Raw genomic sequence first — 113,247 nt, 5'->3', positions numbered from 1 at the left:
ACGACGAGGAGCACGACCCGGTTGTCGGCGGGAAGCGCCGAGAGGATCGCGATCATGAAGATCAGCGCGGGGAAGGCCATGAGGAACTCCATGACCCGCGAGATCACGGAGTCGATCCAGCCGCCGAAGTAGCCCGCGACCATCCCGAAGACCACGCCGAGGACCGTCGTCAGGACGGTGGCGCTCAGAGCCACCGTGAGCGACACCCGCGCGCCGTAGACGATGCGCGCGAACACGTCGCGCCCGCTTCCCGGCTCGACGCCGAACCAGTGCTCGGCGCTGATCCCGCCCAGGGCGCCGTAGGGCAGCGCGCCCATGTTGGGATCCACGGAGTCCTGGTCGAACTCGTACGGCCCCCAGCCGCTGAGCATCACGATCAGCGGGGCGAAGATCGCCATGAGGATCATCAGGACGATGTATCCCGTGGACAGCATCGCGGGGACGTCGGTGACGAAGGCTCTCAGGAGCCGGCGGCCGGGCGCCGCCGGCGGCTCGGCGCGGGTGTGCGCGGAGTCGCCGGCGGGCGCGGCCTCGAGCTGGGTCGCGGGGACGGTCATCTCAGCCCTTCGAGGGGTCCTTGAGGCCGACGATCGTGAGGTCGGTCATGTTCGTGTTCGGGATGTAGCCGGCGATGTTCTCGCCCGGCAGGAAGATCCCGTTCTCGAGCACGAGGGGCGCGATCGGCGAGAGCTCCATGATCTGCTCGTCGAGGTCGCCCCACGCGGTGTTGGCGGCGTCCTGGTCGTCCATCGCGCGGATCTCGTCGATGCGGGCGTTCACGTCGGCGTCGTCGAGCTGCGCGAGGTTCTGGTTGCCGCGGTCGGTGATCCCGTCGCCGTCGAACAGCGGGGGGATGAACGTGCTGGCGCTCGACGCCCAGTCGGGGCACCAGCCCGTGATCGCCGCGTCGTTCTGCTTCGACGGCGTCGCGATCGTCTCGTAGTAGATCGAGGTGTCGATGACGTTGAGGTCCACCGTGACGCCGATCTTCTCGAGCGACTGCTGGATCGCCTCCGCCTGCGCCTGCGCGGCGGGCTGGTTGCGGATGTCGAGCGTGAACTCGAAGCCCTCGTCGAGGCCCGCCTCCTTCAGGAGCGCGAGCGCCTCGTCGGCGTCGCCCTTCTCGCCGTCGCTCGGGTAGAGGTCGAAGTCCTTGTGGCCCGAGACGGCGTCGGGGATGATCGTCGTCGCGATCTCGGCGAGCTGCGTTCCACCCGAGGCGTTCTGCACCGCCGAGCGGTCGATCGCCCAGTTGACGGCCTGGCGCACCCGCACGTCGTCGAACGGCGCCTTGGTCGTGTTCATCGACATGTAGGTCGTGCAGTACGCGGGGGCCGTGATGGCGCGCGCCTGCAGCTCCGGCGTCTGGATGCGGGGCAGCGTCGCGCTCCCGATCTTGCTCGCGATCGCGCTCGCGTCCGATCCCTGTCCCGCGATCATGCGCTCGTCGATCGTCGCGGGGTCGATCCCGGTCTCGAACTGCCACTCGTCGGGGTAGGCCTTGCGCACGTCGTCGGAGTCGGCGTCCCAGTACTCGTTGCGCACGAGGTGGATCGAGCTGCCCGGCGTGTAGCTGTCGAGCGTGTAGGGGCCCGAGGCGATGACGTCGTTGATGAACTCGTCGCCGCCGCCCGTGCCCTCCGGGAAGGGGACGGCGTTCGGCTGCGCGAGGACGTTGTCGAACTCGGGGAACGGCTCGGCCAGGTGGAAGACGATCGTCTTGTCGTCCGGCGTCTCGATCGTGGGCAGGTCGCCCGTCACGTACGGCCCCTGGTAGTCGTCGGGTGCGTCGATCGTCGACTTGAGGTACGGCGATCCGATCCCGATGTCCGGATCCCACGCGCGCTCGATGCCGAACTTCATCTCGGCGGACGTGATCGGATCCCCGTTGTCGAAGAAGATGTCGTCCTTGAGCGTGTACGTCCAGGTCAGGCCGTCATCCGAGGGCGTCCCGAGCGACTCGGCGAGGTCGGGGACGATCGCGTTCGGGTCGTCGGCGTCGCCGGCAGCCTGCATCGTCAGCCCGCGATACATCAGGCGATAGAAGGCGTTGACGCCGCCGTCCCACCCACGCGCCGGGTCGAGGTAGGAGAAGTCGGCGTTCTGCAGCATGTGCACGGTCCCGCCGGACTGCGGCTCGTCGCCCGCGGATCCGGAACCGGACGAGCCGGTCGATTGCCCTGAACAGCCCGTCACGAGCATCAGGCCCGCCAGCGTGAGCGCGACGGCGCCCGTCTTGAACTTGGTCCTCACAGCGTCAGTCCTTTTCTTTCTCTGCCCCATTGCATTGAGGGGACAGTAGCATCGGGTGATATGAGGCTCATCGTGTTTGAGGGTGTGGCGCCCGCCTGACGAGTCGGCGGCGTGGCGGTCGCGGAGACGAGGTCGAGGCCTTCCGATGATGGAAGTTCCTACGCTCGCCATCCGAAAGACCTCGACGTGTCCCACGGTACCTTCGCCACCCCCGATCTCTCTGCGTTCTGCCTCCTCGACGACCACGGCCTCACCGTCACCGGTCAGGAGATCTCGCCGGATAAAGCGGTGCTGGAGTGCCGTGTCACCGACCGCGACCCGTTCTGTCGCGGCTGCGGTGCTGAGGGCATAGCCCGAGGAACGCAGGCACGCCGTCTCGCGCATGTCCCGCTGGGTTGGCGGCCGACGACGCTCCTGGTCCGCGTCCGCCGCTTCGCCTGTTCCTCGTGCGGGACGATCTGGCGCGAGGACACCACGGCAGCTGCTGAGCCGCGCGGGAAGCTCACCCGCGCCGCTGTTCGGTGGGCGCTCGAGGCGGTCGTCTGCCAGCACCTACCGGTCGCCAGGGTCGCGGAGTCTCTCGACGTGTCCTGGCATGCCGCCAACGACGCGATCCTCGCCGAAGGGCGGCGCGTCCTGATCGACGATCCCGCCCGGTTCGACGGGGTGACCACGATCGGTGTCGACGAGCACGTCTGGCGCCACACGCGCCTCGGCGACAAGTACGTGACCGTGATCATCGACCTCACCCCGGCCCGCGAGAAGACCGGCCCCGCCCGACTGCTCGACATGATCCCGGGCCGGTCGAAACACGCCTTCAAGACCTGGCTCTCCGGACGCCCCGAGGCCTGGCGCGACGGGATCGACATCGTCGCGATGGACGGGGTCCGCCGGCTACAAGACCGCCGCCGGCGAAGAGATCCCCGACGCTGTCGCGGTGATGGACCCATTCCATGTCGTCGCCCTGGTCGGCGACGCCCTCGACAAGACCCGCCAGCGTGTTCAGCAGGAGACTCTCGGGCATCGAGGCCGGAAGGGTGATCCGCTTGACGGTTGCCGGCGCCTGCTCAGGACGGGGCTCGGCCTGTTGACGCAGCATCAGCTCGCGAAGCTCGAGGACGTATTCGATCAGCACCCCGACCACCTCGCCGTCGAGATCGCCTAGGACATCTACCAGCGCGCCGTCGCCGCCTACCGACACAAGGATCCGGCGCGCGGGAAGAAGATCCTCGAGGCCATGATCGCGGGGCTCACCAGCGGCGTTCCGAAGGATCTGCCCGAGCTGATCAGCCTCGGCCGCACGATCACGCGCCGTGCCGCCGACGTCCTCGCGTTCTTCGACCACCCCGGCACGTCCAACGGCCCGTCCGAGGCGATCAACGGTCGCCTTGAGCACCTCCGCGGCAGCGCGCTGGGCTTCCGGAACCTGACCCACTACATCGCCCGGTCGCTACTCGAGACCGGCGGCTTCAGACCCCTGCTACACCCTCAAACACGATGAGCCTGATATGACCGTGCAATGTGCAACTGCACTCTCATTTATACGGATGCCCGGACCGCCGCGGAGGGCGTGAAATCCAATCGTCACGCCGGGCGCGGGGCATTTAATCCGCGGGAAACACAGCCCGCCGGGGCCCCGAGACTCTGACGATCGCGCGGCTCCCGCCGGATCCGGCCGGATCGTCAGAGTCTCGGGCGATCGCCAGAGGCTCGGCGGCGCGGGGTCAGCCGCAGGCGACGTCGGCTGCCCCGTTCCGCCGCCTCAGGCGCGGAACACCACGGTGAAGTCGAAGCTCCGGGCGAGCAGCCGCGCCGATGGCAGCGCTCCGGGCCCGCATGACGCCGACCCGAGGCCCTGCTGGCCGGCGTCGACGTTGACCCACGTTCGGCCGTCGGAGACGAGTTCGAAGGGGTGCGCGGCCGCGGCGAGCGCCTCGCTCGTCCAGGGCCGGACCGTGAGATCGAACGCCGGGGCACCGACGATCTCGAGTCGGCTCCCTCCCCCGCTGAGCGCGGCCCGCGCTGTGTCGATCCGGTTGCCGTTCTCCTGCGGGAACACGTACGGAGTCTGCAGGTCCTCGACGCCTGCGTGCCAACGCCCGAACCGCACGGCCGACCGCGAGTCGGCGTAGGCCTCACCGGGGCCGTAGCCGTCCCACTCGACCTCGCGCATCTCGACGGGAAGGGCGAAGCGCACGCCGAACCGCGGCAGGTCGACGTCCCACGCGCCCGACGGGGTGCCCTCCACGCGCATCGCCACCTCATCGCCGCGTCCTCTCCAGGACAGGCGGATGTCGTAGCCGAGGTCGCTTCCCGGGAACCCCAGGCGACCTTCTACGCGCAGCGCATCCTCGTCGGCGTCCACGCGATCGGTGCGGAACCGCGCGTCGTGGAGTCCGGTGCGCCGCCACGTCGGCTCTCGGGGCACCCACGAGAAGTCACGGTCGTTGTCGATCGGCGCACGCCACACGTCGATGCGGAATCCCTCCACATCGAGCCCGCCCAGCGCGCACAGCTCGCCCTCGGCCGAGAACCGAGCAGGGCCCACGCGATAACCCCCTCCCTGGGGCACCGGACCGCCGGCTGGGATCGCCACCCGGTCGATCGGCACGAGGTGCTGTGCGAACGCGATCTCGTGCCCGGCCTCCGCCCAGGACGTGTCCTCTGCGAGGGACGCCGTCGCGGTCCACACCGTCCCCGGATGCATCGGCAGATCGGGCAGAGCGACCCGGATGCTCTCGCGCGGTGCGACCGGCGACACGTCGACCTCGATCTCGGCAAGGACCTCGCCCTCGCGTTCAGCCCGCACGTGGAAGGCGAGATGCGCCGTCGTGCCATGGTCGTACCGGCTCTCGACGTCGAGGCGACCGGGTGCGATGGCCAGGACCACCGGCGCATACACGGCGCCGAGCTGCACGAGCCCCGGCCCGGCCGTGCCGTCGGAGAATGCGAGCCCGTCGGCGACGAAGTTCGCGTCGTGCAGCGTCTCGCCGAAGTCCCCGCCGTAGCCGAAGTACTCGGTTCCGTCTTCCGTGCGGGTCCTGAGCCCGTGGTCGTAGAGCTCCCAGACGAAGCCGCCCGCCAGGCGCGGATACCGCTCGAAGATCTCCTGGTACTCCGCCAGTCCCCCGGGTCCGTTGCCCATGGCATGCGCGTACTCGCAGAGCACGAACGGCTTCCCCCGCCGCGCGCGATCGAGGTCCGGGTCGGCGTACGGTTCCTCCTCGCCGCGACCGATCAGCTCGAGCTGGGCCTGCGTCGTGTACATGCGGCTGTAGACGTCGACGTGCTCGGTCGACCAGTCGCGCTCGTAGTGCAGCGGCCGCGAGGGGTCCCGCTCGCGGGCCCATTCCGCCATCGCACCGAGGTTGGCCCCCTCGCCGCACTCGTTGCCGAGAGACCACATCACGACCGAGGGACGGTTCTTGTCGCGTTCCACGAGGCGGCGCATCCGGTCGACCAGCGTGTCACGCCACCGAGGGTCCTTCGCCGGGTTCCCGCGCAGCTCGTGGAACCAGTCGATGGGGTAGAACCCGTGCGTCTCGAGGTCGCATTCGTCGATCACCCAGAGGCCCAGCTCGTCGCACAGCTCGAGGAACCGGGCCTGGGGCGGGTAATGGCTCGTGCGAACGGCGTTGACGTTGTGCTTCTTCATCAGGAGGATGTCGTGACGCATCCGCTGCTCTGAGACGACACGGCCCGTGTCGGCGTCGATGTCATGGCGGTTGACGCCGCGCATGAGGGTGCGCCGCCCGTTGACCGTGAACACGCCGCCTGAGATCGCGATGCGTCGGAACCCGATCCGCATGGCGATCCGCTCTCCCGCGCTCACGAGCTCACCGTCGTACAGATGCGGTTCCTCCGCCGACCACGGTCGCACCGCAGCCACGACGATGTCCTCCCCCGCCGCCGCGTCGATCCCGAGCTCAGGCACGATCACCCGCGCGGGCACGTCTGCGGTCACTCTCAACAGCCCCGCGCCGGTCGACGGGTCGTAGTCGGCGTGCACCTCATGGTCGTCGATGGCGTCTCGCGGGCGCCCGAGCAGAGTGACGTCACGGAAGATCCCCGACATCCACCACATGTCCTGGTCCTCGAGGTACGTCGCCGAAGACCACTGATGCACGCGCACGGCGAGCACATTGGCGCGGTCGCGCCTCACCGCGTCGGTCACGTCGAATTCGGCGATGAGGCGGCTGCCGCTCGTCACCCCGAGTTCGACGCCGTTGAGCCACACGGCACCGACCGAGTCGATGCCCTCGAAGCGCAGGTAGAGCCGTTCCACATCCCATTCGGCCGGCACGGAGAATTCGTGACGGTAGTCGCCCGTCGGGTTCTCCGCGGGCACGCGAGGCGGGTCGACGGGGAACGGATACTTGCGGTTCGTGTACGCCGGCGCGCCGAAGCCGTTGAGCTGCCAGTGGCCGGGGACGGGGATCGTGCGCCATTCGTGGGCGTCGTACCCCTGCGCGACGAAGTCGAGGTCGGCGTCCGCCCGGTCATTGAGCCGGAAGCGCCACCGTCCGCCGAGATCGACCTGCGGGGCGTCCGACCGTGCCCACGCACGTGCGGGAAGGGTCCCGCGCCGCGGGAGGAAGTCTTCGATATAGATGGGAGAGGGCATGGTCGTCCTAGGAATTCGTCGATGTGGGCGAGAGAGCGGTGCTGGTGCGCGGGGCGCTATTCCTTGACGGATCCGGTCGCGAGGCCGGAGACCCAGTAGCGCTGCAGGTAGAGGAACGCGATGACGAGCGGGATCACGGAGACCAGAGATCCCGTGATGACCGTCGAGAACTGCGCTGATGCGCCTCCGCCCGCCTCGCTCGCGGCCTGCAGCTGCGCCAAGCCCACGGTGAGAGGGAAGAGCGCCGGGTCGGTCAGCATGATGAGCGGCAGGAAGTAGTTGTTCCAGGTGGCTACGAGCGCGAACAGCAGCACTGTCACGATGCCGGGGGTGAGCATCCGCACGGCGATCTGCCAGAAGATGCGGAACTCGCCCGCTCCATCGATGCGCGCGGCCTCGATGAGGCTGTCAGGTATGGCCTCCTCCGCGTAGACGCGCAGGAGCATCACGCCGAACGGACTCACGAGAGACGGCAGGATGATCGACCACATCGTGTTCGTGAGTCCCCAGTCGGCGAACAGCAGATAGGTGGGGATCGCGAGCGCGGTCGTCGGCACCATGATCGCGCCGAGCACGACCGCGAACCAGAGCTTCTTACCGGGGAAGTCGTACTTCGCGAATGCGTATCCGGCCGCCGTCGACAGCAGCGCCGCGCCGACGCCGCTGACGACGGCGTACACGATGGTATTGAGGCCCCATACCCCGAACACGCCGTCGCGCTGCGTGAAGAGCGTGACGAGGTTGTCCCACAGGTGGGTCTCACCGGCGAACCAGAACCCGAAGCTCGTGAAGAGGCCCGTGTTGTCCTTCGTCGAGGCGATGATGAGCCACACGAGCGGCAGCAGGAAGTACACGCCGCACAGCCACAGGAGCACGGTCAGGACGGTGCTGCGGCCTTCGCCCGGGGGCGTGCCCGCGTCCCGATTGCGCCGCCGGGGGCGCGGACCGCTGACGACCGCGCGGGTCGAGGTGTCTTCGGCGAGCGCGGTCATCGCGCCGCTCCCTTCTTCTCCCGACGGGCCGTGCCGAGCTGCACGGCGTAGGAGACGATCATGATGACGAAGCCGAGCAGGAAGGCGATCGCAGCGGCGTAGTTGACGTCCTGGTTCACGAACGCGAGGTTGTACGCGTAGAGGTTGGGGGAGAACGAGGTGCCGATCGCGTTGGGGGCGATCTCGTAGAGCAGCTTCGGCTCGCTGAACAGCTGGAAGCTGCCGATGATCGAGAAGATCACGGTGAGCATGATGGCCGAGCGGATTGCGGGGATCTTGATGCTCCAGGCGATGCGGAACTGGCCGGCGCCGTCGATCCGCGCTGCCTCATACAGGTCGCCGGGGATTGCCCGCAGCGCGGAGTACATGATGACCATGTTGTAGCCGATATACTGCCACGTGACGATGTTCATGATCGAACCGAGGATCGTGCCGGACGACAGCAGATCGGGGGCGTCGAGGCCCATCCACTCGAACACCTGAGCGATGGGGCCGAAGTTGCGCCCGTAGAGGTAGCCCCACATGAGGGTCGTCACGACGCCGGGCACGGCGTACGGCACGAAGATCGCCAGGCGGGCGAACTTGCCGCCGCGCACGCGACCGGAGTCGAGGGCGAGCGCGAAGGCGAGGGCCAGGATGAGCATCACCGGCACCTGGACGACGAGGAAGAGCGCCATTCGTCCGACGCCCTCGAGGAAGCGCTGGTCCTGCAGGGCCTGCACGTAGTTCTCGAGTCCGACGAAGGCGCTGCCGCCGACGAGCTGTTCGCGGAACAGGCTGAGGTAGCCGGCGTAGAAGAGCGGCACGACGAGCATCGCGACGAACACGATGAGGAAGGGCAGGAGGAAGGCGTACGCAGCGATGTGCTTGCGCCGAGTGTCGCGCGATCGACGGCGTGGAGCGGGCGCCGGGCGCGGCCCGTCCGTCCGAGGACGCGGGGCGGTGAGCGTGGTCATGGAGATCCCTTCGCGGTTGTCAGCGGGCAGGGGCCGGTGCCGAGGAAGGGCCTTCCTCGGCACCGGCCGGCATCACTCGACGGTGAAGCCCTGCTGCTCGGCGTAGTCGGAGAGCTGCTGCTCCCATTCGTCGAGCGCCGCGAAGAGGTCGGTGCGCTCGGTGATCGCCGCGCCGAGCGTCTCCTTGAAGCTCGAGCTGGCGAAGTCGTTGAAGGGCAGCCACTGCCAGTCGGCGGCGACGGTGTCGGAGATGCCGACGAAGACGTCGTTGACCTGCTGGCCGTCGTAGAACTCGAGCTCCTGCTCGCGGAACTCAGGATTCTCCTGTGTGGCGACGAGCGACGGGAAGAGGTACTGCTCCGTCGCGAGCATGTCGGTCGACTCTTCGTCATGGTTGAGGAACTTCACGAACTCGGCGGCCACGATCGCGTCGTCGCTGTCGGCCAGGACGACGTCGGCCGAGCCGCCCTGGTTCCCCGAGGCAGGAGCAGAAGAGTCCCACTGCGGCATCTCGGCGGCGGCCCACAGGCCCGTCGTGTTCGCCGCGGTGCCCTGCAGGAAGACCGGGCCCCATGCCGCGGCGAGCCAGCTCGCATAGTCGCCGCGCGACATCCGCTGATACCAGTTGTCGTCGAGCTGCGGCTCCGTCGCGACGAGATCCTGCTGGATGAGGTCGTTCCAGTACCCGATGACCCGCTGCATCTCTTCGCTGTCGAAGTCGAGCGTGATGGTGTTGTCGCCGTCATAGCCGAACGGCCTCGCGCCGGCCTGCCAGAGCAGGGCGAGGATGGGCGAGAAGCTGTTGCCCGGAAGATCGGTGAGGTAGGCGCCCGTCTTCTCCTTCACGGTGGCAGCGGCCTCAGCGAATTCGTCCCACGTGGCGGGGACCTCGACGCCAGCCTCCTCGAGGAGGTCGGTGCGGTAGAGCAGCCCCGTCGGCCCGAGGTCCTGCGGGAGACCCCAGACCTGGTCGCCCGTGCTGACCTGGCTCCACGCGCTCGCGGCGTAGTCGCCCTCGAGGTCGGCGATGCCGTACGGAGCGAGGTCGAGCACGCTGTCGGTGATCGTGAACGAGGGCAGGAACGAGAACTCGATCTGAGCGACGTCGGGCACGTCGCCCGACTTGATCGCCGCGCGAAGCTTCTGGTACTGCGCCGTCGCACCGCCCTGGTTCTGCAGGTTCACGGTGATGTCCGGGTACTTCGCCTCGAACAGGTCGATCTCGTTCTGGATGTCGGGCACCCACGACCAGAACTCGATGGTCGTGGGCGTCGAGAGCGCCTCGTCGATCTCTTCCTGCGACGGGCCCGCAGCGGCGGTGCCGTCGCTGGTCGTGCCTCCCGCGCAGCTGATGAGCGAGAGGGAGAGTGCGGCGGCACCGAGCACGGCGACTGTGCGGCGCATGTGGTTCATGGGGGTTCCTTCCGCGGTGCGGGGCTCTGCGGTGAGCCTCCGGAGGGGCGAAGCGCACAGGCCTTCTGCCCGAGCCGCCACGCGCCGTCCGCACCTTTACGTCACGACGCGCAAGGATACGATAACACCCAGTAAGCAAATTACGTATGCTTTATTTTTCCTCGACTCCTTCACGGGTCGACGCGCTCTCCTCCGCGCTCTGCAGCAGCAGCTGCCGCATGCGGGCGAACGCCTCCTCGGGCTCGCGTCGCTGCACGGCGGCCGCGACGTCCGAATGCAGGCGCAGAGCCTCCGGGTGAGGGTGGGCCGGGCCGAGGCCGTGCGCGAGCCATCCGGTCAGGATCTCGCCGACCAGTGACTCGAGCTGCTGGAACAGCGCGTTCGACGAGCACGCGAGCAGGAGCGCATGGAACTCGACGTCGAGCTCGAGGAACCGCTCACGATCGCCTTCCTCACTCGCCGCCCACATCCGCCCCGCGATGCCGACCAGCTCGGCGGCCTGCGTGGGCGTCGCGCGCGTCGCCGCGAGCCGCGCAGACTCCGGCTCGACGGCGATGCGCAGCTCGGCGAGGGAGTCGATCTGCTCATCTCGGTCAGGCGACTCCATGCGCCAGCGGATCACGCGGGGGTCGAAGAGGTTCCACTCGTCGGGAGACAGGACGACTACGCCGACGCGACGGCGAGAGATGACGAGGCGCATCGACTCGAGAACGCGGATCGTCTCGCGGCCGACAGAGCGCGAGACGCCGTGAGCCTTCTCGATCTCCTCCAGGGTGAGCACCGACCCCGCCGGGAGGCGGCCCGAGCAGATCTCGACGCCGAGCGCGTCCAGCACCTGCGAATGCAGGCCCGGCAGGGACTGGTGGCGCGGAGATCGAGCCGTGGGAACGGACATGCGGGGAATCTACCGCCCCTCGTACGCGCGGGCGGGGATCTGCGTGACGAGCTTGCCGCCGCTCACGTCGACGAGCGTGCCCGTGATGTAGCGCGAGGCATCGCTCGCGAGGAACAGCAGCAGGTCTGCGACCTCCTCCGGAGCGCCCCAGCGCCGCAACGTGAGCGTGTCGAGCAGGCGATTCTGGGCGTCCTGCGGCATCTCAGCGAACCCGTTCATCGCCGTCGGGATCATGCCGGGCGCGTACGCGTTCACGGTGACGCCGTGCGGGCCGAGCTCACCGGCGAGCACTCGCGTGAACTGCACGACGGCGGCCTTCGACGCCGCGTAGGCCGCGCTGCCGATGCTCGGCACGAGGGCCGCGAACGACGCGGCGTTGATGATGCGTCCGTGCGCGCTCTCGGTCACGTAGGGAATCGCCGCCTGGCACACACGGAAGACGCCCGCGACGTTGACGTCGAAGCAGCGCTGCCAGGCGCCCTCGTCGAGATCCGCGACGCGCCCCTCGACGTTGATGCCCGCGTTGTTGACGACGACGTCGATGCCGCCGAAACGCTCGGCCGCACGGGCGAGCGTCGAGCGCACCGAGGAACCGTCGGTCACATCGACCGAGAATCCCTCCACGTCGTATCCCTTCTCCTTCGCCGATCGAGCGAGGTCGAGAACACCCTCCTCCACGATGTCCAGCGCGGCGACACGTGCTCCTGCCGCCGCGAACGTCTCGGCGATTGTCCGGCCGATGCCGCGTCCGGCGCCGGTGACGACCACGACGCGTCCCGCAATGTCCCACTCCATGTGCTTTCCTCTCCTCAAGAAGGCGGCAGCTCCGCCACCCTGGCCTTAAATATGCATACTATTGCCTTGCCAAATGCGGTATCAGGAGACTTAACCGAGAGGACGCCGATGATGACGACCGAGCGCAGGGTTCTGTGGGTCACGGGAGCGGGCAGCGGGATGGGGCGCGCGAGCGCCGTCGCGGCCGCCGCGAGCGGATGGCGCGTGGCCGTGTCGGGGCGACGAGCGAATGCCGTCGCCGAGACGGCGACGATGATCCGCGACGCGGGCGGAGAGGCGCTCGAACTCGCCGTCGACGTCACGGACGAGGACGCGCTCGGCGAGGCCCACGGGCGCCTGGTCGACACCTGGGGCGATGTCGACGGGGTCGTGCTGGCCGCCGGACTCAACACGCCGCGGCGGAACTGGGGCGACCAGTCCATGACCGACTTCGCGGCGATCGTGGACACGAATCTCACGAGCGTGGCGAGGGTCGTCGATCTCGTACTGCCCGGGATGCGGCGCAGCGGCCGCGGCGACATCGTGGTCGTGTCGTCACGGTCAGGATGGCGATTCTCCCCCGGAGCGGGCGTCGCCTACATGTCGAGCAAGACCGCGCTCGGCGCGCTCGTGGCCTCTCTCAACGACCAGGAGGGAGCGCACGGGGTGAAGGCGTGCCATCTGTGCCCCGGCGACGTCGACACCGATTTCCTCGCGATGCGGCCCGAGGTGCCCGGCGCCCAGCAGCGCGCGCAGATGCTCACCGCCGACGACATCGCGCGGACCGTCCGGTTCGTGCTCGACTCCCCCGCGCACGTCCGCATCGACGAACTCGCCGTCTCCCCCATCGGCCAGCGGTAGCACCCGGGGGCCCGTCTTCACCCGGCCGCGGCGCGCTCTCGAGCGCGGCAAACACGGCCCGCCGACACCCCGAGACTCTGACGATCGCGCGGCTCCCGCCGGATCCGGCCGGATCGTCAGAGTCTCGGGCGATCGCCAGAGGCTCGGCGGCGCGGGGCTACCGGCGCGGGGCCGTCGTCTCGCGGACGACGAGCTCGGTCGCGAGCTCGAGGTGGTGCGAGATCGGAGGGATCCCGTCGCGCAGGCCCAGCACGGTGCCGAGGGCGACGCGGCCGATCTCGGCGATCGGTGTGTGGACCGTCGTGATGGCGACCGGCAGCGGGAGCACGGCGTAGGCGTCGTCGTAGCCGACGACGCTCACATCTCCCGGCACGTCGACGCCCGCCGCCCGCAGGTGCCGCAGGACGTCGAGCGCCGACGCGTCGGTCCCCGCGAAGAATGCGGTCGGGGGGTCGGGCAGCTCGAGCATGTCGGCGGCCGGCTGCCCCGCCGTGAGCATGCCGAGCTCGGAGACGAGGGCCGGATCCTCCTCGATGCCCGCCTGCTCGAGCGCCGTGCGATAGCCGGCACGCCGCTCGCGCAGGCCCGTGTGCTGCGGGGATCCGCCGACGAAGCCGATACGCCGATGACCGAGCTCGATGAGGTGCTGCGTCGCGTGCATCCCGCCCATCCAGCTGTTCGAGCCGACGCTCGCGACCGACGAGTCGAGCGCGTTCGGCGGGTCGATCGCGACGAGCGGCAGGTCGAGCTCGGCGCACAGCCGCACGAGGCTCGCGGGCATGCGCGTCGTCACGACGAGGAGGCCCGAGTGCCCCCGGGCGTGGAGCGCGCGGATCCGCTCCTCGGTCGGGATCCCGCCCGGCCCGTCGAGAAGCGGCAGCAGCACGTCGGGCACGATCTCGACGTCGCGCCCCTGCGCCTCGGCGACGAGGGCGTCGAGGAGCCGCAGCGAGTAGAGGTTCGCGAGCGTGTCGAAGATCACCGCGACGGTGCGGCCCCCGACGCGGGCGCGCGGCGCGGGCTCGTATCCCGCCTCGGCGACCGCGGCCCGCACGCGCCGCCGCACCTCGTCGGAGACGCCGGGCCTGTCGTTGAGCGCCTTCGACACGGTGCTCTTCGTGACGCCGACCGCCGCCGCGATCGAGGCGAGCGTCGGCCCTGCTGTCCGTGGCATGGGTTTCTCCTGAACGAAACTGTTTCTCTCTACGGATCCCCTCACAGCGCTTGACGAAGCGGATCCATACGCCAAATGTCTCTCTGTTTCCGCAAGAGTGCGAAACGGTTTCTTAATGCGAGGGAGCATCATGAGCTCGTCAGCAGAGGCGCTGTACGGCGGCGTCGGCGCGCCATACCCCAACCCGGTCCTGCCCGGCTTCAACCCCGACCCGAGCATCGCTCTGGTCGACGGCGTCTACTACATCGTGACGTCGACCTTCGAGTACCTGCCGGGGCTTCCCGTCTACCGCAGCACCGACTTCGTCGAGTGGGAGCAGATCGGCAACGTCGCGACCCGCGAGGACCAGCTCGGCATCGGCGACGCCCCCACGAACATGGGCGTGTGGGCCCCCACCCTGCGCTGGCACGACGGCCTCTTCCGCGTCATCGTCGGCGTCCCGTCCGGCCGCGGCTGCATCGTCTTCACGGCCGAGGACCCCTCCGGCCCGTGGAGCGACGGCGTCGTGCTCGAGGGCCTGAACGGCATCGACCCCGGCCTCGCCTGGGACGACGACGGAACGGCGCTCGTGACCTTCTCGGGCCTCATCCTCTCGGGCCCCGAGACGGGGAAGCACCTCGGCATCCAGCAGGTGCGCGCCGACCTCGCGACGGGCGAGCTGCTGAGCGAGCCCGGCGACGTCTGGTCCGGATCCGGCTCGATGTTCCCCGAGGCCCCGCACCTCTTCCGCCGCGGCGACGACTGGTACCTCCTGATCGCCGAGGGCGGCACCGAGCGCGGCCACGGGGCCTCGATCGGCCGCGGCACCTCGCCCCAGGGCCCGTTCGAGCCCGGCCCCGCCAACCCGTTCCTCTCGGCGCGCAGCACGATCCGCCCGATCCAGAACACGGGCCACGGCGACTTCGTCGAGGGCCCGAACGGTGAGTCGCTGTTCGTCATGCTGGGTGTGCGCCCCAAGGGCGGCACCCGCGCCTTCTCGCCCCTCGGCCGCGAGACCTTCGTGACGCGCGTCGACTGGTCGTCGGGCTGGCCCGTCGCCGAGCCCGTGAACCTCGCGCCGCGCCGCGAGATCGTCGAGGACGTCGCGTTCGACGCCCCGCTCGACAACCGCTGGATCGCGATGCGCCGCCTGCCCCAGACGATCGCGACGGTCGCCGACGGCCGCCTGACGATCGCGTCCGACGGCACGACGCTCGACGACCTGCGCGCGGCCTTCGTCGGCCGCCGCCAGCTCGCCCTCGAGGTCGAGGCCTCGACGACGATCGACGTCTCGGCGGGCACCGGCGGCCGCTCGCTGTCGGCCGAGACCGCGGCGTCGTTCACGGGCCGCGTCATCGGCCTGTACGCCGCGTCGGGGACCGTCTCCTTCGACGGCTTCCGCACGGTCGGCCGCGAGCACGCTCCGGCCGCCACCTTCGGCTCGACCTCCTCAGACGCGTAAGGAAGCGCAGATGACCACCCCTCCCTCCAGCACCTCACCGACATCGGCGTCGACTCGCCCGACGCGTGGTTCGGCACGATCAACTCCGTGACGGCGATCGTGTCGCTCGTCTCGAACCTCGTGTTCGGCAACCTGTCGGACCGCGTGCGCACGCGCTTCGGCCGCCGCACCCCCTGGATCTTCGGCGGCGCCATCATCGGCGGCGTCTCGCTGACCCTCGTGGGCGTCCTGACGAACCCCGTCGCGATCCTCATCGTCTACTGCATCACGATGGTCGGCCTCAACATGATGCTGGCCCCCGCGATCGCCGTGATCTCGGACCGCGTCCCGCTGCAGATCCGCGGCACGATGTCGGCGTTCTTCGACGCGGGCCAGACCGTCGGATTCCCCCTCGGCGCGATCATCGGCGCCGCGTTCATCACGACGTCGCTGCCCGGCTACGTCCTCGCGGGCGCCCTCATGCTCATCGGCGACGTCGCCACGCTGTTCATCTGGCCGCGCGAGCGCTCGGCGGTCGGGACCGAGGCGCGCGGCGGCGGATTCCTCGACCTCGTGAAGTCGTTCCGCCCGCCGAGCCCCTCACGGCGCCCGACTTCTACAAGGCGTTCGTAGGCCGCCTCTTCATGCTGGTCTCGTACCAGATGATCACGGCCTACCAGCTCTACATCGTGCAGAACTACATCGGCCAGTCGGTCGTCGACTCGGCCGGGACCGTCTCGCGGATGTCGGTCATCACCCTCGTCGTGGGCCTCGTCGCCTCGCTGACGGGCGGGCCGATCTTCGACTGGATCGGTCGCCGCAAGCTGCCCGTCATCGTCGCGAGCCTGCTCTTCGCCTCGGCATCGCGATGCCCTGGATCTTCCCGACCGCCATGGGCATGTACCTCTACGCCGGCATCGCGGGCCTCGGCTACGGCGTCTACGCGTCGGTCGACCAGGCCCTCAACGTCGACGTGCTGCCGAACCAGGAGGATGCGGGCAAGGATCTGGGCATCCTCAACCTCGCCACGACCCTCGGCCAGACGTTCGGCCCGATCATCACCTCGTCGCTCGTCGTCGCGACGAGCGGGTACCACCTCGTGTTCCCCGTCGCGATCGCCATGGCGGTCCTCGGCGCCGTCTCGATCATCTGGATCAAGACGGTCAGGTAGACGGCCTCAGGCCTCGGGATCGGCGCCGGGCTGCAGCGCGTTCACCAGGTCGGCACCGTGAGTGGTCGACAGGATGACGCGCTGGAACCCGGCGCCCTCCTCGAGGTCGATGACGACGGCGGGGCGGCCCGAGCGGATCGCCACGAAGTCGTCGCCGAACACCGATCGCCACGTGCCGAACGCGAGCCTGTTCGGCACGTGGCTGCCCGGGGCGCGCACCCCGCGGAGCCACGTGAACGGATCGTCGGTCAGCTGCACCTTGGCGATCTGGGATCGGCTGATACGCACGGGCGCCCTGTGCATCGCGAGCGTCCGCTCGATCGGGGCGAGCTTGATCTCGAGGGCCGCGGAGTCGACGTACAGGCTGACCATCACCCCATCTTTCCACCGACGCCCCCTCGATTCACCGGAGGTTCCCGATGACCCGCACAGTTCTCACCGACGGATGGCGCGTGCGCCCCGCGGCCGGCCCCTTCGCCGCCGCCGAGGGCGCGATCCCCGCCGAGCCCGTGCGCCTGCCGCACGACGCGATGCGCGACCTCGAGCGCTCGGCCGGCGTCCCGGGCCGGGGCGCGGGGGCGTACTTCCCGGGCGGCGCCGTCACCTACCTGTACGACCTCGCGGTGCCCGACGCGTGGCTCGAGAAGAGCGTCTTCCTCGAGCTGCAGGGCGTGCACCGCCGCGCCCAGGTGTTCGTCGACGACGAGCTCGCGGGCAACCGCGCCGACGGATACGCGCGCTTCTTCGTCGAGCTCACGCCGTTCCTCCGCTTCGGGGGCGCGTCGACGATCCGCATCGAGGCCCGCGCGGGGCAGGACTCGCGCTGGTACTCGGGCCTCGGCATGCACCGGCCCGCGGCGCTGCACGTCCTCGACGCCGTCCACGTCGTGCCCGACGGCGCGACGGTGACGACGGCCTCCGTCGACGCCGAGGAGGCCGTCGTCGAGGTCCGCACGACCGTGCGCAACACGCTCCGGACGACCCGGACCGTGCGGGTCGCGTCGCGGATCCCCGGCGTCGACTCGGACGCGTCGCCGATCACGCTCGCGCCCGGCGAGGAAGGCGTCGTCCGGCACCGCCTCGCGGTCGCGGCCCCGCGCCTCTGGTCGCCCGACGACCCGCAGCTCTACGAGGCCGCCGTGGACGTCGACGGATCGGACCCCGTGACCGAGACGTTCGGGATCCGCACGATCACCGCCGACCCGCGGCACGGGCTGCGCATCAACGGCGTGACGACGCTCCTGCGCGGCGCGTGCATCCACCACGACAACGGCCCGCTCGGCTCCGCCGCGATCGGCCGCGCCGAGGAGCGCCGCATCGAGCTGCTCAAGGAGGCGGGCTTCAACGCCGTCCGCGCGACGCACAACCCTCTCTCGCCCGCTATGCTCGACGCCTGCGACCGCCTCGGCATGCTCGTCGTCGACGAGGCCTTCGACATGTGGACGCGCTTCAAGACGCCCTTCGACTACGCCGCCGACTTCCCGCAGTGGTGGGCGGAGGATCTCGCCGCGATGGTCGCGAAGGACCGCAACCACCCGAGCGTGATCCTCTACTCGCTCGGCAACGAGATCGCCGAGACCGGGAAGCCCCACGGCGCGCGCTGGGCGCGGCGCATGGCCGAGCACGTGCGCGCGCTCGACCCCACGCGCCTCGTGACCAACGGCGTCAACGCGCTGCTCGCGGTCATCGACGAGATCCCCCAGATCACCGAGGAGCTCGGCGGCCTCAACCAGGCGGCGGCGCAGGGCGGCGACCCGTTCAACGAGATCGGATCGAGCGAGGCCGCGACGCGGCGCACCGAGGAGTCGAGCGCCGTCCTCGACGTCGTCGGCTTCAACTACGCCGAGTCGCGCTACGCGCCCGACCGCGCGGCGTTCCCCCACCGCGTCATCGTCGGATCCGAGACCTTCCCCGCCCAGATCGGGCGCCTCTGGCCGATGGTCGAGGAGAACCCGCACGTGATCGACGACTTCACGTGGACGGGCTGGGACTACCTCGGCGAGGTCGGCATCGGCTCGACGGCCTACGCCGACGACCCGACCGCCGAGCCGGGCCTCGAGCGCGAGTTCCCCTTCCTCACGGCGTGGACGGGCGACATCGACATCACGGGCCACCGCCGCCCCATGTCGTACTACCGCGAGATCGCGTTCGGGCTGCGCTCCGAGCCGTACATCGCCGTGCGCCGTCCGGAGCACCACGGATCCGCGATCGCCTCGCCCTCGCCGTGGGCGTGGAGCGACTCGGTCGCGTCGTGGACCTGGGGCGGCTTCGAGGGCCGGCCCGTGACGGTCGAGGTGTACGCCCGCGCCGAGCGCGTGGAGCTGCTGCTCGACGGATCCCCCCTCGCCTCGGCGAAGGTCGGCGCGGAGCGCCCCCTCCTCGCCGTGATCGAGACGACCTACCGGGCGGGCGTCCTCGAGGCCGTCGCCTACGACGGCGACCGCGAGGTCGGGCGCCACGCGCTCGCGACCGCGGGGCCCGCGTCGCTCACGGCGACGGTCGACCGCGACCGGATCCGCGACGACGCCGACGACCTCGCGTTCGTCGCCCTCGAGCTGCGCGACGCCGCCGGGGCCCTCGTGGCCGACGACGACGTCCCCGTGACCGTGGAGGTCGCGGGCCCCGCCGAGCTCGCCGGAATGGGGAGCGCGAACCCCAAGACGGAGGAGCGCTTCGCCTCCGCAACCTGGCGCACCTTCGACGGGCGCGCGCTCGCGGTGATCCGCCCCACCGGCGCCGGGGAGGTCACGATCACGGCGACCTCGCCCCGCGGCGCCGCCGAGGCGCACGTCTCGATCGGCTGACGGGCGGCGCGGGATCGGGGCACCGGCAGGGCCACCCTGGCCCGTCCCGGCGCCCCGATCCGGTGAGAGACTGACAGCGATGACTCTCCTCGGATCCCCCGCCCTCGCGGACATCCTCGATCGGGCCGTGCGCGGCGAGCGGCTCGAGGTCGACGACGCCGAGGCGCTTCTCGGCGCCGAGGGCGACGACTTCGAGCGGCTCCTCGACGCGGCCGCGCACGTGCGCGACGAGGGCCTGCGCCTGGCCGGCCGCCCCGGCGTCATCACGTACTCGCGCAAGGTGTTCATCCCGCTCACGACGCTGTGCCGCGACCGCTGCCACTACTGCGTCTTCGTCGACACCCCGGGCCAGCTGCTGCGCAAGAGCAAGCCCGCGTACATGAGCGAGGCGCAGGTCCTCGCCGTCGCGCGCCAGGGCCAGGCGATGGGCTGCAAGGAGGCCCTCCTGACGCTCGGCGACCGGCCCGAGGACCGCTGGCCCGAGGCCCGCGCGTGGCTTGACGAGCACGGCTACGCCTCGACGCTCGAGTACGTGGGCGCGATGGCGCGCCTGATCCGCGAGCAGACGGGACTCCTCCCCCACCTGAACCCGGGCGTCATGCACCCCGAGGAGCTCGCGGCGCTCCGCCCGACGGCCCCGTCGATGGGCGTCATGCTCGAGACGACGTCGCGCCGACTGTTCGCCGAGCCGGGCCAGGTGCACTTCGGATCGCCCGACAAGGATCCCGAGGTCCGCCTCCGCCTGCTCGAGAACGCGGGCGAGGCGCGGATCCCCTTCACGACGGGCGTGCTCATCGGCATCGGCGAGACGGTCCGCGACCGCGCCGAGTCGATGGTCGCGCTGCGCGCCGCCCACGAGCGGAACGGGAACCTGCAGGAGATCATCGTGCAGAACTTCCGCGCGAAGCCGCGCACCGCGATGCAGGACGTGCCCGACGCGGCGCTCGTCGAGTACGTCGCCGCCGTCGCCGTGACGCGGCTCGTGTTCGGCCCGCGCATGCGCGTGCAGGTCCCGCCCAACCTCCAGGATGCGCTCGAGCTCGGCCTCCTCGTGCGCGCGGGGGCAGACGACTGGGGCGGCGTCTCGCCGCTCACGGCCGACCACGTGAACCCCGAGCGCCCCTGGCCGCACCTCGACGACCTCGCCGCCGCGACGGCCGACCTCGGCTTCACGCTGCGCGAGCGACTCACGGCGCACCCCGAGTTCCTCGGCGACGCGTGGATCGACCCCGCGCTCCGCGACGCCGTCGACGCGCTCGCGGATCCCGAGACGGGTCTCGCGCGCGAGGGGGTCTCGCCCCGGGGATCCGCGGCGCCCGCCCCCACCGAGGCGGCCCGCGACCACACCCCGACGCTCGAGGCGCCCGGCGGCCTCGTCGCCGCGGTCATCGAGCGCGCGGCGCAGGATCCGGCATCCCTCGACGACGACGAGTGGGCGCGCCTCCTCGCGACGACTGGCGACGAGCTCGAGGCCCTCGTGCGCACGGCCGACGACGTGCGGCGCTACACGGTCGGCGAGGCCGTGAGCATCGTCGACAACCGCAACATCGCCTCGACGGGCCTCGGCGCCGAGTGGGATCTGCCCCTCCTCGCCGACATGGCGCGCGACGCCGACGACCTCGGCCTCACGGAGATCTGCGTGCAGGGCGTCGTGCCGGGCGAGCCCGAGGGGTACCTCGACATCGCCCGCACGATCACGGACGCCGCCCCCGGGATCCACCTGCACGCCTTCCGGCCGCAGGACGTCGCCGACCTCGCCGACCGCTCGGGCCTCGGCCTCGCGGGCGCGCTCGCGGCGATGCGCGAGGCCGGCGTCGACACCGTCCCCGGCACGGGCGTGAAGATCCTCAGCGAGCGCGTGCGCCGCATCACCGCGCCGGGCGACCTCGAGATCGACCGCTGGACCGAGACCGTCACGGCCGCGCACGAGGCCGGGTTCACGTCGACATCGGTCCTCTTCTACGGCCACGCCGAGACGGCGCTCGAGCGCGTCGACCACCTGCGCCAGCTCATGCGGATCCAGGCCCGCACGCGCGGCTTCACGGAGTTCGTCCCGATCCCCCTGCCGGGCGGCGACGTTCCCCTCGTCGCGGGCCGCTCGCCGCTCGACGAGCACCGCGCGATGGTCGCCGTCGCGCGGCTGATGCTCACGGGGTCGATCCCGCACATCCAGCTGCCCTGGACGCGCTACGGCACGGCCGTCGCGGCCGAGCTGCTGCGGGCGGGCGGCGACGACCTCGGCGGCACGCTCCGCGACGGCCGGGTCGGCGCGTCGTTCGGGGCCGAGGCCGGCCGCGAGCTGCCCCTCGGCGCCGCCCGCGCGCTCGTCAAGCCCCTCTTCCGCCCCCTGCGCCAGCGCACGACGACGTACGGCGAGGTCGGATCCCGGAGGTCGGCGGGCGCATGACCCTGCACGTCGACGCCGTGATCGTCGGCGCGGGCTTCGCCGGCATCGCGCAGGCCCTGGCGCTGCGCGCCGCGGGGGTCGAGTCGTTCGTCGTCGTCGAGCGCGCCGACCGCGTGGGCGGCACGTGGCGCGACAACACCTACCCCGGCATCGCGTGCGACGTGCCCTCGCACCTCTACAGCCTCGCGACCCACCCCTGGGCGCACTGGTCGCGGGTCTTCGCGCCCGGCGCCGAGATCGAGGCCTACCTCGAGAGCGTCGTCGCGAGCGAGGGCCTCGCCGATCACCTGCTCCTCGGAACCGCGATGACGTCGGCCCGGTGGGACGGATCCCGCTGGCGCGTCGCCGTCCAGCACAACTACGGCGATTCTCGCCCGCGGACCCCCGAAACCGGCCTCCCGGGCCGATCCGGCGCAGATCTGCCGTACTCCCGCGCCGAGGACATCGTCGCCGACCACCTGGTCCTCGCCGCGGGCCGCCTGACCGAGCCGCGGATCCCCGACGTCCCCGGACTCGGCACCTTCTCGGGCCCGATGTTCCACTCGGCTCGGTGGGATCACGCGGACGCCCCGCACGACTCCCTCGCGGGCCGGCGCATCGGCGTCGTCGGCACGGGGGCGAGCGCGATCCAGCTCGTCCCGGCGCTCGCGGCGCTCGGCGCCCGCGTGACCCTCTTCCAGCGCACCCCCGCCTGGATCGTGCCGCGCGGCGACCACCCCGTCGACGCCGCCGACCGCCTGCGCTTCGCCGCCGATCCCGCGGCGCTCGCGGCCCACCGCGACGCGCTCTACGCGGAGGGCGAGGAGCGCTTCGCCTCGCGCTCGGGCGACCCCGTCGCGGCGGGCGCCGCCGAGGCGGCCGCCCGCGCGCATCTCGCGAACCAGGTGCCGGATCCCGCGCTCCGCGCCCTCCTCACGCCCGACTACGCCTTCGGCTGCAAGCGCGTCCTCCTGAGCGACGACTTCTACCCCGCGATCGCCTCGGGCGCCGTCCGCCTCGTGCCCTCGGCGCTCGCCGAGGTGCGCGGATCCGCTCTCGTCGCGGCCGACGGATCCGCCCACGAGGTCGACGCGATCGTCTTCGCGACGGGCTTCGAGACGACCCGCCAGCCGTACGCCGCCCTCGTCGAGGGCGAGCGGGGATCCCTCGACGCGCACTGGGCCGGGGGCATGACGGCCGTCGCCTCGACGCTCGTCTCCGGGTTCCCCAACATGTACGTGCTCAACGGGCCCAACGCCTCGCTGGGTCACAACTCGTCGATCCTCGTCTCCGAGGCGCAGGCCGACTTCGCGGCGTCGCTCATCGCCGAGCGCTCCGCCGCCCCCTACGCGTTCCCGGATCCCATCCGGGTCACGGACGACGAGGAGGCCGCGTCGACGGCCGACGTCGCCCTCCGCGCCGCCCCCACGCCGTGGATGACCGGCGGCTGCAGCAACTGGTACGTTGACGACCGGAGCGGCAGGCTCGCCCTGCTGTGGCCCGGCACCGTCGCCGATTTCCGCGCGCGCCTCTCGGCGGCGCGACCGCGCCGGACCACCCTGCGCGAGAACGAAGGAGCACTGCCATGACCGTTCCCTTCCGTCTGGGATACAAGGCGTCCGCCGAGCAGTTCGGCCCGAGCGAGCTGCTCGACTACGCCGTGGGAGCCGAGGAGAACGGCTTCGACTCGGCCTTCCTGAGCGACCACATGCAGCCGTGGATGCACGAGGGCGGGCACGCCCCCGCCGCGCTCCCCTGGCTCGGCGCGGCCGGCCAGGCGACGAAGCGCATGATCCTCGGCACCTCGGTCCTGACCCCCACGTTCCGCTACCACCCGGGCGTCGTCGCGCAGGCCTTCGGGACCCTCGGGGCGATGTTCCCCGGGCGCATGGTGCTCGGCGTCGGCACGGGCGAGGCGCTCAACGAGGTGACCCTCGGCCAGGCCTGGCCCGAGTCGCCCGAGCGCTTCCAGCGCCTCAAGGAGGCGATCACCCTCATCCGCACGCTGTGGCGCGAGGAGCGCGTGACCTTCGAGGGGAACTACTACTCGGTCGAAAACGCGACGATCTACGACAGGCCCGCCGAGGAGGTCCCGATCTACATCGGCGCGTCCGGCCCCGCGGCGACCCGCCTCGCGGGCCGCATGGCCGACGGGTGGATCACGACGAGCGGCAAGGCGCCCGAGCTCTACACCGACAAGCTCCTGCCGGCGTTCGACGACGGGATCGCGAAGGGCGGCCGCGAGCGCGGCGACGTCGACCGGCTGCTCGAGGTCAAGGTGTCGCTGCGCCCGGGGGATCACGAGAAGGCCCTCGAGAACACGCGCTTCTGGGCCCCCCTCGCCCTCTCGCCCGAGGAGAAGACCGGCGTCGACGACCCGATGGAGATGCAGCGCCTCGCCGAGCAGCTGCCCATCGAGCGCGCCGCGAGCCGCTTCATCGTGTCGGACGATCCCTCCGAGCACATCGCCCGGATCCAGGAGTACATCGACCTGGGCTTCACGCACCTGATCTTCCACGACCCCGGGTTCGACCAGGCCGAGTTCCTCGAGATGTACGGGCGCGAGGTCCTTCCGAAGCTGCGCGAGGCGAACGCCTGATGCGCTGGTCGATCGTCGTCCCCGTCAAGGCGACGGCGACGGGCAAGTCGCGCCTCGACGGGGCCCCCGTCGACCACTCGTCGCTCGCCCTCGCGATCGCGCTCGACACCGTCCAGGCCGCCGCGGCCGCGAAGCGCGTCGACGAGGTCGTCGTCGTGTCGAGCGACGCCCAGGTGCAGGCGGGCGTCGAGGGGATCGACGGCGCGCGGTGCATCCCCGACCCCGGCATGGGCCTCAACGGCGCCGTCCGCGTGGGGCTCGAGCGCGCGGCGAACGACGCCCGCGCGGCGCTGCTGGGCGACGTCCCCGCCCTCGACCCCTCCGACCTCGACGCCGCGCTCGACCTCGCCGAGCGCAGCGAGCGGTCGGTCGTCGTCGACGCCGAGGGATCCGGGTCGACGCTCGTCGCCTGGCGCGCCCCCGGGACCTTCGAGCCGCACTTCGGCCCCGACTCGGCGGCGCTGCACCGCGGATCCGGCTTCGCCCCCCTCGAGGTCCCGCAGGGATCCACGGTGCGCCGCGACGTCGACACCCTCGAGCAGCTCCAGGCGGCGGCCGCCCTCGGGCTCGGGCCCCGCACGACCTCGCTCCTCGCGGCGGCCCGCGCCGCGTGAGCTACCGCTACACCGCGACCCCGACGCCGATCGGCGCCGCCGTGGCGGTGTTCGACGGCGACGCGCTCGTCGCGCTCGCGACCGCCGACGACGCGGCGTGGATCGTCGAGGGCGTCTCGCGCGAGCTGCGCCGCGACCTCGAGCCCGCGTCGGGCGACGTCGCGGGCCTCGGCGCCCAGCTCGACGAGTACTTCGCGGGCGAGCGGCGCGGCTTCGACGTCGCGGTCGATTGGCGCCTCACGCGGGGCTTCGCCCGCGACGCACTCGAGGCCGTCGCCGAGGTGCCCTACGGCGAGACGGCGAGCTACGGCGAGATCGCCGAGCTCTGCGGTCGCCCGCGCGCCGCCCGCGCCGTCGGCACCGCGTGCCGCATGACGCCCCTCACGCTCGTCGTGCCCGTGCACCGCATCATCCGCGCCGACGGCACGATCGGCGAGTTCTCGGGCCGCGAGGACGTCAAGCGCTTCCTCGTCGACCTCGAGCGCCGGGCCGTCGCGGGCTGACGCGGGTCAGGCCGCGGCGGCCGCCCGGGCCGCGGCGGGCAGCGCGTCGGCGATGCGGGCGAGCGCCGCGTCGTCGTGCGCGGCCGTCACGAACCAGGCCTCGAAGACGCTCGGCGGCAGGTTGACGCCCTGCGCGAGCATGCTGTGGAAGAACGGCGGGTAGCGGTGCGCCTGCTGCGTCTTCGCCGTCGCGTAGTCGCCCGGCTTCTCGGGGAGGAAGGCGACGCCGAACAGCGATCCGACCCGCGAGATCGCGTGCTCGACGCCCTCCGCGGCGAGCGCGCCCGTGAGCGCGGCCGTCACGGCGTCGGCCGCCGCGTCGAGGTGCGCGTAGACGTCGTCGGTCGCGAGCTCGAGGGTCTTGAGGCCCGCGGCGACCGAGAGCGGGTTCCCCGAGAGGGTCCCCGCCTGGTAGACGGGTCCCGTCGGGGCGAGCTGCTCCATGACGGCCTTCTTCCCGCCGAGCGCCGCGAGCGGCATGCCGCCGCCGACCACCTTGCCGAAGGTGATGATGTCGGGCTCGTACGCGGGCCCCGTCTCGACCTGCAGCCCCCACGCGCCGGCCCGGTGCACGCGGAAGCCGGTGAGGACCTCGTCGAGGATCAGGAGGGATCCCGCCGCGTGCGCGATGTCGGCGAGGGCCGCGTTGAACCCGGCCGGGGGCTCGACGACGCCCATGTTGGCGGGGGCGGCCTCGACGATGATCGCTGCGATCCGCTCGCCGTGCGCGGCGAAGACCTCGCGGACGGCGTCGAGGTCGCCGTAGGGGACGACGAGCGTCTGCGCCGCGACCGGCTCCGGGACGCCCGCCGTTCCCGGGAGGGCGAGGGTCGCGACGCCGGATCCCGCCGCCGCGAGGAGGCCGTCGGAGTGGCCGTGGTAGTTGCCGTCGAACTTCACGAGCAGGTCGCGGCCCGTGACGCCGCGGGCGAGCCGGATGGCCGTCATGGTCGCCTCGGTGCCCGTCGACACGAGCCGCACCTCCTCGATCGGGCTGAGGCCCGCGGCGGTGACGCGGCCCGCGATCGCGGCGGCGAGCTCGACCTCGCCCTCCGTCGGGGCGCCGAACGAGAGGCCGCGCGCGGCGGCCTCGGTGACGGCGGAGACGACGTCCGGGTGCGCGTGCCCGACGAGCGCCGGCCCCCACGACGCGACGAGGTCGACATAGCGCCGCCCGTCGGCGTCGGTGACGTACGCCCCGTCGGCCGCCGCGAGGAACAGCGGGGTCCCTCCCACGGATCCGAACGCCCGGACCGGCGAGTTCACGCCCCCGGGGATCAGGTCGCGTGCGCGGTCGAAGAGCTCGTCGTTGCGGGTCATGGATCCATTCTCCCGCGATCCCCTGGAGGACATCTTCCTGCCGGGAGGACATCCATTTCGATGTCCTCCCGGCAGGAAGATGTCCTCACGCTCCGAACGACGGGAGGCCGGGGATCGCCGGCGGAGCGTCGTACTGCGTTCGGAAGGTGTGTCTCCCCGATGCCGCCGTCACCGGGGTCGCCTGGCCCGGGAGGAGGATCTCCGCCTCGGTGTTGGGCGGGACCTCGACCTCCAGAACGAACGCCGAGCGGTCATATGTCCACGACACCGCGGCCCGGCCGTACGGGGTCTCGTGGGCCGCCCGCGCCCACGTCAGGTGCGGCGACGGCAGAGGGGCGACGCGGATCCGCCGGTACCCGGGCGACGCGGGGGCGAGGCCCGCGACGCGGCGGTGCAGGAAGTCGGCGATCGCGCCGAAGGCGTAGTGGTTGAAGCTCGTCATCTCGCCGGGGTTGACGGACCCGTCCGGCAGCATCGAGTCCCACCGCTCCCAGACGGTCGTCGCGCCCATGCCGACGGCGTACAGCCAGCTGGGATTCTCGCGCTGCATGAGCAGCTCCCACGCCGTGCCGACCTGGCCCGTGTCGGCGAGCGCGTCGGCGACGTGCGGGGTCCCGAGGAAACCGGACCCGACGCGGAAGCCGTCGTCGCGCACCTGCTCGGCGAGGAGGCGGCCGGCGCGCGAGCGCTGCTCCTCCGTCAGCAGGCCGAACCGGATCGCGAGCGCGTACGCCGTCTGCGACGGGAACGCCGCCCGCCCCGACGGCGTGACGTACTCGTCGCGGTACCGCGCGGCCGCCCGCTCGAACAGCGCCGCGTAGGTCGCCTCGTCGCCACCACGGCCGAGCACCCGCGCGGCGTCGCGGAGGATCCGCGCCGAGTTCGCGAGATAGGCGACCGCGACGGGCTGCCAGGGCAGCCGGGCGGCCCACGGCTGGTCGTCCGGCGCCGCCGAGTCGAGCCAGTCGCCGAATGAGAAGCCGTCGGCGAAGGCGAGGTCGTCGCCGCCCCGCGCCGCGAACCGGTCGACCCACGCCGTCATCGACGCCCACTGCCGCTCGAGCACGCCGCGGTCGCCCGATCGCTCGTACATCGTCCACGGGACGACCGTCGCGGCGTCGCCCCACCCGGCCTCCGCGTCGAGCGGCGGCATGCGGTCGTCGGCGACGATGAACGGCACGTAGGGCGGGACGTTTCCGTCATCGTGCTGATCGGCGGCGAGGTCGTCGAGCCAACCCGTGAGCATGCCCGCGGTGTCGTAGAGGAACGCGGCCGTCGGGGCGAACACCTGCAGGTCTCCCGTCCAGCCGAGGCGCTCGTCGCGCTGCGGACAGTCGGTCGGCACCGAGAGGAAGTTGCCGCGCATCCCCCACAGGACGTTCTCGTGCAGCCGAGACAGCGACGGATCCGACGCCTCGAAGGATCCGAGCCGCCGCATGTCGGTGTGGACGACGACGGCGGCGAAGGCATCCGGGTCGACCGCGCCGGGCCAGCCCGCGACCTCGGCGTATCGGAAGCCGTGGAACGTGAAGTCGGGCTCCCAGACACGGGCGGATCCGTCCGAGACGAACTCGTCGGTCGCGCGTGCGGCGCGCAGGGGGCGCGTGCCGAGCTCGCCGTCCTCGAGCACCTCGGCGTGGCGCAGCGTCACGACCGACCCGGCCGCCATCGCGGGCAGGTCGACGCGCAGCCGGCCGACGAGGTTCTGGCCGAAGTCGAGGATCGTCCGCCCCGCCGGCGTCGTGATGACCTCTTGCACGGGGAGCTCTCGCGTGCGCCTGACGGGAGGCCCCGACGGCGCGACGAGCGTCGAGGGGTCGAAGGGCACGGGCTCGACGGGCTCCCACTCCGCGTCGTCGAAGCCCGGCTCGTCCCAGCCCGCGATGGCGCGGCGCGCGTCGAACGACTCGCCCATGTACAGGTCGGCCCGTGTGACGGGGCCGAGCGCCGAGCGCCACGAACCGTCGGATCCGAGCACGAGGACCGAGCCGTCGGCGAGCGTCGCCTCGAGCTGCACGAGCGCCGCGGTCCTGTCGCCGTAAATCGCGCGGCTCCCGCCGAACCCGAGGTAGCCGCGGAACCACCCGTCGGCGAGGTGCACGCCGATCGCGTTGGCCCCCTCCCTCACGAGGGGCGTGACGTCCCACGTTCCGTATCGCAGGCGCGTCTCGTAGCTCGTCCACCCGGGGTGCAGCACGTCGTCGCCGATGGGTGTTCCGTTGAGGGCGAGCGTCATGACTCCGCGGGCCGTCGCGCGGATCCGCGCGCTCACGACGCCGGCGGGGAGGTCGACCTCTCCGCGGATCAGCACCGCCGGCTCGCCCCCCTCGCCCTGCGGCGGCAGCGTGGGAGCGACCATCTCGGCCGCCCAGAGGGCGGGCTCGAGGATCCCGGCCTCGACGGCGACGGCCTCGCTCCACGCGCTCTCCGAGCCGTCGGTGCCCCACACGCGCACGCGGACCTCCCGGCGCCCGCGACTCGGGAGCGGCGCGAAGGGCCAGTCCACGAGGACCTGCTCGGCGGATGCGATGCGGCCCGTCGTCTCCTCGCCCGACGCGATCTCGTAGGCGGCCTGCCGCCAGCCGGCGGCGTCGGTGCGGGTCGCCCATGACAGGCGCGGCGCGGCCGCGCCGATGCCGAGCGGCTCCGTGAGGTGCTCGATGGTGAGACGGTCGACGGCGATCATCATGTCCTCCTCGCGACGATGCGTGGGACAACCGTAGCTCGAAAACCTGAAACGTTATAACTTTTCGAGGAGCGGCTCGGAGAGGAAGCCGTCGAACACCCGCACGGTGTCGTCGACGATGTCGGCGTCGAGGTCATCGAGCCACAGCAGCTGCGTGCCCTCCACGGCGGCGAGCGAGGCGATCGCCGCGCGCCGCGGCTCGACCCCCTCGCGCAGGCCACCCTCGGCCCGCACCTCCTCATACGCGCGGGTCACGGCGTCGGCGATGCGCGCGAAACGCGCCGTGAAGTAGGGGCGGACGGGGTGATCCGGGTCGGTCGCCTCAGCCGCGAGGATCGTGTACAGCTGCACGATCCCCCGGTTGTCGCGCTGCGTGCGCGAGATCTCGACGAGGCCGCGCAGGAAGTCGCGCCCGTGCAGGCCGCCGAGGGACCCCTCCGCAGCCTCGTCGCGACGTTCGAGGACGGCTCGGAGCAGCGCGATCTTGCCGCCCTGGAAGTGGTGCAGGACCCCCGTCTGGGTGATGCCGACGACGCGCGCGATCTCGTTGACCGAGCTCGCGGTGTACCCGTTCTTCGAGAAGACGGCGACGGCCGCGTCGAGGATCTGCTCCCGCCGCTGCGCCGTCTTGCGGTACTCACCCCGGGGCCCAGCCATCTCCCGAAACTACCGCGCGGCGCAAAAACATTGCGCCCTTAATGTTTTGGTGTTAGCGTCGCCGGCGTCCCCGATGCCGCGGATACCCGAACACGACGCAGTGCTCAGGCAAGGAAGCCGACATGACCTCACCCGATCCGAAGCTCACGACCGACCCCGTCGTCGAGCCGACCCCGACCCAGATCTTCCGCCAGAAGGTGCACCCCCCGAAGGCGTTCATCCTCTACATCGCCTTCGCGATCATCGGCGCGGGCGCCGCGCAGATGTCGCTCGCCCTTCTGACGCTCACGCTCAAGGCGACCGAGCTCGACGCCGAGGGCGCGACGACGATCATCTCGCTCTCGAGCGCGATCGCGGGCATCTTCACCCTCATCGCCCTGCCCGCAGTCGGCACGATGAGCGACCGCTCGCGATCGGCGTTCGGGCGCAGGCGCCCCTATCTCGTGGCCGGCGCCGTGAGCTTCGTCGCGGGCGGGCTCCTCCTCATCGTCGCCCCGAACATCCCCGTTCTCGTCGCCGCGCACCTGCTCGTGACGCTCGGCTTCGTGTGCGCGAACATCGCGGTCACGGCGCTCGTCACCGATCAGCTGCCCGCGGAGCGCCGCGGCCCCGTCGTCGCCGTCATCAGCATGGGCACGGCCGTAGGCGGGCTCCTCGGCACCGCGGTGTCGATCCCGTTCGGGGACAACCTGTGGGCGAACGTCGGGATCCCGACCGTCATCGCCGTCGCGGGCATGCTCCTGCTGGCGGCCCGCGTGCGCGACCCGAAGTGGGAGTTCCCGAGCGCGCCCTTCAGCATCCGCAGCGTCGTCGGGGTGTTCTGGGTGAACCCGCTCGCCCACCCGAACTTCACGTGGATCTTCACGAGCCGCATGCTGGTCTTCTCGGCGGTCGGCGCGCTCAACGCCTTCCAGGCCGTGTTCCTCATGCAGCGTCTCGGCATCGAACCCGCCCACCTCGGGACCATGATCACGCTGACGGTCCTCGTGACCGCGGGCGTCACGATGATCGTCACCCCGTACATCGGCCGCCTCAGCGACAGGCTCGGCGTCCGCAAGCCCTTCGTCGTCGTCGCGGCCTTCGTGCTCGCGCTCGGCCTCGTGTTCGCCTCGCGCACCGAGAGCTTCGGCATGTACCTCGTCGCCTGCGGGGTCGTCGGGCTCGGTCAGGGCGTGTACTTCGCCGTCGAGCTCGCGCTCGGAACGCTCGTGCTCCCCGACCCCGACAACCCCGCGGGCGCGATCGGCATCCTCAAGATCGCCGACAACCTGCCGACGACGATCGTCGCGGCCGTCGCACCGGCGATCCTCGCGATCGGCGGCGGGCAGAACTTCTCGGCGCTCTTCATCGCCGGCGCGATCTCGGCGGTCGTCGGCGGCCTCGTGATCACCCTCATCCGCGGACCCAAGTAAGAGAGCAGGACCTCGCATGGCATTTCCCGATTCGTTCCTCTGGGGCGTCGCGACCGCAGGACACCAGAACGAAGGCGACAACGTCCACAGCGACATCTGGGCGCTCGAGCACACGACGCCCACGCTGTTCGCCGAGCCCTCCGGGCGGGCGGCCGGAGGGTACGACCGCGTCGAGAGCGACCTCGACCTCGTCGCGGCTCGGGGCCTCGGCGCCTACCGCTTCTCTGTCGAGTGGGCGCGCGTCGAGCCTGCCCGCGGCGAGGTCGTCACGGCCGAGCTCGATCACTACGAGCGCGTCGTGGACGCAGCGCTCGAACGCGGGCTCGCCCCCGTCGTCACCCTCAACCACTTCGCGTCGCCCGCCTGGTTCGCCGCCGCGGGCTCGTGGCTCGCGCCCGACGCCGCCGAGCTCTTCGCGGCCCAGGCCGACCGCGTCATGGCGCGCTTCGGCGACCGCATCGCCGTCGCCGTGACGATCAACGAGCCCAACCTCGAGCAGCTGCTCCAGGCGGGAGGCAAGCTGCCCCCCGTCGCCGAGCAGATCAAGCGCGACATGCTCGCCGCCGCCGCGCGCGATGCGGGCACGGAGCGCTACTTCGCGTCGAACGTGCTGCCCGCAGAAGCGCAGGCCGATTTCCAGGCCGCGTTCACGGTCGCCCATCGCGCCGCGAAGGCGGCCGTGAAGGCGCGCCGGGCGGACCTCCCGACGGGCGTATCGATCGCGATCGCCGACGACGTGGCGCTGCCGGGCGGCGAGGCCCACCGCGACGCGCGCCGAGCCGCCGTGTACGACCACTGGCTCGACGTCGCGCGCGACGACGACTTCATCGGCGTGCAGAACTACGAGAGGTTCACCTACGACGCCGACGGCGAGGTCGCGCCCGCCGGCGAGCTCAACGGCATGGGGTCGGAGCTCGCCCCCGCGGCGCTCGCGGGGGCGGTGCGATACGCACACGAGCGCTCCGGCGTACCCGTTCTCGTGACCGAGCACGGCGTGCAGACGGACGACGACGCCCAGCGCGCGGCCTTCATCCCCGCCGCGCTCGCGGAGCTCGAGGCCGAGATCGACCGCGGCACCCCCGTCCTCGGCTACTGCCATTGGACGCTGATGGACAACTTCGAGTGGGTCTTCGGATACGGCCCGAAGCTCGGCCTCGTCGCCGTCGACCGGGAGACGCTCGCGCGCACCGCGAAGCCCAGCTTCGACGCCTATGGGGCGTTCGTCAGGCAGGCGGCCCCCGCCGCCGTCTGAGGGATCCGGATCCGGATCCGTTGGGGCGCCCTCCCGCGCGGCGGGGAGGCGCCCCACCGGCGTCCCCGGCGGGTTTCACGCGCGCGTCATCCCGGCGACACCTTCCGTTTCCAGGACCGCACGATCATGAACCACGCGTCCGTAGGAGATGGATCCCACGGACGGATTGACCGTGAGAAGGATCCGTGACGGCACGACACACCCGCAGGCGCCCCCTGGCCTCCGTCTGGGCCTACGGCCTTATCGCGCCCGCGATGCTCGTGTTCCTCGTCTTCTCGATCTTCCCGTCGGTCGTCACGGTCATGATCTCGCTGTTCGACTGGAACTGGCTCAACACGGCCATGAGCGAGTTCGTCGGCCTCGAGAACTACCGCGCGATGCTCGCGGGCGAGACGACGCCCTCCTTCTGGTCGACGCTCCGGATCTCCTTCGTCTTCATCATCGCGATCGTCGTCTTCGGCACGGCCATCTCGCTCGCGATCGCCATGCTCCTGCGCCGGTCGACCCGGATCGCGATGTTCGGCCGCGCCGCCGTGTTCATCGCGTACGTCACACCGCAGGTCGCCACCTCGATCGCGTGGATCTGGATGTACAACGACCGCTTCGGGGTGCTCAACGCCCTCCTCTCGGCCGCGGGCCTTCCCCGCATCGACTGGCTCGGGAACCCGGGCGTCGCCCTCGTCGCGATCATCATCTACACGCTCTGGAACGGCACGGGCTTCACGATGATGATCTTCCTCGGCGGGATCACGACGCTGTCGACCGACCAGTCGGAGGCCGCGCGGCTCGACGGCGCGAACGCCTGGCAGGAGTTCTGGCACGTGACGCTTCCGCAGCTGCGGCCCTTCGTGACGTTCGTCGTGATCATCACGTCGATCCACTCGCTGCAGGCGTTCACGCAGTTCTTCGTCATGACCTCGGGCGGCCCCGGATACGTCACCTCGACCCTCGGGTTCGAGGTCTACCGCCAGGCGTTCGTCACCCGCAGCGCGGGTTACGCCGCGGCGCTCGCCGTCGTGCTGTTCGCCATCACGGCGATCATGTCGGCCGCCCAGATGCGCATTAGCCGTCGACTCTCCCTCTGAAACCCCTCACCAAGGAGCACACCACCATGGCAGCACCCTTCGCGCGGCGCGGGCTCCGTCGCCGCGTCCTCACCGTCGCCGGGGCCGGCACGATCGCGGCCCTCGCCCTCGCCGGCTGCTCGGCGAGCGACGGCGGATCCGGATCCTCCGACGCGTCGTCGGGCGACGAGCCCGTCACGATCACCTTCATGGAGGCCATGTCGTCCGGATCCCTGCAGACGGCCCTCGCCGACGCGACCGACCGCTTCGAGGAGGCCAACCCTCGCGTCACGGTCGAGCTCGTCGAGCAGCCCGACTACGGCACGCTCCAGACGAAGATCGAGGCCGAGGTCTCGGCGGGCAACGCCCCCACCATCGCGCAGATGTACCCCGGCTGGGCCGTGCCGCTCGTCGAGGCGGGCGCGCTCGAGTCGCTCGACGACCGCGTCGCCGGATCCGACGAGTACGACGGCTTCTACGAGGGCATCAAGAGCTCGATGACTCTCGAGGACGGCACGAACTGGATGTGGCCGTTCAACAAGTCGCTCTACGTGCAGTACTACAACACCGACATGGTGTCCGAGGCCCCCACCACCTGGGACGACTTCGGCACCGTCGCGCGCGACGTCTCGAAGGACGGCGTCGTCGCCCTCTCGGTCGACCCGGGCGGATCGGGCGGCATGGGCGCGGGAACGCAGCTCGTCGACATCCTCGCGCAGTCGAACGGCGGCGCGACCTTCGACGACACCGGCGCCCCGACGTTCACCGACCCCGCCGTCGTCGACGCCCTGCAGTACTTCGTCGACATGCAGTCGGACGGCGCCCTCGCGACCGGCACGAACTACCCCGGCCAGGTCGCCCTCGGCGCCGAGACCGGCGCGTTCGACCTCTCGACGGTCGCGGGCTACACCTACGAGCTCGACGCCGTCGGCGACAAGTTCGACCTCGGCGTCGCCCCGCTGCCCGAGGGATCCGCCGGAGCGGCGAACTCGCTGTCCGGCACCAACATCGGCATGTTCTCGTCGGCTTCCGACGCCGAGAAGGACGCCGCGTGGTCGTACATGGAGTTCCTCACCTCACCCGCCGAGATGGGCGCCTGGGCCGCCGCGACCGGCTACCTGCCGATCTCGGCCGACGCGATGAACGACGACTCGTACGCCGACTACCTCGCCGAGAACCCCTGGGTCTCGGGCGTCATCGAGCAGCTCGACACCGCGACCGAGCCCGTCCCCCAGTCGTGGACGTCCGAGGCGCAGGGCTACCTCGCCGCCGCCGTCTCCGAGGCCCTCGCCGGCTCGGCGACGCCGGAGGACGCGCTCGCGAGCGCCCAGGCGTCGGCCGAAGCCCTCGTCAAGTAGCACCCCGAGAAGAAGGATCCCCATGACCGGTGTCGCAGCGATCGACGGCCCCGTGGCGCGCGCGCCGCGGCGCCGGTCGCGGGGCCTTCCGGGGAGGGCGGGGCGCGCGGTGCTCATCGTCGCCGTCGCCGTCGTCTTCCTCTTCCCGCTCTTCTGGGTCGTGATCACGAGCCTCGCCTCGAGCGACTCGGTCTACACGCCCACGCCGAACTTCATCCCGCAGTGGAACTGGGACAACTACGTGCGCGCGTGGCAGGGCGCCCCGTGGCTGCGGTACTTCGGCAACACCGTCTTCATCGCGGGGACGGTCGCCGCCCTCTGCGTCACGACGAGCCTGCTCGCGGGCTTCGCCTTCGCGCTCATGCGGTTCCGCGGACGCGGCGTCGCGTTCGCGCTGACGATCTCGGTCCTCATGGTGCCCGAGGCCGTCCTCCTGATCCCGAACTTCCTCGTCGCGAGCAGGGCGGGCCTGCTCGACACATACCTGATCCAGATCATCCCCTGGGCCGCGACGGGCTTCGGCGTCTTCCTCGTGCGACAGTTCTTCCAGACCCTGCCCCCCGAGATCTTCGAGGCCGCCGAGATCGACGGCGCGGGCCCCCTGCGCATGCTCTTCCAGGTGGGCGCGCCCCTCGCGGTGCCGAGCCTCGTCCTCGTGGGCCTCAACGCGTTCCTGGGATCCTGGAACTCGTTCCTCTGGCCCTACCTCTTCACCTCGTCCGACGCGATGCGGCCGATCCAGGTCGGCCTGCAGCAGTTCTTCGGCGCCGAGGGCACCGACTGGACGGGCCTCAGCGCGGCCGTCGTCTTCACCACGATCCCCCTCGTCGTCCTGTTCCTCTTCCTGCAGCGCTTCTTCATCTCCGACGCGTTCGCCGGCGCCGTGCGCGGCTGAAAGGCTCTCCCCATGACCTCCTCCACGACGGTCGAGATCCTCGGCGGCATCGCCGAGATCGGCTACAGCATGATCCTCGTCTCGACGCCGAACGCCCGCGTGCTGCTCGACATGGGCATGCGCGCGACCGAGGAGAGCCTCCTCCGCTGGCCCGCGGATCCGCGCCCCGGCCTCGAGCTCGTCGACCTGCTGCGCGGCGGGGTGCTGCGCGAGCTGCCCGGCTTCTACGACCCGGATCAGCTGGCGCACGCGCCCGAGCTGGCGTCCGAGCCGTGGGCGGAGGCGGATCCGCGGCCCACGGCGATCTTCCTCTCGCACGCGCACATCGACCACGAGGGCGCGCTCGGCTTCGCGCGCCCCGAGATCCCGCTGTACGCGACGCCCGGCACCGTGCGCGTGCTCGCGGCGCTCTCGGCCTCCGGCGAGCCGCGCATGGGCCGCACGCCCGATCCCGTCGCCCTCGATCCCGGGACGCCGCTCCCGATCGGCGACCTGACGGTCGAGTTCCGGCTCGTCGACCACGACGTGCCCGGCGCCGCGGGCGTCATCGTGACGACGCCCGACGGCACGGTCGCCTACTCGGGCGACATCAACTTCCACCGGGACGGCGGATCCCGCTCGCACTCCTTCGCCGAGCGGATCCGCGGGTGCGAGCTGCTCGTGACCGAGACGACGGGGCTCTCGTTCGACGGGCCCGACCGCGAGCCGCGCTCCGAGGACGAGATCGACCGGATCGTCGCCGAGGCCCTCGCGGTCGACGCCCTGCACCTCGTCGCCCTGTACCCGCGCGACGTCGAGCGCGCCGAGCGGATCATCCGCCTCGCCGCCTCGCTCGGGCGGACCCTCGTGTGGCCCGACCGCGACGCAGCGTTCCTCCGCGCGATGGGCATCGACCAGGTCGCCGGGCGGGACGCCGTGACTCTCGACGACGTCCGCGCGAACCCCGCCTCCTACCTCGTGCAGCCCGACGTGCGGGCGATCCCCTCCCTCGCCGACCTGCCCATCGAGCCCGGCCGCACCGCGTGGATCCACTCGCAGGGCGAACCCCTCGGCCCCTTCATGCCCGACTGGGCCGTGTTCATGGAGTGGCTCGAGCGCCTCGGGATCCGCGTCGTCGAGGCCGGATCCTCGGGCCACGCTTCTGGCGCCGCGCTGCACGCGTTCGTGGACGCGGTCGCCCCGGCCCGGGTGATCCCGATCCACGGCTTCCGCCCCGAGCGCCTGCAGCCATCCGTGCCTGTCGCCCTCCCCGCCTACGGCGAGCTCTACGAGCTGTAGCAAGCCATTCGCGCCCACCACGCTGCGCGGCCGGGACGTGATGCGCACGAACGGCTCTTCGGATCCGCGTTCCACGACCATTCGCGCACACCACGCCGCGCGCCCGAAACGTGGTGTACGCAATGGCTCTTCGAAGCTGGTGCTCGCGGCCATCTGCGTCACCTGGCGCTGCAGGAGTCAGGACTCTGGCGGCGTGATCGGCACCCGATCCGTCGCCGGGATCAGCCAGAAGACGCCGTCCTCGTCCGTCGGGTAGTGCTCTGAGACCGACCACGCCGGCTCACGGAGCAGCTCGACCGCGTCGGAGCCTGTCGAGGCGGGATCGCTCTCGCGCGCATGCGGCGGGAAGATGATCCGTCTGCCGAGGATCACACCACCATCGATGAATCGCTCGTAGATCACGCAGACCGAGTTCGGCGACTCCACCCAAGCGCTGTGCACCCGGATCTCGTCAGAGAAATACGCGGCGTCGCGCACGAGCGCATCGAGCACCGCCCGTGCGTCCTCGAGACCAACCATCAACACACGGACCCTGGCGGATGAGTAGAGGGGAAACTTCCCATCAATATCGGCCCACGCTAGTGCCGACCCCCACCGGTTCGTATGAGAAGGTCAACTGGACATCACCAGAAGCAACCTGCGACAAGAGTTTCTTGACTTCATCACTCTCGAAGTATTCAACCTGGGTTTGCCGTTCAGCGACAGTGAGACCGCGTTCTAATAGCGCATCGGATTTCACTTCCCCATCCGCCCCGATAGAAAGAGGTGCATTGCTGATATTGTTCAACCTCAACGCGACCCAGCTAGGGCATTTAGTGGCACCGCCCTGCTGGCAGTACATTGTTTGAAGGCCGAGCTTTCCACCCGCCGGCCAGCCATGGTATTCCTTAGTTGCTGGACAGCAGAACATTTCGTTGCGCCTGAAGCGAGGGGATGTTGTGATAGTTCCATGCCTTATCCATCCCCCACCCCTTCTTAGCATCCGCGTCCCAAAACCCACGACGAATCGGGATCTTTCCGAGCACCGCATTTTGAGCGTTCGTCATGATTTCCTGAGTCGGATATCCTGGACGAGGCTGAACGGCTGACGCAGGGGACGCTCCAATGACACCGGAAAAGACAGCCACGGCAAGCAAGCCAACGACTACCACCAAACGACGAACTTTCGTTTCCACCCTCCACACTCGACACAAATTTGGGACACGTTCCGACCTGCTCATGCGTGACATGGCGTGGCGCGAGAGCTCGCTGGAGAGCGTCGTCGACCGAGTCACCCAGCGCACCCTTCGCTTGCACACAGTTAAATCCCAGCAGGTCAGGCGGGCCCGTGTCAATGGAAGTGTGAGCCGGATCCACCTCGCCTACGACGAGCCGGGCTTCGCGTGCGATCTGACGCGACCAGGTAAGAGTCTTCCGGCCCAACCTTCCCAGCACGAGGCTCTACGAGCTGTGAGGTGCGTTCGCGTCATCTGAACCCGACCACCAGGCCGAATATGACGAAAAAGCACGCTCACTCGCGAGCGAAGGTGCGAAATCGTCATCCAGACGAGCGCCCGCGCTCCAGATGACGGAAATGCACGCTCGCGGATCACGACGACGATCAGGGCGACCAGCGCGAAGGTCGCGATGATCAGCGCCACCGGGATCAGGTTCGGCGGGGCGGGCGCGAACTCGACGGATCCGTAGGCAAGCGTGTACTCGTAGGCGCAGCCGAGCCCGTCGCCGACGGTGCGGATCGCGGCCTCCGTCGCGGGTGCGCCGGTGAGACCGCTGTCATGGCAGCCGCGTGCCGGGACCACCCCGTTGTCGGCCGCGACGACGAGCGCGCAACCAACAGGGGCCACAACGCGAAGCGCAGAAACGGCCGCACCCACCAGCGGGGAGCGGCCGATTCCGCGCGAGCGCAGCTCCCTACAGCTCCTCGCGGAGCCAGGCGGCGGCCTCGGTGGCCCAATACGTGAGGACGGCGTCGGCGCCCGCGCGGGCGAACGCCGTGAGGGAGTCCATGATCGTCGCGCGGCGGTCGATCCACCCGTTCGCCGCGGCGGCCTCGACCATCGCGTACTCGCCCGACACCTGGTACGCCCAGACCGGGACGTCGACCGCCTGCTTCACCTCGGCGAGCACGTCGAGGTACGGCAGGCCCGGCTTCACCATGACGATGTCGGCGCCCTCCTCGACGTCGAGCAGCGCCTCGCGCACGCCCTCGCGGCCGTTCGGCGGATCCATCTGGTACGTGCGGCGGTCGCCCTTCAGCTGCGAGTCGACGGCCTCGCGGAAGGGGCCGTAGAACGCGCCGGCGTACTTCGCCGAGTACGCCAGGATGATCGTGTCGTGGAAGCCCTCGGCGTCGAGCGCCTCGCGCACGACCTGCACCTGGCCGTCCATCATGCCGCTGAGGCCGAGGAGCTGCGAGCCCGCGCGCGCCTGCGCGAGGCCCATCGCGGCGTACCGCTCGTTCGTCGCGTCGTTGTCGACGGCTCCCGACGGCGTGAGCACGCCGCAGTGGCCGTGGTCGGTGAACTCGTCGAGGCAGAGGTCGGTCTGCACGACGAGGGCGTCGCCGACCTCCTCCTGCACGGCGGTCGTCGCGACGTTGAGGATCCCCTCGGGGTCGTCGGCCGCCGACCCGACCGCATCGCGCACCTCGGGGATCCCGAAGAGCATGACGCCGCCGACTCCGGCCTCCGCCGCCTCGGCCGCGGTGCGGCGCAGGCTGTCGATCGTGTGCTGGCTCTGGCCGGGCATCGACCCGATCGGCTGCGCCTCGGCGATGCCCTCGCGCACGAAGAGCGGGAGGACGAGCTGGGACGGGACGATGTGCGACTCGCGCATGAGTCGCCGGACGGGCGCCGACTGGCGCAGACGGCGCGGGCGATGGGTGGGGAGCATTCCTACTTCTTGTCGTCGGAGACCGACACCGACCCGGTGTCGGGGACCGCGAGCGACTCGGGCGTCGCGGGCGGCACGGGGATCGCGGCCAGCGCGTCGATGAGCGATCCGATCGTGCGCTTCGGCGCGACGACCTGGATCGGCAGACCGGCCTCGCCCGCGTCGCGCGCCGTGCGCGGACCGATCGCGGCGATGATCGTCTGGTCGGGGATGGCGGGGAACTGCTCGCGCACCTGCTGGGCGACGGATCCGCTCGTCACGAGGACGGCGTTGATGCGGCCGTTGACGACGTCGCGCGTCGCGCGATCGGTCGCGGGTACCCCGACCGTGCGGTACGCGACGACGCTGCGGACGTCGTGTCCCGCGGCGCGGAGCCGGTCGGTGAGCACGGGCTTCGCGATCTCGCTGCGGAGCGCGAGGATCGAGCGCGATTCGGTCTCGAGGGCGATCATGTGCTCGGCCATGCCCGCGGCCGAGTTGTCGCGATCGGGCACGAGGTCGACGGGGTAGCCGACCGTCTCGAGCGCCGCCGCGGTGGTCTCGCCGACGGCCGCGACCCGGGTCGTCGCGGGGATCTTCGCGCGGTACGCGTAGAGCACGTCGACCGTCGTGGCGCTCGTGATCGTGAGCCACGAGAACTTCCCCGCGGCGAGGTCGGCGAGCGCCGTCTCGAGCTCGGCGGGATCCTCGGGCGGCGCGAAGTTGATGAGTGGGGACACCACGGGGACCGCGCCCTTCGAGCGCAGGTTCGCGGCGACCTCGTCGCCCCAGGGACCTCCGCGCGGAACGAGGACGCGCCACCCGCTGAGGGGCTTGGCGGGCTTCTCGTCGTGACTCATGACGGGGATACCTCTCTGGTGACGATCTCGGCTGCCCCGTTGTCCAGCAGCCGACGCGCGAGACCGTCTCCGATCTCGCTCGCACGGGCCAGGAGGCCCGCACTGTCGACAGCCGCACCGCTGTCACGCACCTGAATATACTCTGCGATCTGCTTTTCGAATCCCTGGAGATGGTCGACGTGTGCTGCCACGACGTCGTCGGGGCGAGCGTCGCCGAACACCACCGCGCAGACCTGCAGCCAGCCCTCGTCGATCTCGGCGTGCACGCCCACCGGGGCGTGGCATCCGGCCTCGATCCCGCCCAGCACGGCGCGCTCGAGCTCGACCGCGAAGCGGGTCTCGGGGTCGTCGAGCTCGGCGACCCACGCGCGCAGCTGGGGATGGGCGTCATCGCGGATCTCGACGGCGAGCGACGCCTGGCCCGCGGCCGTCGGCCACTGGTCGAGCTCGAGGGGCTCGGCGACGAGGCCGCGCAGCGCGGCGGCCCTGCCCTCGCCCGGGCGGTAGCGGTCGAGCCCCGCCGAGGCGAGGATCACGGCGTCGAGCTCGCCGTCGCGCACGCGGGACATGCGCGAGTCGACGTTGCCGCGCAGGTCGCGGACCTCGAGCCCCGGATTCACGCGGCGCACCTGCGCGGCGCGGCGCGGGGATCCCGTTCCGACCGTGGACCCCGCGGGCAGCTCGGCGAGCGGGGTGCCGTCGCGGGTGATCGACACATCGCGCGCGTCGGCGCGCGAGGGCGTCGCCGCGATGACGAGGCCGGGGGCGGGGGCGACGGGCAGATCCTTGAGGGAGTGCACGAGGACGTCGCACTCGCCCGCGGCGAGCGCCTCGCGCAGCCGGGTCGCGAAGACGCCCGTTCCGCCCAGGGAGGCGAGAGAGGCGCGGTTGACGTCGCCCTCGGAGGTGATCTCGACGAGTTCGACGGGCCGCCCGGAGATGCGCTCGAGCTCGCGGGCGATGATCCCCGCCTGGGCGGTCGCGAGCGCGCTGCGCCTCGTTCCGAGGCGGATGATCCCCATTACCTGAGGACCTCGGGGACCTCTTCCACGGGGATCCGCCGGCCCGTGAAGAAGGGGACCTCCTCGCGCACGTGGCGGCGGGCCTCGGTGTAGCGCAGCTCGCGCATCATGTCGACGAGCTCGGTGAGGCTGTCGGACTCCATGGGGAGCATCCACTCGTAGTCGCCGAGCGCGAACGACGCCATCGTGTTGGCGACGACCCCCGTGAACGCGGCGCCCTTGCGCCCGTGGTCGGCGAGCATGGCGCGACGCTCGTCGTGGCCCAGCAGGTACCACTCGTAGCTGCGCACGAAGGGGTACACGACGAGCCAGCCGCGCGCCTCCTCGCCGCGGAGGTAGCCGGGGACGTGGCGCTTGTTGAACTCGGCGTCGCGGTGCACGGCCATGCCGTTCCACGTGGGCAGGAGGTCGGAGAGCAGCTCGGTGCGGCGCAGGCGACGCAGGCCGCTCTGCAGATCCTCGGGCACGGGCCCGTGCAGCCAGACCATGAGGTCGGCGTCGGCGCGCAGGCCGCTCACGTCGTAGAAGCCGCGGACGGTCACGCCCTCCCGGGCGAGCTCTGCGACGACGGCTTCGACCTCGGAGGTCGAGCCCTCCCCCGCCTCTTCGGGGGTGCGTCGCCAGACGGCCCAGAGGCTGTAGTTGTCGCCGGAGGGAGCTTCGAAATCGGCCATGGACCCATCATCCTCCCGGCCCGCTGAGAGGTCGAATCGAGGAGGCTGGACGCCGGCTCCGCGCCGGTCAGTCGCGCGCGATGACGCTCGCGATGCCCCAGATCGCGGTGCCGACGGCCGCGGCCCCCGCGATGAGGGCGCCGAGGGCGAGCACGGGGCGCTTCTCGGCGATGCGCCGTCCGTTGCGCACAGCGCGCTCCGTCGCGCCCGCGACCCGCTTGGGCACGTTGGCCTTGACCTCGATCGCCGCGAGCGCCGCCTTGAGCTCGGCGCGCGCCAGCTCGACGGGGTCGGTGATGCCGCTCGGCACGACGGTGGGCTGCTCAGAACTCATCGGTGAACTCCTTGACGATGCCGGCGTCGGTCTTGACCTTCGCGAGGGGGTTCTCGAGCTTGCCGATCTTGCGGATGTGCCCGAAGTAGGCGAGCGCGCCGCAGATCGCGATGAACACCACCCCGATCGCGAGCACGATGAGCGCCGCGACCCAGAGCGGGATCCAGAGGTCGAGCAGGATGATGAGGAACGTCAGGAACGCGGGGATCGTCCAGAACAGGAAGAACAGGGCCGCGAACGCGTAGATGGCGGTGAAGCCGCCGTGCTTGACGAGCTTGCCGATGTAGCCCTTGAGCGAGTTCCACTCGGCGACGACGAGGTTGCGGACGAGGCCGGGGACGTCGCCGATGAGGCTCAGCAGGCCGTCGTCGGCGCGGTCGCGCAGCGGCGAGCGCCGCGTCTCGGGCGACATCAGCCCGCGGCCTTCGTCTCGCCGGCGGGAGCCGCGACGGGCGCCGTCGCGGACTGCGGCTTCGCCTGCGTCGCGGAGGCGACGACCTTGGCGATGCCGTTCCACGCCGCGCGCGGGACCGCCATCGCGGCCGACGCGGCGAAGTCCTTCGCCTTCGTCACCTGCTTCTGCACCGGCTCGGTCTCCCAGACCTTCTGCGCCTGCGCCTTGATCTGCTCGTAGCGCTGGCGACCAGCCCGCGTACCGAGCACGTATCCGACACCCAGGCCGACGACCAGCCCGATCTTTCCCCTCATGGGAACACCCTCCGTCTGTCGTTTCGCGTGCAGCAGGTGCCACGTTACGGCACGTATTCCCCGAGGGGAATTCACCCGGCCGGATCCGCGAAGAGGAGTTCGTGTCGGATGCGCGCGGCCTCGGCGATCGCGTCGGGGACGACCTGCGCGAGGCCCGTCCCCGCGAGCCATGCCCCGGTCGCGCCGGTGTTCGGGATCTCGCGGATCCGGCGGCGCGCGTCGGCCACGGCGTCGGCGTGTCCGATGACCGACCCGGGCTGCGACTGGCGGAAGCGCTCGCGCCGTTGGCCGAGCAGCTGCGACGGATCGAGGTCGACGCCGAGCATGCGCGACGCCTCGGCGAGGGCGAGGACGGCCGCCCCGCGCTCGTCGAGCCCCTCGGTCGCGGGCGCCTCGTCGGCCGTCCCGAACGAGACGCGCACGACGTGCGCCCCCGCGGGCACCGCCTCGGCGACCCACTCCCACTTCGCGGTCACGTGGGTGAGCGCCTTGGCGGTGTGGGATCCCGGGACCGTCAGCACGCCGGTGCCGCGCGGCTTCGCGTCGAGCGCCGGCGCGTCGACGACGAGCGTCACGACCTCGACGACGGGGCCCGCGACGGGCGGCTCGGGGGCGAGCGATCCGCGGGGCGCGAGGAGGCGCCGCGCGGGCCCCTCCTCGACGGCGACGACGACGGCGTCGGCGGGGTAGGCGTCGCCGCCCTCCACCCGCACCTCGCCGTCCTCGAGCGAGACGACCTCAGCGCCCGTGACGATCTCGGCGCCGAGCTCCTCGAGGCGCGCGGCGAGCGCCGCGACGAGGCGGCCCATGCCGCCGCGGAGGCCCTCGACGGCGCCGCCCGGCGCGCTCCGGCGCTCCTCGGTCAGCTGCAGGACCGCACCGAGGAGGGATCCGTTCCGCGTCACGGCGGCGTTGAGGCCCGGCGCCGCGGCGTCGACGTCGATCCGCTCGGGCGACGACGAGTAGACGCCCGACGTCACGGGCGCGACGAGGCGCTCGAGGACCCGCTTGCCGAGCCGCGACTCGACGAGGCGGCCGAGCGACTGCTCGTGGCCGATCGTCAGGACCGGCTTGACCCTGTCGAGGTACGCGCGCCACGCGCCCGACCAGCCGATCACGCGCCGCACGTCCTCGCCGAAGGGGTTCCCGGGGATCCCCAGCAGGCCGCCCTTCGGGAGGGGCGCCGCGCCGACACCGGGGACGCCCGCGACCCACGCCCCGCCGGCGCCCGTGCCGGGCCGGACGACGAGATCCGCGATCCCGAGGTCCTCGATGAGCGCACGCACGTGCCCGCCGCGCGTCGCGTAGCTCTCGGCGCCGAGGTCGAGCGCGAGGCCCGCGACCTCGCCCGAGCGCACGGCGCCGCCCAGGCGATCCGCCGCCTCGAGCACCGTCACGCGCACGCCGATCTTCGCGAGCTCGAGCGCCGCGACGAGTCCGCCGACGCCGCCGCCCACGACGACGACGCGCCTGCTCTGCGCGCGCTCGTGCAGCGCGACGAGGTCGACGGGCTCGCTCACAGCGCGTGCACCGCCTCGACGATGCGGGTGAGCACGGCGGGATCCGTCTCGGGCGGGACGCCGTGGCCGAGGTTCACGACGTGCGCGCTGGCCGCGCGGCCGCGCTCGACGACGTCGCGGATGTGCGCCTCGAGCACCTCCCACGGCGCCGCGAGCATCGCGGGGTCGATGTTGCCCTGGAGCGTCGCGCCGGGGCCGACGATCGCGGCCGCCTCGTCGAGCGGCAGGCGCCAGTCGACGCCGACGGCGTCGGCGATCCCGCCGAGGCGCATGTCGGCGAGGAACGGGCCCGTGCCCACGCCGAAGTGGATCCGCGGCACCGATCCGACCGCGGCGAGCGCGGCGGCCGAGTGCGGCTGGACGAACGCGCGGTAGTCGGCGGGGGCGAGGGATCCCGCCCACGAGTCAAAGAGCTGCACGGCCGAGGCGCCCGCCTCGACCTGCGCGCCGAGGAACGCCGCCGACACCTCGGCGAGCCAGGCCGCGAGGCGGTTCCAGCTCGCGGGGTCGGCGTGCATCATGGCGCGGGCGCGCATGTGCTCCTTCGACGGGCCGCCCTCGACGAGGTAGGCCGCGAGCGTGAAGGGCGCGCCCGCGAAGCCGATGAGCGGGGTGCCCTGCGGGTGCAGCTCCTCCGTGACGATGCGCACGGCCTCGCGGATCGGACCCGCCTTCTCGGCGACGACGCTCGCGGGGATCCTCGTCAGGCGGGCGACGTCGTCCGCCGTGCGGATCGGGTCCTCGAACACGGGCCCGCGGCCCGGGACGATCTCGACCGCGACGCCCGCGAGGCGCAGCGGCACGACGATGTCGCTGAAGAAGATGCCCGCGTCGACGCCGTGACGGCGCACGGGCTGCAGCGTGATCTCGGCCGCCATCTCGGGGTCGAGGCACGCGTCGAGCATGCGCGTGCCGACGCGCAGATCGCGGTACTCGGGCAGCGACCTGCCCGCCTGCCTCATGAACCAGATGGGGGTGCGCTCGGGGCGCTCGCCGCGCAGTGCGCGCAGCAGCGGGGCGTCGGTGAGGGGCATGGGCCCATGATCCCACCCGCCCTTCCTATGCGGCTGGGGGCTTCTCGTCGAGCACGCCGTCGTCGCCCGACAGCCAGCGCATCCACCGCGCGTCGGGATCCGTCTCGAGCGCCAGCGCGCGGACGAACAGCGTGAGCGGGATCGAGAGGATCGCCCCGAGCGGGCCGATGATGAACGTCCAGAAGATCACCGACAGGAAGCTCAGCGTCAGGGTGAGGCCCACGGCGTCGCTCACGAACTTCGGCTGGATGAGGACCTGCAGCGTGACGTTCGCGACGCAGTAGATCGCGACGACGATGAGCGCCGTGACCCAGTCGTTCGTCACGAGCGCGAGGATCGCGGGCGGCACGAGGCCCAGGACGAAGCCGATGTTCGGGATGAAGTTCGTGACGAACGAGAGGATCGCCCACACGAGGGCGCCCGGCACGTGGAGGAACCAGAGCGCGACGCCGTCGACCGCCGCGACGATGAGGCCGAACGACGCGTTGACGACGAAGTAGCGGCGCACGCTCTGGCTGTACGCGCCGATCCGATCGACGAAGGAGCGGATCCGGGATCCGAACGCCTTCTCGGCGCCCGCGTAGCGGCCGGCGTCGAAGCTCATGAAGATCACGTACGCGAGGACGAAGAAGAACGCGGTCCCGGCGCTGAGAGCGTCGCCCGAGACGCTCGAGACGACGCTCACGATGTTCGAGACGCTGAAGATCTGCGTGACCTGGTCGCCGATCGTCGCGCCGACGCCGAGCGTGTCGAGCCACGTCAGGACCTCGTTCGTGAGGTTCTGGAAGTCGGGGACGAGGCCCTGGATCAGGCGCACGAACTCGCTGATCGCGAAGACGAGGAGGAGCGCGAGGAACGCGAGCACGAGGTAGGCGAGCAGCACGACCGCGGTGCCGCTGACCCAGCGCGGGGCGCCGCGGCGCTCGAGAGCGGGGCCGATCGGATAGCAGATGATCACGATCACGGCCGCGAGCGCGACGGGTCCGACGATCCCCCGCACGACGTACACGCCCGCGAGGACGATGACGGTCGCCGCCAGGATCAGGAGGATCCGCAGCGCGGGTGGGAACGACGACTTCTCGGTGCGTTCGCTGGCCATCCCGCGATGCTACTTCGGCCGCATGACGGGGAAGGCTGACCTTACTTTTCTGGAATCATTCAGATCTGACTTCGACGACGCGTAGAATCTCTTCTCGTGCTGCTGTGTGTCACCGCGAGTCATAAGACCGCCTCCTTCGAGATCCTCGAACGGCTGAGCACACGCACCGAGCCCGTCGCCCCCCTGATCGCCGACGCGTCGGGCGCCGACGGGGCCGTCGTCCTCTCGACCTGCAACCGCTTCGAGGCCTACCTCGACATCGCACCGGGCGATGCGGGGATCGACGCCGCGCGCGACGCCGTCGAGCGCGCCACGGGCCTGACGGGCGGGGAGCTCGACGGGTCGTACGAGGTCAAGACCGGCGCGCACGCCGCCGAGCACCTCTTCGCCGTCGCCTCGGGCCTCGAGTCGGTCGTCATCGGCGAGGGCGAGATCGGCGGCCAGGTGCGCCGCGCGCTCGACGACGCCCGCGAGCTCGGCACGACCTCGAGCGAGCTCGAGCGCCTCTTCCAGCGCGCGACCGAGACGCAGAAGTCCGTCAAGAACTCCACGGCCCTGGGCCGCGCCGGCCGCTCGCTCGTCCGCCTCGCGCTCGAGCTCGCCGACAGCCGCATCGCCGACTGGTCGGCGCTCGACGTGCTGCTCGTCGGCACGGGCTCGTACGCCGCCGCGACGCTCGCCGCGCTGCGCGACCAGGGCGCCGGATCCGTCCGCAGCTACTCGCCCTCCGGCCGCACGCAGTTCGCCGTGAAGCACGAGATCCCGTTCGTCGAGCACGCCGACTTCGCCGCGGCGGCCGCCGGCGCCGACATGGTGATCACGTGCTCGTCGGGCGAGGAGCCCGTCGTGACGGCCGACCTGCTCCGCGCGGGCGGATTCCGCGGATCCTCGTTCGTCATCGACCTCGGTCTGCCGCGCAACGTGGCCGCCGACGTCGCCGAGCTCGAGGGCGTGACGCTGCTCGACCTCGAGACGATCCGCCTGCACGCCCCGCTCGAGGAGCTGCAGGCGACCGACACAGCGCGCGAGATCGTGCGCGACGCCGCCGCGAAGTTCGCCGCGGTCGGGCGGCAGCAGTCGGCGCAGCCCGCGGTCGTGGCGCTGCGCTCGCACGTCTTCGACCTGCTGGAGCAGGAGATCGCGCGCGACAGGTCACGGGATCCGCACGCGGCCGAGGCGATGCGCCACCTGGTCGGCCGGCTCCTGCACACCCCCACGGTGCGCGCGCAGCAGGCCGCGGAGTCGGGCTGCGCCGACGCGGTCTTCGACGCGATCGAGACGCTCTTCGGCCTCGACGCCCGCCCCGCGGAGACCGCCGCCCCGGCCGCCCCCGCGGAGTGCCCCTTCAGCGAGGCCCGCGCCAGCTGAGTCTCCTTTTCTCCGTGTTTTCCCCACGCGAGGCGTGGGGAAAACACGGAGAAAAGGAGACTTGGCGCTAGGGCTCGCGACGGATGTGCGAGCGCGCGTGCTCGACGGCGTCGTCGAGATCCGCCCACCCCGATCACCGCGTCCGACACCCGGTCGGCCGACGCGAAGAACAGCGGACCGTCGATGCGCACGATCGCGATCCGCTCGTCGCCGGGCTGCGCGGGACCGGGGACCGACTCCCGTTCGACTCCCGCCGCGCGCGAGAGCGCCCGCAGCGAGAACACCGCCGCGACGGCGAGCCCGATCCCGACCGCGACGATGAGGTCGAAGGACACCGTCATGACGGCCGTGACGACGAACGCGATCGCATCGGCGCGCGTCGATCGCAGAACCGAGCGCACCGTCATGACGCTGACCATCCGCACCGCCGTCACGAACAGCATCCCGGCGAGCGCCGCCAGCGGGATCCGCCCGACGAGCCCCGAGACCGCGAGCACGAACAGCAGCAGCACGGCGGCGTGGACGATCGCCGACGAGCGGCTGCGCCGAGGTCACAGACGTCGTCGCGCTGCTGTACCGCGCCAGGATATGGAACGCCGCCTTCGCGGACGCCCGGCTCACTCGCCCCGCAGGAACCGCCGCACCAATCTCGCGGCCTGGCGTCCCGCTCTGTTCGCGCCGATCGTCGAGGCCGACGGGCCGTAGCCGACGAGCTGAATCCGCGGATCCGCGACCGCCGTCGTGCCGCGGCCGTCGCGGTCCAGCATGATGCCGCCCGCCGCGGTGCGGAGGCCCAGCGGGGCGAGGTGGCCGATCGCGGGGCGGAAGCCCGTTGCCCAGAGGATCACGTCGACGCGCTCGAAGGATCCGTCGGCCCAGCGCACGCCGTCGGCCTCGATCGAGCGGAACATCGGGAGCCTCGCGTCGTATGCCCCGAGCCGCCGCGCCTCCTCCTCCTGCGGGCGCAGCACGAGCCCCGTGACGCTGACCACGCTCTCGGGCGGCAGCCCCGCGGCGACGCGCCTCTCGACGAGCGCGACTGACGCCGCACCCGCCTCGGGCGTGAACTCGTCGGTGCGCCAGACGGGCGGGCGCCGCGTCGCCCACAGGACGTCGGTGATCGGGGCCAGCGCGCCGAGGAACTGCACCGCCGACGCGCCCCCTCCGACCACGAGGGTCCGCCTGCCGCGGAAGTGCTCGGGCCCGGGATAGTCGACGGTGTGCAACTGCTCGCCGCGGAACGCATCGCGCCCCGGATAGACGGGAACGAACGGGCGCGTCCACGTCCCCGTCGCATTGACGAGGGTCCGGGTGCGCCACGTTCCCCGGTCCGTCTCGACGAGGAGCTCGTCGTCACCGCTCACGCTCCGCACCGCGACGGGCCGGATCACAGGCAGCCCGTGCTCCCTTTCGTAGGCGGCGAACTCCTCGGGCACCGCCGCATTGGCGCGGCGCCCGTCGCGGGGAGGCGGCACGGATCCGGGCAGCTCGGCGACCCCGTGCACGTCACGCATCGTGAGGGCGTCCCACCGGTGCTGCCAGGCCCCGCCCGGTGCGTCGTTCGCGTCGAGCACGACGTGGCCGATGCCGAGCCGGCGCAGGTGATACGAGGCCGAGAGCCCGGCCTGCCCCGCCCCGATCACGAGGCTGTCGAGTGTCGTCACGCGGGTGTCAACGCCCAGGCCTGCGTTCCTGTTCCATTCACTCGCAAGCTCTTGCGCGCGGGCTCGCCCGGAGCGGCCCTCCCGCAGGCCACGTTCGCGGTGGGTGCGGTGGATGCCTCCGCGCGCTACGTTCGAGCTGTGAACACACGCGCCGACGCGCTCCTGGACGGCCCTCGCGGCAGGCGCGCCTGCCTCGAGGTTCTGAGTGCGGAAGCTTCGGGCGAGTTCCACCAGGCGCTGTTCTGGGCGTCCTACTGGGCCTCCGACGAGCGCGGCACGCTGTTCGGGTTCTCCGCGGACGGCACGCCGATCACGCCCGAGGCCGAGCCCGCGCCGTCGGCCGCCGAGCTCGCCGCCATCGCATCGCGCATCGATCTGTCCGGTCCCGTCGATGCGGCAGGGGCGCTCGCCGCCAGCGTCGGATCCGCGATGTACTGGGAGGCCCGCGACGGCGACGACGCCATCGCCGCCGAGCCCGAGCTGCGCCCCGCGCTCCGCCGGGCGGCCGAGCGCCTGGTCGAAGATCCCGCCACCGCCTGGTGGTGGCGGGAGGCGACGGCGGAGCAGTGGGCCATCGAGGCGGACGACCGCGACGCCCCCGACCCGATCGACGTCGGCGCCGCCCTCGACCAGTGGCGATCCGCGAGCCACGCGAGCGAGGAGGAGGCGATCCGGGACCGGGCCTCGGACCCGCACGCGAATCTCAGCGGCGCGTGGTGGTCGACGCCCGACGGCATCCCGGTCACGACGGGCCCCGCGCCGACCGGGGAGCCGGTCGGTCTCCGTTTCGTCGAGGACGCCTTCTCCTGGGCCGAGCTCACGGCGTCCGCCGTCGAGTGGCGCGGGCGCGTCTTCGAGATCCGGTCGTCGCGCGACTGGGCCGCCCTCTGCCGGCGGTACCCGCTCGCGGTGACCGCATCACGTCGCCACGACTGGTACCGGGTCACGGGGCGCTCGGGCGGGTGGCTCATCCCCGACTGGTCGCGCGTGCGCGCGGACTGGGATGGCGTGCACCTGTCGGTCGGCGCCTACCTCGAGGCGGCGACCCGCGAGATCCCGGTCGACGACGACGGGGCGACCGTGCTCGCGGGCTGGTCCCCCGACGAGACGCGCTGGCTCTCGAACGTCGCGCACCGCACCGGGGAGCGCGTGCTCTGGCGCGAGCAGGACGACGAGTCCTGGCGCGCGACATGAGGGCGCGCCATCCGGACAGCGGTCGGCCGGCCCGGATGGCGCGTCCGCATCACGCGCCGCGGAGGCGCTCCGCGAGGTAGGCCGTGAGTTCGGCGAGCGGCACGCGCTCCTGCGCCATGGTGTCGCGGTCGCGCACCGTCACGGCGTCGTCCTCGAGCGAGTCGAAGTCGACCGTGACGCAGAACGGCGTGCCGATCTCGTCCTGGCGGCGGTAGCGGCGGCCGATCGCGCCCGAGTCGTCGAAGTCGACGTTCCAAGCGGCGCGCAGCTCGTCGGCCACGCGGCGCGCGAGCGGCGAGAGCTTCTCGTTGCGGCTCAGCGGCAGGACCGCGACCGTGACGGGCGCGAGGCGCGGATCCAGCTTCAGCACCGTGCGGGTGTCGGTGCCGCCCTTCGCGTTCGGCACCTCCTCCTCGACGTACGCGTCGACGAGGAACGCCATCATGGCGCGCGTGAGGCCGAAGGAGGGCTCGATCACGTAGGGCACGTACTTCTCGCCCGACGCCTGGTCGAAGTAGTGGAGGTTCGCGCCCGACGCCTCGATGTGGTTCTTGAGGTCGAAGTCGGTGCGGTTCGCGACGCCCATGAGCTCGCCCCAGCCCCCGCCCTGGAAGCCGAAGTCGTACTCGAAGTCGATCGTGCGATCCGAGTAGTGGGCCCGCTCGCCGTCGGGGACGTCGAGCCGGCGCATGTGGTCGGGGTCGATCCCGAGGTCGACGAACCAGTTCCAGCAGTCCTCGACCCACTTGTCGAACCACTCGGGCGCTTCGGCCGGCGGCGTGAAGAACTCGATCTCCATCTGCTCGAACTCGCGCGTGCGGAAGATGAAGTTGCCGGGCGTGATCTCGTTGCGGAACGCCTTGCCGACCTGGCCGATGCCGAACGGCGGCTTCTTGCGCGCGGCCGTCACGACGTTCGCGAAGTTCGTGAAGATGCCCTGCGCCGTCTCGGGGCGGAGGTAGTAGAGGCCCGACTCGTCGTCGACGACGCCGAGGTAGGTCTTGACGAGGCCCGAGAAGGACTTCGGCTCGGTCCACCGGCCGCGGGTGCCGCAGTCGGGGCACGCGATGTCGGCCATACCGTTCTCGGGCTCGCGGCCCTTCTTCGCGACGAACGCCTCGATCAGGTGGTCCTCGCGGTGGCGCTTGTGGCACTGCAGGCACTCGACGAGCGGATCCGTGAACGTCGCCACGTGGCCCGACGCCTGCCACACCTTCGAGGGCAGGATCACCGAGCTGTCGAGCCCGACCATGTCGCCGCGGCCGCGCACGAACGTCTGCCACCACTGGCGGCGGATGTTCTCCTTGAGCTCGGTTCCGAGGGGGCCGTAGTCCCAGGCCGAACGGGAACCGCCGTAGATCTCACCCGCTTGGAACACGAACCCGCGGTGGCGGGCGAGGGCGATGACTTTGTCGAGGCGGGACTGTTCGGCCACGGTGGCTCCTATGGTCGCGAGGAGAGGGGTGTCGGCGCAGAACGCGCCCCTCCGATTCTAGGCCGCGTCGCCTGATCGGGTCCCCGTCGATATACTGACGGGTCGGGGTGGAGGAAGTGCGGGACATGTGTCGGATCTGATCCGGAGGAAGTCGACGTGGATCGGGGCGGCAATCGCCGCGGTCCTCGTCATCATGGGCGCGGCGACGGGCGGCGTCGGCGGCGCGCTCGTCATGCTGGGGATGTTCGGCGTCGCGTCGGGCCTCTGGGGCGTCGTCGCCCTCGGCCGCACCTGGATCGGGCCGACGAGGCGCCTGCACGGCGTGATCGCGGCCGGGGCCGCCCTCGCCGTGGTCATCGCGGGCGGTTCGATGCTGCCCCGCGCCGCGGAGCCGGCGCCCGTCGTCGAACGGCCAACGGTGGCCGCAAGCGCATCTCCGAGCGCGAGCGCCGCGCCCGCACCCACGCCGACCGAGTCGGCGACTCCGAGCCCGACGCCGACCGCCGATCCCGTCGAGACCGAGGTTCCTGCGGAGGATGCCCCCGCCCCCGTCGCCGCCACGGGCCCCGCGCTGGCCGCGGCGCAGGCCCTCGGCGTCAAGGGCCGAGCGCCCCGCACGGGCTATGACCGCGACCTGTTCGGATCGGGGTGGAAGGACCCGGATCGAAGCGGCTGCGATGCCCGCAACGACATCCTCGCGCGCGACCTCGCCGGTGCGACGTTCCGCGGGCCCTGCACCGTCATGACGGGAAGCCTCGCGGATCCGTACAGCGGCCAGGCGATCGCGTTCGAGCGCGGCGAGACGACCTCGCAGGCCGTGCAGATCGACCACGTCGTCGCGCTGAGCGACGCATGGCAGAAGGGCGCGCAGAGCTGGACCGATGAACAGCGCGTCGCCTTCGCGAACGACCCGCTCAACCTGCTGGCGGTCGACGGGCCGACGAACGCGGCGAAGAGCGACGGCGACACGGCGACCTGGCTGCCGCCGAACAAGGCGTTCCGCTGCGCCTACGTGGCACGGCAGGTCGCGGTCAAGGCGTCGTACGGGCTGTGGGTCACCTCCGCCGAGCAGGACGCCATGGTGCGCGTCCTGACGACGTGCCCCGACGAGCAGCTGCCCTCCGGCGGCGAGGTCGCGCCGGGGGCCGCCTACGCGCAGGTCGCGCAGCCCGCCCCGGTCGAGCAGGCTCCGGATCCCGAACCCGCGCCCGTCGTCGAGGAGCCCGCGCCCGCTCCCGTCGTCGAGGAGCCCGCTCCCGTCGAGCAGGCCCCCGCGCAGGAGAACGTGTACTACGCCAACTGCGACGCGGTCCGTGCCGCCGGCGCGGCGCCGCTCCACGCCGGCGAGCCCGGCTACGAGACCCCGCGCCTCGACCGCGACGGCGACGGCATCGCCTGCGAGTGACCACGAGGTGTGCGCGAACGGCCCTTCGCTGACGGACGAAGGGCCGGATTCGCACACCACGTCTCCGCGGATCCGTGCGGTGTGCGATTTCGACCCTTCCCGCGCTGGCGAAGGGTCGAAATCGCACACTCACCGCGTGCCGCGGCGGACCGCCTCGGCGCGGCGCTCGCGGCGCTTCGCCGAGCGGGTGCGCCGGCGCTCGCGTCCCGCCGCCTCGCGGCGCCACCGCGGCACCGTGACGATGAGGTAGACCGCGGCGAACGACAGGACCACGACGGCCCAGCCCGCGTAGGAGTACAGGGCGTCGGCCGTCGCGTAGCCGGCGGCCGCCGCGATGACGCCGGCCACGAAGGTCACGCCGAAGACGCCCGCGGTGCGGCGGATCGCCCGCGCGAAGATCCAGCCCGCGACGAGGAGCGGGATCCCCACGGCGGCGCCCGCCACGACGAAGCCGGCGGCCGTCAGGATCCCGGCTCCCGTCACGAGCCCGGCGATCACGAGGCCGGCCGAGACGAGGATCCCCGCGCCCATCGCGATCGTCAGCCACATGACGGCGTGCTTCGGCACGGGCAGCTGCAGCGGCTTGGCGGCGCGGCGGATCCGCCGCATCTCGCGTCGGTGCTCGCGCGGCGTCGGCTGCTCGGCGGGGGCGTTCCAGGTGGCATGCAGGGTCCTGCTCATGGTCACCCAGCACACCGTCGGCGCTTATGACGGGGTCATGAGCGGGCGATGAACCGCCTGCGCGCGGGGCGTCACGCCGTGAAGAGGTACCCGCGCTCGGGGTCGAAGCCCGCGATCTCGAGGCCGCGGCCGCGCAGCACGGCCATCTCGCGGCGCACCTTCATGCGCCAGTCGTTGGCTGCGCGGGGGTCGTCGACGCGCAGCTGCTCGACGTCGGCGGGGATCTCGAGGACATCGGCGACGTCGCCCTCCGCCGGCGGCTTCGCGAACTCGGCGAGCGACCACGTGACGTCGAGGCGATCCGACTCGTCGCCCGCGTCGCCGCCCCCGAAGATCCCGTACTGGTTGACCGAGTAGCCCGTCGCGCGCGCGCCCAGGACCGTCAGGAAGAAGTGCGCGTTGCGCGCGACGAGCGGATCGAAGGTCCACGTGATGTTGCCGACGCCCTGCGTCAGCGCCCACTGTCGCTGGTGCTCCTTGAGCTCGCGGCCCCACCCGCGCCCGCGGAACTCGGGCAGCAGCGCCGTGATGTGCGAGTGCATCGAGCGGCTCGCGGGCGGCCCGAAGAACGCGACGGACGCGCCGACCATGCGGCCCTCGTCGAAGAACCCGAAGGCGTAGTCGCCCGCCTGCTGCAGGGCGCGCAGCGTGCCGGCGTCGACGACGCGCTCGGGGCCGCGGATCGCGTCGAGCACCCCCTGCGCCTCGAGGATCAGTTCGACGGTGTCCAGCTCGCGGATCTCACGCATGGGATCAGCGTATGCGGTGCCGGGACCCCGCGTGGTCGTCGGCGAGGTGCGGGCCCCGCCCGCCGATCCGCTCGCGGAGCGTCACGGGATCCCCCGCGTCGTCGAGCAGGCCGCGGCGGCGCAGCTCGGGCGAGACGAGCTCGGCGAAGCGCTCGAGGTCGGCGGGGCGCACGGCGGCGCACACGTTGAAGCCGTCGACGTCGGCCTCGCGGATCCACCGCTCGAGCTCGTCGGCCACGGACGAGGGCGAGCCGACGATCACGGGCCCGCGCCCGCCGATCGAGACGAACTCGGCGAGCTCGCGCACCGTCCAGGTGCGCCCGCTCGCGAGGGTCGTGAACGACGCGAGGGCCGAGCGGCTGGCCTCGGTCACGATGTCCTCGACGGCGTCGCCCGGATCTGCGCCCGCGAAGTCGACGCCCGTCCACCCGCTGAAGAGCGTCAGCGCCGCCTCGGTGTCGACGAAGGATCGGTACTCGGCGAGGCGCGCCTCCGCCTCCTCGTCGGTCTCGGCGACGATGACGGTCGCGAGGGAGAAGATCTTCACGGCGTCGCGCGGGCGGCCCGCCTCCTCGAGGCCGTCGCGCACCCCGTCGACCCAGCGCCTGACGAGGCCCGGGGTCCCGCCCGAGAAGAAGATCGCCTCGGCGTGGTCGACCGCGAACTGCTGGCCGCGCTTCGACGCCCCGGCCTGGAAGAGGAACGGCGTGCGCTGCGGGCCCGGCGCGGCGAGCGCCTGCCCCGGAACGCGGAACCACCGCCCGTCGTGCCCGATATCGCGCACGCGATCCGGGTCGACGAACACGTTCGCGTCGCGGTCGGCGACGACGGCGCCGTCCGCGAAGGATCCCTCGAACAGGTCGTACATGACGTCCATGTACTCGTCGGCGCGGTCGTAGCGCTCGGCGTGCGGGATCTGCTCGTCGCGGCCGAGGATGTTCCGCGCGGCCGAGTCCTGGTAGCTCGTCACGATGTTCCACGCGACGCGGCCGTTCGTGAAGTGGTCGAGCGTCGTGAGGGTGCGCGCCAGCAGGTACGGGTGCTCGTAGGTCACCGACGCCGTCACGCCGAAGCCGAGCCGCTCGGTCGCCGCCGCCATCGCGGGCACGGCGACGAGCGGATCCAGGAGCGGGAACTGCACGCCGTGGCGCGCCGCGGCGTCGCCGTTCCCGCCATACACGTCGTAGACGCCCACGATGTCGGCGAGGAAGAGCGACGCGAACCCGCCGGCGTCGAGCGTCCGGGCGAGGCCCGTCCAGTACTCGAGCTTCTGGAACTCCTCGGCCCGCGAGTCGGGGTGCCGCCAGAGCCCCGGCGACTGGTGCACCGGGGTGAGCATGTCGAACGCGTTGAGGAGGATCGGCTTCGCGGTCATGAGGCTCCGGTCGTGCGGGCGGCGCGCACCTCGGCGCCGCGGGGGTCGCGTGCGAGCAGCGTCGCGGTTCCCGACAGCACGCAGAGGAAGGTGAGGTAGCCGCAGATCAGCCAGGGCGTCTCGCCGCCCGCCGCGTAGAGCAGCGCCGCGACGAGCGGCATGATCCCGCCGCCGATCACGGACCCGAGCTGGTAGCCGAGGTTGACGCCCGAGTACCTGACCTCGACGGGGAACTGCTCGGCGAACCACGCGGCCTGCGGACCGTAGACGGCGTCGTGGGCGATGTTCATGCCGAAGATCACGACGATCGGAAGGAGCGCGAGATCCCCGCTCGTCAGGAACGCGAAGAACACCCAGCCGAACACGGCGATCGCGATGAAGCCGAACGCCGTGACGGGCTTGCGGCCGACGCGATCGGACAGCCACCCCCAGAACGGGCCCGTCGCGAGGCCGACCGCCGAGGCGATCATGACGGCCACGGTCCCCGCCTGGTCGTCGCCGCGCGTGCTCGCGAGGTAGCTCAGCATGTAGACGGTGATGAGGAAGTAGACGCTGTTCTGCGCGACCCGCTGGAAGATCGTGACGAGCAGCGGCCGCCAGTGGTGCGCGAAGATCTCGACGACGGGCATGCGGCGGGTCTCGCCGCGGTCCTTGACGTCCTGGAACTCGGGGGCGTCGGCGACGCCGAGGCGCACCCACAGGCCCAGCGCCACGAGCAGCGCCGAGAGGAGGAACGGGATCCGCCAGCCGAACGCCGCGAACTGCTCGTCGGTCGTCGCCGCCTGCACGAGGACGAAGGCGGCGGTCGCGAGGAGCATGCCGGCCGCCGACCCGATCTGGGTGAACGATCCGAACAGCCCGCGGCGGGCGGGCGGCGCGTGCTCGACCGAGAGGAGCGCGGATCCGCCCCACTCGGCGCCGGCGGCGAAGCCCTGTACGAGCCGCAGCGCCACGAGCGCCGCGGCCGCCCACCAGCCGAGGACGTCGTAGTTCGGCAGGAGGCCGATGAGGGTCGAGGCGATGCCCATGATGAGCAGCGAGGCGACGAGGAGCGCCTTGCGGCCGATCCGGTCGCCCAGGTGGCCCGCGACGATCCCGCCGACGGGGCGCGCGAGGAAGCCGACGGCGAGCGACGCGAACGACGCGATGGTGCTCGCGAACTCGCTCTGCGTCGGGAAGAACTGCACGTTGAAGACGAGCGCGGCGGCGGTGCCGTAGAGGTAGAAGTCGTACCACTCGATCGTCGTGCCGGCGAAGGCCGAGAGCAGCACGCGGCGCTTCATGGCGGGCGACGCGGCGGCGGGCCGCTCGGCGAGGAGCGTCACGACGCGGCCCTCTGCGTCGCGTCGCCGATGGCGTTGAGGCCCTCGGGCAGGGATCCGCTGATCCAGTACTCGCCGAGCGAGCGCGCCCGGAATGCGATGGGGTTGTGCGTCGCGACCGTCTGCGCGTTGCGCCAGTGGCGGTCGAGGCCCTTCTTCGTCGAGGTCGCCGACGCCCCGACCGTGAGGAACAGGTCCTGCGCGGCGCCGAGCGCGAGCTCGGGGACCGTGACCTGGGCGTGCTCGACGGCGATCTCCGACTCGTGCACGGCGCGGGGGACGCTCTCGGCGTCGGCCGGAAGGCCCGCGGCCTCGGCGGCCGCGACGCCCTCGTCGAGCGTGCGCGCGACCGACAGCACGACCGCCTCGGCCGCGTGCGCCTTCGCGGCGATGCGGCCGATCGCCTCCTGGATCAGCGGGTCCTCGCGGAACGGCAGCCCGAGGCCCGTGTTGAAGGTGCGGGCGCGGCCCGCGACGAGCTCGGCGGCGTCGCGCAGGGCGGCGCGCGCGATCCCGGCGAGGACCGCGAGGAGGATGAGCTGGAAGTACGCCGCCTCGTGGGTCGCCTCGGCCGAGCGGGGGACGCGGTCGAGGAGCCCCGCGGGCTCGACCGCGACGTCGTCGAAGGTCGTCGTCCCCGTGCCCGTGAGCTTCTGGCCGAAGCCGTCCCAGTCGTCGACGATCTCGACGCCGGGCGCGTCCGTCGGCACGACGGCGAAGCGGCGGCCGTCCGCCCCCTCGACGGCGGCCGAGACGCGCGTGTAGTCGGCGTAGATCGTGCCCGTCGTGTAGAACTTGCGCCCCGTGATGCGCGCGCCGTCCGGACCCTCGGAGATGACCGTGTTGAGGGATCCGAGCGCGTTGCCGCCCTTTTCGGTCGACGCGTTGCCGACCGTCGCGCCCGCGAGGATCCGCGGGTACCAGACCTCCTGGATCCGCGCGGGCTGGAAGCGCAGCGCGTCGAGGAAACCCGCGTGCGAGCGGTACTGGTGGGCGATGTTCGAGTCGGCCGCGGCGAGGTCGACGAGCAGGCGCGCGAAGGTCTCGATCGACGCGCCAGGTCCGCCGTGCTCGGCCGGCACGCGCAGGGTGCCGAAGCCCGCCTCGTCGAGCCGGCGGATCTCGGCGAAGGGCAGCGCGCGCGTCGTCTCGCGCTCGAGCGCGCCCGCCGCGATGTCGGCGAAGATCGGCGCGAAGTGCGCGTGGAGCGACGCGTAGTCGGCGGGGAGGCGCGGCGGCGCCTTCTTGGGCGCGACGGCGTGTTCGACGACGGGCATGGTGCGACCTTTCGGGCGGCGGGGAGGATCGCCCCAGTGTTCCGGAGCGCGGGGGCGAGCGCCACGGATCCGTCACGCGGCGTCACACCCCCGTTGGGGCTCCGCGCGCCGGGCGCCTACGCTCGAAGGGATCCACCCATCGCCCGGAGGCACACCCATGACCGAGATCCAGACCACGACGGCGGGCAGCCTGCCCCGCACGCAGGCGCTCATCGACGCGAACGCCGCGCGCGAGTTCGAGGACGACGGCTTCACCCTGAAGTCGACCCCCGCGTTCGAAGAGCTCGTCGACGAGGCGGTCGCCGACGTCGTCCGCAGGCAGCGCGAAGTCGGGATCACCCAGCCGGGCGACGGCGAGTTCGGCAAGGCGATGTCGAACGCCGTCGACTACGGCGCGTGGTGGAGCTACTCGTTCCAGCGCGTCGCGGGCCTCTCGCTCACCGAGGTCAACGCCTTCACGGAGGAGCCGACGCGCTCGGCGCCCGGCGACATCCGCCTCACGAGCTTCCTCGACCGCCGCGACAGGCAGGCGTTCCCCGCCGTGTACGCCGAGTCGGTCGAGACGGGCCGGAACGCGACGGCGTTCCCCTCGACGACGGGCGCGCTGTCGTACCGCGGCCAGGCCGCCGTCGCCGCCGACATCGCGCACCTCACGGGCGCGCTGCAGAGCGGGGAGAAGGGGTTCATCACGGCGATCGCGCCGGGCTCGGGCTCGCGCGTCGTCGACGAGTTCTACGGGTCCGACGAGGCGCACCTCGCGGCGTGGGCGTCCGTCATGCACGAGGAGTACCGCGCGATCACCGACGCGGGCCTCACGGTGCAGCTCGACGACCCGTCGCTCGCCGAGAACTGGGATCAGATCAACCCCGAGCCCTCCGTGGCCGACTACGTCGCGTTCACGCAGAAGCGCGTCGACGCGATCAACCAGGCCGTCGAGGGCCTGCCGAAGGAGCAGGTGCGCCTGCACCTCTGCTGGGGTTCGTGGCACGGCCCGCACACGACCGACATCGAGCTGAAGCACATCCTCGCGACGGTGCTCCAGGCGAACGTCGGCCAGATCTCGTTCGAGGCCGCGAACGCGCGCCACGAGCACGAGTGGGCCGTGTGGCAGGAGAACGCTGGCCTGATCCCCGACGACCTGATCCTCGTCCCCGGCGTCGTCGGCCACTCGACGAACCTCGTCGAGCACCCCGAGCTCGTCGCCCAGCGCATCGAGCGCTTCGCGAAGATCGTCGGCCCCGAGCGCGTCATCGCCGCGACCGACTGCGGACTCGGCGGCCGCGTCCACGAGGACATCGCGTGGGCGAAACTCGCCTCGCTCGGCGAGGGCGCCCGCCTCGCCGCCTCGCGCATCTGACCAGCCCGCACGAACGGCGCCGGATCCCCCGCGGATCCGGCGCCGTTCGGCGTCTCGGGGCGCGCCGGGATCCCCGCCCCTTCCGCGCGCTCGCCCGGCTGATGGGCGCGCGTCCGTAGACTCGCCGGGGTGACCAGGCGCACGATCTTCGGGGCGGCGCGGCTCGCCGCCGCCGCGCTGTGCGCCGTCGCCCTGCTGCACCGCCTGTTCTGGGGCCTCGGATCGCAGACGATCGCGGGGCAGAACTTCCTCGCCTACCTGACGATCGAGTCGAACATCGCCTTCGTCGGGGTCGCGGCGATCGGCGGCGCGATGGCCCTGCGCCGCCCCGTCGACCCGTGTTGGCTCACGGATCTCCGCACCGTCGTCCTCAGCTGGACCATCACGGCGGGGCTCGTGTTCGCGCTGCTCGTCTGGCAGTCGGGGGTCCGCGGCATCCCGATGACGGTGCCGTGGTCCGACGTCGTCCTGCACTTCGTGCTGCCGGCGCTCACGATCCTCGGCTGGGTCGTCGGGCCGGGGCGGAGGGCCGCGCACTGGCGGCTCATCCCCTGGGTTCTCGCGTACCCGATCGTGTGGGGGCTCGTCACGATGTGGCGCGGCACGCGGATCGGGTGGTTCCCGTACTACTTCCTCGACCTCCGACAGGTGTCGGGGATCCCCGAGTTCCTCGGGACCGTCGCGATCGCCCTCGCGGTCTTCGCGGGCGTCGCCTCGGGCCTCATCGCGCTGAGCCGCTGGCGGCAGACCGCCTGATCAGGCGAGCTCCGACGCCCAGGGCAGGTCGGCGCCCGCGCGCGAGACCGTGATCGCGGCCGCGGCGGCCGCGCGGTCGCCGATGCGCCGCAGGTCGGCTGAGCCGAGCGATCCCGTGCCCCCCGCGACGATCGACGCGATGAGCGACGCCATGAACGTGTCGCCCGCGCCGATGGTGTCGACGGCGTCGACGCTCACGGGCGCGATCGACACGCGCTCGGCGGCCGTCGCGATCCGGGATCCGTCGGCTCCGAGCGTCACGGCGACGAGCCGCGGGCCGAGCGTCAGGACGCGGTCGATGACCGCGTCGACCGCGAGACCCGGGAACAGCCACGCGGCGTCCTCGTCGCTCATCTTCACGACGGTCGCGCGCTCGGCGAGCGCCGCGAAGCGCTCCGACGCCGCGGCGTGCTCCCCCACGAGGGCCGCGCGGATGTTGGGGTCGAAGGTGACCTCGGCGGGCGCGAGCCGGTCGATGAGGGCGAGCACGGCGTCGGCGCCCGGCTCGAGGAACGCGGCGATCGACCCCGTGTGGAGGAGGGCCGGGGCGGCCGCGATCTCGGGCAGCGCACCCCAGCTGATGTCGAACGCGTATGTCGCCGATCCGTCGGCCCCGATCGTCGCGTGCGCCGTCGAGGTGCGCCCCGGCCGCACCGACGCGGGGAGGACGCGCGATCCCGACTCCTCGATGCGGCGCACGATCCGGCGGCCGCGGTCGTCGTCGCCGACCTGCGTGAGGAGCGCGGCGTCGACGCCGGCGCGCCCGAGCCCGAGCGCGACGTTGGCCGGGCTGCCGCCGACGTGCTCGGCGGCGGATCCGCCCTCGGTCACGATGTCGATGAGGGCCTCGCCCACGACGAGAACGGTGCTGTCGGTCACGCCGACCATCCTCCCATCGTGCGGGCGCCGCCCCGGCTCAGGCGACGGCGGCGAGCGAGGCGAGCGCGGCGGCGCGGGCGTCGTCGTCCGACATCGCCGCGAACTCCCGCGCGTCGTCGGCCCCCGCGACGCCGACGAGGATCGGCTCCCCCGTCGCCTCGCGCAGGTCGACCCACAGCCGGATGGGGCCCTCGGGCGACTGCCGGAACGTCGCCCCGTCGTCCCAGATCGGCTCGTCGTAGCGCAGCCACGCGTACTCGATCGCGCCGGCGTCGAGCGCGTCGAGCGCCGACTGCCTGTCGTCGGAGAGCGGCGGGTCGAACTCGACGGATCCCTTCTGGAGAACCCCCACGGGCAGGGTCACGACGACGCGGTCGAAGGAGAGCGACTCCCCCGACGCGAAGCGGAGGCTCACGCCGCGGTCGTCGGCGAAGATCGCGGTGACGGACGTCGAGTAGGTCACGTCGACGCCGTCGAGGAGCTGCCCGGCGAGCGCCGTGAGGTCGCCCGTGACCGCCTCGTACGGCGCGACGGGCCACGCGGGGAGGCTCTGCGCCGAGACCGTCTGCGGGTCGGCTCCCGTCAGGGCCGCGAAGGCCGGGAGGGCCTGGTCGACCGTCTCGGCGAGCGTCGCGCCGTCGGCAGCCTGCGCCGCGCTCTCGCGCAGCGATCCGAGCAGGTCGTCGCCCGCGAGGCCGACGACCTCGACGTCGTAGGCGGGGAGCTGGGCCGAGAGCGAGGCGTCGCCCGCGCCGAGGATCCACGGCCCGAGCTGCGGCGTCACGCCCCACTCGTCGCCCGGCTCGGAGGCGATCCGACCGCCCGGCCGGTCGCGCGCCTCGATCACCGTCACGTCGAAGCCCCACGCGGCGAGGCGCTGGCCCGCCGCCGCGCCCGCGGCCCCGGCGCCGATGACGGCGAAGCGCTCGCCGACCGAGCCCGCGCCCGAGACGGCCTGCGCCGCGTCGTACCCCGACTGGAGCGCGCCCGCGACCGTGCCGGGGGCATCCTCGTCGTAGGCCTCGCCGGCGAAGAAGAGGCGGTCGTCGATCGGCTCGGCGAGCGTCGCGCGGGCGCCCGAGACGCCCCCCGCGAGGACGGCGCTGCGAGCGCCGAGCGCGAACGGGTCGGTCGACCATCGAGAGCGGACGAAGGCCGACGGCTCGGGGACCGCGGGGCTCTCGGTCGGCGACGGCGTGGGGCTCGGCGTCGCCGACGCGGTCGGAGACGGCGAGGGGGCCGGATCCGCGCCGCGGCACGACGCGAGCAGCACCGCGAGCGCCCCTGCCCCGGCGCCGACGACGAACGTGCGGCGTGTGATCCTCATCGCCGCCACCCTACTGAGCGGATCCGCTCTGCGGCAGGAGGCGCCGGAACCGGTCGTGCATGCGGTTGCGGGTGCTCGAGGATCCCTCGCCCTCGACCTTGCCGACGTGGAGGATCGCGCGGGCGAGGGCCTCGTCGGGGCGCCGCACGACGCCGACGAGCTCGCGGCGCGCCTGGTCGTCGGCGAGCATCTCGACGAGCGCCTCGACCTCTCCGAGCGCGCGGCCGGCCATGGGGAACCACGGGAGCGCGGCGTGCCAGGCGCGGAAGGCGACGAGCAGGACTTCGTGGCGCTGCTGCACGTGCGCGCGCTCGTGCGCGATGACGGCCTCGAGCTCGTCCGCGCCGAGGGCGCCGAAGAGCCCCTTCGACAGCACCGTGACCGACGAGGCGCCGCGCGGGAGGCAGTAGGCGACGGGCGCCTGATCGTCGACGAGGACCGTGCGCTTGCGGGCGGGATCCGGCACCGACAGCAGCAGCAGGAGGTGCAGGTGGCGGCGTCGCTGGTGCTCGAAGCGCACGATCGCCGTGAGGAGGTGGGCGACGAGGTACGCCGCGAGCGCGTACGCCGGGATTCCCGCGAGCCACGGGTGACGCGGCGTGACGGCGATCCCGATGAGCCACAGCGCGCCGATCATCGACACGCCTCCCGCGACCGCGATCCCCTGCCACAGCAGCAGCGCGCGCCCCGGCGCGTGGGCGGGCCACTCGGCGCGCGACAGCATGATGGGGGCGGGCCACGCGAGCCAGACCGCGACCGCGGCGAGCGCGACCGCCGCGACGAGGTCTGGGATCAGCACACTCCGAGCCTAGGTCGCGCGGGCAGGGAGCTCGCCGATGGGCCCCTCAGGCGGCGGGCGCGGCGACGCGCTGTCGATCGTCGCCGGTCGCCGCCGCGACGAGGTGGCCGCCCCCGAGGTCGACGAGCTCGGCCCGCTCCGTCATGCCCGTGATCGCGGACGACGCGTCGAGCTCCCCCTCGGCGAAGACGGGGGGAGGCGCCTGTCGACGCGGCGTCAGACCGCGCCGGCGAGGAGCTTGCGGAGGACGGCCTGATCCTCGGCCGAGACGCCGCCGACGAAACGGGCGAGCACGGCGGTGCGGTCGCCCGAACCCGTCAGGACCTCGTGCATGAGCTCGGCCTGGTGCTCGGCGCGCGAGTGCAGCGCGACGTAGCGGTGGGGACGGACGCTCTTGTCGGGCTCGACGAAACCCTTCTTCTCGAGGCGCGAGAGAACCGTGAGGACGGTCGTCGCGGCCATGTCGCGGCCGCGCGTCGTCTCGATCGCGTCTTTGATGTCATACGCGGTCAGCGAGCCGTCGGCGTCCCATAGCGTGTCCATGACGCTGCGTTCGAGATCACCCAGTGCTGTGCTCATTGCTGTTCCTTCGTGGTACGTCCCCGAGGGGATCCCCCCGATTCTACGCCACGTCGAAGCGAATATCTACAAGCTGTCGAAATAGTTCTACGTTGCGTAGAAATGGTTCTACACTGTGTAGAAGTCATCGACTTCGCCTGAGTTAAGGAGACCGAGCGTGGACGTCCTCGACATCGCACGGTGGCAGTTCGGCATCACGACCGTCTACCACTTCCTGATGGTTCCGCTGACGATCGGGCTCGGCCTGACCGTCGCGATCATGCAGTCCGCCTGGGTCCGCTCGGGCGACGAGAAGTGGCTGCGCATGACGAAGTTCTGGGGGAAGCTCTACCTCATCAACTTCATCGTCGGCGTGGCCACGGGCCTCGTGCAGGAGTTCCAGTTCGGCATGGCGTGGAGCGAGTACTCGCGCTTCGTCGGCGACGTCTTCGGCGCCCCCCTGGCGCTCGAGGGCCTCCTCGCCTTCTTCGTCGAGTCGACCTTCCTCGGCATCTGGATCTTCGGCTGGGGGCGGATCCGCAAGGGCGTCCATCTCACGGCGCTCTGGCTCGCGGTCGTCGGATCCTGGATCTCGGCGTTCTTCATCATCGTCGCGAACAGCTGGATGCAGCACCCCGTCGGCGTCGAGATGGTCGACGGCCGCCCCGTCATGACCGACGTGTGGGCCGTCCTCACGAACAACACGGCCCTCGCCGCCTACTCGCACACGCTCGCCGGATCGGTCGTCGTCGCCGGCATGTTCCTCATCGGCATCTCCTGGTACCACCTGTGGCGCCGCCGCCACGACGGCATCGACACCGTCGACGAGAAGAACCGCGTCGTCATCGGCGAGAACATCGCCGTGCGGGGTCGCGACAGGACCGACCACGGCGTCTGGATCACGTCGCTGCGCATCGGCGCCGTGCTCGCCGTCATCGGCTTCGGCGCGACCGTCATCACGGGCGACGCGCAGGGCAAGCTCATGTACGACCAGCAGCCCATGAAGATGGCCGCGGCCGAGGCCGCGTGCCACACGGGTTCCGACTTCTCGGTCCTCTCGCTCGGCGACCCGGGCTCGACCGACTGCGACGACGTCATCACCCTCATCGAGGTCCCGGGCGCGCTCGGCTTCCTCGGGACGGGCGAGTGGGGCGCCGAGATGCCCGGCATCAACGACGTGCACACGCAGTACGTCGACCAGTACGGCGAGACGATCCCCGACGACGCGCTCTACGGAGACCGCGCCGGAAGCGAGATCCGCTACGTGCCGCCGATCTGGGTCACCTACTGGGGCTTCCGCCTCATGATCGGCCTCGGCGGCGTGACCGCCCTCGGCGCCGTCGTCGCCGTCTGGCTCACCCGCAAGGGCACCGTGCCGCGCAGCCCCTGGATCATGCGCCTCGCGATCCTCGGCATCGTCGCGCCGTTCGCCGCGAACAGCGCCGGGTGGATCTTCACCGAGATCGGCCGGCAGCCGTTCGTCGTGGCGCCCAACCCCGACTCCTCGGGCGTCGACGGGGTCTACATGTTCACCGCCGCGGCCGTCTCGCCCGGCGTCACGGCCGGCGAGCTGCTGTTCTCGACGATCGCGCTCAGCGCCGTGTACGCCGTCATCGGCGTCCTCGAGATCTTCCTGCTCGTGAAGTACGTCCGGGGCGGGACCGCGAGCGCGATGCCCGAGCTCGCGCATCCGCACGGCCCCGACGATCCGGACTCCCCCACCCCGCCCGCCGACAAGCGAGACGACGTTCTCGCCTTCGCGTACTGAGAGGCACAGATCATGGACGTTCTCCCTGTCGTCTGGTTCTTCGCCATCGCCGTCCTGTGGATCGGGTTCCTCGCCCTCGACGGGTTCGACCTCGGCGTCGGCATGCACATGCTGTTCTCGACCCGCAGCGAGCGCGAGCGCCGCACGATGCTCAACACGATCGGCCCCGTGTGGGACGGCAACGAGGTGTGGCTCATCACGGCGGGCGCCGGCACATTCGCGGCGTTCCCCCTCTGGTACGCGTCGCTGTTCTCGACGCTCTACGTGCCGCTCACGATCACGCTCGTGGCGCTGATCGCCCGCGCCGTGTCGATCGAGTTCCGCGGCAAGGTGCACTCGGATCGCTGGGCCGGGTTCTTCACGTGGACCCTGGGGATCGGATCCCTCGTCGTCGCCTTCTGCGTGGGCGCCATGCTCGGCGTGACCTCGACGGGCCTCCCGATCGACGCCAACGGCGACCGCGTCGGCGGCCCCTTCGTCTGGCTCACCTGGCCCGCGATCATCGGCGGCCTCGCCGTCGTGTGCTTCGCGCTGCTGCACGGCGCGACCTTCCTCGCGCTCAAGACCGAGGGCGCGATCCGCGAGCGCGCGGGCCGGTTCGCGGCGCGCTGGGGCCTCGCCCTCATCCTTCCCGCGGCCGTCTGGGCCGTCTGGGTCCAGCTCGAGCACGGCGGCACCGCGCTGTCGTGGTCGCTCGTCGCCGTCGCGGTCGTCGCTGCCGTCCTCGGTGCCGTCGCCGCGGGGCGCCGGCGCGACGGATGGGCGTTCGCGGGCTACGCCGCGTTCCTCGTCGCGGGCGCGGGCGCGGTCTTCGCCGGCATGTTCCCCGACGTCCTGCCCTCGACGATCTCGGCCGCCTTCGACCTCGACGTCTGGAACGCCTCGAGCAGCGCCTACACGCTGCGGATCATGACGATCGCGGCCTGCATCGGCCTGCCCCTCGTGATCGCGTACCAGGCCTGGTCGTACTGGATCTTCCGCCAGCGCCTCACGCCGGGGATGATCCCCGACGCGCACATGGTGCTGCCCGCCGTGCTCCGCGCGCGGTAGGTCGGGGAGGCCCCGGCGCGAAAGTCGGGTAGACAAGGAAGCATCATGAGCACGGATCCGTGGCAGACCGAGGCAGAGCGGCCGAAGGAAGAGCGGGTGCGCCCCGAGCTCGGGCCCGTCCCCCCGGTGCTGCTGCTGTTCCTCGGAATCGCGTCGGCGCTCAAGGGGGGCGGCCTCGTGCTCGTCGCCGGCGCCGTCGCGGCGGGCATCGGGGGGCTTGCGGCGGGATCGCTCGACATCCCGGTCGTCACCCTCCTCGGCGCGGGCGGGGCCCTCCTCCGGGGCGTCGCCGCCTGGGGCACCCAGGTCGTCGCGCGCAACATCGCGATCCGCGTCAAGACGACGCTGCGCGACGGGCTCTGGAACCGCATCGCGGGGCGTGACGCCGGCGAGGACGAGGGCTCGGTCGCCGTGCTCGCGACCGACGGGCTCGACGACCTCGACGACTACTACACGACGAGCCTCCCCGCGATGATCCAGGCCGCCGTCGTCCCGCTCATCGTGGGCCTCCGGATCCTCGGGGCCGACTGGCTCAGCGCGCTCATCATCGTCCTGACGATCGGGCTCGTTCCGCTCTTCATGGTCCTCATCGGCCGCCACACGCAGGCGCGCACCGACGAGGCGCTCGGATCCCTCACCCGCCTCGCGGGCCACATGACCGAGCTCGCGCGCGGGCTGCCGGTGCTCGTCGGCCTGGGACGCGTCGAGGAGCAGGCGAAGGCGCTCGGCGATGTGCAGGGCGAGTACACGCGCCGCACGCGGCAGACGCTGCGCACGGCGTTCCTCTCGGCGCTCGCGCTCGAGCTCATCTCGACGATCTCGGTCGCGATCGTCGCCGTGGTCCTGGGGATCCGGCTGCTCGACCGATCGATCGGCCTCGAGCCCGCGCTCCTCGCGCTGATCCTCGCGCCCGAGTGCTTCAACGCGATGCGCGAGCTCGGATCCGCGTTCCACTCGTCGCAGAACGGGCTCGCGGCGCTCCAGCGCGTGCGCGCGATCCTGAAGGCGCCCCGCCGCGGCGACGTGCGCGGATCCGGGCTCCCCGTCGTCGCCGACATGACCGACCCCGTCGCGCTGCCGATCACGCGGTCGACGCAGGTGCAGGCGCGCCCGAGGCCCGGCTTCCCTTCGCTGTCCGACATCGCGTCGGGCAAGGCGTGGAAGGGCCAGCCGGCGCCGCTGCGCGAGCAGCCTCCCGCTCGGGTCTCGCTCCAGCGCCTCACCGTGACCTACGCGGGGCGGGAGGAGCCGACGCTCGCGAAGCTGTCGGCCGACCTCACGGGGATCGTCGCGATCGTCGGGCCGTCGGGCGCCGGCAAGTCGACGCTCCTCGCCGCGCTCGCGGGATCGCTCCCGACCGACGCGCACGTGACGGGCCGCATCGCGGGCGCCGACGAGCGCTACGCCGCGTGGGCCCCGCAGGCCCCGCACGCGTTCGCGTCGACGCCGTGGGACGAGCTCACGCTCTACGGGGCGAAGAACCCCGATGCGGCCCTGCGCGAGCTGGGCCTCTCGCGCGTCGCCTCGTCGTCGACGGCCGAGCTGAGCCCCGGCGAGCTGCGCCGCCTCGCCGTCGCCCGGGCCCTCGCGCGCGTCGACGCCGGCGCGACCCTCCTGATCCTCGACGAGCCCACCGCCCACCTCGACGCGCGGTCGGCCGACCAGGTGCGCGCCGCGATCCGCCGCCGCGCCGAGCGCGCGACCGTGGTCCTCGCAACGCACGAGCCCGAGACGCTCGCGCTCGCGGGATCCGAGGTGCGGGTCGGGCGCCCGGCCGCCGAGCCCGATCCTGCGCCCGCGGCCGCGCCGGCTCCCCGCATCGTCGCCTCGACGGGCCCCGTCCGGTCGGCGGACGAGCAGGCCTCCCACCCCGTGACGCGGCCCATGAAGGCGCCGACCGTGGGGATCCCCGTCATCACCGACAGCATCCGCCTCGTCGAGCCGGCCAAGAAGGCGCAGGCCGCCGAGCGCGGGCCGCGCTACCGGATCTTCACCCCCGAGAACGTCGCGCCGGCGAAGGCGCTGTGGCGCATGATCCGCCCCTCGCTCGGCGTCGGGATCGGATCCGTCCTCCTCGCCTTCGTGACGATCGCGATGGGGCTCTCGCTCACGGCCGTCTCGGGCTGGCTCATCGTGCGCGCGAGCGCCGAGGACCACATCCTCTACCTGCTCGTCGCGATCGTCGGCGTGCGCTTCTTCGGCATCGGCCGCGCCGCCTCTCGGTACGTCGAGCGCCTCGTGACGCACTCCGCGGCGTTCCGCGTCGTCGACGCCCTGCGGCTGCGCCTGTGGCGGTCGATCGCGGCGCGCGGGGCCGGATCCCGCCGCCTCCTCGAGGGCGGCGCGCCCGTCGACTACCTCGTGACGCTCTCCGACCAGCTGCGCGACCTGCTGCCCCGCACGTTCCCGCCGATCGCGGTCGGCGTGCTCTCGGTCGTCGGCATCACCGTCACGACGTTCCTCGTCGTCCCGCAGCTCACGCTCGTCGTCTTCCTCGCCCTCGCGGTCGCGGCGCTCGCGGGCGCCCTGCTCGCGAACGTCCCCGAGCGCGGCGCGACGCGGGCGCGGATCCGCGAGCGCTCGGCCCTCGTCCGCGGCACCTCGACCCTCGCCGTCGCGGCCGACGAGCTGCGCGGCAACGGCGTCGTCGGCAGCGCCCTCGCGCGGCTCGACGAGGCGGGCGACCGGCTCGCGCGCGACGAGCGCCGCTCGGCGTGGTCGGCCGGCCTCGGATCCGCCGCCGTCGTCCTCGTGACCTCGCTCCTCGCCGCCCTCGCGCCGGTCCTCGCGCCGGGCGCGGAGGCGTCGCTCGTCTCGGTCGTCGCGCTCCTCGCGCTCGCGGCCGTCGAGCCGCTCGACGGGCTCGTCGACGGCGTGCACCGCCTCCCCGCCCTGCGCGAGGTCTCGCGCCGGCTCGACCCGCACCTCGACCTCCCCGAGCCCGCCTCGCGCGGCACGGGCGAGGCCCCGCACCCCGTCCGCGAGCTCGCGCTCGACGACCTCGCCGCGACCTACGCGGGGCGCACCGATCCCGTGTTCAGCGGCGTGAGCGGATCCGTCCGCGCCGGCGAGTGGCTCGTCGTCGAGGGGCGCTCAGGAACCGGGAAGTCGACGCTGCTCTCGGTCGTGATGGGGGCGCTGCCCGCCGCGGACGGCGTCGTGACGGCCGACGGGATCCCCCTGACCGACATCGCGCCCGCCTCGTGGCGCGAGCGGATCGCATGGGCGCCGCAGGACGCGTACGTGTTCGACTCGACGATCCGGGCGAACCTGCTGCTCGCGCGCGGCCGCGACGACGCGCCGAGCGCCGAGGACATGGAGGCCGTGCTCGTCCGCGCCGGCCTCGGCCCGCTCCTCGCCGAGCTGCCGGACGGCCTCGACACCCGCGTGGGGGCCGGGGGATCCGCGCTCTCCGGCGGCGAGCGCCAGCGCCTCGCGGTCGCCCGGGCCATCCTGACCCGCGCCGACGTGATCCTGCTCGACGAGCCGACGGCGCACCTCGACGCCCCCACCGCCCACGCGATGATGGCCGACATGCGGGCCGCGACCGACGACCGGATCGTGCTGCTCGTGAGCCACCGCGAGGACGACAGGGCGCTCGCGGGATCCGCCCGCATCTCGCTCTGAGTCGGCCGGCGCCCGGGCTGTGCGAGAGAATGTCCGGGTGAGCACGAACACACCGTCGCAGCCCGACCACGCGTCCCTCATCGTCAACGGGCCCGACCAGGAGGGGCTCGTCGCCGCCGTCGCCGACCTGCTCGCGCGCAGCAAGGGCAACATCGTCTCGCTCGACCAGCACTCGACCGACCCCGAGGGCGGCGACTTCTTCCAGCGCGTCGTGTTCCACCGCACCGACTTCGCGGCCGTGAAGACCGACATCGAGGCCGACCTCGCGCAGACCCTCGAGCCGCTCGGCATGCAGTGGCGGCTGCGGGATCTGTCGGTGCCCCTGCGCATGGCGATCCTCGCGTCGAAGGACGACCACTGCCTGCTCGACCTCCTGTGGCGCCACCGCCGCGGCGAGCTGCCCGTGACGATCCCGATGGTCGTCGCGAACCACACGAACACGGCCGAGGACGTGCGCGCCATGGGCGTGCCGTTCTTCCACGTGCCGTCGGTCGCGGGCCCCGACAAGTCGGCGTCCGAGGCCGAGATCCTCAAGCTCCTGCGCGGCAACGTCGACTTCGTCGTGCTCGCGCGCTACATGCAGATCCTCTCGAGCGACTTCCTCCGCGAGGTCGGCGTGCCCGTGATCAACATCCACCACTCGTTCCTGCCCGCGTTCATCGGCGCCAACCCGTACCGCAAGGCGAAGGAGCGCGGCGTGAAGCTCATCGGCGCGACGAGCCACTACGTGACCGAGGATCTCGACGAGGGCCCGATCATCGAGCAGGACGTCGTCCGCGTCACGCACGCCGACTCGGCCGAGGACCTGCGCCGCCGCGGCGCCGACGTCGAGCGCGCCGTGCTCAGCCGCGCCGTCCAGTGGCACGCCGAGGACCGCGTGATCCGCCACGGCAACCACACGATCGTCTTCTGAGCCAAGACGACATATTTCTCACTTAGCAACCGAAGGAGGAGCCAATGGTCAGTCACATAGAATCGAGTACGCTGCTTGAAGCAATTGCAATTATGACGGATTGGCGCCGCGTACACCCCTTCGTGTGCACTGCAACAGTCTGGGAGCCTGAATACAGCAGTCCACAACGATATCGCGCCCACATCGACCCCGGCAATTCATCATTCAATGCAGAGAACTGCACTGACCACTCAACGCTGGCGTACGACGACTCGACGAGAGAGATGACCGTGGGTGACAACCGTGCTCTTCGCACGTCGAACATGATCGCATGGGAACCCTTCGCTGTGCGGCTGGCGTTCCCGTTATCTCTGCCAATCTGGGGACGGCGCCACGACGCTTACACGATCATCGGCACCGACTCACATCCCGACAGCATCGAGCTGCATCTTGCGACGGGCCCGCGCAGGGAACCGACCGGAACGATGCGTGTGGATCGCGCGCGTCGCATCACGACGTCACTGCGTCTGCCGACGCTCGCTATCGAGTACACAGATTTTGAGCCAGCCCGATCGCTTTGACAGTCCCTCTTCAGCGAACCAAGCGAGTTATCCCAGAAGTGGCGCTTCCTTCCCATTGGGGTAGGCGCATCGCTTATCTTCAGAATCGCACTCGAACCTCGGAGTGACAACTGGGTCGAACGCGACGGCCTGGTTAAACGAATAGTCGAAGTCGGTCACTTCAAGGTCGTCGACGCGAACAGCGTACTGCCCTCCGCTCGGGGGGGTTCCCCGTGAACATATACCCCGATGCAGGACTGCCTGTGCGAGACTCGACCACAGCACTTACGACATCAGTCGGAGGGGCCACTCCATGTTGCCGTTGCAATGTCATGCTCCCCCAGAGCGTGACCGCACCAACACCTGCTTGACTCGAAATCGTACGCAGGCTACTTTCTGTCGACGGCCACCCAGGGTAAACCGTCCATTCCACCCTAATTGATCGATCCCACGAGCCGTTCACCGGGTGGTTCTTTTGACCGTAAAATATACAAGAATCGACATCAACACGACGTTCATTAGCGATCTTTCGACTCGGCTTACCCGTCAGAGAGCAAGCCGAAGGTGACTGCGCCAAAGCACGATCGAGCACCTCGCTTTGCGAGGCCGTCAGATCGTCGGAACCATAATCGTATTGCTTACCAGTATCTGAATCAACGATAGTGACCGAATCGGGGGCACACACGTACTCATACGATTCAAGCGATCTCTCAACAGACTGACTGAGATCAGAAGCGAGCACACTGCAGACCGATCCGCCCGAGGAACCCGAGACTCCGGATGAAGCTAGCGCTGGAGCGGTAGATGCTCCCACGAGGACTATCCCCACGAGAACGCCAATCGATGAAAACCTTATCCTTGAATTCACAATACCTTACGCATTCAATTAGTCCGTTTCGGTCCTTTGGATGCTGGCAGAGCCGCGTAGACGTCGTCAACCCGCGCGAAGCAGTCAGCATGGACGCCGACTCGGCCGAGGATCTCCGCCGCAGCAGCACCTAGACTCTGACGATCCGCCCGCTCCCGCCCGCATCCCCCACCATCGCCAGAGTCTCGCCGCATCGTCAGAATCTCGGAGGCCGCCGATGAGCACCCGCACCGAGCGCCTCGTCCTCGAGCGCCCGACCGCCGCGCACGCCGACGCGCTGTTCGCGATCTCGTCCGATCCGCGGGTGTGGACCCATCTCCCGAGCGGGCGGCACACCGACGTCGCCCAGACGCGCGCCGACATCGAGCGGTGGCAGCGCAGCTGGGATCTGATCGGCCTCGGCACATGGACCGTGAGCCTGCCGGGCGGATCCGTCATCGGCTACGGCGGCTGTTCGCACCAGGGCGCGTACTGGAACATCGGATACCGCCTCTCGCCCGAGCACCAGGGGCGCGGCTACGCGACCGAGGTGGCGCTCGCCGGGATGGAGCACGCCCGGGAGGCGGATCCGTCCCTCCCGCGCGTCGCGTACCTGCTCGAGCACAACGCCGCCTCGGGCCGCGTCGCCCGCCGGCTCGGCCTCGAGCTCGCCTGGCGGGGCCCCGACGCGAGCGTGCCCGGCGTGCGCCTCGTCTACGCCGACCGCCCGCTCACGCCCGAGCAGCTCTCCGCCGTCCAGCACTGAGCCCGCGGCGGGCGCGCCGCGGTGCGCCGAGACTCTGACGATGGGCCGGATCCCTGACGGATCCCCCGGATCCGCCAGAGTCCGGGCGCATCACCAGAGTCTCGGGGCGCCCGGCCTCCGCCGCCGAACCTCGAGTTAACCTGAGCTTCGGAGGCGGTATGGCGGATCTCACCATCGGGCAGCTGGCGCAGCGGTCCGGCGTCAACGCGTCGGCGCTGCGGTTCTACGAGCAGCGGGGGCTCATCACGTCGCGGCGGTCGGCCGGCAACCAGCGCCGCTACGAGCAGGCGATGCTGCGCCGCGTCGCCTTCATCCGCGCGGCGCAGGCCGTCGGGCTGCGGCTCGAGGAGATCGCCGACGCCCTCGCCTCGCTCCCCGAGGGCCGCACGCCGACGAAGCGCGACTGGCACCGCCTCAGCCGCGAATGGCGGCCGCGCCTCGACGAGCAGATCGAGCGCCTCACCCGCCTGCGCGACAAGCTCGACGGGTGCATCGGGTGCGGCTGCCTGAGCCTCAAGGCGTGCGCGCTCTACAACCCCGACGACGCCCTCGCGGCGGAGGGCACCGGCGGGGTGCTGCTCGAACCCGGATCCGACGGGTAGGCGGCTCAGCCGAGCGAGGCGCGCAGCTCGGCGGCGCCCGACGCGTCGCCTCGGGCCTCGAGGATCGCCGCGAGGCGGTCGGTCGCGTGGAAGTGCACGAAGGTGCCCGGATCCGCGCTGCCGAGCGCCGTCCTGAGGTAGGTCTCGGCGTCGGCCGGGCGCTCGAGCTCGATGAGGGCGCTCGCCGTGTGCAGGTTCGCGACGGCGGTGAGGTCCCGGTCGACGCCCTCGGCCTGCGACGCCGCCGACGCGAGCACCCGCGCGGCGCGCGGCATGTCGCCCGACGCCGCGAGGCCCATGCCGCGCGTGATCTCGAGATCGACGAGCTGCGCCGGCTCGCCGAACTCGGCGATCAGCGGGAGCGCCTCGTCGAGGGCCTTCTCTCCCTCGAGGTCGCCGAACCGCAGCTGCGCGCTGCCGAGGTTGTGCAGCGCGTTGATCACGCTCCACGGCACCTCCTCGTCGAAGCCGCGCACGAGCGTCAGCACGCGCTGGAAGGTCTCGACCGACTCGGGATCCTCGAAGTCGCGCTGCAGCGTGCCGAGGTCGGTCCCGATGTCGCGGGCCAGCTCGAGCGAGCCCGACTCGAGCGCCATCTCGAACCCGTCGCTCCACGAGCGGTAGGCGAGGCCCGGCTCGTTCGCGTTCCGCGCCGCGCCGCCCAGGCGGCCGAGCGTCACCGCGAGGCCCGCGGGCTCCTCGCCCGCGGCCTGCTCAGCGAGGTAGATCTGCTCGAAGGTCTCGAGCGCGGCCTGCGCGAAGCCCGCGGCCTCCTGCGCCGCGGCGAGCGGCCAGGCGAGGGGCTGCGGGTCGACCTCGGCGCGCTCGAGCAGGCGCTTGGCGTGCTCGTAGCGGGCGACGGCGTCGGCGGGTCGGCCGGCGTCGAAGCAGATCCGCGCGGCCATGATCGCGGCCTCGGCGACGTAGGTCCCGCGGACGGGCGTGTCGGCCAGGTCGCTGAGGATCCCGTCGACGAGCGGGATCGCCTCCTCGAACCGCTGCAGGTAGGCGAGCGCGACGCCCTTGAGGCGGCGCAGCTCGATCGTGCGGTGGCCCGCGAGGCGCGGGTCGCCGAGGGCCGTGTCGGCCGCGTCGAGCGCCTCGTCGTAGCGGTGCATCGACAGCAGGGCGTTGACGAGGTGCAGCGCGAGGCCCGGGAAGAGCACGTGCGGATCCTCGTCCGAGAGGATCCCGAGGCCCTCCTCCGCGAGCACGATCGTGCGCTCGGCGTCGGACTCATCGGTCAGCTGCGTGCCCTCGACGCGGCGGTGCGCGTCGACGAGCGTCGAGAGCACGTCGGCGAGCGCGTCGCCCGTCACGCGCGAGCGCTCGGCCTCGAGCGCCGCGAGCACCTCGGGGGTGATCTCGACGCCGCCGAAGAGCGCGAGTCGCACGCGGCCCTCGAGATCGGCCTTCTCGTCGAAGCCGGCCGCGCGGAGCGCCGCGATGTGCCGGTCGAGCGCGGCCTCGGCCGCCGAGGTGTCGCCGCGGGCGATCGCGAGGTACAGCGGGAGCGACGCGAGCGCGGGCGTCTCGCGGACGTCGCCGAACGCGAGCCCCGCGTCGACGGCCACGAGGGCGCCGTCGAGGTCGCCGTCGTCGATGAAGCCGCGGGCGCGCAGCATCCAGCCGTGCGCGTCGGCGGGCTCGGGCTCGGCGGGGCGCGCGGCCGGGCGGAACTCGGCGGCCGTGTAGGGCAGGTCGACGCGCTCGCCGGCGCGGTTCTGCGCGTCGGCGAGGCGCTTCGCGAAGCGGTCGTGGCCCGAGCGCGCGTCGAACTTCGCCGCGAGGTCGGCGGCCTTCGCCCACACGCGGTCGCGCATGTCGGAGACCGTGAGGGTTCCCTCGTGCCCCAGCAGGCGGGCGAGCGCGTGGTCGTCGGATCCGCGCACGACGATGTCGCCGCGCCCCGCGTCCTCGAGGGCGTCGAGGAGGATGCCGACCGAGGTCAGGACGCCGAAGGTCGACATCTCGGCGAAGGGCTCGGCGCCGACGGCCGAGATGTGCCCCTCGAGCAGGTCGAGGCCGCGCGTGAGGTTGCCCGTCTGCGCGAGGAACGGCAGGTGGCGCGCGAACATCGCCGACTCGGCGTGATAGCGCTGCATGAGGCGGTAGCTCGACGCGTGCGTCGCGAGCGCCTCGTCCGAGCGCCCCGCGCGGACGAGGGCGGGGAGGATCCGCGCGTCGACGTTCTCGGGCTCCTCGCCGCAGCTGAAGCCGCCCTCGTGGATCTCGCCCCACAGCTGCAGGGCGCGCTCGTCGTCGCCCGCCGCGAGGGCGAGCTCGACGTCGCTGGCCCGGACGCAGGCGTTGCAGTGCGAGTAGTCGTCGACCGGGTGCACGTCGCGCTCGATCGTCAGCGCCTGGGCGGTCTCGATGTCGCCCTCCTCGAGCGCGAGGTCGCGGCGCACCTGCACGAGGCCGTGCATGCTCGCGCCGGCGGCGCGGAAGCGGCGCTCGAGGTCGTCGACGACCGCGTCGACGCGCGCGAGCGGGAAGCCGCTGTTCTCGCTGAGGGATCCGGCCATCCACTTGCCCTGGAAGAGCAGGTCGGCGCCGCCGTCGAGCCCCGGATCGATCGGGAAGCGCTGCGGATCCTCGTCGTGCTTCGCGACGCACCACCCGTACGACGGCAGCATCGTCTCGAGGTCGTCGACCCAGTGCGCGGCCGCCGTCAGGTGCATGCGCGCGCGGTAGGCGAGGTCGTCGTCCTGCTCTTCGTCGGCGAGGCGCACGGCGCGCTGGGCGAGTGCGAGGCGCTCGGGTCCGAACTCCTGCAGCTGCAGGGCCTCGAAGGCTTCGCGGGCGGTGGAGGGTGCGTTCATCGGGTGCCTTCTTCGGTGTCGTCGATGCCGACCGACAGCGAGACCATGTCGGCGAGCGAGGAGGTGAGGATCGTGCGGTCGGCCGCCGTCAGGGGACGCTGCGACGCGAGGAGCGCCTGCACGTAGAGCAGGCGGAGGGTGCGGTCGAACACCAGATCGTCGCGCAGATCCGCGAGCCGCTGGACGAGCGGGTTGCGCCAGTTGAGGCAGAGCTGCACGGCGCGGGCGGCCTGCCTGTCGGTCGACCGGCGGGCCTCGATGAGCTCGCCGACGTCGCCGATGACGTCGCCCCACAGCCCGCCCTCGGCCGCCTTCTGCGCCGTCTCGCGGTCGATGCGGCGCTGGACGTCGGGGTCGACGACCGAGAGCGCGGGGAGCTCGGCCGGCGCGTATCCGCGGGTCGTGACCTCGCATCCCGTGTCGGCGAGCGCGTCGGTCGCGCGGCGCTCGAGCCCCTGCGCGCGGGCGCGGTCGTCGAGCGGGACGGGCGAGAGGTCGTCGAGCACCTCGCCGACCGTGACGCGGGAGGTCTCGAGGCCGATGAGATGCGGCAGACGGCGCATCATGGCCGCCTCGTGCACGTAGCCGCCGTTGACGACGGGCTGGTCGGCGCTCGCGACCGCCGCGACCTGGCGGAACTCGTCGACCGTCTCGGTGAACCGGACGCGCTCGTACTGCCGCGCGAGGTCGCCGATCGTCAGGGATCCGATCGAGGTCTCGACCGTCAGCCACGGGAGGATCGCCCGGGCGAACTCGTCGTCGTGCAGGGCGACGCCCTTGAGCGCGAGGTGGTGCACCGCCAGGAAGCGCTCGAACACCCAGGGGCGGTTGGTGGCCTGCCGCAGGATCCAGGAGCGGACGGCCGCGCCGAGCTGGTCGCGCGTGTGCTCGAGGGCCGGCCCCTCGGTGAAGCTCTCGCGCGACGCCGTCGGGGTGAGGCCCTGCGTGTCGACGACGGCCCGGACGAAGACCGCCCAGTCGGGCAGCAGATCCGGCACGTGCTCGCCCACGAGCATGCGGCCGAGGTAGACGGTGTTCGCCTGGCGCGCCCCGGGCGGCGGCGCGAAGGGCAGGACGAAGGCGACGCCCTCGGTCTGCGTTCCCGGGACCGTCAGCGGGATCGCGTCGAGGGGGCGGGATCCGAGCAGCTCGGTCCCGTAGGCCAGGAGCTCCTCGGACGGCTCGTCGCCCGTGACGCCGAGGAACTCGGGCTCGCGGGTGATGCGCTCCCAGGACCCGTCGGCCTGCCGCACCCGCACGACGACGGGCAGGTAGCGGCCGAAGCGGTCGGCGAGGCGGCGCGTCATCTCGCCCGCGAGAAGCGAGCGGTCGTCGGGGCGCGGGCGCAGCGCGATCTCGGTCCCGACGGCCAGCGCGGCCGTCTCGTCGGGGCCGAGCTCGCGGATCCGGAACTCGCCGGTCGCGTCGCCGATCCACTCGATCGCGGGCGCGTTCTTCGCCGAGCGGCTGCGCACCGTGATCGTGTCGCTCACCATGAAGCAGCTCAGCAGGCCGATGCCGAACTGGCCCAGGTAGCCCTCGCGGCGCTCCTGCAGGACGTCGTCGCGCTTCGACGAGCGGCCGACGGTCGAGAGCAGCTCGGCGGCCTCGTCTGCGGTCAGGCCCACGCCGTTGTCGCGGAAGAGCAGCTCGCCGTCGTCGGCGGGGACGATGTCGATCGCACCCTCGGGGGCGGACGGATCCAGCTCACGCCGCGCGCGGATCGCGTCGCGGCCGTTCTGGAGCAGCTCGCGCAGGTACACCTGCGGGCTCGAGTAGATGTGTCGGCTCAGCAGGTCGACGACGCCGCGGAGGTCGACCTGGAAGGGCTGGATCGAGGGGGTTGCCACGCGTCAACGGTATCCCGACGATGTGAGGCTCCCGCTCACAGCTTCGGGGAGCGCGCGGCCCGCGGCGGCCGGGATCCGGGGCCGCCGCGGGCGCCGATCACCAGATCGTCACGCGCTCCTCGGGGGCGAGCCACAGGGCGTCGCCCTCCGTGACCCCGAAGGCCTCGTAGAACGCGTCGACGTTGCGCACGATCTGGTTGCAGCGGAACTCGTTGGGCGAGTGCGGGTCGATCGCCATGAGCCGGATGGTCTCGGCGTCGCGCCCCTTCTGCTGCCAGACCTGGGCCCACGACAGGAAGATCCGCTGGGCGGCCGTGAGGCCGTCGATCACGGGGGCGGGTTCGCCGCCGAGCGACAGCTCGTAGGCGCGCAGCGCGATGCCGAGCCCGCCGAGGTCGCCGATGTTCTCGCCGATCGTCAGGGATCCGTTGACCTTGTGCGACTCGTCGATGCCCACGGGGGTGAGGGCGTCGTACTGCGCGATGAGGTTCTTCGTGCGCTCCTCGAACGCCGCGCGGTCCTCGTCGGTCCACCAGTTGTCGAGCGCGCCCGTCCCGTCGTACTGCGAGCCCTGGTCGTCGAAGCCGTGGCCGATCTCGTGGCCGATGACGCCGCCGATCCCGCCGTAGTTGGCTGCGACGTCGCGCTCGGCGTCGAAGAAGGGGTACTGGAGGATCGCCGCCGGGAAGACGATCTCGTTCATGAGCGGGTGGTAGTACGCGTTGACCGTCTGCGGGGTCATGAGCCACTCGTCGCGGTCGATCGGGCCGCCGAGCTTCGACAGCTGGCGGAAGTGCTCGAACTCGCTCGCGCGGGCGACGTTGCCGAGCAGGTCGGCGGGGTCGGTCTCGAGCGCCGTGTAGTCGATCCACGTGGCCGGGTACCCGACCTTGGGCGTGAACCGGTCGAGCTTCTCGAGGGCGCGGCGGCGGGTCTCCTCGCCCATCCACTCGAGCGTCGCGATCGACTGGCGGTACGCCTCGACGACGTTCGCGACGAGGTCGTCCATCGCCTCCTTCGCCTGCAGCGGGAAGTGGCGCTCGACGTAGATGCGCCCGACGGCGTCGCCCAGCGCGCCCTCGGTGATGCTGACGCCGCGCTTCCAGCGCTCGCGGATCTCAGGCACGCCCTGCAGGGTCGTGCCGACGAACGAGAAGTTCTCGTCGACGATGTCGTCGGTCAGGTAGGGCGCAGCCGAGCGCACGACCTTCCACGTGAGCCACGCCTTCCAGTCGTCCAGGCGCTCCTCCGTGAGGAGGGAGCCGAGGCCCTCGAGGAACGACGGCTGCGCGACGTTGACCTCGGCGAAGGCGCTCGCGGGGATCCGCTCGCCCAGGAGGCCCTCGAGCCACGGGGTCAGGTCGACGCCGACGGCCTTCTCGACGTCGGCCCACGCCGTGAGGTTGTAGCCCGCGACGGCGTCGCGGGTGCGGACGTTGTCCCAGTGGTGGCTCGCGACCTCGGTCTCGAGCGCGAAGAGGCGCTCCATGGCGGCCTCGGGCTCGGGGATCTCCGCGAGCGTCAGGAGCCGCACGACGTGGGCGCGGAACGCGTCGCGGATCTCGGCGAACTGCTCCTCGCGGTAGTACTGCTCGTCGGGAAGCGAGATGCCCGCCTGGTTCACGAAGGGGATGTAGCGCTCGGGGTCGCCCGGATCCGGCTCGACATAGATCCCGAGGACGTTCGTCACGCCCTGGCGGTCGAGGGCGCTGACGGTGCGGAGGAACGCGGGGATCGAGTCGATCGCGGCGACCTGCGCGAGGCGGCCCCGGATCGGCTCGAGCCCGAGCTCGGCGATCCGCTCGGTGTCCATGAAGCTCGTGAAGACGTCGCCGATCCTGCGGGCTTCCGTGCCGGGCTCGGCGCCCTGCGCCTCCTCGATGATCGCCCGCACGTGCTTCTCGGCCTGGTCGGCCAGCTCGTGGAAGGCGCCCCAGCGCGCCTTGTCGGAGGGGATCTCGGTGCGCTCGAGCCACGATCCGTTCACATACCGGAACAGGTCGTCCTGCGGGCGGATGGTGTCGGAGAATTCGTCGGTCGCGAGTCCAGCGGGAAGGGTCATACGGCCATCGTAGGGGCGCGCTTTTCGGGGCGGGCCGACGGGCCCGCGGCGCCCTCCGCGGCCGCCGCATACGCTGGACGGGTGACGGTCGGCCTGAATCGCGAGATCCTGCGGCTCGCGGTCCCCGCGCTCGGAGCGCTCATCGCCGAGCCCCTCTTCCTCACCGTCGACTCGATCATGGTGGGCCGCCTCGGCGTCGACGAGCTCGCGGGGCTCGGCATCGCGTCGAGCGTGCTGCAGACGATCGTCGGGCTCATGGTGTTCCTCGCCTACTCGACGACGCCCGCCGTCGCGCGGCTCTACGGATCCGGCGACACGTCCGCGGCGGTGTCGCGGGGGATCGACGGCATGTGGCTCGCCCTCGGGATGGGCGCGATCCTGGCCGTCGCGGGGTCGTTCCTCTCGCCCTGGGCGGTCTCGCTCTTCGGCCCGTCGCCCGAGGTCGCCGAGCAGGCAGACGCCTACCTGTCGCTCAGCATGTGGGGGATCCCCGCGATGCTCGTCGCCTTCGCCGCGACGGGGCTGCTGCGCGGCCTGCAGGACACCGTCGCGCCGCTGTGGATCGCGGGCGCGGGCTTCGCCCTCAACGCCGTGCTCAACGCGCTCCTCATCTACGGCCTCGGCTGGGGGATCGCCGGATCCGCCGCGGGAACCGTCGCGGCGCAGTGGGCGATGGTCGCCGCGTACGCCGCGATCGTCGCCCGGCTGGCGCGGCGCCACGGAGCCGACGCGTCGCCGTCCCGCGCCGGTGTGCGCGGAACCGCGGCGACGGGCGGGTGGCTCTTCCTCCGCACGGTCGCGCTCCGGATCGGGCTCCTCGTGACGGTCGCGGCCGCGACGACCCTCGGCACCGACGAGCTCGCCGGGTGGCAGGTCGTCTACACGATCGCGACCTTCGCGGCCTTCGCGATGGACGCGCTCGCGATCGCCGCCCAGGCGCTCATCGGGAAGCAGCTCGGCGCAGGCGACGTCGACGGCGTGCGCGGGGTCCTGCGGCGGACCCTCGCGTGGGGGACGGCGTTCGGCGCGATCCTCGCGGTGCTGATCGCGGCCCTCTCCCCCGTCATCGGGCTCGCGTTCACGGGATCCTGGCGCATGTCGTGGCTGATCCTGCCCGCGCTCGTGCTCATGGGCGCGGCGCAGCCGCTCGCCGGCGCGGTGTACGTGCTCGACGGCGTCCTAATGGGCGCGAACGACTCGCGCTACCTCGCGCTCGCGGGCCTCGTGAACCTCGCGCCGTTCCTCGCGGCCGTTCTCGTCGTGCTCATGGCGCGACCCCACGGATCCTGGGGCCTGTTCTGGGTCGCGGCGTGCTTCTACGTCGTGCTCATGGGCATGCGCTGGCTGACCCTCTCGCGCCGCGTGCGCGGGGAGAGGTGGCTTCAGGCGGGGGCCTGAGCGGCGAGAAGGGCGCGGATCCGGCGGACCGAGAGCGGCCGGAAGCCCGCCTCGACGAGCGCCCGGATGATCCCGGGCTCCCGGCGGGCGAGGCGCAGGCCGCGGCGCAGCAGCACGGGGATCGGCTTGCGCGCCTCGCGCACGTCGCGCAGGAACCGCAGGCCCATCGTCACCCAGCGACTGCGCCTGACGCAGAGCGCGTCCTCGAGGATCCCTCGGCGCCGGGCCTCGGCGACGACGTCGGCCACGAAGATCCCCTCCGCGACGAAGCATCGGTGGTCGCCGAGCGACAGGGTGCGCGATCCGACGATGCTCGAGGTCGAGATGTCGTAGTCGGGGACCTCGGTCGATCCCTCGCGGGCGAGCCGCTCGAGAGCGTCGACCGCGTTCGGCAGGTGCCACGAGCGCGCGTCGTCCCAGTCGACCTCGCCCGACGCGAGGCGCGGCAGCTCGGGGTCGTCGTGCTCGCGGTAGAAGTCGTCGAGCCGCAGGAGCGGCAGCCCCGACTGCTCGGCGAGCCGCGACTTCCCGGATCCGCTGGCGCCGCCGATGAGGATCACGCGGGCGCGGGGTTGGTCGGGCATCCGCCCATTCTCGCGAACTCGGCTGGGCCCCCGGTGCACGACGACGGCGATTTCCGCCGGTCCGGGGCAAAACGCCGGGGATCCGGGCACGACCGACGAGTTCTGCCGTACTTATGCGGGCGCGACGACGCGAAGGCCCGCCCGGCGGGCAGCGTCCGCGAGCTCGTCGTCGTAGGTGACGACCTCGTCGGAGCCGATCCTCAGCGCCGTCGCGAGGTGGATCGCATCGTTGGAGCGCAGCGGCTTATGGGTTCCGGCGGCGAGAAGGTCGCCGCGGGTGATGTCGACGAGCGTCATCGCGTCGAGGACGGCCGAAACGGCATCGATCCGCACGGTCTCGGGGCGCCGCCCCGACGCACAGTGCAGCTCGGTGTGCAGCAGCCAGGACGCGGCGAGCGCCGACGCGCTCGAGGCCCACCAGTCGCGCATCGCCGCGGTCTCGCGCTCGGCGACGAGCAGCTTCATCGCGGCGGAGGTGTCGACGTACGCGGTGGTCACCACTCGCCCCGGGCGTCGGCGACGATCTCTGCGCTCGACATCGGCGACTCGGCAGCGGGGATCCCTAGGACGGCATCGCGGGTGCCGACCGGACCCCGTGCCCCGCCCCCCGCGATGAGCCCGTCGACGCCGCCGGCTCCCGCCGGCCCGATCACCGCGTCGCCGACGCGGAACCGCTCCCCCGCCGCCGCACGCCGCAGCACGTCGCCGCTGTTGTTCCGCATCTCCCGCTGCGTGATGGTCTCCATGCCGCGAGAGTAGCACGCGTGCTACATCATCGGGCGAAGCGGCGGGCCCACTCGTACATGACGATCGCGCCGGCGGCCGACGCATTGATCGAGCGGGTGGATCCGTACTGCGTGATCTCGATGTGGCCCTGCGCCGCGGCGAGCGCCTCGTCGGTGAGGCCCGGGCCCTCCTGGCCGAAGAGGAACACGCACCGCTCGGGCAGTTCCGCCCGGTCGACGGGCACGGCGTCGCCGACGTTGTCGACGGCGACGATGGGGATCCCCTCCCCGGCCGCCCAGGCCGCGAAGTCCGCGACCGTCGGGTGGTGCACGACGTGCTGGTAGCGGTCGGTGACCATCGCGCCGCGGCGGTTCCACCGCTTGCGGCCGATGATGTGCACGGTGTCGGCGAGGAACGCGTTGGCGCTGCGCACGATCGAGCCGATGTTCATGTCGTGCTGCCAATTCTCGATCGCGACGTGGAACGGGTGCCGCTTCGTGTCGAGGTCGGCGACGATCGCCTCCATCGTCCAGTAGCGGTACCGGTCGATCACGTTGCGGCTGTCGCCAGCCGCGAGCAGCTCGGAGTCGTACTGATCGCCTGCCGGCGGCTCGCCCTCCCAGGGGCCGACGCCGTGCGTGGATGCCTCGGGGTGCTCGCTCACGGATCCATTCTCGCCCTGCGAGATTTTTAGGTGTACCGAAAGATTCCGTGGCACGATGGATCCATGACTTTCGGCGCACCGAAAACTGCCCGCCGCGGATGGCTCATCGGGCCGGCGCTCGTCGCGGGCGTCGCCTACCTCGACCCCGGAAACGTCGCGACGAACATGTCGGCCGGCGCGGAGTTCGGGTACCTGCTCGTGTGGGTCGTGGTGCTCGGCAACGCGATGGCCTGGCTCATCCAGTACCTCTCGGCGAAGCTCGGCGTCGTCTCGGGCCGGAGCCTCGCGCAGACGCTCGGCGAGCGGATCCGATCCCCCTGGAGCCGCCGCCTGTTCTGGCTGCAGGCCGAGCTCGTCGCGATGGCGACCGACGTCGCCGAGGTCATCGGCGGGGCCGTGGCCCTGTGGATCCTGTTCGACGTGCCGCTCGTGTGGGGAGGCGTCGTGACCGGCGCGGTGTCGATGGCGCTCCTCGCGGTGCAGTCGCGCGGCGGGGCGCGGCCGTTCGAGGGCGTGATCGTCGCCCTCATGGCCGTCATCGCGATCGGCTTCGTCGCGGGGGTCTTCGTCGGGCCGCCGTCGGAAGCGGCCGTCGCCGAGGGGCTCGTGCCGCGCTTCGCGGGATCCGAGTCGGTGCTCCTCGCGGCGTCGATCCTCGGCGCGACCGTCATGCCGCACGCGATCTACGCGCACAGCGCCCTGACGCGCGACCGCTTCGACGGCGTGCCCCTCCCCCGCGTCATGCGGGCGACGCGGTGGGACGTCACGATCGCCCTCGCGATCGCCGGGACCGTCAACCTCGCGATCCTCCTGCTCGGCGCCGCCAACCTGCCCGGCGTGCCGGGGACCGACAGCCTCGAGGGCGCGTACGCGGCCCTCCGCGACAGCCTCGGCGCGATCGTCGCGACGCTCTTCGCCGTGGGGCTCCTGGCCTCTGGCCTCGCCTCGACGTCGGTCGGCGCCTACGCGGGATCCGAGATCATGAGCGGGCTGCTCCGGATCCGCGTCCCGCTCCTCGCGCGACGGCTCGTGACGATCGTGCCCGCGCTCGCGATCCTCGCGGCCGGCGTCGACCCCACGCGGGCGCTCGTCCTCAGCCAGGTCGTCCTGTCGTTCGGGATCCCCTTCGCCCTCGTGCCGCTCGTGTGGTTCACGGCGCAGCGGCGCACGCTCGGGTCGCTGCGCAACCGCTGGTGGACGACGGCGCTCGGGGCCGCGGCGAGCGCGTTCCTCATCGCGCTCAACGTCGTCCTCCTCGTGATGACGCTCGGCGGGTAGGCGCCCTACGCGCTGAGCCAGATCGCGTCGGGCGCGCCCGCGGGCAGGGCGACGAGGGATCCCCCGACCTCGACGCCGCCCGCGCGGACCGTCACGGACGTGCCGACGTCGATGCCCGCGAGCGTGATCTCGCGCAGCAGCGCCGGGTCGCGGTCGAGCACCCGCAGCACGCGACCCTCGTGACCCTCGGCGGCGTCGGCCAGCTGCACGAAGGGCTCGCGGTCGACGGATCCGTCCGGCCGCGGGATCGCGTCGCCGTGCGGGTCGAAGCGCGGGAAGCCGAGCTTCTCGTCGATGCCGTCGAGCAGGCGGTCGCTCACGGCGTGCTCGAGCACCTCGGCCTCGTCGTGCACCTCGTCCCACCCGTATCCGAACTCGTCGACAAGCCAGGTCTCGATGAGGCGATGCCTGCGCGTCATGACGACGGCGCGGGCGAGCCCCTCGTCGGTCAGGGTCACGGCGCGATACGGCTCGTGCGACACAAGGGCCTGCGCCGCGAGCTTCTTCACCATCTCGGTCACGCTCGACGGCGCGACGCCGAGCTTCGACGCGAGAACCGACGGCGTGATGGCGGCGTCCTGCCACTCGGTGTGGGCGTAGATCGTCTTCAGGTAGTCGTCCGTCGCCGGATGGGTGCGCATGCTCCCAGGGTACGGATCAGTGCCCGACGCGCGCGGCGCGGTCGAAGGGCCACTCCTTGCCCGAGAGCTCCTCGCACCGCTCCCACACCCGCCGGCGCACCTCGGGATCCGCCGACGTCGGCGACGGGCGCTGCGGCACGGGCTCGCCGCGCGTCGCGAACCGCGGCCCCCAGTACTCTCCCCCGCGGATCCCCGGATCCACGAGCGCGCGCACGATCGAGGCGGCGCCCTGCTGCTTGCCCTGCGCGATGGGCGCCTGCACGCCGTCGCGCAGCCGCTTCCAGGCGCTCGGCTCGTTGACGCCCTGGACCCGCGGGGTGCGGCCGCCGATCGAGTAGCCCGGGTGGGCGACGACGCTCTCGACCTTGATGCCCGCGTCGCGCAGCCGCGCGTCGGCCTCGAGCCCCAGCGCCTGCACGACGACCTTCGACTGCGCGTAGGCCTTCCACTTCGCGTAGTGCTTCTCGAGCTGTATGTCGATCGGGGAATGCTTCCCGAGCCAGGTCGACATGCTGCCGAGCCACACCATGCGCGGGGTCCACCGCGGGGTCGCCGACTTCGCGAGCGGGATCAGCAGCTCGGCGCCGAGCACGAAGTGCCCGAGCGCGTTCGTCGCGAACACGAGCTCGGCGCCGTCGCGCGTCGTCTCGCGGTGGCGCGGGGTGTGGACGATGCCGGCGTTGAAGACGACGCCGTCGAGCCGCCCGCGCTGGAACAGGCCTCCGCGCACGCTCGCGGCGGCGGCGCGCACGGAACCGGGGTTCGAGACGTCGAGCAGGAGCGTCTCCACCGAGGCGCCGGGCACGCGCGCCTCGAGCGCGTCGTGCGCCGCGGCGAGGCGGTTGGGGTGGCGGCCGCTCAGGATCACGTGGGCGCCCGCCCGGGCCAGCTGCTCGCTCGCGAAGTATCCGAGGCCCGCGTTCGCGCCCGTCACGAGGTAGGTCCGGCCGTCCTGAGGAGGCAGATTCTGCGGATCCCACCCGTCCCGGGCGCTGGTGCTCACGACGCCGAGCGTATGCCCCGTTCGTGACGGGCACATGACGGCGCGCGGTGCCATACGCTGGCCACGTGACGAGCCACAAGGACATCGAATGCTGGCTGACCGACATGGACGGAGTGCTCGTCCATGAGAACAAGGCCATCCCGGGAGCGCCCGAGCTGCTGACGAAGTGGCGCGAGAACGGCACGCCGTTCCTCGTACTCACGAACAACTCGATCTTCACCCCGCGCGACCTCTCGGCGCGTCTGCGCGCGAGCGGGATCGAGGTGCCCGAGGACTGCATCTGGACCTCGGCGCTCGCGACCGCGGCGTTCCTCAAGTCGCAGTCACCCGGGGGCACGGCCTTCGTCGTCGGCGAGGCGGGGATCCTCACGGCCATGCACGAGGCCGGGTTCATCATGACCGAGACGGCGCCCGAGTACGTCGTGATCGGCGAGACGCGCAACTACTCGTTCGAGGCGATCACGAAGGCGATCCGGCTCATCAACGGCGGGGCGCGGTTCATCTCCACGAACCCCGACGCGACGGGCCCGTCGTCCGAGGGCGTCCTGCCGGCGACGGGCGCGATCAACGCCCTCATCACGAAGGCGACGGGCAAGGAGCCCTACATCGTCGGCAAGCCCAACCCGATGATGTTCCGCTCGGCGCTCAACCGCATCGGCGCGCACAGCGAGAAGACCGGCATGATCGGCGACCGCATGGACACCGACATCGTCGCGGGCATCGAGGCCGGTCTGCACACCGTCCTCGTCATGACGGGGATCAGCGACCCGGCCGAGATCGACCGCTACCCGTTCCGGCCGACCGAGGTCCTCGCCTCGGTCACCGACATGCTCGACGAGTCCTGATGGTCGGCCAGGAGCTCTGGCTCCCCGTCGCCGCCCTCTGCGCGGCGGCGGCCCTGGTGATGGGGATCCGCGCGATCGTGCGCCTCTTCAAGGGCGGATGGCGTGACGACGACGACGGATTCGGTCCGCGCCGCTGATCAGCCGAGGGCGAGCTTCGCGGCGCCCACGAGGGGGCCGTCGGGGCCGAGCCCGCTGCGGACGACGCGCGTGCGGCGGGCGTACGGCAGCACGGCCCAGTCGGCGAGCGCGCGGCCCACGAGGTCGACGTAGTCGTCGCTGACGAACGAGAACCCGCCCGAGATCGCGACGACCTCGAGGTCGAGCAGCGTGGAGGCGTCGGCGAGCGCGCGGCCCACGGCGGTGGCCGAGCGGACGACGGCGTCGCGGGCGATCCGGTCGCCGCGGCGCGCGTCCTCGGAGAGCTGCTCCCCCGTCGTCCCCCGCCAGCCGGCGAGCTGCGCCCAGCGGACGCTCGACGGGCCCGACGCGATCTCCTCGAGCGTCAGCTCGTCGGCATGGGTCTGCCCGAGGTGCCCCGCGTTGCCCGTCGCGCCGCCGATCGGGCGGCCCGCCACGACGATCCCCGCGCCGATCCCCGTCGAGACGACCATGCTGAGCGACGCGCGCGCGTCGGCGGCGACGCCCAGCCAGGCCTCGGCGAGCGCGAGCGCTCCCCCGTCGTGGCGCATCGAGACGTCGACCTCGGCCCAGCCCGTTCCCGCGATGACGGCGTCGCGCACCGCCTCCACGAGGCCGAAGCCGTGCACGCCCGGCATGTTGACGGGCGCGATCGTGCCCGCGACGAGGTCGATGGGGCCCGCGGATCCGATCCCCGCGCCCGCGAACTCGGCGCTGGCCGGCAGGTGGTCGAGGGCGTGCGCGACGACGGCGCTGACCGCGGCGCTGAGGCCGTCGGGCGTGACATCAGGGCCCGTAGGGCGCCTGTTGCGCGAGGCCGCCACGACCTCGCCGCGGTCGTCGACCAGCCCCGCCTCGATCTTGGTGCCGCCGAGGTCGATCGCGAGGGCTGTGTGGGTCATGCTCGGAAGGCTACTGGGCGGTGAGGCCCAGGTCGTCGAGGTCGATCGCGGCGCGCCACTCGAGCCCCTCGGCCTCGATCGCGGCCTGCGCGCCCGTCTTGCGGTCGACGATCGTCGCGACCGCGACGACCTCGGCGCCCGCCTTGCGCAGGGCCGCGACGGCCTTCAGCGGAGACTGGCCCGTCGTCGACGTGTCCTCGACGACCACGACGCGCTTGCCCGCGACCTCGGCGCCCTCGATCTGGCGGCCGCGGCCGTGGTCCTTCGGCTCCTTGCGCACGACGAACGCGTCGATGGGGTGATCGGTCGCCGCCGACGCGTGCATGACGGCGTTCGCGATGGGGTCGGCCCCGAGGGTCAGGCCGCCGACCGCGTCGACGTCGTAGTCGCGGATCAGGTCGATCACGAGGCGCCCGATCGCGGGGGCGGCGCGGTGATCGAGCGTGAGCTTGCGCATGTCGACGTAGTAGCTGGCCTTCTTGCCGCTCGACAGCGTGAAGTCGCCGTGGAACACCGCCTCGTCGCTGATCAGCTGGATGAGCTTCTGACGGTCGGCTTCGAGCGCGGGCGTGGATGCGGTGGCCATGGGATCCAGTCTAGAGACGGCGGCTCGTAGGCTTGTCGGCATGCGGATCGCCACCTGGAACGTCAACTCCGTTCGCGCTCGAGTCGACAGGGTCGTGGGATTCCTCGAGCGCGCCGACGTCGACGTCCTGCTCATGCAGGAGATCAAGTGCAAGCCGATGCAGTTCCCCTACGAGGCGTTCGAGCGCGCCGGCTACACGGTCGAGGCGCACGGGCTGAACCAGTGGAACGGGGTCGCGATCGCGAGCCGCCTCCCGATGGAGGACGTCGAGTATTCCTTCCCGGGAATGCCCGGATTCCAGAAGGGGTATGAAGGCGACGACGCGCCCCTCGAGGCGCGCGCGATCTCGGCGCTCGTCGAGGGCGTCCGGCTCTGGAGCCTCTACGTCCCCAACGGCCGCGGCCTCGAGGATCCGCACTACGCCTACAAGCTGCGCTTCCTCGAGGCGCTGCGCCGGTACGTCGAGGACGCCCTCGCCGCCGACCCGCAGCTGCCCCTCGCGCTCACAGGCGACTTCAACATCGCGCCGACGCCCGAGGACGTCGGGGATCCCTCGATCGTCGAGGGCGTCACGACGCACGTCTCCCCCGCCGAGCGCGCCGCGTTCCAGGCGTTCCTCGACGGCGGCCTGCGCGACGTCGTGCGCCCCCTCGTCCCGTCGGGGTACACCTTCTGGGACTACAAGCAGCTCCGGTTCCCGCGCGACGAGGGCCTGCGCATCGACTTCGTCCTCGGATCCCGCGCCTTCGCCGACGCCGTCGAGGGCGCGTCGATCGAGCGCGACGAGCGCAAGGGCGAGCACCCGAGCGACCACGTGCCCGTGATGGTCGACCTCGACCTCTCGGACGACGAGGACGACGACCTGCCGATGATCTTCGGCTGAGCGCCGCTACGCCGCGAACCCGTGGCGGTGCGCCCATACGACGGCCGCGACGCGGTCGCGCGTGGCCGTCTTCTGCAGGATGTTCGAGACGTGCGTCTTGACCGTCGCCTCGCCGATGAAGAGCTCCCGGGCGATCTCTCCGTTGCTCATCGCCGACGCGAGGAGGCGCAGGACCTCCGCCTCGCGCTCCGTGAGATCCGCGTCAGATTCCTCTTGCGGAATATGATTCCGCTCGATCACGCGCCTCGTCACCTCGGGCGCCAGGAGTGCGTCTCCCGACGCCGCGACCCGCGCCGCGCTGACGAGCTCCTCGGGCCCCGCGTTCTTCAGCAGGAACCCGCTCGCGCCCGCGTCGAGGGCCGCGAAGAGGTAGTCGTCGCGGTCGAAGGTCGTGACGATCACGACGCTCGCGCAGGATCCCGCCGCGACGATCCGCCGCGTGGCCTCGATCCCGTCCATGTCGGGCATCTGCACGTCCATGAACACGACGTCCGGGCGCAGCGCGGCGGCCCGCTCGACGGCCTCGCGGCCCGTCGCGGCCTCCCCCGCGATCTCGACGCCCGCGGCCTCGAGGATCATCCGGAAGCCGGCGCGCATCGTCGCGTGGTCGTCGACGAGGAGCACGGTCGTCATGTCAGCGGAACCCTCACCCTCACGAGATAGCCGCCGCGCGTGCGCGGCCCGATCTCGACCGATCCTCCCATCGCGGTCGCCCTCTCGCGCATCCCGATCGTGCCGAGTCCCGTGCGCGAGGAGAGAGCGACGCGGCCCGTGTTCGCGACCTCGAGCTCGACGGCGCCGTCGAGATAGCGCAGGCGCACGTCGGCCGTGACGTCGGGGCCGCCGTGGCGGCGGGCGTTCGTGAGCGCCTCCTGCGCGATCCGGTAGAGGTTCACCTGCGCGAAGGCCGGAACGGGGCGCGGATCCCCGATGATCCTCAGCGAGGTCGGGACGCCCACGGCGGTGACCGACCGCGCAAGCGGATCGAGCGACTCGAGCCCTACGGTCGACGGGGGCTCCTCGGCGTCGTCCCCCGCCCGCAGCGTGTCGAGCAGGCGCCGCATCTCGCCGATCGCCTCGCGCGCCGAGTCCTCGACGACGAGGAGCGCCTGCTTCGCGCCCTCGGGGTTCGCGTCGACGACCGCCCGCGCGGCCCCCGCCTGCACTCCCATCGTCGAGACGTGGTGGGCGACGACGTCGTGCAGCTCGCGCGCGATCCGCACGCGGTCGAGGGCGACGGCTTGCGCCGCGGCGAGCTCCTGCTGCCCCTCGAGCTCGCGCGTGCGATCCGCGAGCGCCTGCGCGTCGAGCGCCGAGCTGTAGGCCCGATTCCCCGCATAGTAGGCGGCGCCGAAGTACGCCATGTTCGTGAGCCAGGTGAGGAACCACGTCGCGAGCATGGGGGTGAAGGCGCCGGGGAAGTCGGCCCACTCGTCGGGGATCGGCTCCGTCGCGCTGCGGAACGTCGAGATCGCGAGCCACACGAACATCGCTCCGATGATCAGCACGCGCACCCGCATCGCGAGGGTCCGGTCGGTCACCCACGCGCCGATCGTGTAGATCGAGAGGAACAGCATCACCTGGCTGACGTACAGCTCGACCGCGCCGAGCTCGGCGCCGATGACGTAGGCGATGTTCGTCACGAGGGCGACGACGATGGGGGCGCGGCGGCGCAGCGCGAGCGGGAGCGCGGTGCAGGCCGCCGTGACGAACATGCCCGCGAGGTTGGAGTCGCGGAAACCGTAGTTCGCGACCTCCTGCAGGATCGCGCACACGACGGCGGCGGCGAAGAGCGCGAGCGCGAGCCACAGGTCGGCACGCAGCTGGCGGGGGGTCGGCGCCGCGCGCAGGTATCGCAGGGGAGCGGCCTCTGTCACCGTCATGCCCACCAACCTATGGGGAGGCGGCGGCCGGCCGCCTCCCCCGCGCGGCGGACCCGGCCCTCCCGAGGCACGACTACGGCGGAAAGGTCGGGATCCCCCGCGACACGCCGGCCCCCGGCCCCCACCGGCCGAATCCGCCGTCGTCCTGCGCCGGGGGCGGCGGGGCGGGCGGGGCTTGTGGCGGGCGGGCGGGAGCGGGATCCTGGAGTCACCTGACGGAGGGAGCCGCAATGACCGATGAACGCAGGCCCGGACCCGGCGATGAGGACGTCGACCACGACGCCGAGAACCCCCAGGCCAACGACCCCTTCACCGACGCCGAGGAAGAGGGCTGGCCGGTCTCCGACGAGGAGTGACGCCGCGGCCCGGACGCAGAGGAGCCCCGCACCGGATGGTGCGGGGCTCCGTCAGTCGGTGACGCTTACGCGTTCGCCTTCTGGACGCGGCCGACGAGGCCGAGGAACGCGCCGAGGTAGGCCATCAGGAACTCCTTGGTGCCCTCGTTCGTGATCTCGCCGTCGACGATGAGGCCGGGCGTGACCTGGATGAAGCCCTCGGGCTGACCCATGACGATCGCGTCGGAGTGGCCGAGCACGGCGCGCAGGTGCTGCTGCGCCGCGGCGGTCGCGATGCCGCCCGGCGAGCCGCCGATGACGCCGACCGGGGTGCCCGAGAACGACATCTGGCCGTAGGGGCGGTTCGACCACTCGATGGCGTTCTTCAGGACGCCGGGGATCGAGCGGCTGTACTCGGGCGTGGCGATGATGACGCCGTCGACGCCCTCGATCGCGGCCTTGAAGTCGCTGACGACCTGGGGGAGGTCGACCTCGAGGTCGGTCGAGAAGAAGGGGAGGTCCTTGATGGCGATCTCGGTGAACTCGACGCCCTCGGGCGCGAGCTTGACGAGGGCCTCAGCGAGGTCGCGGTTGATGGACGTCGAGCCGATCGAGCCGACGATGTAACCGATCTTGGTCACGGAGGTGTCTCCTTGAGGTCTGAATGGGGAGGGGTGCCGGTGGGACTTCCATTCACATGAAAGCACCGGCACCCCGATGCTATTCCCGGATCCGTCACATTTCATCCCGTCCCAGGGATCCCTCATCCGGCGGACACGAGATCCCCCGCGCGACGGATGTGCCGCGGCGAGCGCGTGCGTAGCGTCGGACGCATGCTGCAACTGACGGGACTCACCAAGCGCTTCGGCGCGCGCACGGTGCTCGACGACGTGTCGTTCGGCGTCGAGCGCGGCCGCCTCACGGGGTTCGTGGGCGGCAACGGCGCCGGCAAGACGACGACGATGCGGATCGTCCTCGGCCTGCTGGCCGACAACGGGGGAGAGGTGCTGCTCGACGGCGCCGCCCTGACGGCCGACCGCCGCCGCGGCTTCGGCTACATGCCCGAGGAGCGGGGCCTCTATCCCAAGATGAAGGTCCTCGAGCAGATCACCTATCTCGCGCGGCTGCACGGCTTCTCGGCGCGCGACGCCGCCGCCCGGGCGACGGAGATCCTCGAGAAGCTCGGGCTCGCGGAGCGCCTCGGCGACGCGATCGAGTCGCTCTCGCTCGGAAACCAGCAGCGCGCCCAGATCGCCGCGGCGCTCGTCCACGGACCCGACGTCCTGATCCTCGACGAGCCGTTCAGCGGCCTGGATCCCCTCGCGGTCGACGTCGTCGTGAGCGTTCTGCAGGAGCGCGCGGCGTCGGGCGCCGCGGTCCTGTTCTCGTCGCATCAGCTCGACGTCGTCGAGCGCCTGTGCGACGACCTCGTGATCATCGCGGGCGGCACCGTCCGCGCGGCGGGCGGGCGCGACGAGCTGCGCCGCGAGCACGGCGGCTCGCGCTTCGAGCTCGCGACCTCGGGCGACACCGGCTGGCTGCGCGCCGAGCCGGGCGTCGACGTCGTCGAGTTCGACGGGGGACGCGCCGTCTTCGACGCCGCCGACGCCGAGACCGCCGCCCGCGTCCTGCGCCGCGCCGTCGCCGAGGGCGACGTCACCGCCTTCACCCCGCTCCAGCCCTCGCTCGCCCAGATCTTCAAGGAGGTCGTCGCATGACCACGGCACTCTCGACCCCGCAGGCCACGTGGCTCGTCGCCGAGCGCGAGGTCTCGACCCGCCTGCGCAGCAAGCCGTTCATCATCACGACGGCGATGATCCTCGCACTCATCGTCGTCGGCATGATCGTCAGCAACGTCCTGTTGAACCGCGAGACGACGACGACCGTCGCGGCGAGCGGGTCGGTCGCCGCCCAGCTCGAGGGAGCGGAGGGCATCGAGATCACCCCCGCCGAGACCCGCGCCGACGCGACGGCCCTCGTCGAGCAGGGCGACGTCGACGCCGCCGTCATCGCCGACGACCAGTCGCCGACGGGCCTCACCGTGATCGCCGACACCGAGGCTCCCGACGTCCTGATCGCCCTGCTCTCGCAGGCGCCGACCGTCGAGCTCCTCGATCCCGAGGGCGGCTTCACGCCGCTGCGGTACATCATGAGCCTCGCGTTCGCGCTGGTCTTCATGATGTCGGCGATGACGTTCGCCCTCCCCGTCGCCACGAGCGTCGTCGAGGAGAAGGCGACGCGCGTCGTCGAGATCCTCATCACCGCGATCCCCGCTCGGGCGCTGCTCGCGGGCAAGGTGCTCGGCAACACGATCCTCGCGGTCGGCCAGATCGTCCTCATCGTCATCGCGCTCGCGATCGGGCTCGTGGCGACGGGCCAGACGGACATCCTCCGGTCCCTGAGCGCCCCGCTCCTCTGGTTCGCGGTGTTCTTCCTCGTCGGCTTCCTGCTGATCTCGACGCTGTTCGCGGCGACGGGATCCCTCGTGTCGCGGCAGGAGGACATCAACCAGTCGATCACCCCCGTGATGTACATCGTGATGATCCCGTACATGCTCGTGATCTTCTTCAACACGAACCCGACCGTGATGAGCGTCCTGTCGTACATCCCGTTCTCGGCGCCCGTGTCGATGCCGATCCGCCTCTACTTCCACGAGGCCGCGTGGTGGGAGCCGCTCGTCGCGCTCGTGATCGCGTTCGCGACCGTCGCCGTCGTCCTCGGGCTCGCGGCGAAGATCTACGAGAACTCGCTCCTGCGGATGGGCCAGCGCGTGAAGTGGGCCGAAGCCCTGCGGCCCGGCTGAGAATCATGCACTTGCATACATATCGCCGAAGGGAATAACGTAGCCCGCGTGGGGTTGAACCTCACGCGGGCAACGGCGCCCGGTCCTGATCTCGACACGAACCGACGAGGAGACCCCCATGGGCGCCACCACCATCGACCGCACCGCACCGACCGACCACCCGATCCTCGACGTCCTCGCCGCGCGCTGGAGCCCCCGCGCGTACGACGCCGTCACCCCGATCGACGAGGACAAGCTCGCGAACGCCCTCGAGGCGGCCCGCTGGAGCCCGTCCGCCAACAACGTGCAGCCCTGGAAGTTCATCGTGGCCCGCCGCGGCACCGCCGAGCACGCCGCGATCTCCGAGACGCTCGCGGGCTTCAACGCCGCCTGGGCGCCGAGCGCCGCCGTCCTCATCGTCGCGGTCGCGATCGTGGCCGACGCCGACGGCAACGAGAACCCCGTCGCCCTCTACGACCTCGGCCAGTCGGTCGCGCACCTCTCGGTGCAGGCGCACGCCGACGGCCTCGTCGTCCACCAGATGACGGGCTTCAGCCCCGCCGCGGTCGCCGAGAGGTTCTCGCTCCCCGACGGCGAGCGCCCCTTCACCGTCATCGCGCTCGGCGAGCTCGGCGACATCGACGCCCTCCCCGAGGCCACGCGCGAGCGCGAGGTCGCCCCGCGCGTCCGCAAGCCGCTGAGCGAGACCCTCATCGCCAACGCCTGACGCGCGCACGACGAAGCGGGCCGGATCCCTCAGGATCCGGCCCGCTTCGCGTCTGCGGCGATTCGCGGCGTCAGCTCGTCGTGAGCGCCAGGTGCTCGCCGGACGCGGCGACGTCGACCGTGACCGTGGATCCGTCGTGCACGTTGCCCGCGAGGATCCCCCGCGCCAGGCCGTCCTGCACCTCCCGCTGGATGAGCCGGCGCAGCGGGCGCGCACCGAACAGCGGGTCGTAGCCGCGCTCGGCGAGCCAGGCGCGGGCGTCGGGCGTGACCGCGAGGGTGAGCCGGCGATCGGTCAGCCGCTTCTGCAGGAGGTCGACCTGCAGCTCGACGATCTGGGCGAGGTCGTCGGTCGTGAGCGCCTGGAACAGCACGATGTCGTCGAGCCTGTTGATGAACTCGGGCTTGAACGCGTGCTGCACAAGGCCCATGACCTGCTCGCGCTTCTGCTCGGGCGCGATCGTCGGATCCACGAGGATCGGCGATCCGATGTTGCTCGTGAGGATGAGCAGCACGTTCTTGAAGTCGACCGTGCGGCCCTGGCCGTCGGTCAGGCGGCCGTCGTCCATGACCTGCAGAAGCACGTCGAACACCTCGGGGTGCGCCTTCTCGACCTCGTCGAGCAGCACGACCGAGTACGGCCGGCGCCGCACGGCCTCCGTGAGCTGCCCGCCCTGGTCGTAGCCGACGTATCCCGGAGGGGCGCCGACGAGCCGCGACACCGAGTGCTTCTCGCCGTACTCCGACATGTCGATGCGGATCATCGCCTGCTCGTCGTCGAAGAGGAACGCGGCGAGCGCCTTCGCGAGCTCGGTCTTGCCGACGCCGGTCGGGCCGAGGAAGAGGAAGGATCCCGTGGGCCGGTTCGGGTCGGAGATCCCGGCGCGCGAGCGGCGCACGGCGTCGGAGACGGCCTCGACGGCCTCCTTCTGGCCGATGAGGCGGCGGCCGAGCTCGGACTCGAGGTGCAGGAGCTTCTCCTGCTCGCCCTGCAGCAGCTTGCCGACGGGGATCCCCGTCCACGCCGCCACGACGCCCGCGATGTCGTCCTCCGTCACCTGGTCGCCGACCATGCGCTCGCCCTGCTGCTCGACCTTCTCGGCCTCGGCGAGCTCGCGTTCGAGGCCCGGGATCTCGGCGTACAGGAGGCGCGAGGCCTGCTCGAGGCGGCCCTCGCGCTGCGCCCGCTCGGCCTCCACGCGGGCGGCGTCGAGCCGGCCGCGCAGGTCGCCGACGCGGTTGAGGCTCGCCCGCTCGGCCTCCCACCGGCCCTGCATCTCGCCGAGGCGCGCCTCCTCGCCCGCGAGCTGCTCGCGCAGCGCGGCGAGGCGCTCCTTCGACGCCGGGTCCTTCTCCTTCTTGAGGGCGAGCTCCTCGAGCTTGAGGCGGTCGACGCGGCGGCGCAGCTCGTCGATCTCGACGGGCGCCGAGTCGATCTCCATGCGCAGCCGGCTCGCGGCCTCGTCGATGAGGTCGATGGCCTTGTCCGGCAGCTGGCGGCTCGGGATGTATCGGTGCGACAGCGAGGCGGCGGCGACGAGCGCCTGGTCGCTGATCGTGACCTTGTGGTGCGCCTCGTAGCGCTCCTTGAGACCGCGGAGGATCGCGATCGTGTCCTCGACCGACGGCTCGCCGACGTACACCTGCTGGAAGCGGCGCTCGAGCGCGGCGTCCTTCTCGACGAACTCGCGGTACTCGTTGAGCGTCGTCGCGCCGATGAGCCGCAGCTCGCCGCGCGCGAGCGCGGGCTTCAGCATGTTCGCCGCGGCGACGGATCCCTCGCCGCCTCCCGCGCCCATGAGCACGTGCAGCTCGTCGATGAACGTGATGATGCGGCCCTCGGACTCGGTGATCTCCTTGAGCACGTTCTTCAGGCGCTCCTCGAACTGCCCGCGGTACATCGCGCCCGCGACGAGCGCCGAGATGTCGAGCGAGATCAGCTCCTTGTTCTTGAGGCTCTCGGCGACGTCGCCCGCGACGATGCGCTGCGCGAGCCCCTCGGCGACCGCCGTCTTGCCGACGCCGGGCTCGCCGATGAGCACGGGGTTGTTCTTCGTCCGCCGCGTGAGCACCTGGCTCACGCGGCGGATCTCGGCGTCGCGGCCGATGACCGGGTCGAGCTTCCCGCTGCGCGCGCGCTCGGTCAGGTTGATGCCGAACTGCTCGAGAGCACTCTGCTGCTCGTCCTGCTGTTCCTGCGGCATGGGATCTCTCACTTTCGAACTTGAGTCGGTGTGACTCAAGTTTACATCACGCGGCGACCGCCATGTTGCTCCGCGCGGGTCCCGCGAAGCGCTCGCGGTAGGCGGTCGGGGTCATGCCGAGGATCCGGGCGAAGTTCTGCCGCAGGACGGCGGCGGATCCGAGCCCGCAGTCGGCCGCGATGCGGTCGAGGCCCCAGTCGGTGCGCTCGAGGAGACGCTGCGCCTGCATGACCCGCTGACGCGCGAGCCACGCGGCGGGGGTCGCGCCGTGATCCGCCTTGAACCGCCGGGCGAAGGTGCGCGGAGACATGTGCGCGTGCGCCGCGAGATCGTCGACCGTCATCTCGCGGTGGAGGCTGCCGAGCGCCCAGTCGATCGTCCGCGACAGCGACATGTCGCGCGACTCGGCGAGCGGCCCGAGGATGAACTGCGCCTGCCCGCCGCCGCGGTGCGGGGCGACGACCATGCGGCGCGCGATCAGGTTCGTGAGCTCGGCGCCGATCTCCTGCCGCAGGAGGTGGAGACAGGCATCTATGCCTGCTGCCGTGCCGGCGCTCGTGAGGATCCGACCGTCCTGCACGTAGAGGACGTCGGGGTCGACGTCGATGCGGGGGTACCGCTCGGCGAGGAGGTCGGCGTAGCGCCAGTGCGTCGTCGCGCGGCGCCCGTCGAGGATCCCCGCCTCGGCGAGCGAGAAGGCGCCGCTGCACACGCTCATGACCCACGCGCCGCGCTCGGCCGCGCGGCGCAGCACGTCGAGGACGCGCTGATCCATGGACCCCCAGAACCCGTGGGGCGTCGCGGTCATGACGACGACGTCGGCCTCGTCGGCGAACGACAGGTCGTGGTCGATCAGCAGCGAGAAGCCCATCGTCGTGCTGACTTCGCCCGGGTCGGGCGTCACGGCGCGGAAGTCGAACTTCGGGACGCCGTCGTCGGATCGATCGAGGCCGAACGCCTCGCAGACGGTGCCGAACTCGAACGGGGCGGCCCCGTTGACGACGATGGCGGCGACGGTCTTGATCATGGCGGGCTCCTCGCGTGGCAGGAATCGGACGACGTTCGTCCAGACTGCCACTCGTGGCGGGAATCCGCCAGGCGCAGGATCTCTGCCATGGTCATCTTCGGGATCCTGCTCATCGCCCTCGCGGCGGCCGGCGTCGCCGCCACCGCCCTCCTCGGCCCGCGCGACGGCTACGGCATCGCGCGCCACGGCGCAGACGACTGGCCGCGGTGAGCCCCGCTTGTCCTCGTGGCCGATCACGACTCCGGCGCCGCCTGCGTGAGGCCCTCGGCGAAGAACCGAACGAACGGGTCGATCGAGGAAGACTGCGGAGTCCACATTCACACTTTCTGGGCCATTCCGTGTGAATGTCACCCCCTCAGTGCTCCGCGGTCGACGCTTTCGTCGATGTCCGCCACACGCCCTGGCCGACCGAGATCACGACGATCGCCATGAGCTCCCAGTACTGGATCGGGGCGGCCTCCGTGAGGCCCTGGATCAGCAGCATGACGATGACGAGGAGGGGCACCATCGTCGCGCCGCGGGTCGCCGACGCGGCGGCGCGGACGAACGCCGTGCCCCACATGATCGCGAGAAGCGCCGCCCCGATCACGCCGAGCTGCATGAGCGTGTCGATCCACATGCTGTGGCCGTGGAACACCGTGAGCCCGTGATCGACGATCCAGCCGTCGAAGTGCGGATCCCACGGCAGCCACGGCGCCGCATAGCCGTTGCCGACGACGGGCGACTCGGCCCAGCGGCCGAGGACCTTCTCCCAGATCTCGCCGCGCCCCGTGAGGTCGTCGCTGCGCCCCAGCAGGCCGAAGAGCCAGTCGCGGGCGAACAGCAGGACGGCCGCGAGGCCGAGCGCCAGCGCCCCGAGCACCGAGAAGAACCAGGCGCGGGCGCGGGTCGACGGCAGACGCCGGGCGACGAGGACGAGCACCGCGACGACGACGAGCGCGAGCGCGTTGACGTACATGTTCGCGGATCCGGCCCGGACGAGCAGCCACAGCGCGATGAGGCCGATGAGGACGCGGGGGATCGTGCCGCCGTCGCGGCGCACGAGGCGCGTGACGATGACGACGAGCGCGAGCAGGCACAGCACCGCGAGCAGGTTCGCGTTGCCGACGATGCCCTGGATCCGCCCGCCCGCGAGGAATCCGTCGAGCAGGTTGCCGCGGATCCAGTCGTAGTGCGGGTCGGGATCGTCCGGCGCCTGCTGGAAGTTCGGCAACAGCGGGGCGCCGCGCAGGGCGACCCACAGCTCGACCGCGAGCGAGAGGACGACGACGGCCGAGAGGGCGCGCTCGGCGATGACGAGGAGGTCGCGCTTCGAGAAGCGCAGCGCGAGGAAGAACGCGTGGAAGACGAACACGCCCTCGGCCGCGAGCGTCAGGAGGCTCGTGCCGATCCACTGCGACCAGGCGAGCGACAGGACCGCGAAGCCCGCGTAGGCGTAGACCGTGAGGGGGTGCTGGCGCCAGGTGCGGCGGGGGAGCGGCTCGCGGCGCGACCAGAGGATCCAGATCACGATCGTCGCGACCGTCATGGCCCCGAGGAGGGCGAGGGCGCCCGCCATGCCGACGAGGTTGAAGAGGAACGAGTAGGCGAACGCGCAGAACGCGAGGACGGAGGCGTAGGCGCGCATCATGCGATCACCCCGCGGTAGACGGCCGTCACGGCGCGCTCGTGCGCCGCGGGGGAGAACACCTCGGCGGCCTCGGAGGCGGCGCGCGAGCGCTCGACCGCGACCCGCGGCTCGCGCGCCAGGCGCGCGAGGGACGCGGCCATGCCGGAGACGTCGGGGGAGTCGGCGAGCACGCCGGCCTCCGCGAGCCCCTCGCGCAGCGCGGAGTCGACGTAGAAGACGCTGCGCGCCTGACGGAAGGCCTCGACCACGATCACGGGTTGATTATCGAACCCCAGAGATGTGAGCGCGACGAGGTGGGCGTCGCGCATCTCGGCGGCGACGCGGTCGCGGTCGACGCGACCCGTGAAGCGGATCCCCTCCTCGCCCTCGGCGCGGCGCCGCGCCTCGGCCAGCAGGGGGCCGTCCCCGACGACCGCGACCTCGAGCCCGCCTGGCACCTCCCACATCGCCTGGCGCGCGGCGTCGAGGAACTCGAGGATCCGTTTCTCGGGGACGAGCCGGCCGACCCACGCGATGCGCAGGGGGCCGTCAACCGCCGCGAGCGGCTCGCCCGCCTCCCCGCTCTCGGGGAGGGCGTTGGGGATCGCGACCACCCCGTGCGCGCCGGCCGCGATCAGCCGCTCCGCCTGGTGCGCCGACGGCGAGATCACGGCGTCGGCCGCGAGGCAGGCCGAGAGTGTGATGCCGCGCAGCGCCGAGCCGACTCGGGCTCCGCCGAGCCGGGCGCGCGACGTGGCGGATCCGCGCAGCAGCCGACCGACCCCGCGGATCGCGGCGGCCGCGACGGCGTCGAGGGGGCCGAGCCGCGGGCCCCGCCAGAAGAACGTGTGCACCGTCTGCACGACGGGGATCCCCATCTCGCGCGCGACCTGGACCGCCGCCGCGCTCATGCCGAACTCAGAATGTGCGTGGACTACCTCGATGCCCTGAACGGCATACAGCGCGCGGAGCCGCGCGCGGAGCCGATCCGTGCTGCGGATCCACGGCAGGTCGACGCCCGGGAGGGCGAAGGGCGCCCGCACGCCGAAGCGTCCCGCCGACGTCTCGCCCGGCGCGACGATCGTCACGCGATGCCCCGCGTCGCGCAGGATCTGCGCCTGGTCGAGGAACGCCGCCTGCGCGCCGCCCAGGTAGTCGAGCGAGTAGTCGCAGACGAGGGCGACGCGCATGCCGTTCACGCGGGGATCGGCTCGCCGCGGTACAGCGCCTCGAAGGTCCGGAGGGTGCGCGTGATGTCGTGGGCCGAGACGAGCTCGAGCGACGCGCGCTGCATGCGCTCGCGCTGCGACGGCGTCTGCCGCAGCACGTCGTCGAGCTTCGCGGCGAGGTCGACCGGGTCGTCGGGCGCGAAGAGGTGCCCGTTCCGCCCGTCCTCGACAAGGTGCGGGAGCGCCATCGCGTTCGCGGCGACGATCGGGAGCCCCGACGCCATGGCCTCCATCGTCGCGATCGACTGCAGCTCGGCGATCGACGCGATCGCGAACGCCGACGCCCGCGTGAGCGCCGCGCGCAGCTCGGCGTCGGTCGCCTTGCCGTGGAACACCACGCGGCCGCGGATCCCGAGCTCGGACGCGAGCTGCTCGAGCGCCGGGCGCTGGTCGCCGTCGCCGACGAGTTCGAGAACCACGTCGAGCGCGGGATCGAGGGCCGCGATCGCGCGCAGGATCACGTCGACGCGCTTCTCGCGCGTCAGGCGGCCCACGAAGACGACGCGATTCCCGTCGCGGGGCGACAGGTCGGGGGTGTACTGCGCCATGTCGATGCCGCAGCTGATCGGGACGACGCCCGCGATGTCGATCGTCTTCTCGAGGTAGTCGGCCGCCTTGCGGGTCGGCGTCGTGATCGCGGCGCTCATCTGGAAGGTCCGCTTCGCATCGGCCCACGCGAGCTTCACGAAGATCCGGTTCGCCCACTCCGGGAGGCGCGTGAAGTCGAGGATGTTCTCGGCCATCGTGTGGTTCGTCGCGACGACGGGGATCCCGCGCCGTCGCGCCTCGCGGGCGAGCCCGCGGCCGATGACGATGTGCGACTGGATGTGCACGACGTCGGGGCGCACCTCGTCGAGGACCAGGCGGGCGTAGTGCTTCGACCGCCAGGGCCACACGAACCGCAGCCACTCGTGCCACGCGAGCCTGACCGACGGCAGCCGGTGCATCGTGATCTCGGCGCCCTCGATCGTCTCGGTGTGCGTCGGTGCGAGCGCGTGGCGCGTGTTCGGCGCGCTGACGTGGACGTCGTGGCCGCGCTGCGCGAGGCCGGCGCTCAGGCGCTCGGCGAATCGCGCGGCGCCGTTGATGTCGGGCGAGAACGTGTCGCAGCCCAGCAGCACCGTGAGGGGGGTTTCGCGTGTCGGATCAGGCACGCATTCGACGCTACCCGCGGCGACTGCCGGAATCCCGGATCCGCGGCCGGATTGGGGGGTTATCCCCGCTGTTCCCACCACGCGCGCAGGCGGGCCTCGGCCTCGTCCGCGCCGAGCGGACCCTCGTCGAGGCGCAGCTCGAGCAGGAAGCGGTACGCCGCCCCGACCTCGGGTCCCGGGGCGATGCCGAGGATCCGCTGGATCTCGTTGCCGTCGAGGTCGGGGCGGATCGCGTCGATCTCCTCCTCGGCGCGCAGCTGCGCGATCCGGGCCTCGATGTCGTCGTACGCGCCGCTCAGCCGCGCGGCCTTGCGCCGGTTGCGGGTCGTGACGTCGGCGCGCGTGAGGATGTGCAGGCGCTCGAGCTCGTCGCCCGCGTCTCGCACGTAGCGGCGCACGGCCGAGTCGGTCCACGCCCCGTCGCTGTAGCCGAAGAAGCGCAGGTGCAGCTCGATCAGGCGGGCGACCGACTCGGTCGTCGCGGTGTCGTACTTGAGCGCCTTGAGCCGCTTGCGCGCCATGCGCGAGCCCACGGTGTCGTGATGGTGGAAGGTCACGACCCCGCCGGCCTCGAGCTTGCGCGTGCGGGGCTTGCCGATGTCGTGCAGCAGCGCCGCGATCCGCAGCGCGACGTCGGGATCCTCGCCCGGGTGGCGCTCGTGCTCGAGGTCGATCGCCTGCTGCAGCACCGTCAGCGAGTGCTCGTAGACGTCCTTGTGGTGGTGGTGCTCGTCGACCTCGAGGCGCATGGCGCCGATCTCGGGCAGGAACCGGTCGGCGAGGCCCGTCTCGACCATCGCGCGGACGCCGCGCACGGGGTCGGTCTCGGAGAGGGTCCGGCTGAGCTCGGCCTGGATCCGCTCGGCGCTCACGATCTCGAGCGTCTCGGTGAGGGCCTCGATCGCGGCGCGCGTGCCGTCTTCGATCTCGAAGCCGAGCTGCGCCGAGAACCGGGCGGCGCGCAGCATGCGCAGCGGGTCGTCGCCGAAGCTGATCCGCGGGTCGATGGGCGTGCGCAGGATGCCGGCGACGAGGTCCTCGACGCCTCCCGTCGGGTCGACGAGGCGCACCTCCGGCACCGTGAGCGCCATCGCGTTGACCGTGAAGTCGCGGCGCGTGAGGTCCTCTTCGAGGGTCTCGCCGAACTCGACCGTGGGCTTGCGCGTCGCGTGGTCGTAGCTGTCGGCGCGGTAGGTCGTGACCTCGACCTGCTCGCCGAGCACCCGCGCGCCGATCGTGCCGAAGGCGCGACCGATGTCCCACTGCACCGACGAGATCGGCGTGACGATCGCGAGGATCTCGTCGGGGCGGGCGCTCGAGGTGAAGTCGAGGTCGTGGGTCGGCCGGCCCAGGATCGCGTCGCGCACGGGTCCGCCGACGATCGCCAGCTCGTGCCCCGCCTCGGCGAAGGCGCGGGCGAGCACGTCGACCACGGGGTGCTTCGCGAGGTCACCGAGGCGTGCGAGCCCGTCGGCCATGTTCAGCATGGGCTCCAGGCTACCGGCGCGCACCCCACAGCCCCCTGGCGCGCGCCCCAGCGCCGCGCCGCCGGGCCGCGCGAGGGATCCGCTCGCGCGGCCGGAAGGCGATCGCACGGCCTTCTGGCGCCCATTCGGCCGCAGGAGCGCCTATCTCCGCGTGAGGGATGGCCTTCGCGCGGGACCGCGCACCGGCGAGAATGAATCCGTGCCGAACCCGATCCCCGAGCTGTGCCGCGCCCTCGCCGACGACCTCCGGCTGGCGGGCTTCCGATCCGAGACCCTGCGCGCCGCGTGGGGCGTCGAGGCCGACGACGCGATCGGGCGCACACTCCGCACGCCCGCCCTGCGCGGGCTCGGCGACCGCGACGACGCCCTCGCGACCCTCGCTCGCCTGCTGATCTTCGGCGTCGCGCAGCCCGCGGCCGCCGTCGACGCTGCGCTCCCCGAGCTCGGGTCCGCCGGGCTCGCGGCCCTGGGTCTCGCGACCGTCGCGGGCGACGACGTCACCCCGACCGCGACCGTGCGGCCCCAGTCGTTCCACGACGACCGCGGCCCGGGGGAGTGGATCGTCGCCGCCGACATCGACGAGCTCGCGTCGGGCGGAGGGCCGCTCGACACCGACTACGTCCTCGGCGTCGGGGGCGCCTCCCTGACCCTCGCGGGGCTGCAGCTCCCGACCTCGGCGGGCCGCGTGCTCGACCTCGGCACGGGCTGCGGCGTGCAGGCGCTGCGCGCGCGCCGCTACGCCGACCAGGTCGTCGCGACCGACATCTCGGCGCGCGCCCTCGACTACGCCCGGCTCAACGCGCTGCTGAACGGGACCGACGCGATCGAGGCGCGGGACGGATCCCTGTTCGAGCCCGTCGCCGGCGAGACCTTCGACCGCATCGTGTCGAACCCGCCCTTCGTCATCACGCCGCGCGCGACGGGCGTCCCCGAGTACGAGTACCGCGACGGCGGCCTCGTCGGCGACGCGCTCGTCGAGCGGGTCGTGGCCGGCGTCGGCGAGCACCTCGAGCCGGGCGGCATCGCGCAGTTCCTCGGCAACTGGGAGACGAGGGGCGGCGAGCGCGGCCTCGACCGCGTGCGCGCGTGGGTCGAGCGGAGCCCCGTCCCGCTCGACGCCTGGGTCGTCGAGCGCGAGCACCTGAACCCGATCGAGTACGCCGAGATGTGGATCCGCGACGGCGGCACGGTGCCCGGATCCCCCGAGCACGACGCGCTCCTCACCGCCTGGCTCGACGACTTCGCGGCGCGCGGCGTGACGAGCGTCGGATTCGGATACGTGCTGCTGCGCCGCGCGGTGGGGGAGCCGACCCTCGCGCGCTACGAGAGCGTCCCGCAGCCGATCCCCTCGGAGGGCGGCCTCGGATCCCATCTCGCGGCGGCGCTCGCGGCGCACGACGCGCAGGCGCGGCTGACCGACGCGCAGCTCTCGATGCTCACGCTCCGCGCGGCGCCCGACGTGACGGAGGCGCGGCACCATACGCCGGGATCCGAGAACCCCACCGTGATCGAGCTGCGCCAGGGCGGCGGCTTCGGCCGCTCGCTGAGCGCGGATCCGGCCCTCGCGGGCTTCGTCGGCGCGTGCGGCGGCGAACTCACGGTCGGCCAGATCGTCGGAGCGCTCGCCCAGCTGCTCGAGGTCGACGAGGACGCCCTCTCGGGCGCCCTCCTGCCGGCAGCCCGCGAGCTGCTGGTCGACGGCTTCCTGACGTTCTAGAGGTCGCGGCCGAGGCCCCGCGAGGGGACGACCTCGAACTGGCGGGGCTCGACGTACCCGGCCTTCTCGAACGCCGCGGCGACCGCGACGATCGTGTCGTCGAGGCGGTCGCGCTCGACGACGGCGATCGCCGCGCCGCCGAAGCCGCCTCCCGTCATGCGGGCGCCGATCGCGCCGGCGTCGAGGGCCGTCGCGACGGCGAGGTCGAGCTCGGGGACCGAGATCTCGAAGTCGTCGCGCATCGACACGTGCGACGCGACGAGCAGGCCGCCGATCGCGCGCGGACCCTCGGAGCGCAGGGTGTCGACGGTGTCGAGCACGCGCTGGTTCTCGGTGACGATGTGGCGCACGCGGCGGAACGTCACGTCGTCGAGCGTCTCCTCGGCCCGCGCCAGGTCGTCGACCGTGAGGTCGCGCAGCATCGGCACGCCCATCATCCGCGCGCCGAGCTCGCAGGAGGCACGGCGCTCGCCGTACCCGCCCGTCGAGTGCGCGTGCGTGACGCGGGTGTCCATGACGAGGATCGCGAGGCCCTCGCGGGCGAAGCCGAGGTCGACCGACTGCGTCTCGAGCGAGCGGCAGTCGAGGAACGTCGCGTGGTCGGGGCGGCCGAGGAAGGACGACGCCTGGTCCATGATCCCCGTGGGCGCGCCGACGGCCTCGTTCTCGGCGCGGCGGCCGATCTTCGCCATGTCGATGAGCGAGAGCCCGAGGCCCCACAGGTCGTTGATCGCGCCCGCGATCGCGCCCTCGATCGCGGCGGACGACGAGAGGCCCGCGCCGATCGGGACGTCGGACGCGATCGCGATGTCGAGCCCCGTGGGGGGCGGCGCCTCGGCCGCCCACACGACGCCGAGCGGGTACGCGGCCCATTCGGGCACCGATCCGTTCGCGACGGCGGAGCCGGCCGGCCCGCCGAAGAGGCTCGCGAGGTCGGCGACCGCGACCTCGACGGGCTCGGGGTCGAAGGTCGAGGCGACCCGGATCACGCCGTCCTCGCGGCGGGCGACCGCGGCGGTCGTGCGCTGCTCGATCGCGATGGGGAAGACGAAGCCCTCGTTGTAGTCGGTGTGCTCGCCGATGAGGTTCGCGCGGCCCGGGGCCGACCAGGCGCCCTCGGGCTCGCGGCCCGTGAGCTCGCGGAACAGGGTCTCGGCTGCTTCGAGGCTCACGCGGGGACCTCGACCGTCTCGAGCGCGGCGCGCAGGCGCTCGGCCTGCACCTCGGCCGGGATCTCGGCGGTCCAGGCGCCCATGGCGGCCTCGGATCCCGCGAGGAACTTCAGCTTGTCGGCGCCGCGGCGAGGCGAGGTGAGCTGCAGGTGCAGGCGCAGGGCGTCGCGGCCCACCGAGACGGGCGCCTGGTGCCACGCCGCGATGTACGGCGTGGGGGTGTCGTAGAGCGCGTCGACGCCGCGCAGGAGGCGCAGGTAGAGCGGGGCGAGCTCGTCGCGCTCCTCGGCCGTCAGCTCGGTGAAGTCGGCCGCGTGGCGGCGGGGGACGAGGTGCACCTCGACGGGCCAGCGCGCCGCGAACGGCACGTAGGCGATCCAGTGCTCGCCCGAGAGGACGACGCGGGGGCCCTCGGCCTCGAACGCGATGATGCGCTCCCAGAGATCGGATCCCTCGGCCTCGACCTGGCGCAGCAGCGCCTGCGTGCGGGGGGTCACGTAGGGGTAGGAGTAGATCTGTCCGTGCGGGTGGTGCAGCGTGACGCCGATCGCCTCGCCGCGGTTCTCGAACGGGAAGACCTGCTCGACTCCCGGCAGGGCGCTGAGCGCCGCGGTGCGGTCGGCCCAGGCCTCGATCACGGTGCGGGCGCGCGCGACCGACTGCGTTCCGAAGGATCCCGAGCGCTCGGGGCTGAAGCAGACGACCTCGCAGCGCCCGATCGCCGTGCGCGTGCGGCCGAGGCCGGGCGCCGTCGTGTCGTCGAGCCCACGGGGCGCGTCGTCGGCCTGCGGGGCTCCGCCCGTCGCCGCGGCCAGGGCCGGGCCGAGCGAGGGGGAGCGGTTCTCGAACACCGCGACGTCGTAGACGTTCGGCACCTCGGACGGGTTCGTCTCGGTCTGCGGCGCGAGCGGGTCGAACTCGGCCGGGGGCAGCATCACGCGGTTCTGCCGGTTGGCGGCCACCGTGATCCACTCGCCCGTCAGGACGTCGCGGCGCATCGTCGCGGTGTCGGGCCGCGGGTCGAGCTCGCGCTGGTCGACGCGCCGCTCGGGCGGCAGCGACGTTCCCGCGTCGTCGAAGTAGATCAGCTCGCGTCCGTCGGCGAGATGGGTGGAGCGCTTGACGACGCCGGCGCCGAGGGCGACGGCGGCGAGTGACTCAGGTGCGGTCATCGCGGTGTTCCTCATTGAAGAAGGGAGTGCTGAACGGGTGTCCCCCTGAAGAGGGTATCGGCGACCGCGGACATCCCCCGCCACGGGCGGCTTCCGTCGCGATCTCGTGACCTCGCGCCCCGCCTCCCAGGCGCTGAGAACCGCCGTCCGTAGAATTGCGGCGGCCGGGCCCCTCCGGCCGGCACCCCTCTCATGAACCATCAGACGCGCCCCCGCACGCACCGCAACAGGCTCGGTGCGCTCTTCGGCGCGGCCGCCGCCGGCCTCGCCCTCGCGCTCGCGCCCCTCGCCCCCGCGACGGCGGCGATCCTCCCCGCGTCGGTCGCGAGCGTCGACGACCCCGCGACCCAGCCCTCCGCCGACGACCCCGTGCTGACCGTGACGCCGGCCTCGAACGGCGTGACGCAGACGACGTCGGCGACCCTGACGCTCGGCTTCGCGAACGCGACGGCGACGGCCTTCCCCGAGGGCACCGTCGAGATCTCCCGCGGCGAGGCGCTCGGGTCGGCCGACGACGTCGACGCGTGGCTCGCGGGGACCGCGGGGACCGCGGGCGAGCAGCTCGCGTCGATCGACTCCGACGAGATCGCGACGGGATCCACGACCACCGCGACGGAATCGGTCGATCTCGGAGACATTCCCGCAGGCGCATATCCGATCCTCGCGACGTATTCCGCCGACGGAACGGAGGCGGAGGCGCGCACGGTCGTCGTCGCGACGGGCGGCGACTCGCCCGAGGTCGCGCTCGTCGTGCCGATCACGGGGCCCGTCGACTCGCGCGGCCTCTACACCGCCGACACGCTCACGACGCTCACGGCGCCCGACGGCCTCCTCACGGCGCAGCTCGACGCCGTCGCCGGCACCGACGCGATCCTCGCGATCGACCCCGCGATCCCCGCCGCGATCCGCGCGCTCGGCTCGTCGGCGCCCCAGCCGGCGCGCGACTGGCTCGATCAGCTCATGCTCCTGCCGAACGACCGGTTCGCCCTGCAGTTCGCCGACGCCGACCCCGCCGTCCAGGTCGCAGCTGGCCTCGACGCTCCGCTCGCGACGGCCGGGCTCGACGCATACCTCACCGGCTATACATCGGATCCGGCCCCCGAGGCGACGCCGGCCGCCGACGAGACCGAGGCCCCCGCCGAGACGCTCCCGACCGAGGAGGAGCTGCTCGCGGTCGGCGGATCCGATCTCCCGCTGATCGCCTGGCCGAGCCCCGGCTCCGCGGGCGACGACGCCGTCACTTCACTCGCCGCCGACGGATACGCGAGCCTCGTGCCGTCGTCGAGCACCGCCGACGGCGCGGCCGCGCTCGGCGAGGACGCCCTGGCGTACGACGACGAGCTCTCGGGCCGCCTCACCGAGATCGCGCAGGAGACCGACGGACAGGCGCGCGCGTCCGAGCTCGTCGCCGCGACGGCCGCGATCTGGCTCGCATCGTCGGCCGACGACCAGCCCCTGCTCCTCGCCCTCGACCGCATGGGATCCGACGCCCTCGCCGCCGAGGAGGAGGACGGCGACGACGACGAGGCCGACGCGACGCCCGACGTCACGGCCGAGGGCCTGCGCGACGCGATCCTCTCGACGATGCGCAGCCCGGGGCTCGACGCGCAGGGCCTCGGCGCGGTCCTGGACGCGCGCTCGGGCGCCGTCTCGCTCGCGGCGCCCTCCTCCGACGACGAGGGCGTCGCCGCCGTGCAGCAGTTCGCGGCGGACGAGCCGAAGATCGCGCACACCTCGACGGCGCTCGAGCAGCCGGCGCTCCTCACGAGCCAGACCCGGGCCGAGTTCCTCCGCACCATCGCGGTGTCGTGGGCGACCAACCCCGACGGCCAGCAGACGCGCTTCGAGGCCTTCGCGCTCCTCGACGCCCAGCGGATCGACGCCATCGTGATCCAGGAGCCGCAGCCCGTGCAGCTGCTGAGCCCCGAGGCGCCGATGCCGATCTGGATCCAGAACGACCTGCCCTACACCGCGAAGGTCACGGTCATCGCAACCCCGAACGACCCGCGCCTCAGCATCGAGGAGCGCACCGAGGTCACGGCGCAGCCGAACAGCGCGACGCGCGTCTCGATCCCGATCGAGGCCCGCGTCGGCAGCGGCGACGTGACGGTGCACTACCGGCTCGAGGCGGCGACGGGCGACCAGATCGGCCCCGACCGATCCATGCAGGTCACGGTGCGCGCCGACTGGGAGCGCATCGGCATCGTCGTCATGGTCGTGCTCGTCGTGGGTCTTCTCGGCTTCGGTGCGTACCGTCAGGTGCGCCGCCGTCGCAGGGAGAAGGCGGCAGAAGCGGAGCCCTCGGAGTGAATCTCGGCAGATCCAGCGCCATGATCGCGGCGGGAACCCTCGCCTCTCGCGTCACGGGGCTGCTGCGCTCGATCGTGCTCGTGTCGGCCATCGGCGCGGGCGGGCTCGGCGCCGACGCGTTCGCGATCGCGAACCAGATGCCGAACTACATCTTCCAGGTCATCTCGACCGGCGTCCTCACGGCGGTCTTCGTGCCGCAGATCGTGAAGTGGTCGCAGGAGGAGGACGGCGGCAGGCGCCTCCTGTCGAAGCTCTTCACGCTCGCGACCGTTATCCTCCTGGCCGTCACCGTGATCGCGACCGTCATCGCGCCG

The 113,247-nt window shown here is 71.9% G+C and carries 100 protein-coding genes and 2 pseudogenes (2 of these 102 running past the window's edge); 42 read left to right on the top strand and 60 right to left on the bottom strand.

Features of this window, described 5'->3' with window-relative positions; all coding sequences use genetic code 11:
• On the bottom strand, positions 1 to 557 hold the 5' portion of the coding sequence (locus tag H576_RS0107015) for an ABC transporter permease (protein WP_029150348.1). 409 nt of this gene lie to the left of the window's left edge; only the first 557 of its 966 coding nucleotides appear in the window; it begins with the start codon at positions 555 to 557; its stop codon lies beyond the left edge, outside the window.
• Position 558: 1 nt separating this feature from the next.
• Complete coding sequence (locus H576_RS0107010; RefSeq protein WP_029150347.1) at positions 559 to 2,253, bottom strand: ABC transporter substrate-binding protein; 1,695 nt, start codon at positions 2,251 to 2,253, stop codon at positions 559 to 561.
• Between the two features lie 186 nt (positions 2,254 to 2,439).
• Between H576_RS0107010 and H576_RS14720 the strand changes: the two are divergent.
• Positions 2,440 to 3,754: pseudogene (locus tag H576_RS14720) on the top strand (ISL3 family transposase).
• 261 nt (positions 3,755 to 4,015) lie between these two features.
• On the opposite strand, the gene H576_RS0106995 reads toward H576_RS14720, so the two are convergent.
• The 6 genes from H576_RS0106995 to H576_RS0106970 form a co-directional block, all read right to left on the bottom strand.
• A complete protein-coding gene (locus tag H576_RS0106995) occupies positions 4,016 to 6,877 on the bottom strand; it encodes a glycoside hydrolase family 2 TIM barrel-domain containing protein (RefSeq protein WP_029150346.1) in 2,862 nt (953 codons plus the stop codon).
• A gap of 56 nt (positions 6,878 to 6,933) precedes the next feature.
• On the bottom strand, positions 6,934 to 7,869 hold the full coding sequence (locus H576_RS0106990; protein WP_084502523.1) for a carbohydrate ABC transporter permease: 936 nt from the start codon (positions 7,867 to 7,869) through the stop codon (positions 6,934 to 6,936).
• The gene (locus H576_RS0106985; protein WP_029150344.1) at positions 7,866 to 8,825 is read right to left on the bottom strand and encodes a carbohydrate ABC transporter permease; all 960 of its coding nucleotides are present in this window, start codon (positions 8,823 to 8,825) and stop codon (positions 7,866 to 7,868) included. The genes H576_RS0106990 and H576_RS0106985 overlap by 4 nt, the downstream gene beginning before the upstream one ends.
• Positions 8,826 to 8,897: 72 nt before the next feature.
• Entirely contained in the window at positions 8,898 to 10,238 is a 1,341-nt protein-coding gene (locus tag H576_RS0106980) for an ABC transporter substrate-binding protein (RefSeq protein WP_029150343.1), read from the bottom strand.
• 151 nt (positions 10,239 to 10,389) lie between these two features.
• Positions 10,390 to 11,133: a FadR/GntR family transcriptional regulator gene (locus tag H576_RS14715; protein WP_051172329.1), complete on the bottom strand. Its 744-nt coding sequence runs from the start codon at positions 11,131 to 11,133 to the stop codon at positions 10,390 to 10,392.
• Between the two features lie 9 nt (positions 11,134 to 11,142).
• Entirely contained in the window at positions 11,143 to 11,928 is a 786-nt protein-coding gene (locus H576_RS0106970; protein WP_029150342.1) for an SDR family NAD(P)-dependent oxidoreductase, read from the bottom strand.
• Positions 11,929 to 12,039: 111 nt separating this feature from the next.
• On the opposite strand from H576_RS0106970, the gene H576_RS0106965 reads away from it, so the two are divergent.
• Positions 12,040 to 12,768 carry an SDR family oxidoreductase gene (locus H576_RS0106965; RefSeq protein WP_051172358.1) on the top strand — a complete coding sequence of 243 codons (729 nt, stop codon included), beginning with the start codon at positions 12,040 to 12,042 and terminating at the stop codon, positions 12,766 to 12,768.
• Positions 12,769 to 12,925: 157 nt separating this feature from the next.
• Here the strand turns inward: H576_RS0106965 and H576_RS16665 are convergent, their stop codons facing one another.
• On the bottom strand, positions 12,926 to 13,942 hold the full coding sequence (locus H576_RS16665; protein ID WP_029150340.1) for a substrate-binding domain-containing protein: 1,017 nt from the start codon (positions 13,940 to 13,942) through the stop codon (positions 12,926 to 12,928).
• A gap of 130 nt (positions 13,943 to 14,072) precedes the next feature.
• On the opposite strand from H576_RS16665, the gene H576_RS14710 reads away from it, so the two are divergent.
• Together H576_RS14710 and H576_RS16960 are read left to right on the top strand one after the other, a co-directional pair.
• Positions 14,073 to 15,383 (top strand): glycoside hydrolase family 43 protein, encoded by a 1,311-nt coding sequence (locus H576_RS14710; RefSeq protein ID WP_051172328.1) that lies wholly within the window; start codon positions 14,073 to 14,075, stop codon positions 15,381 to 15,383.
• Between the two features lie 42 nt (positions 15,384 to 15,425).
• Entirely contained in the window at positions 15,426 to 15,995 is a 570-nt protein-coding gene (locus tag H576_RS16960; protein ID WP_281167308.1) for an MFS transporter, read from the top strand.
• Between the two features lie 64 nt (positions 15,996 to 16,059).
• On the opposite strand, the gene H576_RS16955 is transcribed toward H576_RS16960, so the two are convergent.
• Positions 16,060 to 16,197 carry a hypothetical protein gene (locus H576_RS16955; protein ID WP_211215779.1) on the bottom strand — a complete coding sequence of 46 codons (138 nt, stop codon included), beginning with the start codon at positions 16,195 to 16,197 and terminating at the stop codon, positions 16,060 to 16,062.
• 33 nt (positions 16,198 to 16,230) lie between these two features.
• On the opposite strand from H576_RS16955, the gene H576_RS16950 reads away from it, so the two are divergent.
• Positions 16,231 to 16,533 (top strand): MFS transporter, encoded by a 303-nt coding sequence (locus tag H576_RS16950; protein ID WP_211215778.1) that lies wholly within the window; start codon positions 16,231 to 16,233, stop codon positions 16,531 to 16,533.
• Positions 16,534 to 16,539: 6 nt separating this feature from the next.
• Here H576_RS16950 and H576_RS0106945 read toward each other — a convergent pair whose 3' ends face one another.
• Entirely contained in the window at positions 16,540 to 16,905 is a 366-nt protein-coding gene (locus H576_RS0106945) for a hypothetical protein (RefSeq protein WP_029150339.1), read from the bottom strand.
• A gap of 47 nt (positions 16,906 to 16,952) precedes the next feature.
• Here H576_RS0106945 and H576_RS0106940 point away from each other — a divergent pair, with 47 nt between their 5' ends.
• The 6 genes from H576_RS0106940 to H576_RS0106915 all read left to right on the top strand — a co-directional run bounded on the left by H576_RS0106940 (position 16,953) and on the right by H576_RS0106915 (position 25,439).
• Entirely contained in the window at positions 16,953 to 19,337 is a 2,385-nt protein-coding gene (locus tag H576_RS0106940) for a glycoside hydrolase family 2 TIM barrel-domain containing protein (RefSeq protein ID WP_029150338.1), read from the top strand.
• A 79-nt stretch (positions 19,338 to 19,416) separates the two neighbouring features.
• A complete protein-coding gene (gene cofG, locus H576_RS0106935) occupies positions 19,417 to 21,744 on the top strand; it encodes a 7,8-didemethyl-8-hydroxy-5-deazariboflavin synthase CofG (protein WP_029150337.1) in 2,328 nt (775 codons plus the stop codon).
• Positions 21,741 to 23,312, top strand: a complete 1,572-nt coding sequence (locus H576_RS14700; RefSeq protein WP_051172326.1) for a flavin-containing monooxygenase — start codon at positions 21,741 to 21,743, stop codon at positions 23,310 to 23,312. The genes cofG and H576_RS14700 overlap by 4 nt, the downstream gene beginning before the upstream one ends.
• Positions 23,309 to 24,322 carry a glucose-6-phosphate dehydrogenase (coenzyme-F420) gene (fgd, locus tag H576_RS0106925; protein ID WP_029150336.1) on the top strand — a complete coding sequence of 338 codons (1,014 nt, stop codon included), beginning with the start codon at positions 23,309 to 23,311 and terminating at the stop codon, positions 24,320 to 24,322. The genes H576_RS14700 and fgd overlap by 4 nt, the downstream gene beginning before the upstream one ends.
• Complete coding sequence (gene cofC, locus H576_RS0106920; RefSeq protein ID WP_029150335.1) at positions 24,322 to 24,936, top strand: 2-phospho-L-lactate guanylyltransferase; 615 nt, start codon at positions 24,322 to 24,324, stop codon at positions 24,934 to 24,936. The genes fgd and cofC overlap by 1 nt, the downstream gene beginning before the upstream one ends.
• Positions 24,933 to 25,439 (top strand): methylated-DNA--[protein]-cysteine S-methyltransferase, encoded by a 507-nt coding sequence (locus tag H576_RS0106915; RefSeq protein WP_029150334.1) that lies wholly within the window; start codon positions 24,933 to 24,935, stop codon positions 25,437 to 25,439. The genes cofC and H576_RS0106915 overlap by 4 nt, the downstream gene beginning before the upstream one ends.
• A 6-nt stretch (positions 25,440 to 25,445) precedes the next feature.
• Here H576_RS0106915 and hemL read toward each other — a convergent pair whose 3' ends face one another.
• The 3 genes from hemL to H576_RS14690 all read right to left on the bottom strand — a co-directional run bounded on the left by hemL (position 25,446) and on the right by H576_RS14690 (position 30,102).
• On the bottom strand, positions 25,446 to 26,759 hold the full coding sequence (gene hemL, locus H576_RS0106910; protein WP_029150333.1) for a glutamate-1-semialdehyde 2,1-aminomutase: 1,314 nt from the start codon (positions 26,757 to 26,759) through the stop codon (positions 25,446 to 25,448).
• Positions 26,760 to 26,844: 85 nt separating this feature from the next.
• Entirely contained in the window at positions 26,845 to 29,445 is a 2,601-nt protein-coding gene (locus H576_RS14695) for a glycoside hydrolase family 78 protein (RefSeq protein WP_036319822.1), read from the bottom strand.
• A gap of 54 nt (positions 29,446 to 29,499) precedes the next feature.
• Positions 29,500 to 30,102, bottom strand: coding sequence for a TetR/AcrR family transcriptional regulator (locus tag H576_RS14690; RefSeq protein WP_051172324.1), 603 nt, complete (start codon positions 30,100 to 30,102; stop codon positions 29,500 to 29,502).
• Between the two features lie 122 nt (positions 30,103 to 30,224).
• Between H576_RS14690 and H576_RS0106895 the strand changes: the two genes are divergently transcribed.
• The 6 genes from H576_RS0106895 to H576_RS0106870 all read left to right on the top strand — a co-directional run bounded on the left by H576_RS0106895 (position 30,225) and on the right by H576_RS0106870 (position 37,361).
• Positions 30,225 to 31,514, top strand: coding sequence for an MFS transporter (locus tag H576_RS0106895; RefSeq protein WP_029150332.1), 1,290 nt, complete (start codon positions 30,225 to 30,227; stop codon positions 31,512 to 31,514).
• 16 nt (positions 31,515 to 31,530) lie between these two features.
• On the top strand, positions 31,531 to 32,766 hold the full coding sequence (locus tag H576_RS14685) for a family 1 glycosylhydrolase (protein ID WP_051172320.1): 1,236 nt from the start codon (positions 31,531 to 31,533) through the stop codon (positions 32,764 to 32,766).
• A 185-nt stretch (positions 32,767 to 32,951) separates the two neighbouring features.
• On the top strand, positions 32,952 to 33,851 hold the full coding sequence (locus tag H576_RS0106885; protein ID WP_029150331.1) for a carbohydrate ABC transporter permease: 900 nt from the start codon (positions 32,952 to 32,954) through the stop codon (positions 33,849 to 33,851).
• Positions 33,852 to 33,877: 26 nt separating this feature from the next.
• On the top strand, positions 33,878 to 35,188 hold the full coding sequence (locus tag H576_RS0106880; RefSeq protein WP_029150330.1) for an ABC transporter substrate-binding protein: 1,311 nt from the start codon (positions 33,878 to 33,880) through the stop codon (positions 35,186 to 35,188).
• Between the two features lie 22 nt (positions 35,189 to 35,210).
• On the top strand, positions 35,211 to 36,083 hold the full coding sequence (locus H576_RS14680) for a carbohydrate ABC transporter permease (RefSeq protein ID WP_051172318.1): 873 nt from the start codon (positions 35,211 to 35,213) through the stop codon (positions 36,081 to 36,083).
• A gap of 12 nt (positions 36,084 to 36,095) precedes the next feature.
• Positions 36,096 to 37,361 (top strand): MBL fold metallo-hydrolase, encoded by a 1,266-nt coding sequence (locus H576_RS0106870; RefSeq protein ID WP_029150329.1) that lies wholly within the window; start codon positions 36,096 to 36,098, stop codon positions 37,359 to 37,361.
• A gap of 177 nt (positions 37,362 to 37,538) precedes the next feature.
• On the opposite strand, the gene H576_RS0106865 is transcribed toward H576_RS0106870, so the two are convergent.
• From H576_RS0106865 to H576_RS14670, 12 genes are all read right to left on the bottom strand, one after another.
• Complete coding sequence (locus H576_RS0106865; RefSeq protein ID WP_156888161.1) at positions 37,539 to 37,880, bottom strand: hypothetical protein; 342 nt, start codon at positions 37,878 to 37,880, stop codon at positions 37,539 to 37,541.
• A gap of 842 nt (positions 37,881 to 38,722) precedes the next feature.
• Positions 38,723 to 39,235: a hypothetical protein gene (locus H576_RS16650; RefSeq protein ID WP_156888159.1), complete on the bottom strand. Its 513-nt coding sequence runs from the start codon at positions 39,233 to 39,235 to the stop codon at positions 38,723 to 38,725.
• A gap of 37 nt (positions 39,236 to 39,272) precedes the next feature.
• On the bottom strand, positions 39,273 to 40,253 hold the full coding sequence (gene hemB, locus H576_RS0106860; RefSeq protein WP_029150327.1) for a porphobilinogen synthase: 981 nt from the start codon (positions 40,251 to 40,253) through the stop codon (positions 39,273 to 39,275).
• A 2-nt stretch (positions 40,254 to 40,255) separates the two neighbouring features.
• On the bottom strand, positions 40,256 to 41,092 hold the full coding sequence (locus H576_RS0106855; RefSeq protein ID WP_029150326.1) for a uroporphyrinogen-III synthase: 837 nt from the start codon (positions 41,090 to 41,092) through the stop codon (positions 40,256 to 40,258).
• Positions 41,089 to 42,114, bottom strand: coding sequence for a hydroxymethylbilane synthase (gene hemC / locus H576_RS0106850; protein ID WP_029150325.1), 1,026 nt, complete (start codon positions 42,112 to 42,114; stop codon positions 41,089 to 41,091). Before hemC ends, H576_RS0106855 begins: the two co-directional genes overlap by 4 nt.
• Positions 42,114 to 42,788, bottom strand: a complete 675-nt coding sequence (gene hemQ / locus H576_RS0106845; RefSeq protein ID WP_029150324.1) for a hydrogen peroxide-dependent heme synthase — start codon at positions 42,786 to 42,788, stop codon at positions 42,114 to 42,116. Before hemQ ends, hemC begins: the two co-directional genes overlap by 1 nt.
• Positions 42,789 to 42,855: 67 nt before the next feature.
• The gene (locus H576_RS0106840) at positions 42,856 to 43,122 is read right to left on the bottom strand and encodes a hypothetical protein (RefSeq protein ID WP_029150323.1); all 267 of its coding nucleotides are present in this window, start codon (positions 43,120 to 43,122) and stop codon (positions 42,856 to 42,858) included.
• Positions 43,112 to 43,534 carry a phage holin family protein gene (locus H576_RS0106835; protein ID WP_036319764.1) on the bottom strand — a complete coding sequence of 141 codons (423 nt, stop codon included), beginning with the start codon at positions 43,532 to 43,534 and terminating at the stop codon, positions 43,112 to 43,114. The genes H576_RS0106840 and H576_RS0106835 overlap by 11 nt, the downstream gene beginning before the upstream one ends.
• Complete coding sequence (locus H576_RS0106830) at positions 43,534 to 43,830, bottom strand: hypothetical protein (RefSeq protein WP_029150321.1); 297 nt, start codon at positions 43,828 to 43,830, stop codon at positions 43,534 to 43,536. Before H576_RS0106830 ends, H576_RS0106835 begins: the two co-directional genes overlap by 1 nt.
• Before the next feature lie 71 nt (positions 43,831 to 43,901).
• Positions 43,902 to 45,350 carry a protoporphyrinogen oxidase gene (hemG, locus tag H576_RS0106825; protein ID WP_029150371.1) on the bottom strand — a complete coding sequence of 483 codons (1,449 nt, stop codon included), beginning with the start codon at positions 45,348 to 45,350 and terminating at the stop codon, positions 43,902 to 43,904.
• Positions 45,347 to 46,384, bottom strand: a complete 1,038-nt coding sequence (gene hemE, locus H576_RS14675) for a uroporphyrinogen decarboxylase (protein ID WP_036319761.1) — start codon at positions 46,382 to 46,384, stop codon at positions 45,347 to 45,349. Before hemE ends, hemG begins: the two co-directional genes overlap by 4 nt.
• 25 nt (positions 46,385 to 46,409) lie before the next feature.
• Positions 46,410 to 47,483 carry an AI-2E family transporter gene (locus H576_RS14670; RefSeq protein ID WP_051172316.1) on the bottom strand — a complete coding sequence of 358 codons (1,074 nt, stop codon included), beginning with the start codon at positions 47,481 to 47,483 and terminating at the stop codon, positions 46,410 to 46,412.
• Between the two features lie 96 nt (positions 47,484 to 47,579).
• Between H576_RS14670 and H576_RS0106805 the strand changes: the two genes are divergently transcribed.
• Entirely contained in the window at positions 47,580 to 48,851 is a 1,272-nt protein-coding gene (locus tag H576_RS0106805; protein ID WP_029150319.1) for a glutamyl-tRNA reductase, read from the top strand.
• A gap of 407 nt (positions 48,852 to 49,258) precedes the next feature.
• Here the strand turns inward: H576_RS0106805 and H576_RS17335 are convergent.
• Both H576_RS17335 and H576_RS0106800 read right to left on the bottom strand, forming a co-directional pair.
• A pseudogene (locus H576_RS17335) lies at positions 49,259 to 49,348 on the bottom strand (hypothetical protein); the annotation flags it as partial.
• A 120-nt stretch (positions 49,349 to 49,468) separates the two neighbouring features.
• On the bottom strand, positions 49,469 to 50,515 hold the full coding sequence (locus tag H576_RS0106800; RefSeq protein WP_029150318.1) for an NAD(P)-binding domain-containing protein: 1,047 nt from the start codon (positions 50,513 to 50,515) through the stop codon (positions 49,469 to 49,471).
• 138 nt (positions 50,516 to 50,653) lie between these two features.
• Here H576_RS0106800 and H576_RS0106795 point away from each other — a divergent pair, with 138 nt between their 5' ends.
• A complete protein-coding gene (locus H576_RS0106795; RefSeq protein WP_029150317.1) occupies positions 50,654 to 51,709 on the top strand; it encodes a hypothetical protein in 1,056 nt (351 codons plus the stop codon).
• Positions 51,710 to 51,758: 49 nt separating this feature from the next.
• Here H576_RS0106795 and H576_RS0106790 read toward each other — a convergent pair whose 3' ends face one another.
• Positions 51,759 to 53,144 carry a glycine--tRNA ligase gene (locus tag H576_RS0106790; protein ID WP_029150316.1) on the bottom strand — a complete coding sequence of 462 codons (1,386 nt, stop codon included), beginning with the start codon at positions 53,142 to 53,144 and terminating at the stop codon, positions 51,759 to 51,761.
• A gap of 127 nt (positions 53,145 to 53,271) precedes the next feature.
• Between H576_RS0106790 and H576_RS0106785 the strand changes: the two genes are divergently transcribed.
• A complete protein-coding gene (locus H576_RS0106785; RefSeq protein WP_245559132.1) occupies positions 53,272 to 54,549 on the top strand; it encodes a GmrSD restriction endonuclease domain-containing protein in 1,278 nt (425 codons plus the stop codon).
• Between the two features lie 129 nt (positions 54,550 to 54,678).
• Here H576_RS0106785 and H576_RS0106780 read toward each other — a convergent pair whose 3' ends face one another.
• The 5 genes from H576_RS0106780 to H576_RS0106760 form a co-directional block, all read right to left on the bottom strand.
• Positions 54,679 to 55,230, bottom strand: coding sequence for a hypothetical protein (locus tag H576_RS0106780; protein WP_029150314.1), 552 nt, complete (start codon positions 55,228 to 55,230; stop codon positions 54,679 to 54,681).
• Between the two features lie 71 nt (positions 55,231 to 55,301).
• The gene (locus tag H576_RS0106775) at positions 55,302 to 55,979 is read right to left on the bottom strand and encodes a GNAT family N-acetyltransferase (RefSeq protein WP_029150313.1); all 678 of its coding nucleotides are present in this window, start codon (positions 55,977 to 55,979) and stop codon (positions 55,302 to 55,304) included.
• Positions 55,980 to 55,983: 4 nt separating this feature from the next.
• Entirely contained in the window at positions 55,984 to 57,354 is a 1,371-nt protein-coding gene (locus H576_RS0106770; protein WP_029150312.1) for an LLM class flavin-dependent oxidoreductase, read from the bottom strand.
• Positions 57,351 to 58,679 (bottom strand): MFS transporter, encoded by a 1,329-nt coding sequence (locus H576_RS14665; RefSeq protein ID WP_051172314.1) that lies wholly within the window; start codon positions 58,677 to 58,679, stop codon positions 57,351 to 57,353. Before H576_RS14665 ends, H576_RS0106770 begins: the two co-directional genes overlap by 4 nt.
• Positions 58,676 to 59,953: an acyl-CoA dehydrogenase family protein gene (locus H576_RS0106760; protein ID WP_029150311.1), complete on the bottom strand. Its 1,278-nt coding sequence runs from the start codon at positions 59,951 to 59,953 to the stop codon at positions 58,676 to 58,678. The genes H576_RS14665 and H576_RS0106760 overlap by 4 nt, the downstream gene beginning before the upstream one ends.
• A gap of 157 nt (positions 59,954 to 60,110) precedes the next feature.
• Here H576_RS0106760 and H576_RS0106755 point away from each other — a divergent pair, with 157 nt between their 5' ends.
• Positions 60,111 to 61,310 carry a cobalamin-independent methionine synthase II family protein gene (locus H576_RS0106755; protein WP_029150310.1) on the top strand — a complete coding sequence of 400 codons (1,200 nt, stop codon included), beginning with the start codon at positions 60,111 to 60,113 and terminating at the stop codon, positions 61,308 to 61,310.
• A 129-nt stretch (positions 61,311 to 61,439) separates the two neighbouring features.
• Positions 61,440 to 62,066, top strand: a complete 627-nt coding sequence (locus tag H576_RS14660) for a Pr6Pr family membrane protein (protein WP_051172311.1) — start codon at positions 61,440 to 61,442, stop codon at positions 62,064 to 62,066.
• Here H576_RS14660 and H576_RS0106745 read toward each other — a convergent pair whose 3' ends face one another.
• From H576_RS0106745 to H576_RS0106725, 4 genes are all read right to left on the bottom strand, one after another.
• Complete coding sequence (locus H576_RS0106745) at positions 62,067 to 62,954, bottom strand: carbohydrate kinase family protein (RefSeq protein WP_029150309.1); 888 nt, start codon at positions 62,952 to 62,954, stop codon at positions 62,067 to 62,069. It abuts the gene before it with no gap.
• A gap of 28 nt (positions 62,955 to 62,982) precedes the next feature.
• Positions 62,983 to 64,272, bottom strand: coding sequence for a flavin monoamine oxidase family protein (locus tag H576_RS14655; RefSeq protein ID WP_036319803.1), 1,290 nt, complete (start codon positions 64,270 to 64,272; stop codon positions 62,983 to 62,985).
• A gap of 10 nt (positions 64,273 to 64,282) precedes the next feature.
• Positions 64,283 to 65,071 carry a M56 family metallopeptidase gene (locus tag H576_RS14650; protein WP_051172304.1) on the bottom strand — a complete coding sequence of 263 codons (789 nt, stop codon included), beginning with the start codon at positions 65,069 to 65,071 and terminating at the stop codon, positions 64,283 to 64,285.
• 216 nt (positions 65,072 to 65,287) lie between these two features.
• A complete protein-coding gene (locus H576_RS0106725; protein WP_029150308.1) occupies positions 65,288 to 65,650 on the bottom strand; it encodes a BlaI/MecI/CopY family transcriptional regulator in 363 nt (120 codons plus the stop codon).
• 157 nt (positions 65,651 to 65,807) lie between these two features.
• Here H576_RS0106725 and H576_RS0106720 point away from each other — a divergent pair, with 157 nt between their 5' ends.
• The 7 genes from H576_RS0106720 (at position 65,808) to soxR (ending at position 75,741) form a co-directional block, all read left to right on the top strand.
• Positions 65,808 to 67,397, top strand: a complete 1,590-nt coding sequence (locus H576_RS0106720) for a cytochrome ubiquinol oxidase subunit I (RefSeq protein ID WP_029150307.1) — start codon at positions 65,808 to 65,810, stop codon at positions 67,395 to 67,397.
• A 12-nt stretch (positions 67,398 to 67,409) separates the two neighbouring features.
• On the top strand, positions 67,410 to 68,447 hold the full coding sequence (cydB, locus tag H576_RS0106715) for a cytochrome d ubiquinol oxidase subunit II (protein ID WP_029150306.1): 1,038 nt from the start codon (positions 67,410 to 67,412) through the stop codon (positions 68,445 to 68,447).
• Positions 68,448 to 68,492: 45 nt separating this feature from the next.
• Positions 68,493 to 72,074, top strand: a complete 3,582-nt coding sequence (gene cydC, locus H576_RS14645; protein ID WP_051172302.1) for a thiol reductant ABC exporter subunit CydC — start codon at positions 68,493 to 68,495, stop codon at positions 72,072 to 72,074.
• Between the two features lie 37 nt (positions 72,075 to 72,111).
• Positions 72,112 to 72,987, top strand: coding sequence for a formyltetrahydrofolate deformylase (gene purU, locus H576_RS0106705; protein WP_029150305.1), 876 nt, complete (start codon positions 72,112 to 72,114; stop codon positions 72,985 to 72,987).
• 44 nt (positions 72,988 to 73,031) lie between these two features.
• Positions 73,032 to 73,547 carry a hypothetical protein gene (locus H576_RS16640; protein WP_156888156.1) on the top strand — a complete coding sequence of 172 codons (516 nt, stop codon included), beginning with the start codon at positions 73,032 to 73,034 and terminating at the stop codon, positions 73,545 to 73,547.
• Between the two features lie 1,064 nt (positions 73,548 to 74,611).
• Positions 74,612 to 75,139 carry a GNAT family N-acetyltransferase gene (locus H576_RS0106700; protein WP_029150304.1) on the top strand — a complete coding sequence of 176 codons (528 nt, stop codon included), beginning with the start codon at positions 74,612 to 74,614 and terminating at the stop codon, positions 75,137 to 75,139.
• 158 nt (positions 75,140 to 75,297) lie between these two features.
• Positions 75,298 to 75,741 carry a redox-sensitive transcriptional activator SoxR gene (gene soxR / locus H576_RS0106695; protein WP_029150303.1) on the top strand — a complete coding sequence of 148 codons (444 nt, stop codon included), beginning with the start codon at positions 75,298 to 75,300 and terminating at the stop codon, positions 75,739 to 75,741.
• 5 nt (positions 75,742 to 75,746) lie between these two features.
• Here soxR and H576_RS0106690 read toward each other — a convergent pair whose 3' ends face one another.
• The 3 genes from H576_RS0106690 to H576_RS0106680 all read right to left on the bottom strand — a co-directional run bounded on the left by H576_RS0106690 (position 75,747) and on the right by H576_RS0106680 (position 82,478).
• On the bottom strand, positions 75,747 to 78,566 hold the full coding sequence (locus H576_RS0106690; protein WP_029150302.1) for a hypothetical protein: 2,820 nt from the start codon (positions 78,564 to 78,566) through the stop codon (positions 75,747 to 75,749).
• Positions 78,563 to 80,416, bottom strand: a complete 1,854-nt coding sequence (locus tag H576_RS0106685) for an HSP90 family protein (RefSeq protein WP_029150301.1) — start codon at positions 80,414 to 80,416, stop codon at positions 78,563 to 78,565. The genes H576_RS0106690 and H576_RS0106685 overlap by 4 nt, the downstream gene beginning before the upstream one ends.
• A 97-nt stretch (positions 80,417 to 80,513) precedes the next feature.
• Complete coding sequence (locus H576_RS0106680; RefSeq protein ID WP_029150300.1) at positions 80,514 to 82,478, bottom strand: M13 family metallopeptidase; 1,965 nt, start codon at positions 82,476 to 82,478, stop codon at positions 80,514 to 80,516.
• 81 nt (positions 82,479 to 82,559) lie between these two features.
• Here H576_RS0106680 and H576_RS0106675 point away from each other — a divergent pair, with 81 nt between their 5' ends.
• Complete coding sequence (locus tag H576_RS0106675) at positions 82,560 to 83,876, top strand: MATE family efflux transporter (RefSeq protein WP_029150299.1); 1,317 nt, start codon at positions 82,560 to 82,562, stop codon at positions 83,874 to 83,876.
• Here H576_RS0106675 and H576_RS14640 read toward each other — a convergent pair.
• The 4 genes from H576_RS14640 to H576_RS0106655 form a co-directional block, all read right to left on the bottom strand.
• Positions 83,861 to 84,460, bottom strand: a complete 600-nt coding sequence (locus H576_RS14640; RefSeq protein WP_036319758.1) for a hypothetical protein — start codon at positions 84,458 to 84,460, stop codon at positions 83,861 to 83,863. The two genes, H576_RS0106675 and H576_RS14640, sit on opposite strands and share 16 nt — an antisense overlap.
• 111 nt (positions 84,461 to 84,571) lie before the next feature.
• A complete protein-coding gene (locus H576_RS17120) occupies positions 84,572 to 84,958 on the bottom strand; it encodes a type II toxin-antitoxin system VapC family toxin (protein ID WP_029150298.1) in 387 nt (128 codons plus the stop codon).
• Positions 84,955 to 85,206, bottom strand: a complete 252-nt coding sequence (locus H576_RS17115; RefSeq protein ID WP_036319755.1) for a hypothetical protein — start codon at positions 85,204 to 85,206, stop codon at positions 84,955 to 84,957. The genes H576_RS17120 and H576_RS17115 overlap by 4 nt, the downstream gene beginning before the upstream one ends.
• Positions 85,207 to 85,232: 26 nt before the next feature.
• Positions 85,233 to 85,850: a TrmH family RNA methyltransferase gene (locus H576_RS0106655; protein ID WP_029150297.1), complete on the bottom strand. Its 618-nt coding sequence runs from the start codon at positions 85,848 to 85,850 to the stop codon at positions 85,233 to 85,235.
• Positions 85,851 to 85,913: 63 nt separating this feature from the next.
• Between H576_RS0106655 and H576_RS0106650 the strand changes: the two genes are divergently transcribed.
• A complete protein-coding gene (locus H576_RS0106650; protein ID WP_029150296.1) occupies positions 85,914 to 87,128 on the top strand; it encodes an Nramp family divalent metal transporter in 1,215 nt (404 codons plus the stop codon).
• A 5-nt stretch (positions 87,129 to 87,133) separates the two neighbouring features.
• On the opposite strand, the gene H576_RS0106645 is transcribed toward H576_RS0106650, so the two are convergent.
• The gene (locus tag H576_RS0106645) at positions 87,134 to 87,769 is read right to left on the bottom strand and encodes a metal-dependent transcriptional regulator (protein WP_029150295.1); all 636 of its coding nucleotides are present in this window, start codon (positions 87,767 to 87,769) and stop codon (positions 87,134 to 87,136) included.
• A gap of 16 nt (positions 87,770 to 87,785) precedes the next feature.
• Complete coding sequence (locus tag H576_RS0106640) at positions 87,786 to 88,772, bottom strand: SDR family NAD(P)-dependent oxidoreductase (protein WP_245559130.1); 987 nt, start codon at positions 88,770 to 88,772, stop codon at positions 87,786 to 87,788.
• Between the two features lie 104 nt (positions 88,773 to 88,876).
• Between H576_RS0106640 and H576_RS0106635 the strand changes: the two genes are divergently transcribed.
• Positions 88,877 to 89,617, top strand: coding sequence for an HAD-IIA family hydrolase (locus H576_RS0106635; RefSeq protein ID WP_425411270.1), 741 nt, complete (start codon positions 88,877 to 88,879; stop codon positions 89,615 to 89,617).
• Positions 89,617 to 89,754 carry a hypothetical protein gene (locus H576_RS16635; RefSeq protein ID WP_156888155.1) on the top strand — a complete coding sequence of 46 codons (138 nt, stop codon included), beginning with the start codon at positions 89,617 to 89,619 and terminating at the stop codon, positions 89,752 to 89,754. Before H576_RS0106635 ends, H576_RS16635 begins: the two co-directional genes overlap by 1 nt.
• Here H576_RS16635 and H576_RS0106625 read toward each other — a convergent pair whose 3' ends face one another.
• Together H576_RS0106625 and pyrE are read right to left on the bottom strand one after the other, a co-directional pair.
• Positions 89,755 to 90,657, bottom strand: coding sequence for an ROK family protein (locus H576_RS0106625; RefSeq protein ID WP_029150292.1), 903 nt, complete (start codon positions 90,655 to 90,657; stop codon positions 89,755 to 89,757).
• A gap of 10 nt (positions 90,658 to 90,667) precedes the next feature.
• On the bottom strand, positions 90,668 to 91,243 hold the full coding sequence (gene pyrE / locus H576_RS0106620) for an orotate phosphoribosyltransferase (protein WP_029150291.1): 576 nt from the start codon (positions 91,241 to 91,243) through the stop codon (positions 90,668 to 90,670).
• A 40-nt stretch (positions 91,244 to 91,283) separates the two neighbouring features.
• Between pyrE and H576_RS0106615 the strand changes: the two genes are divergently transcribed.
• A complete protein-coding gene (locus tag H576_RS0106615) occupies positions 91,284 to 92,126 on the top strand; it encodes an exodeoxyribonuclease III (protein WP_029150290.1) in 843 nt (280 codons plus the stop codon).
• 6 nt (positions 92,127 to 92,132) lie between these two features.
• On the opposite strand, the gene H576_RS0106610 is transcribed toward H576_RS0106615, so the two are convergent.
• Together H576_RS0106610 and H576_RS0106605 are read right to left on the bottom strand one after the other, a co-directional pair.
• On the bottom strand, positions 92,133 to 92,759 hold the full coding sequence (locus H576_RS0106610) for a response regulator (RefSeq protein ID WP_029150289.1): 627 nt from the start codon (positions 92,757 to 92,759) through the stop codon (positions 92,133 to 92,135).
• Complete coding sequence (locus H576_RS0106605) at positions 92,756 to 94,009, bottom strand: sensor histidine kinase (protein WP_051172300.1); 1,254 nt, start codon at positions 94,007 to 94,009, stop codon at positions 92,756 to 92,758. The genes H576_RS0106610 and H576_RS0106605 overlap by 4 nt, the downstream gene beginning before the upstream one ends.
• A 230-nt stretch (positions 94,010 to 94,239) precedes the next feature.
• Here H576_RS0106605 and H576_RS17280 point away from each other — a divergent pair, with 230 nt between their 5' ends.
• Complete coding sequence (locus H576_RS17280) at positions 94,240 to 94,365, top strand: hypothetical protein (RefSeq protein WP_281167306.1); 126 nt, start codon at positions 94,240 to 94,242, stop codon at positions 94,363 to 94,365.
• 65 nt (positions 94,366 to 94,430) lie between these two features.
• Here the strand turns inward: H576_RS17280 and H576_RS0106595 are convergent, their stop codons facing one another.
• Positions 94,431 to 94,985, bottom strand: coding sequence for an NADPH-dependent FMN reductase (locus H576_RS0106595; protein WP_029150287.1), 555 nt, complete (start codon positions 94,983 to 94,985; stop codon positions 94,431 to 94,433).
• A gap of 192 nt (positions 94,986 to 95,177) precedes the next feature.
• Here H576_RS0106595 and H576_RS0106590 point away from each other — a divergent pair, with 192 nt between their 5' ends.
• The 3 genes from H576_RS0106590 to H576_RS0106580 all read left to right on the top strand — a co-directional run bounded on the left by H576_RS0106590 (position 95,178) and on the right by H576_RS0106580 (position 97,853).
• On the top strand, positions 95,178 to 96,062 hold the full coding sequence (locus H576_RS0106590; RefSeq protein WP_029150286.1) for an ABC transporter ATP-binding protein: 885 nt from the start codon (positions 95,178 to 95,180) through the stop codon (positions 96,060 to 96,062).
• Positions 96,059 to 97,147 carry an ABC transporter permease gene (locus tag H576_RS0106585; protein ID WP_029150285.1) on the top strand — a complete coding sequence of 363 codons (1,089 nt, stop codon included), beginning with the start codon at positions 96,059 to 96,061 and terminating at the stop codon, positions 97,145 to 97,147. The genes H576_RS0106590 and H576_RS0106585 overlap by 4 nt, the downstream gene beginning before the upstream one ends.
• 118 nt (positions 97,148 to 97,265) lie before the next feature.
• On the top strand, positions 97,266 to 97,853 hold the full coding sequence (locus tag H576_RS0106580; RefSeq protein ID WP_029150284.1) for a nitroreductase family protein: 588 nt from the start codon (positions 97,266 to 97,268) through the stop codon (positions 97,851 to 97,853).
• A gap of 70 nt (positions 97,854 to 97,923) precedes the next feature.
• Here the strand turns inward: H576_RS0106580 and H576_RS14630 are convergent, their stop codons facing one another.
• Both H576_RS14630 and H576_RS0106570 read right to left on the bottom strand, forming a co-directional pair.
• Positions 97,924 to 100,056: an ATP-dependent Clp protease ATP-binding subunit gene (locus H576_RS14630; protein ID WP_084502514.1), complete on the bottom strand. Its 2,133-nt coding sequence runs from the start codon at positions 100,054 to 100,056 to the stop codon at positions 97,924 to 97,926.
• 46 nt (positions 100,057 to 100,102) lie between these two features.
• Positions 100,103 to 101,083: a GlxA family transcriptional regulator gene (locus H576_RS0106570; RefSeq protein ID WP_029150283.1), complete on the bottom strand. Its 981-nt coding sequence runs from the start codon at positions 101,081 to 101,083 to the stop codon at positions 100,103 to 100,105.
• 87 nt (positions 101,084 to 101,170) lie between these two features.
• Between H576_RS0106570 and H576_RS17275 the strand changes: the two genes are divergently transcribed.
• Positions 101,171 to 101,293 carry a hypothetical protein gene (locus H576_RS17275; RefSeq protein ID WP_281167305.1) on the top strand — a complete coding sequence of 41 codons (123 nt, stop codon included), beginning with the start codon at positions 101,171 to 101,173 and terminating at the stop codon, positions 101,291 to 101,293.
• A 145-nt stretch (positions 101,294 to 101,438) separates the two neighbouring features.
• On the opposite strand, the gene H576_RS0106555 is transcribed toward H576_RS17275, so the two are convergent.
• From H576_RS0106555 to H576_RS0106540, 4 genes are read right to left on the bottom strand one after another with little or no spacing between them, the layout of a single operon-like run.
• Complete coding sequence (locus H576_RS0106555; RefSeq protein ID WP_029150282.1) at positions 101,439 to 102,710, bottom strand: O-antigen ligase family protein; 1,272 nt, start codon at positions 102,708 to 102,710, stop codon at positions 101,439 to 101,441.
• Positions 102,710 to 103,882: a glycosyltransferase family 4 protein gene (locus H576_RS14625; protein WP_245559135.1), complete on the bottom strand. Its 1,173-nt coding sequence runs from the start codon at positions 103,880 to 103,882 to the stop codon at positions 102,710 to 102,712. Before H576_RS14625 ends, H576_RS0106555 begins: the two co-directional genes overlap by 1 nt.
• A gap of 5 nt (positions 103,883 to 103,887) precedes the next feature.
• Positions 103,888 to 105,075 carry a glycosyltransferase gene (locus H576_RS0106545; protein WP_029150281.1) on the bottom strand — a complete coding sequence of 396 codons (1,188 nt, stop codon included), beginning with the start codon at positions 105,073 to 105,075 and terminating at the stop codon, positions 103,888 to 103,890.
• 59 nt (positions 105,076 to 105,134) lie between these two features.
• Positions 105,135 to 106,562: a CCA tRNA nucleotidyltransferase gene (locus tag H576_RS0106540; protein WP_029150280.1), complete on the bottom strand. Its 1,428-nt coding sequence runs from the start codon at positions 106,560 to 106,562 to the stop codon at positions 105,135 to 105,137.
• Positions 106,563 to 106,761: 199 nt separating this feature from the next.
• Between H576_RS0106540 and H576_RS0106535 the strand changes: the two genes are divergently transcribed.
• Positions 106,762 to 108,279 (top strand): N5-glutamine methyltransferase family protein, encoded by a 1,518-nt coding sequence (locus tag H576_RS0106535; RefSeq protein WP_051172295.1) that lies wholly within the window; start codon positions 106,762 to 106,764, stop codon positions 108,277 to 108,279.
• On the opposite strand, the gene galK is transcribed toward H576_RS0106535, so the two are convergent.
• Complete coding sequence (gene galK, locus H576_RS0106530; RefSeq protein WP_029150278.1) at positions 108,276 to 109,451, bottom strand: galactokinase; 1,176 nt, start codon at positions 109,449 to 109,451, stop codon at positions 108,276 to 108,278. The genes H576_RS0106535 and galK overlap by 4 nt on opposite strands.
• Complete coding sequence (gene galT / locus H576_RS0106525; RefSeq protein ID WP_029150277.1) at positions 109,448 to 110,623, bottom strand: galactose-1-phosphate uridylyltransferase; 1,176 nt, start codon at positions 110,621 to 110,623, stop codon at positions 109,448 to 109,450. The genes galK and galT overlap by 4 nt, the downstream gene beginning before the upstream one ends.
• A 192-nt stretch (positions 110,624 to 110,815) precedes the next feature.
• Between galT and H576_RS0106520 the strand changes: the two genes are divergently transcribed.
• A complete protein-coding gene (locus H576_RS0106520) occupies positions 110,816 to 112,933 on the top strand; it encodes a DUF6049 family protein (RefSeq protein WP_029150276.1) in 2,118 nt (705 codons plus the stop codon).
• Positions 112,930 to 113,247, top strand: partial view of a murein biosynthesis integral membrane protein MurJ gene (gene murJ / locus H576_RS0106515; RefSeq protein ID WP_029150275.1) — the start only. Its footprint extends 1,284 nt past the window's final position; 318 of the gene's 1,602 nt are visible here — the first part of the coding sequence; it begins with the start codon at positions 112,930 to 112,932; its stop codon lies off the right edge, out of view. The genes H576_RS0106520 and murJ overlap by 4 nt, the downstream gene beginning before the upstream one ends.

It is taken from the genome of Microbacterium indicum DSM 19969, from assembly GCF_000422385.1.
Taxonomy (GTDB): Bacteria; Actinomycetota; Actinomycetes; order Actinomycetales; family Microbacteriaceae; genus Microbacterium; species Microbacterium indicum.
The sequence above is the reverse complement of the archived record's forward strand: the minus strand, read 5'-3'. Positions and strand labels throughout refer to the sequence as shown.

What these genes read in the sequence shown, in the direction of transcription:
- hemL (WP_029150333.1), bottom strand. Translation starts at nt 26,759, where the DNA reads ATGACCCGCAACGACGAGCTCTTCGACCGCGCACGCGACCTGATCCCC.
- H576_RS0106995 (WP_029150346.1), bottom strand. Translation starts at nt 6,877, where the DNA reads ATGCCCTCTCCCATCTATATCGAAGACTTCCTCCCGCGGCGCGGGACC.
- H576_RS16640 (WP_156888156.1), top strand. Translation starts at nt 73,032, where the DNA reads ATGGTCAGTCACATAGAATCGAGTACGCTGCTTGAAGCAATTGCAATT.
- hemC (WP_029150325.1), bottom strand. Translation starts at nt 42,114, where the DNA reads ATGGGGATCATCCGCCTCGGAACGAGGCGCAGCGCGCTCGCGACCGCC.
- H576_RS14715 (WP_051172329.1), bottom strand. Translation starts at nt 11,133, where the DNA reads ATGTCCGTTCCCACGGCTCGATCTCCGCGCCACCAGTCCCTGCCGGGC.
- H576_RS0106840 (WP_029150323.1), bottom strand. Translation starts at nt 43,122, where the DNA reads ATGAGTTCTGAGCAGCCCACCGTCGTGCCGAGCGGCATCACCGACCCC.
- H576_RS16665 (WP_029150340.1), bottom strand. Translation starts at nt 13,942, where the DNA reads ATGCCACGGACAGCAGGGCCGACGCTCGCCTCGATCGCGGCGGCGGTC.
- H576_RS17275 (WP_281167305.1), top strand. Translation starts at nt 101,171, where the DNA reads ATGGTCATCTTCGGGATCCTGCTCATCGCCCTCGCGGCGGCCGGCGTC.
- H576_RS0106585 (WP_029150285.1), top strand. Translation starts at nt 96,059, where the DNA reads ATGACCACGGCACTCTCGACCCCGCAGGCCACGTGGCTCGTCGCCGAG.
- H576_RS0106700 (WP_029150304.1), top strand. Translation starts at nt 74,612, where the DNA reads ATGAGCACCCGCACCGAGCGCCTCGTCCTCGAGCGCCCGACCGCCGCG.
- H576_RS0106555 (WP_029150282.1), bottom strand. Translation starts at nt 102,710, where the DNA reads ATGCGCGCCTACGCCTCCGTCCTCGCGTTCTGCGCGTTCGCCTACTCG.
- H576_RS14655 (WP_036319803.1), bottom strand. Translation starts at nt 64,272, where the DNA reads ATGAGGATCACACGCCGCACGTTCGTCGTCGGCGCCGGGGCAGGGGCG.
- H576_RS14685 (WP_051172320.1), top strand. Translation starts at nt 31,531, where the DNA reads ATGGCATTTCCCGATTCGTTCCTCTGGGGCGTCGCGACCGCAGGACAC.
- H576_RS0106610 (WP_029150289.1), bottom strand. Translation starts at nt 92,759, where the DNA reads ATGACGACCGTGCTCCTCGTCGACGACCACGCGACGATGCGCGCCGGC.
- H576_RS14710 (WP_051172328.1), top strand. Translation starts at nt 14,073, where the DNA reads ATGAGCTCGTCAGCAGAGGCGCTGTACGGCGGCGTCGGCGCGCCATAC.
- H576_RS0106570 (WP_029150283.1), bottom strand. Translation starts at nt 101,083, where the DNA reads ATGATCAAGACCGTCGCCGCCATCGTCGTCAACGGGGCCGCCCCGTTC.
- fgd (WP_029150336.1), top strand. Translation starts at nt 23,309, where the DNA reads ATGACCGTTCCCTTCCGTCTGGGATACAAGGCGTCCGCCGAGCAGTTC.
- H576_RS17280 (WP_281167306.1), top strand. Translation starts at nt 94,240, where the DNA reads ATGACCGATGAACGCAGGCCCGGACCCGGCGATGAGGACGTCGACCAC.
- H576_RS0106945 (WP_029150339.1), bottom strand. Translation starts at nt 16,905, where the DNA reads ATGGTCAGCCTGTACGTCGACTCCGCGGCCCTCGAGATCAAGCTCGCC.
- H576_RS14680 (WP_051172318.1), top strand. Translation starts at nt 35,211, where the DNA reads ATGACCGGTGTCGCAGCGATCGACGGCCCCGTGGCGCGCGCGCCGCGG.
- H576_RS0106940 (WP_029150338.1), top strand. Translation starts at nt 16,953, where the DNA reads ATGACCCGCACAGTTCTCACCGACGGATGGCGCGTGCGCCCCGCGGCC.
- cofG (WP_029150337.1), top strand. Translation starts at nt 19,417, where the DNA reads ATGACTCTCCTCGGATCCCCCGCCCTCGCGGACATCCTCGATCGGGCC.
- H576_RS0106895 (WP_029150332.1), top strand. Translation starts at nt 30,225, where the DNA reads ATGACCTCACCCGATCCGAAGCTCACGACCGACCCCGTCGTCGAGCCG.
- H576_RS0106745 (WP_029150309.1), bottom strand. Translation starts at nt 62,954, where the DNA reads ATGGTCGGCGTGACCGACAGCACCGTTCTCGTCGTGGGCGAGGCCCTC.
- H576_RS0106760 (WP_029150311.1), bottom strand. Translation starts at nt 59,953, where the DNA reads ATGCCCGTCGTCGAACACGCCGTCGCGCCCAAGAAGGCGCCGCCGCGC.
- H576_RS0106855 (WP_029150326.1), bottom strand. Translation starts at nt 41,092, where the DNA reads ATGAGTCACGACGAGAAGCCCGCCAAGCCCCTCAGCGGGTGGCGCGTC.
- H576_RS0106590 (WP_029150286.1), top strand. Translation starts at nt 95,178, where the DNA reads ATGCTGCAACTGACGGGACTCACCAAGCGCTTCGGCGCGCGCACGGTG.
- H576_RS0106990 (WP_084502523.1), bottom strand. Translation starts at nt 7,869, where the DNA reads ATGACCGCGCTCGCCGAAGACACCTCGACCCGCGCGGTCGTCAGCGGT.
- H576_RS0106580 (WP_029150284.1), top strand. Translation starts at nt 97,266, where the DNA reads ATGGGCGCCACCACCATCGACCGCACCGCACCGACCGACCACCCGATC.
- H576_RS0106770 (WP_029150312.1), bottom strand. Translation starts at nt 57,354, where the DNA reads ATGACCGCGAAGCCGATCCTCCTCAACGCGTTCGACATGCTCACCCCG.
- H576_RS0106865 (WP_156888161.1), bottom strand. Translation starts at nt 37,880, where the DNA reads ATGGTTGGTCTCGAGGACGCACGGGCGGTGCTCGATGCGCTCGTGCGC.
- H576_RS16635 (WP_156888155.1), top strand. Translation starts at nt 89,617, where the DNA reads ATGGTCGGCCAGGAGCTCTGGCTCCCCGTCGCCGCCCTCTGCGCGGCG.
- H576_RS0106775 (WP_029150313.1), bottom strand. Translation starts at nt 55,979, where the DNA reads ATGCGTGAGATCCGCGAGCTGGACACCGTCGAACTGATCCTCGAGGCG.
- pyrE (WP_029150291.1), bottom strand. Translation starts at nt 91,243, where the DNA reads ATGGCCACCGCATCCACGCCCGCGCTCGAAGCCGACCGTCAGAAGCTC.
- H576_RS0106605 (WP_051172300.1), bottom strand. Translation starts at nt 94,009, where the DNA reads ATGACGGTGACAGAGGCCGCTCCCCTGCGATACCTGCGCGCGGCGCCG.
- H576_RS0106870 (WP_029150329.1), top strand. Translation starts at nt 36,096, where the DNA reads ATGACCTCCTCCACGACGGTCGAGATCCTCGGCGGCATCGCCGAGATC.
- H576_RS14640 (WP_036319758.1), bottom strand. Translation starts at nt 84,460, where the DNA reads ATGCCCGACCAACCCCGCGCCCGCGTGATCCTCATCGGCGGCGCCAGC.
- H576_RS14700 (WP_051172326.1), top strand. Translation starts at nt 21,741, where the DNA reads ATGACCCTGCACGTCGACGCCGTGATCGTCGGCGCGGGCTTCGCCGGC.
- H576_RS0106980 (WP_029150343.1), bottom strand. Translation starts at nt 10,238, where the DNA reads ATGAACCACATGCGCCGCACAGTCGCCGTGCTCGGTGCCGCCGCACTC.
- H576_RS0106540 (WP_029150280.1), bottom strand. Translation starts at nt 106,562, where the DNA reads ATGCTGAACATGGCCGACGGGCTCGCACGCCTCGGTGACCTCGCGAAG.
- hemB (WP_029150327.1), bottom strand. Translation starts at nt 40,253, where the DNA reads ATGCTCCCCACCCATCGCCCGCGCCGTCTGCGCCAGTCGGCGCCCGTC.
- H576_RS0106690 (WP_029150302.1), bottom strand. Translation starts at nt 78,566, where the DNA reads ATGAACGCACCCTCCACCGCCCGCGAAGCCTTCGAGGCCCTGCAGCTG.
- H576_RS0106830 (WP_029150321.1), bottom strand. Translation starts at nt 43,830, where the DNA reads ATGAGGGGAAAGATCGGGCTGGTCGTCGGCCTGGGTGTCGGATACGTG.
- H576_RS0106880 (WP_029150330.1), top strand. Translation starts at nt 33,878, where the DNA reads ATGGCAGCACCCTTCGCGCGGCGCGGGCTCCGTCGCCGCGTCCTCACC.
- H576_RS0106680 (WP_029150300.1), bottom strand. Translation starts at nt 82,478, where the DNA reads ATGACCCTTCCCGCTGGACTCGCGACCGACGAATTCTCCGACACCATC.
- H576_RS16955 (WP_211215779.1), bottom strand. Translation starts at nt 16,197, where the DNA reads ATGACGGGCAGCTTGCGGCGACCGATCCAGTCGAAGATCGGCCCGCCC.
- H576_RS0106780 (WP_029150314.1), bottom strand. Translation starts at nt 55,230, where the DNA reads ATGAGCAGGACCCTGCATGCCACCTGGAACGCCCCCGCCGAGCAGCCG.
- H576_RS0106985 (WP_029150344.1), bottom strand. Translation starts at nt 8,825, where the DNA reads ATGACCACGCTCACCGCCCCGCGTCCTCGGACGGACGGGCCGCGCCCG.
- H576_RS0106615 (WP_029150290.1), top strand. Translation starts at nt 91,284, where the DNA reads ATGCGGATCGCCACCTGGAACGTCAACTCCGTTCGCGCTCGAGTCGAC.
- cofC (WP_029150335.1), top strand. Translation starts at nt 24,322, where the DNA reads ATGCGCTGGTCGATCGTCGTCCCCGTCAAGGCGACGGCGACGGGCAAG.
- H576_RS0106625 (WP_029150292.1), bottom strand. Translation starts at nt 90,657, where the DNA reads ATGACCCACACAGCCCTCGCGATCGACCTCGGCGGCACCAAGATCGAG.
- H576_RS16950 (WP_211215778.1), top strand. Translation starts at nt 16,231, where the DNA reads ATGCCCTGGATCTTCCCGACCGCCATGGGCATGTACCTCTACGCCGGC.
- soxR (WP_029150303.1), top strand. Translation starts at nt 75,298, where the DNA reads ATGGCGGATCTCACCATCGGGCAGCTGGCGCAGCGGTCCGGCGTCAAC.
- cydC (WP_051172302.1), top strand. Translation starts at nt 68,493, where the DNA reads ATGAGCACGGATCCGTGGCAGACCGAGGCAGAGCGGCCGAAGGAAGAG.
- H576_RS0106965 (WP_051172358.1), top strand. Translation starts at nt 12,040, where the DNA reads ATGACGACCGAGCGCAGGGTTCTGTGGGTCACGGGAGCGGGCAGCGGG.
- H576_RS14695 (WP_036319822.1), bottom strand. Translation starts at nt 29,445, where the DNA reads ATGATCGCCGTCGACCGTCTCACCATCGAGCACCTCACGGAGCCGCTC.
- H576_RS0106650 (WP_029150296.1), top strand. Translation starts at nt 85,914, where the DNA reads ATGACTTTCGGCGCACCGAAAACTGCCCGCCGCGGATGGCTCATCGGG.
- H576_RS0106835 (WP_036319764.1), bottom strand. Translation starts at nt 43,534, where the DNA reads ATGTCGCCCGAGACGCGGCGCTCGCCGCTGCGCGACCGCGCCGACGAC.
- hemE (WP_036319761.1), bottom strand. Translation starts at nt 46,384, where the DNA reads ATGCCCCTCACCGACGCCCCGCTGCTGCGCGCACTGCGCGGCGAGCGC.
- galT (WP_029150277.1), bottom strand. Translation starts at nt 110,623, where the DNA reads ATGACCGCACCTGAGTCACTCGCCGCCGTCGCCCTCGGCGCCGGCGTC.
- H576_RS14690 (WP_051172324.1), bottom strand. Translation starts at nt 30,102, where the DNA reads ATGGCTGGGCCCCGGGGTGAGTACCGCAAGACGGCGCAGCGGCGGGAG.
- H576_RS14670 (WP_051172316.1), bottom strand. Translation starts at nt 47,483, where the DNA reads ATGGCCAGCGAACGCACCGAGAAGTCGTCGTTCCCACCCGCGCTGCGG.
- H576_RS0106970 (WP_029150342.1), bottom strand. Translation starts at nt 11,928, where the DNA reads ATGGAGTGGGACATTGCGGGACGCGTCGTGGTCGTCACCGGCGCCGGA.
- H576_RS0106645 (WP_029150295.1), bottom strand. Translation starts at nt 87,769, where the DNA reads ATGCGCACCCATCCGGCGACGGACGACTACCTGAAGACGATCTACGCC.
- H576_RS14625 (WP_245559135.1), bottom strand. Translation starts at nt 103,882, where the DNA reads ATGCGCGTCGCCCTCGTCTGCGACTACTCGCTCGACTACCTGGGCGGC.
- H576_RS0106635 (WP_425411270.1), top strand. Translation starts at nt 88,877, where the DNA reads ATGGACGGAGTGCTCGTCCATGAGAACAAGGCCATCCCGGGAGCGCCC.
- cydB (WP_029150306.1), top strand. Translation starts at nt 67,410, where the DNA reads ATGGACGTTCTCCCTGTCGTCTGGTTCTTCGCCATCGCCGTCCTGTGG.
- H576_RS0106725 (WP_029150308.1), bottom strand. Translation starts at nt 65,650, where the DNA reads ATGAGCACAGCACTGGGTGATCTCGAACGCAGCGTCATGGACACGCTA.
- H576_RS0106520 (WP_029150276.1), top strand. Translation starts at nt 110,816, where the DNA reads ATGAACCATCAGACGCGCCCCCGCACGCACCGCAACAGGCTCGGTGCG.
- H576_RS14630 (WP_084502514.1), bottom strand. Translation starts at nt 100,056, where the DNA reads ATGCCGCAGGAACAGCAGGACGAGCAGCAGAGTGCTCTCGAGCAGTTC.
- H576_RS17115 (WP_036319755.1), bottom strand. Translation starts at nt 85,206, where the DNA reads ATGGAGACCATCACGCAGCGGGAGATGCGGAACAACAGCGGCGACGTG.
- H576_RS0106755 (WP_029150310.1), top strand. Translation starts at nt 60,111, where the DNA reads ATGACCGAGATCCAGACCACGACGGCGGGCAGCCTGCCCCGCACGCAG.
- hemQ (WP_029150324.1), bottom strand. Translation starts at nt 42,788, where the DNA reads ATGGCCGATTTCGAAGCTCCCTCCGGCGACAACTACAGCCTCTGGGCC.